Annotated in this window: 91 protein-coding genes and 1 tRNA gene (1 of these 92 running past the window's edge); 30 read left to right on the top strand and 62 right to left on the bottom strand. The window is 42.2% G+C overall.

Going from position 1 to position 88,600, the window contains the following annotated elements; translation table 11 throughout:
* From BN1765_RS06770 to BN1765_RS06760, 3 genes are all read left to right on the top strand, one after another.
* Positions 1-1,570: SulP family inorganic anion transporter (locus BN1765_RS06770; RefSeq protein WP_050614398.1), on the top strand; the 1,570-nt coding region annotated here is incomplete at its 5' end.
* Positions 1,545-1,868, top strand: a complete 324-nt coding sequence (locus BN1765_RS06765) for an ArsR/SmtB family transcription factor (protein ID WP_050614397.1) — start codon at positions 1,545-1,547, stop codon at positions 1,866-1,868. The genes BN1765_RS06770 and BN1765_RS06765, both read left to right, overlap by 26 nt.
* A gap of 191 nt (positions 1,869-2,059) precedes the next feature.
* On the top strand, positions 2,060-2,524 hold the full coding sequence (locus BN1765_RS06760; RefSeq protein ID WP_050614396.1) for a DinB family protein: 465 nt from the start codon (positions 2,060-2,062) through the stop codon (positions 2,522-2,524).
* A 71-nt stretch (positions 2,525-2,595) separates the two neighbouring features.
* On the opposite strand, the gene BN1765_RS06755 is transcribed toward BN1765_RS06760, so the two are convergent.
* Positions 2,596-3,066, bottom strand: a complete 471-nt coding sequence (locus tag BN1765_RS06755; protein ID WP_230199504.1) for a spore coat protein — start codon at positions 3,064-3,066, stop codon at positions 2,596-2,598.
* A 162-nt stretch (positions 3,067-3,228) separates the two neighbouring features.
* The gene (locus tag BN1765_RS06750) at positions 3,229-4,635 is read right to left on the bottom strand and encodes a polysaccharide deacetylase family protein (protein WP_050614394.1); all 1,407 of its coding nucleotides are present in this window, start codon (positions 4,633-4,635) and stop codon (positions 3,229-3,231) included.
* A gap of 320 nt (positions 4,636-4,955) precedes the next feature.
* Here BN1765_RS06750 and BN1765_RS06745 point away from each other — a divergent pair, with 320 nt between their 5' ends.
* Positions 4,956-5,738, top strand: coding sequence for an acetoin reductase (locus BN1765_RS06745; protein WP_050614393.1), 783 nt, complete (start codon positions 4,956-4,958; stop codon positions 5,736-5,738).
* 78 nt (positions 5,739-5,816) lie between these two features.
* Here BN1765_RS06745 and BN1765_RS06740 read toward each other — a convergent pair whose 3' ends face one another.
* The 4 genes from BN1765_RS06740 to BN1765_RS06725 all read right to left on the bottom strand — a co-directional run bounded on the left by BN1765_RS06740 (position 5,817) and on the right by BN1765_RS06725 (position 9,057).
* Complete coding sequence (locus BN1765_RS06740; protein ID WP_187119428.1) at positions 5,817-7,382, bottom strand: ABC transporter permease/substrate-binding protein; 1,566 nt, start codon at positions 7,380-7,382, stop codon at positions 5,817-5,819.
* A complete protein-coding gene (locus BN1765_RS06735) occupies positions 7,327-8,292 on the bottom strand; it encodes an ABC transporter ATP-binding protein (protein WP_050614391.1) in 966 nt (321 codons plus the stop codon). The genes BN1765_RS06740 and BN1765_RS06735 overlap by 56 nt, the downstream gene beginning before the upstream one ends.
* Positions 8,293-8,522: 230 nt before the next feature.
* The gene (locus BN1765_RS06730; RefSeq protein ID WP_050614390.1) at positions 8,523-8,711 is read right to left on the bottom strand and encodes a hypothetical protein; all 189 of its coding nucleotides are present in this window, start codon (positions 8,709-8,711) and stop codon (positions 8,523-8,525) included.
* A 28-nt stretch (positions 8,712-8,739) separates the two neighbouring features.
* Complete coding sequence (locus BN1765_RS06725; protein ID WP_050614389.1) at positions 8,740-9,057, bottom strand: hypothetical protein; 318 nt, start codon at positions 9,055-9,057, stop codon at positions 8,740-8,742.
* Between the two features lie 386 nt (positions 9,058-9,443).
* Between BN1765_RS06725 and BN1765_RS06720 the strand changes: the two genes are divergently transcribed.
* Positions 9,444-11,180 carry a methyl-accepting chemotaxis protein gene (locus BN1765_RS06720; protein ID WP_050614388.1) on the top strand — a complete coding sequence of 579 codons (1,737 nt, stop codon included), beginning with the start codon at positions 9,444-9,446 and terminating at the stop codon, positions 11,178-11,180.
* A 423-nt stretch (positions 11,181-11,603) separates the two neighbouring features.
* On the opposite strand, the gene BN1765_RS06715 is transcribed toward BN1765_RS06720, so the two are convergent.
* From BN1765_RS06715 to arcA, 6 genes are all read right to left on the bottom strand, one after another.
* The gene (locus tag BN1765_RS06715; RefSeq protein ID WP_050614387.1) at positions 11,604-11,951 is read right to left on the bottom strand and encodes a nitrous oxide-stimulated promoter family protein; all 348 of its coding nucleotides are present in this window, start codon (positions 11,949-11,951) and stop codon (positions 11,604-11,606) included.
* 235 nt (positions 11,952-12,186) lie between these two features.
* Positions 12,187-12,894 carry a Crp/Fnr family transcriptional regulator gene (locus BN1765_RS06710; RefSeq protein ID WP_050614386.1) on the bottom strand — a complete coding sequence of 236 codons (708 nt, stop codon included), beginning with the start codon at positions 12,892-12,894 and terminating at the stop codon, positions 12,187-12,189.
* Positions 12,895-13,236: 342 nt separating this feature from the next.
* The gene (gene arcC / locus BN1765_RS06705) at positions 13,237-14,178 is read right to left on the bottom strand and encodes a carbamate kinase (RefSeq protein WP_050614385.1); all 942 of its coding nucleotides are present in this window, start codon (positions 14,176-14,178) and stop codon (positions 13,237-13,239) included.
* A gap of 22 nt (positions 14,179-14,200) precedes the next feature.
* Positions 14,201-15,622: an arginine-ornithine antiporter gene (arcD, locus tag BN1765_RS06700; RefSeq protein ID WP_050614384.1), complete on the bottom strand. Its 1,422-nt coding sequence runs from the start codon at positions 15,620-15,622 to the stop codon at positions 14,201-14,203.
* Positions 15,623-15,765: 143 nt separating this feature from the next.
* Positions 15,766-16,785: an ornithine carbamoyltransferase gene (gene argF, locus BN1765_RS06695; RefSeq protein ID WP_390621191.1), complete on the bottom strand. Its 1,020-nt coding sequence runs from the start codon at positions 16,783-16,785 to the stop codon at positions 15,766-15,768.
* Positions 16,786-16,987: 202 nt separating this feature from the next.
* On the bottom strand, positions 16,988-18,223 hold the full coding sequence (gene arcA, locus BN1765_RS06690) for an arginine deiminase (protein ID WP_050614383.1): 1,236 nt from the start codon (positions 18,221-18,223) through the stop codon (positions 16,988-16,990).
* A 743-nt stretch (positions 18,224-18,966) separates the two neighbouring features.
* Here arcA and BN1765_RS06680 point away from each other — a divergent pair.
* Positions 18,967-19,176, top strand: a complete 210-nt coding sequence (locus BN1765_RS06680) for a hypothetical protein (protein WP_050614381.1) — start codon at positions 18,967-18,969, stop codon at positions 19,174-19,176.
* Between the two features lie 172 nt (positions 19,177-19,348).
* Here BN1765_RS06680 and BN1765_RS06675 read toward each other — a convergent pair whose 3' ends face one another.
* On the bottom strand, positions 19,349-20,041 hold the full coding sequence (locus tag BN1765_RS06675) for a glycosyltransferase family 2 protein (RefSeq protein ID WP_050614380.1): 693 nt from the start codon (positions 20,039-20,041) through the stop codon (positions 19,349-19,351).
* Positions 20,042-20,196: 155 nt separating this feature from the next.
* On the opposite strand from BN1765_RS06675, the gene BN1765_RS06670 reads away from it, so the two are divergent.
* The gene (locus BN1765_RS06670; RefSeq protein ID WP_050616694.1) at positions 20,197-20,814 is read left to right on the top strand and encodes a polysaccharide deacetylase family protein; all 618 of its coding nucleotides are present in this window, start codon (positions 20,197-20,199) and stop codon (positions 20,812-20,814) included.
* Between the two features lie 84 nt (positions 20,815-20,898).
* Here BN1765_RS06670 and BN1765_RS06665 read toward each other — a convergent pair whose 3' ends face one another.
* Complete coding sequence (locus BN1765_RS06665; protein ID WP_050614379.1) at positions 20,899-21,705, bottom strand: HipA family kinase; 807 nt, start codon at positions 21,703-21,705, stop codon at positions 20,899-20,901.
* 447 nt (positions 21,706-22,152) lie between these two features.
* Positions 22,153-24,492, bottom strand: a complete 2,340-nt coding sequence (gene helD / locus BN1765_RS06660) for an RNA polymerase recycling motor HelD (protein WP_050614378.1) — start codon at positions 24,490-24,492, stop codon at positions 22,153-22,155.
* A gap of 283 nt (positions 24,493-24,775) precedes the next feature.
* Between helD and BN1765_RS06655 the strand changes: the two genes are divergently transcribed.
* Positions 24,776-24,970: a YwbE family protein gene (locus BN1765_RS06655; protein WP_050614377.1), complete on the top strand. Its 195-nt coding sequence runs from the start codon at positions 24,776-24,778 to the stop codon at positions 24,968-24,970.
* 44 nt (positions 24,971-25,014) lie between these two features.
* Here the strand turns inward: BN1765_RS06655 and BN1765_RS06650 are convergent, their stop codons facing one another.
* Entirely contained in the window at positions 25,015-25,629 is a 615-nt protein-coding gene (locus tag BN1765_RS06650) for an AmiS/UreI family transporter (protein WP_050614376.1), read from the bottom strand.
* Between the two features lie 244 nt (positions 25,630-25,873).
* Positions 25,874-26,353 carry a methylated-DNA--[protein]-cysteine S-methyltransferase gene (locus BN1765_RS06645; protein ID WP_050614375.1) on the bottom strand — a complete coding sequence of 160 codons (480 nt, stop codon included), beginning with the start codon at positions 26,351-26,353 and terminating at the stop codon, positions 25,874-25,876.
* Between the two features lie 300 nt (positions 26,354-26,653).
* Here BN1765_RS06645 and BN1765_RS06640 point away from each other — a divergent pair, with 300 nt between their 5' ends.
* Both BN1765_RS06640 and cysK read left to right on the top strand, forming a co-directional pair.
* Positions 26,654-27,424 carry an SDR family NAD(P)-dependent oxidoreductase gene (locus BN1765_RS06640; RefSeq protein ID WP_050614374.1) on the top strand — a complete coding sequence of 257 codons (771 nt, stop codon included), beginning with the start codon at positions 26,654-26,656 and terminating at the stop codon, positions 27,422-27,424.
* A gap of 181 nt (positions 27,425-27,605) precedes the next feature.
* A complete protein-coding gene (cysK, locus tag BN1765_RS06635) occupies positions 27,606-28,520 on the top strand; it encodes a cysteine synthase A (protein ID WP_050614373.1) in 915 nt (304 codons plus the stop codon).
* Between the two features lie 95 nt (positions 28,521-28,615).
* Here the strand turns inward: cysK and BN1765_RS06630 are convergent, their stop codons facing one another.
* The 5 genes from BN1765_RS06630 to BN1765_RS06610 form a co-directional block, all read right to left on the bottom strand.
* Positions 28,616-29,071 carry an SRPBCC family protein gene (locus BN1765_RS06630; protein ID WP_050614372.1) on the bottom strand — a complete coding sequence of 152 codons (456 nt, stop codon included), beginning with the start codon at positions 29,069-29,071 and terminating at the stop codon, positions 28,616-28,618.
* Between the two features lie 178 nt (positions 29,072-29,249).
* Complete coding sequence (locus BN1765_RS06625; protein ID WP_050614371.1) at positions 29,250-30,899, bottom strand: FAD-binding protein; 1,650 nt, start codon at positions 30,897-30,899, stop codon at positions 29,250-29,252.
* Positions 30,900-31,403: 504 nt separating this feature from the next.
* Positions 31,404-31,886, bottom strand: a complete 483-nt coding sequence (locus BN1765_RS06620) for an NUDIX hydrolase (RefSeq protein WP_050614370.1) — start codon at positions 31,884-31,886, stop codon at positions 31,404-31,406.
* Between the two features lie 295 nt (positions 31,887-32,181).
* Entirely contained in the window at positions 32,182-33,351 is a 1,170-nt protein-coding gene (locus tag BN1765_RS06615; RefSeq protein ID WP_050614369.1) for an MFS transporter, read from the bottom strand.
* A 319-nt stretch (positions 33,352-33,670) separates the two neighbouring features.
* Positions 33,671-34,264 (bottom strand): TetR/AcrR family transcriptional regulator, encoded by a 594-nt coding sequence (locus tag BN1765_RS06610; RefSeq protein WP_050616693.1) that lies wholly within the window; start codon positions 34,262-34,264, stop codon positions 33,671-33,673.
* A 290-nt stretch (positions 34,265-34,554) separates the two neighbouring features.
* Between BN1765_RS06610 and BN1765_RS06605 the strand changes: the two genes are divergently transcribed.
* Positions 34,555-35,316: an SDR family oxidoreductase gene (locus BN1765_RS06605; protein WP_050614368.1), complete on the top strand. Its 762-nt coding sequence runs from the start codon at positions 34,555-34,557 to the stop codon at positions 35,314-35,316.
* Positions 35,317-35,425: 109 nt separating this feature from the next.
* Here BN1765_RS06605 and sspO read toward each other — a convergent pair whose 3' ends face one another.
* The 3 genes from sspO to BN1765_RS06590 all read right to left on the bottom strand — a co-directional run bounded on the left by sspO (position 35,426) and on the right by BN1765_RS06590 (position 38,388).
* Positions 35,426-35,575, bottom strand: a complete 150-nt coding sequence (gene sspO / locus BN1765_RS06600) for a small acid-soluble spore protein O (RefSeq protein WP_050614367.1) — start codon at positions 35,573-35,575, stop codon at positions 35,426-35,428.
* 381 nt (positions 35,576-35,956) lie between these two features.
* Entirely contained in the window at positions 35,957-37,588 is a 1,632-nt protein-coding gene (locus tag BN1765_RS06595) for a catalase (RefSeq protein ID WP_222705402.1), read from the bottom strand.
* 344 nt (positions 37,589-37,932) lie between these two features.
* Positions 37,933-38,388 (bottom strand): MarR family winged helix-turn-helix transcriptional regulator, encoded by a 456-nt coding sequence (locus BN1765_RS06590; protein ID WP_452082111.1) that lies wholly within the window; start codon positions 38,386-38,388, stop codon positions 37,933-37,935.
* Positions 38,389-38,729: 341 nt separating this feature from the next.
* On the opposite strand from BN1765_RS06590, the gene BN1765_RS06585 reads away from it, so the two are divergent.
* Complete coding sequence (locus BN1765_RS06585) at positions 38,730-39,950, top strand: ISL3 family transposase (protein WP_082195396.1); 1,221 nt, start codon at positions 38,730-38,732, stop codon at positions 39,948-39,950.
* A 141-nt stretch (positions 39,951-40,091) separates the two neighbouring features.
* Here the strand turns inward: BN1765_RS06585 and BN1765_RS06580 are convergent.
* The 4 genes from BN1765_RS06580 to BN1765_RS06565 all read right to left on the bottom strand — a co-directional run bounded on the left by BN1765_RS06580 (position 40,092) and on the right by BN1765_RS06565 (position 42,415).
* Positions 40,092-40,163: transfer RNA gene (locus BN1765_RS06580), tRNA-Val, on the bottom strand.
* Positions 40,164-40,206: 43 nt separating this feature from the next.
* A complete protein-coding gene (locus BN1765_RS06575; protein WP_050614364.1) occupies positions 40,207-40,917 on the bottom strand; it encodes a hypothetical protein in 711 nt (236 codons plus the stop codon).
* Positions 40,914-41,744 (bottom strand): ATP-binding cassette domain-containing protein, encoded by an 831-nt coding sequence (locus tag BN1765_RS06570; protein ID WP_050614363.1) that lies wholly within the window; start codon positions 41,742-41,744, stop codon positions 40,914-40,916. The genes BN1765_RS06575 and BN1765_RS06570 overlap by 4 nt, the downstream gene beginning before the upstream one ends.
* A 113-nt stretch (positions 41,745-41,857) precedes the next feature.
* Complete coding sequence (locus BN1765_RS06565) at positions 41,858-42,415, bottom strand: phosphatidylglycerophosphatase A family protein (RefSeq protein ID WP_050614362.1); 558 nt, start codon at positions 42,413-42,415, stop codon at positions 41,858-41,860.
* Between the two features lie 321 nt (positions 42,416-42,736).
* Here BN1765_RS06565 and BN1765_RS06560 point away from each other — a divergent pair, with 321 nt between their 5' ends.
* The 3 genes from BN1765_RS06560 to BN1765_RS06550 all read left to right on the top strand — a co-directional run bounded on the left by BN1765_RS06560 (position 42,737) and on the right by BN1765_RS06550 (position 44,644).
* A complete protein-coding gene (locus BN1765_RS06560) occupies positions 42,737-43,471 on the top strand; it encodes an alpha/beta hydrolase (RefSeq protein WP_230199503.1) in 735 nt (244 codons plus the stop codon).
* A 225-nt stretch (positions 43,472-43,696) separates the two neighbouring features.
* Positions 43,697-44,209, top strand: coding sequence for a YjcG family protein (locus BN1765_RS06555; protein WP_050614361.1), 513 nt, complete (start codon positions 43,697-43,699; stop codon positions 44,207-44,209).
* A 3-nt stretch (positions 44,210-44,212) separates the two neighbouring features.
* Entirely contained in the window at positions 44,213-44,644 is a 432-nt protein-coding gene (locus BN1765_RS06550; RefSeq protein WP_050614360.1) for a GNAT family N-acetyltransferase, read from the top strand.
* 48 nt (positions 44,645-44,692) lie between these two features.
* Here BN1765_RS06550 and BN1765_RS06545 read toward each other — a convergent pair whose 3' ends face one another.
* The 4 genes from BN1765_RS06545 to BN1765_RS06530 all read right to left on the bottom strand — a co-directional run bounded on the left by BN1765_RS06545 (position 44,693) and on the right by BN1765_RS06530 (position 47,172).
* Positions 44,693-45,319, bottom strand: coding sequence for a DedA family protein (locus tag BN1765_RS06545; RefSeq protein WP_050614359.1), 627 nt, complete (start codon positions 45,317-45,319; stop codon positions 44,693-44,695).
* Positions 45,320-45,516: 197 nt separating this feature from the next.
* A complete protein-coding gene (locus BN1765_RS06540) occupies positions 45,517-45,885 on the bottom strand; it encodes a hypothetical protein (protein ID WP_050614358.1) in 369 nt (122 codons plus the stop codon).
* A gap of 213 nt (positions 45,886-46,098) precedes the next feature.
* Positions 46,099-46,686: a YdcF family protein gene (locus BN1765_RS06535; protein ID WP_050614357.1), complete on the bottom strand. Its 588-nt coding sequence runs from the start codon at positions 46,684-46,686 to the stop codon at positions 46,099-46,101.
* A 198-nt stretch (positions 46,687-46,884) separates the two neighbouring features.
* Complete coding sequence (locus BN1765_RS06530) at positions 46,885-47,172, bottom strand: hypothetical protein (RefSeq protein WP_147554160.1); 288 nt, start codon at positions 47,170-47,172, stop codon at positions 46,885-46,887.
* A gap of 238 nt (positions 47,173-47,410) precedes the next feature.
* On the opposite strand from BN1765_RS06530, the gene BN1765_RS06525 reads away from it, so the two are divergent.
* The gene (locus tag BN1765_RS06525) at positions 47,411-49,684 is read left to right on the top strand and encodes a UvrD-helicase domain-containing protein (RefSeq protein ID WP_050614355.1); all 2,274 of its coding nucleotides are present in this window, start codon (positions 47,411-47,413) and stop codon (positions 49,682-49,684) included.
* A gap of 62 nt (positions 49,685-49,746) precedes the next feature.
* On the opposite strand, the gene BN1765_RS06520 is transcribed toward BN1765_RS06525, so the two are convergent.
* Positions 49,747-50,001 carry a sporulation-specific transcription regulator SpoVIF gene (locus BN1765_RS06520; RefSeq protein WP_050614354.1) on the bottom strand — a complete coding sequence of 85 codons (255 nt, stop codon included), beginning with the start codon at positions 49,999-50,001 and terminating at the stop codon, positions 49,747-49,749.
* 128 nt (positions 50,002-50,129) lie between these two features.
* Here BN1765_RS06520 and BN1765_RS06515 point away from each other — a divergent pair, with 128 nt between their 5' ends.
* Positions 50,130-50,450 carry a hypothetical protein gene (locus tag BN1765_RS06515; RefSeq protein WP_222705395.1) on the top strand — a complete coding sequence of 107 codons (321 nt, stop codon included), beginning with the start codon at positions 50,130-50,132 and terminating at the stop codon, positions 50,448-50,450.
* Positions 50,451-50,507: 57 nt separating this feature from the next.
* Here the strand turns inward: BN1765_RS06515 and BN1765_RS19475 are convergent, their stop codons facing one another.
* From BN1765_RS19475 to BN1765_RS06495, 5 genes are all read right to left on the bottom strand, one after another.
* Complete coding sequence (locus BN1765_RS19475) at positions 50,508-50,651, bottom strand: YjcZ family sporulation protein (RefSeq protein WP_075050785.1); 144 nt, start codon at positions 50,649-50,651, stop codon at positions 50,508-50,510.
* Between the two features lie 138 nt (positions 50,652-50,789).
* Complete coding sequence (gene spoVAE, locus BN1765_RS06510; protein WP_050614352.1) at positions 50,790-51,146, bottom strand: stage V sporulation protein AE; 357 nt, start codon at positions 51,144-51,146, stop codon at positions 50,790-50,792.
* Between the two features lie 138 nt (positions 51,147-51,284).
* Positions 51,285-52,298 carry a stage V sporulation protein AD gene (gene spoVAD / locus BN1765_RS06505; RefSeq protein WP_050614351.1) on the bottom strand — a complete coding sequence of 338 codons (1,014 nt, stop codon included), beginning with the start codon at positions 52,296-52,298 and terminating at the stop codon, positions 51,285-51,287.
* A gap of 22 nt (positions 52,299-52,320) precedes the next feature.
* Positions 52,321-52,800 (bottom strand): sporulation protein, encoded by a 480-nt coding sequence (locus BN1765_RS06500; protein ID WP_050614350.1) that lies wholly within the window; start codon positions 52,798-52,800, stop codon positions 52,321-52,323.
* A gap of 332 nt (positions 52,801-53,132) precedes the next feature.
* A complete protein-coding gene (locus tag BN1765_RS06495; RefSeq protein ID WP_050614349.1) occupies positions 53,133-53,486 on the bottom strand; it encodes a DUF1360 domain-containing protein in 354 nt (117 codons plus the stop codon).
* 131 nt (positions 53,487-53,617) lie between these two features.
* Here BN1765_RS06495 and BN1765_RS06490 point away from each other — a divergent pair, with 131 nt between their 5' ends.
* The gene (locus tag BN1765_RS06490) at positions 53,618-54,139 is read left to right on the top strand and encodes a CotY/CotZ family spore coat protein (protein WP_050614348.1); all 522 of its coding nucleotides are present in this window, start codon (positions 53,618-53,620) and stop codon (positions 54,137-54,139) included.
* Positions 54,140-54,184: 45 nt separating this feature from the next.
* Here BN1765_RS06490 and BN1765_RS06485 read toward each other — a convergent pair whose 3' ends face one another.
* Both BN1765_RS06485 and fabI read right to left on the bottom strand, forming a co-directional pair.
* On the bottom strand, positions 54,185-54,763 hold the full coding sequence (locus BN1765_RS06485; RefSeq protein WP_050614347.1) for a CotO family spore coat protein: 579 nt from the start codon (positions 54,761-54,763) through the stop codon (positions 54,185-54,187).
* 161 nt (positions 54,764-54,924) lie between these two features.
* Entirely contained in the window at positions 54,925-55,698 is a 774-nt protein-coding gene (gene fabI / locus BN1765_RS06480; RefSeq protein WP_050614346.1) for an enoyl-ACP reductase FabI, read from the bottom strand.
* A gap of 187 nt (positions 55,699-55,885) precedes the next feature.
* Here fabI and BN1765_RS06475 point away from each other — a divergent pair, with 187 nt between their 5' ends.
* Positions 55,886-56,098, top strand: a complete 213-nt coding sequence (locus BN1765_RS06475; RefSeq protein WP_050614345.1) for a helix-turn-helix transcriptional regulator — start codon at positions 55,886-55,888, stop codon at positions 56,096-56,098.
* Complete coding sequence (locus BN1765_RS06470) at positions 56,095-56,553, top strand: hypothetical protein (RefSeq protein ID WP_050614344.1); 459 nt, start codon at positions 56,095-56,097, stop codon at positions 56,551-56,553. Before BN1765_RS06475 ends, BN1765_RS06470 begins: the two co-directional genes overlap by 4 nt.
* Before the next feature lie 698 nt (positions 56,554-57,251).
* On the opposite strand, the gene mgtE is transcribed toward BN1765_RS06470, so the two are convergent.
* Entirely contained in the window at positions 57,252-58,625 is a 1,374-nt protein-coding gene (mgtE, locus tag BN1765_RS06465) for a magnesium transporter (RefSeq protein WP_050614343.1), read from the bottom strand.
* Between the two features lie 225 nt (positions 58,626-58,850).
* Here mgtE and prpE point away from each other — a divergent pair, with 225 nt between their 5' ends.
* Positions 58,851-59,591 carry a bis(5'-nucleosyl)-tetraphosphatase PrpE gene (gene prpE / locus BN1765_RS06460; protein ID WP_050614342.1) on the top strand — a complete coding sequence of 247 codons (741 nt, stop codon included), beginning with the start codon at positions 58,851-58,853 and terminating at the stop codon, positions 59,589-59,591.
* A 53-nt stretch (positions 59,592-59,644) separates the two neighbouring features.
* On the opposite strand, the gene BN1765_RS06455 is transcribed toward prpE, so the two are convergent.
* From BN1765_RS06455 to BN1765_RS06435, 5 genes are all read right to left on the bottom strand, one after another.
* Complete coding sequence (locus tag BN1765_RS06455) at positions 59,645-60,130, bottom strand: GNAT family N-acetyltransferase (protein ID WP_050614341.1); 486 nt, start codon at positions 60,128-60,130, stop codon at positions 59,645-59,647.
* Positions 60,131-60,330: 200 nt separating this feature from the next.
* Entirely contained in the window at positions 60,331-61,224 is an 894-nt protein-coding gene (locus tag BN1765_RS06450) for an RluA family pseudouridine synthase (RefSeq protein ID WP_050614340.1), read from the bottom strand.
* Between the two features lie 42 nt (positions 61,225-61,266).
* Positions 61,267-62,061, bottom strand: coding sequence for an NAD kinase (locus tag BN1765_RS06445; RefSeq protein ID WP_050614339.1), 795 nt, complete (start codon positions 62,059-62,061; stop codon positions 61,267-61,269).
* A 90-nt stretch (positions 62,062-62,151) separates the two neighbouring features.
* The gene (locus BN1765_RS06440) at positions 62,152-62,793 is read right to left on the bottom strand and encodes a GTP diphosphokinase (protein ID WP_050614338.1); all 642 of its coding nucleotides are present in this window, start codon (positions 62,791-62,793) and stop codon (positions 62,152-62,154) included.
* A gap of 15 nt (positions 62,794-62,808) precedes the next feature.
* A complete protein-coding gene (locus BN1765_RS06435; protein ID WP_050614337.1) occupies positions 62,809-63,183 on the bottom strand; it encodes a UPF0738 family protein in 375 nt (124 codons plus the stop codon).
* 179 nt (positions 63,184-63,362) lie between these two features.
* On the opposite strand from BN1765_RS06435, the gene BN1765_RS06430 reads away from it, so the two are divergent.
* From BN1765_RS06430 to BN1765_RS06415, 4 genes are all read left to right on the top strand, one after another.
* On the top strand, positions 63,363-63,947 hold the full coding sequence (locus tag BN1765_RS06430) for a CYTH domain-containing protein (protein ID WP_050614336.1): 585 nt from the start codon (positions 63,363-63,365) through the stop codon (positions 63,945-63,947).
* 17 nt (positions 63,948-63,964) lie between these two features.
* A complete protein-coding gene (locus tag BN1765_RS06425; protein ID WP_050614335.1) occupies positions 63,965-64,654 on the top strand; it encodes a lytic transglycosylase domain-containing protein in 690 nt (229 codons plus the stop codon).
* A gap of 133 nt (positions 64,655-64,787) precedes the next feature.
* Positions 64,788-65,171, top strand: a complete 384-nt coding sequence (locus BN1765_RS06420) for a globin domain-containing protein (protein ID WP_050614334.1) — start codon at positions 64,788-64,790, stop codon at positions 65,169-65,171.
* A gap of 102 nt (positions 65,172-65,273) precedes the next feature.
* On the top strand, positions 65,274-66,173 hold the full coding sequence (locus BN1765_RS06415; RefSeq protein WP_230199502.1) for a ClpXP adapter SpxH family protein: 900 nt from the start codon (positions 65,274-65,276) through the stop codon (positions 66,171-66,173).
* Between the two features lie 663 nt (positions 66,174-66,836).
* Here BN1765_RS06415 and pepF read toward each other — a convergent pair.
* Together pepF and BN1765_RS06405 are read right to left on the bottom strand one after the other, a co-directional pair.
* Positions 66,837-68,657, bottom strand: coding sequence for an oligoendopeptidase F (gene pepF, locus BN1765_RS06410; RefSeq protein ID WP_082195423.1), 1,821 nt, complete (start codon positions 68,655-68,657; stop codon positions 66,837-66,839).
* Between the two features lie 95 nt (positions 68,658-68,752).
* Entirely contained in the window at positions 68,753-69,967 is a 1,215-nt protein-coding gene (locus BN1765_RS06405) for a competence protein CoiA (protein ID WP_050614332.1), read from the bottom strand.
* Between the two features lie 137 nt (positions 69,968-70,104).
* Here BN1765_RS06405 and BN1765_RS06400 point away from each other — a divergent pair, with 137 nt between their 5' ends.
* A complete protein-coding gene (locus BN1765_RS06400) occupies positions 70,105-70,602 on the top strand; it encodes a GNAT family N-acetyltransferase (protein WP_050614331.1) in 498 nt (165 codons plus the stop codon).
* Between the two features lie 78 nt (positions 70,603-70,680).
* Here BN1765_RS06400 and cls read toward each other — a convergent pair whose 3' ends face one another.
* Positions 70,681-72,192, bottom strand: coding sequence for a cardiolipin synthase (gene cls / locus BN1765_RS06395; protein WP_050614330.1), 1,512 nt, complete (start codon positions 72,190-72,192; stop codon positions 70,681-70,683).
* A 129-nt stretch (positions 72,193-72,321) separates the two neighbouring features.
* Positions 72,322-72,999 carry an adaptor protein MecA gene (gene mecA, locus BN1765_RS06390; RefSeq protein ID WP_050614329.1) on the bottom strand — a complete coding sequence of 226 codons (678 nt, stop codon included), beginning with the start codon at positions 72,997-72,999 and terminating at the stop codon, positions 72,322-72,324.
* 411 nt (positions 73,000-73,410) lie between these two features.
* Here mecA and BN1765_RS06380 point away from each other — a divergent pair, with 411 nt between their 5' ends.
* Positions 73,411-73,941: a GNAT family N-acetyltransferase gene (locus BN1765_RS06380; RefSeq protein ID WP_050614327.1), complete on the top strand. Its 531-nt coding sequence runs from the start codon at positions 73,411-73,413 to the stop codon at positions 73,939-73,941.
* Between the two features lie 43 nt (positions 73,942-73,984).
* Here the strand turns inward: BN1765_RS06380 and spxA are convergent, their stop codons facing one another.
* Positions 73,985-74,380 carry a transcriptional regulator SpxA gene (gene spxA, locus BN1765_RS06375; RefSeq protein ID WP_050614326.1) on the bottom strand — a complete coding sequence of 132 codons (396 nt, stop codon included), beginning with the start codon at positions 74,378-74,380 and terminating at the stop codon, positions 73,985-73,987.
* 658 nt (positions 74,381-75,038) lie between these two features.
* Here spxA and BN1765_RS06370 point away from each other — a divergent pair.
* Entirely contained in the window at positions 75,039-75,230 is a 192-nt protein-coding gene (locus tag BN1765_RS06370; RefSeq protein WP_050614325.1) for a hypothetical protein, read from the top strand.
* A 112-nt stretch (positions 75,231-75,342) separates the two neighbouring features.
* Here BN1765_RS06370 and BN1765_RS06365 read toward each other — a convergent pair whose 3' ends face one another.
* The 10 genes from BN1765_RS06365 to BN1765_RS06320 all read right to left on the bottom strand — a co-directional run bounded on the left by BN1765_RS06365 (position 75,343) and on the right by BN1765_RS06320 (position 87,255).
* On the bottom strand, positions 75,343-76,305 hold the full coding sequence (locus BN1765_RS06365; protein ID WP_050614324.1) for an ABC transporter ATP-binding protein: 963 nt from the start codon (positions 76,303-76,305) through the stop codon (positions 75,343-75,345).
* 7 nt (positions 76,306-76,312) lie between these two features.
* On the bottom strand, positions 76,313-77,335 hold the full coding sequence (locus tag BN1765_RS06360) for an ABC transporter ATP-binding protein (RefSeq protein WP_050614323.1): 1,023 nt from the start codon (positions 77,333-77,335) through the stop codon (positions 76,313-76,315).
* A 15-nt stretch (positions 77,336-77,350) separates the two neighbouring features.
* A complete protein-coding gene (gene opp3C / locus BN1765_RS06355) occupies positions 77,351-78,385 on the bottom strand; it encodes an oligopeptide ABC transporter permease (RefSeq protein ID WP_050614322.1) in 1,035 nt (344 codons plus the stop codon).
* On the bottom strand, positions 78,385-79,314 hold the full coding sequence (gene opp3b, locus BN1765_RS06350; RefSeq protein WP_050614321.1) for an oligopeptide ABC transporter permease: 930 nt from the start codon (positions 79,312-79,314) through the stop codon (positions 78,385-78,387). Before opp3b (BN1765_RS06350) ends, opp3C (BN1765_RS06355) begins: the two co-directional genes overlap by 1 nt.
* Positions 79,315-79,424: 110 nt before the next feature.
* Positions 79,425-81,134, bottom strand: coding sequence for a peptide ABC transporter substrate-binding protein (locus BN1765_RS06345; RefSeq protein WP_050614320.1), 1,710 nt, complete (start codon positions 81,132-81,134; stop codon positions 79,425-79,427).
* Positions 81,135-81,467: 333 nt separating this feature from the next.
* The gene (locus tag BN1765_RS06340; protein ID WP_050614319.1) at positions 81,468-82,412 is read right to left on the bottom strand and encodes an ABC transporter ATP-binding protein; all 945 of its coding nucleotides are present in this window, start codon (positions 82,410-82,412) and stop codon (positions 81,468-81,470) included.
* 1 nt (position 82,413) lies between these two features.
* Positions 82,414-83,457, bottom strand: coding sequence for an ABC transporter ATP-binding protein (locus tag BN1765_RS06335; protein ID WP_050614318.1), 1,044 nt, complete (start codon positions 83,455-83,457; stop codon positions 82,414-82,416).
* 15 nt (positions 83,458-83,472) lie between these two features.
* The gene (gene opp3C / locus BN1765_RS06330) at positions 83,473-84,507 is read right to left on the bottom strand and encodes an oligopeptide ABC transporter permease (RefSeq protein ID WP_050614317.1); all 1,035 of its coding nucleotides are present in this window, start codon (positions 84,505-84,507) and stop codon (positions 83,473-83,475) included.
* Positions 84,507-85,436: an oligopeptide ABC transporter permease gene (opp3b, locus tag BN1765_RS06325; RefSeq protein WP_050614316.1), complete on the bottom strand. Its 930-nt coding sequence runs from the start codon at positions 85,434-85,436 to the stop codon at positions 84,507-84,509. The genes opp3C (BN1765_RS06330) and opp3b (BN1765_RS06325) overlap by 1 nt, the downstream gene beginning before the upstream one ends.
* A gap of 130 nt (positions 85,437-85,566) precedes the next feature.
* Positions 85,567-87,255 carry a peptide ABC transporter substrate-binding protein gene (locus tag BN1765_RS06320; protein ID WP_050614315.1) on the bottom strand — a complete coding sequence of 563 codons (1,689 nt, stop codon included), beginning with the start codon at positions 87,253-87,255 and terminating at the stop codon, positions 85,567-85,569.
* Positions 87,256-87,753: 498 nt separating this feature from the next.
* Here BN1765_RS06320 and BN1765_RS06315 point away from each other — a divergent pair, with 498 nt between their 5' ends.
* Positions 87,754-88,125, top strand: a complete 372-nt coding sequence (locus BN1765_RS06315; RefSeq protein WP_050614314.1) for a DUF3899 domain-containing protein — start codon at positions 87,754-87,756, stop codon at positions 88,123-88,125.
* Positions 88,126-88,179: 54 nt separating this feature from the next.
* Positions 88,180-88,600: the beginning of a tryptophan--tRNA ligase gene (trpS, locus tag BN1765_RS06310; protein ID WP_050614313.1), read on the top strand. The gene runs 575 nt beyond the window's last position; only the first 421 of its 996 coding nucleotides appear in the window; it begins with the start codon at positions 88,180-88,182; its stop codon lies beyond the right edge, outside the window.

The raw sequence follows: 88,600 nt of genomic DNA, 5'->3' as shown, positions 1-88,600 counted from the left end.
TTTCCAAATTGCCGGCCCAACAGGCGCCTTTATTCCGTTGCTTTTTGCCATAACCGCCTCTTATGGCTACAAAGGGCTTTTAGTAGCGGGCTTTATGGCGGGCCTCATGCTTGTTTTAATGGGAATATGCAAGCTTGGCGTTCTTATTAAGTATATCCCCCGCCCGGTCATCATCGGTTTTACTGCCGGTATTGCGGTCACTATATTCACCGGGCAGATCTCCAAGTTTTTAGGCTTGGAAGGCGTTGTCAACAAGGAATTATTCCACGAGAATATTGAGCAAATTATAGCCCACCTGCCGACATTCAATGTATACAGTATAGTCACCGCTTTGATCTGTCTGGCGACGATTATCGTGACGCCTAAGATTTTTCCAAAGGTGCCGGGCGCTATAATAGGCATCCTTGTTTCAACGGCTGTGGCTACCCTGTTTTTCGGAGGGCAGGCAGCAACCATCGGCTCATCATACGGCGAAATCCCTAATCATTTACCGCAGGTCTCCTTCTTTTCTGTTTCATTTTCCGAAGTAGTCGAATTGATTCGCCCCGCATTCACCATTGCTATGCTTTGCGCTATCGAATCATTATTGTCGGCAGTTGTAGCCGATGGCATGACCGATACGCGGCATAACAGCAATAAAGAACTGATCGGACAGGGAATTGCGAATATGGTTGTTCCTTTATTCGGAGGCATTCCAGCGACCGGAGCAATCGCCCGGACGGCGACGAACGTAAAGAGTGGCGCCCAAACTAGAGTCGCCGGGGTTATCCATGGGATTGTTGTATTGATCACACTCTTGGTTCTTGCCCCATATGCCTCACTGATTCCACTTGCTTCGATGGCGCCTGTTCTGATGGTAGTGGCTTGGAATATGAGCGAACGAAAAGAATTCATTGCAATTTTAAAAACAAAAACTGGCGATTCAATCGTTCTCATGCTCACCTTCCTATTAACCGTGTTCGTTAATTTGACCGTGGCTGTGGAAGTCGGATTATTGCTGGCAGCCATCCTATTCGTCAAACGGATGAGCGAATTATTCAGAGTGAACCATGTGCTCCCTGACCACACAAAGGACGGAGGCAAATTGACGGCCGCCGCTGTGTCTGATTCCCATTATTGTCCGCAGATATCCGTTTTTGAAATAGAAGGCTCTCTCTTTTTCGGTGCGGCCGAAACATTCGTCTACCGTGTGTTTGACACCATTCACTTGGCTCCCAAAGTCGTTCTTTTGAAAATGAACAAAGTTATCTATCTTGATACGACGGGTGCAAATAATTTAAAGAATATATGGAAACAATTGAAGAAAAAACAGTGCCAAGTCATCGTTTCCGGACTAAGCGACCAACCTCTTGAAATAGTGAAACGGACAGGCCTTTATGAAGAAATCGGACCCGAGCATATCTTTCCAGATACACAAAGCGCCATTTCGCATGGAATGCAAGTAGTGAACAGTGACATGTGCAGGCACTGTAAGCACTTTGCATTTACAGAATGCTGCGAGAGATCGACTGCAAGAGTGCCGCAAGCAAAGGTGGAGGTAGAACATGAACTTAGAGATGCAACAGTTTAAAGCAGATTTTTTCAAAGCTTTAGCCCATCCGCTCCGGATCCGTATCCTTGAGCTGCTTTCCAGCGGCGAAAAAAATGTAAATGAGCTTCAAACCTTGATTGGCAGTGAAGGTTCGGCTGTTTCCCAGCAGTTGATGGTCTTACGCAGCAAAAACATAGTCATCAGCCGAAAAGAAGGCAATAAGGTTGTCTATTCACTACGCGATCCCATGATTGTTGAATTATTGGATGTGGCCAAGAAAATATTCAGCAATCATTTAATCGATGCCATTCAGATGCTTGATTCCGTCAGCAAATAAACAATGTTATACAATGGATAATAACAAAAAACATAGCCAGCGGGGCTATGTTTTTTGTGTGCAAGCAAATTAATGCCCACCACTCCTATGTTTTGTTATAATTCTCAAGTTGGCTTAAATGGTCGCTCTTATCTATTTTATTCATTTATCTAAGCTGACAGAAGTTTTACTTTTTCACAGGAGGTTTTGCAATGGACAAACTCACAATCATAAAAGAAAAACAGCACTTCATCCAATGGGTAAGTTCATTAAAAAACGTCTCAAAGCAGATTTGGCCCAAACGAATCCAAGAGGAGGACAACCGTGTGGCCCACTTGGTTGCCAGACTGAACTCATTGGATCATTTTCTCGTCACCTACCGCTTGCCTTATTTAGTGAAGAATCAGCCTCTCCCTCAAGTAGAAATTGATTCAAGCACCCTAACACGTAAAGCGAAAGAAACGCTTTACGGATTAAGCAAATCTGAACTGATTGATCGTTTTATTATCGTCCGCCAGCGCTTCTTGGCCTTACTTGTCATGTTGCCGGAACACCGTTTCACTGAACCGTTCCCGATGGATCCTTCCAAAACTCTTTCCGACTATTTTGCCGAACTTATACAGCATGATTATAATCATAAGAAGGAAATAGAACAGATTATCAATAAAACGGCCTAAAGCAGACAAACCAGTTCTTTGGACCGTTGCAAAAAGCATGTTTCCCGATTGGGAAGGATGCTTTTTTACAATTACATATTCAATGCTTTGCCCGCATTATCGACATCATTTTTCAATAGAGCATCCAATTGGTATGCAGGATAATATCCTTTTTCATACATGAACTGGAAAACATCCCAATGAAGATCGATGGCATTATTCAAATGATTTTTCATCACCATCCTTAATTGAGGGGTGGCTGTTTCCATTATGGCGCCGGCATAGGATCTGATCAATCCCTTGGACATGCCCAAGAGACTTCCGGCCTGGAATCCGGTTTGACTGTCCCTGTCGTCGTCTTCTCTCGGCTGAGGCGCCAAAGGAATGAAAGATAGCAATTCACGCAAGTTTTTTTCCATTTGATTAATCGCTTTTTCATATAACTTCTTGAGTTTCGGATCGGTGATGGCGCCCAGATTTTTCTTAAGTGCCATCAGCTGATTTGCTTGTGAAGCAATCAGTTCATGAAGCTCTAACGTTTCGTGCCAAGCAAGCTGCTTCAAAAATATCCCTCCCTGAGATTACATATTCACTATATTCCTGGCCCTTTCCTTTCGCAATTTGTCCCGGCGGAAGCCTAAAATTTTAGATGATTATTTTTAGTCAGTATTTAATGGGATCAAAAATCCCGCTGCTTATTCGCTGCGGGATTGGAAAGTTTCACTTTATTCTTTTTCATAGAATACCTGGCCTACGAAGTCTTCTTGACGGTCCTGGATACCCAGCAATTCACTCACCGTCACACATTGATAATCTTGGCTTTGTAAATAAAGCAAGATTTCTTCCAGTGCCTCCACCGTTGCTTGCTGGATATCATGCATAAGGATGATGCTTCCAGGGCGGGCGTCCCTTTTTACAATCCGAAGGACACTTTGGCTATTGCTGTGCTTCCAATCAAGTGTATCGACAGACCAATTGACAATCGGCACATCTAACAGGCTTTCTAATTGGTCATTAAAAGCGCCATAAGGCGGCCTAAGCACAGTCGGCTTTTTGCCGGCTGTTTTAGCGATCACTTCTGAGGTCTTATAGATTTGCCTCATCATTTCTACTGGTCCCAGCTTTGGAAGGAAGCTATGGTCCCACGTATGGCTTCCGATTTCATGGCCTTCCGCCGAGATTCGCTGCAAAATTCCCGGATATTGTTGAACTTGCTCGCCCAATACAAAAAAAGTAGCTTTCGCATTGTACTTCTTCAATACATCCAATACGCGGGGCGTCCGGGTTATGTGAGGGCCATCATCAAATGTCAAGGCAATCAGTTTCCCGGCAGATGGCAGATTTTGCGGAGTCGGCTGTACAGTACCCGACAATACTTCTGGGGAATCAACAGCTGTCTGATAAACAGGAGGAATATCGTTTTCTTCCATAATTCCTTTTAAATTTTCGGAGGCAAGAAAGCATATGTATTCAGTTTCCTTTTTTCCATTATCAAGGTATATATTCATCCCTTTTGGAGTAAATGAGAATTTCTTCAAGTCTCGCTCCGGATGTTGGAATGCTTGTGAAATTTGCTCGTAAGTTGATGTTTTTAATGCCTCTTCATCCTTCAAAATACTTAGCTTTGTTTGTTCGGCAAGCTTTTCCCAACCGTTAGGTCTATAAAACAAGTCCTCCATTTGTATCTGTTTGTTTTTAGTTAAATCATATGTGATCGTATCCATTCTAGAGATAGGTTCCTTTTGGGGCAACTTCTCTTTCCGGGTATATTCGATGCTGATATACCGATCGGAAACATGCATTAGTTTAGCTTCAAGGCTGAACGATGATTTCTCTTTTTTTTCATCTTTTAAACCTTTTTGCGCCACTTCATCCAAAAAAAACTGCTTATGTTTCCCGACATATGACGAGATGAGATCATTCAGTGTTTCATTCCCTGTGTGGACCATCTGTACTTTATATGTTGCATCAGCTGAATGGCCCTCTTCGGTCATAATATCAATGCCCTTAAAATCAGAAGTCTCTATGGATTCCTTGACTTCAAATGTTTGGTGCCCTTTCGCTAAGCTGCACCCGATCAAAATTATTGCGACCATAATGGTCATGATGCTAATTAATCCATTGCGCCACATCGTTGTTGCTTTCCCCCATTGCATTTTATGTTAGTGAAAAAATCCACCCTTACTATAATTATATTCATATATTTATTATAGAAAAATACCATTGGTTTCTAATTATAAGAGATTGTAAGGATGGATGCATCAAGTTCTTATTTGGAAGTTTTTTGAACTAGCATGCTAGACATATTTTTTAGTTACCACTTATTTAAACGGTTAAGTCAGTTAAATAGTTTTCTTTTCCTATTTGGTATAAGGTGCAATATTGTATTTAACCAAATATTTTGATAATATTTTAATATAATATATTTTCAGAATAAAGGAGTAGGTTCTGTATGAATGCGACCAAACAGGTGGCGGTTGTGACCGGAGCTGGGTCCGGCATCGGCAGAGGTATTGCCCATCGTCTTTCTAAGGATGGATTTACCGTCGTACTCAATGATGTGGACATCGATAAGGCTAAACACGTCGAAAAGGAAATCATAGAATCAAGCGGAACTCATATGGCAAAAGCCATTCAGGGGGACGTTAGCAAAAGAGAGGATGTCTTTTCTCTTGTTGAGCAGACGGTTCAACTCTTCGGACGCATAGATGTTTATGTATCCAATGCAGGGATCGCCCAAGTCGGTTCCATTCTGGAAATCACCCCTGATGATTTAGAGAAGATTTTTCACGTAAATGTTTTCGGCACAGTTTACGGTATGCAAGCAGCCGCAGAACAAATGAAGAAACAAGGCAGCGGAAAAATCATCAATGCGGCAAGCATCGCTGCACATAAAGGATTCAGTCTACTCGGCGCTTATTCAGCAACTAAATTCGCCATACGGGGGTTGACGCAAACAGCAGCCCAGGAATTTGCGCCCTACGGAATCACGGTCAATGCCTATTGTCCAGGGATTGTCGGTACCGATATGTGGGCCTATCTTGACGAATGCCTATGCCCGTACATGGACGTTGAAAAAGGAGGGGCCTTCAAAGCATACTCAGAAGGAATTGCCTTAGGACGGACGCAAACGCCTGAGGATGTCGCTCATTTTGTATCGCACTTGGCTTCTTCCGATTCCAATTATATGACAGGCCAATCAGTCATCATCGATGGTGGCATGCTTTTTAATTAGATAGATACATAGCAAAAGCCATGGAATGGATCCATGGCTTTTGTACATGAAAACAATCGCTATTCATTTATGAATCAACTACTTAATTAATTTTTCCTTTTGCAGATAGGCCTTGGCCACCTCTGCTGGGCTCTTTCCATTCACATTCACTTCATAATTCATTTGCCGCATTTCATCATCCGTGATTTTACCTGACAATTTATTCAATGCTTTCTTTAAGTCTGGGTATTTTTCCAACGTCTCTTCCTTCAGCAGGGGAGCTCCCTGATATGGAGGGAAAAGATGGAGATCATCCTTAAGCACCTTCAATTTATACTGGCGCAATTCGCTGTCAGTTGAATAGGCATCGACTATATCGATGTCCCCTATTTTCACGGCACGGTACCGAAGCTTAGGTTCCATGGTTTTCAAATGGGCAAATTCAATGCCATACTTTTTCTTGATGCCTTTATAACCGTCTTCACGGTCTGAGAATTCGAGGGTGAATCCTGCCTTTAATTGATTTTCATATGCTTTCAAGTCTGATAGCTTCTCTAAACCATACTGCTCCGCAACCGTTTTGCTTACACCAATTGCATACGTGTTATTGTATTCCATCGGTTTAAGCAGCTCCATATTGAATGTTTTCTTAAGGCCCGCACGTGCTTGGTTATACACGTCTTTAGCGTCTGTGCTTGTTGCGTTTTCTTTCAAGAATTCAGTAATGGCTGTACCGGTGAATTCCGGGTAGATATCTATGCTGCCTGATTTCAAGGCATTGAACACAAACGACGTCTTTCCTAAACCCGGCTTTAGTTCAACTGAATAATCTGTATCTGCCTCGATTAACTCTTTATATAGATTAATAAGGATTTCAGGCTCTGAACCCAGTTTCCCAGCAATGACAATTTTATCATCCGTTCCTTTAGACAAATAAGGAATGCCAATCGCCAATGCCACCACGACTACTAATGCGGCGATCGATGCCAATGCCGTTTTAAAAGACAGCTTCTCAAAACGGCGAAGAATAAAATCAATCAAAATGGCAAGCAGCGCAGTCGGGATCGCACCTAAAATAATCAATGCCGTGTCGTTGCGGTCGATGCCAAGGAGGATGATTTCTCCAAGCCCGCCAGCACCAATCAATGCAGCGAGTGTGGCTGTGCCGACAATCAGAACCATACCAGTTCGTATCCCGGCCATAATGACCGGCATAGCCAATGGCAATTCAACTTTCATCATTCTTTTCGTGTTGTTCATGCCCATGGCACGGGCTGCTTCAATAAGTGAAGGATCGACTTCCTTGATGCCCGTATATGTATTCCTTAATATCGGCAGAAGCGCATAGACAACGAGCGCGATAATGGCGGGAACCTTCCCGATTCCGAACAGAGGAATAAGCAATCCGAGCAGTGCCAAGGAAGGTATTGTCTGCAGTACAGCCGTTATGCCAATAATGCCTTCCGCTATCCTTGGCTTCTTGGTTAAATAGATCCCCAGCGGAATGGCTATTATGACCGCGATGAGCAGTGAGATAAAAGATAGTTGGATATGCTGGAGCAGGGCGCTTCCTAATTGCCCCTGTCTTTCAGCAAAGACATCCAAAAATTCATCCACGGACGGCACCTCCCCCACTCTGCTGATTGGCCAGAAGCCGAATGACATCCTTACGCGATAAAGTACCGATGATCGCACCAGCATCGACAATGGCGATCGATTCATGATTGAGCAACAAGTTCAATGCTTCCGAAAAATCGGCATCGACAGGAATCTTGTTTAATGAAGCCGCCTCCTCAGCAAGAATCGGGCCTCTCTCCATATACTCTGCAATCGCCGGTTCTTTTGGCAAACCGCGATGGACTCCGATAAATCCTGAAACAAATGAATTCACAGGAGCGTGAAGAATGTCGTGCGGCGTTCCAATTTGTTCGATTGCCCCTTCTTTCATGACACAGATACGATCCCCTAATTTTAAGGCTTCTTGTATATCATGTGTAACAAAGATGATCGTTTTATGTATGGCGCGCTTCAGGTGGAGCATATCTTCCTGGAGTTTTTCCCTGCTAATGGGATCAAGTGCACTGAATGGTTCATCCATCAGAATCAGCGCCGGATCAGCTGCCAGTGCTCTGGCTACTCCGATTCTTTGCTGTTCTCCTCCTGATAGCTCGCTCGGTTTTTTGTGGCGGTAGCGGTCGGGGTCTAGCCCTACCATAACCAACAATTCCTCCACCCGCTTATTCACTTTATTTTTATCCCATTTCTTCAGTTCGGGTACGACGGCGATATTTTCGCCGATTGTCATATGAGGAAACAATGAAATCTGCTGAAGTACATATCCGATATCCCAGCGCAGTTCATGTATGTCATAATCCTGTATGTCTTTCCCGTTAAGGGTGATTTCCCCGCTTGTCCGCTCAATCAGCCGGTTCACCATCTTAAGCGTTGTCGTTTTGCCGCAACCACTGGGGCCAATCAGCACAAAAAATTCGCCTTTTTCAATCGTAAAATTGAGGCTATCCACTGCTTTGGTGCCATCTTCATAACTCTTCGTGACATGTTTAAAAGTAATCATAAGTGTCTCCCTTATCCACTATTTCTTTTTATTCCCCATAACTCTTCATATGTACCCATTATGTCTGTAACACAATCATGTTTAGTGCCTGTTTTACAAACTTTATTGCCCGCATAATACCTAAAAGCCACATGATGATTGCTTTAGGATCCCTTTTTCAGCACGAATCCGTCTCTCGCTTCATCAAATGGCAAAAAAGGCACCTTCACTAGGTGCCTTCTTAAAAGATTCTATATGATTTCCACATACTCCTGTATAATTCTCATCGCTTCATCATTGCTTTGTGTGAAACGGAGACGCTTTCTCATTTTTTCCGCGTGCTCCTTCTTATTTTCTTTTTTTAAAGCTAGGCTTGCAGCTGCCATCACAAGAAAAATAGGATCATTGTCCGAAATGGCATCTACCTTCGGCTTCTTCATTTATTGACACCTCTCAAAATACCAATCCTTATACATGCGGTGAATTTTCGACTAATTTCAGGTAGCGGACCAAGACAAGTTCTAGCTGGCGACGATGAATACTTATCACTTCTTTATCATGGATTATTTGTTCACTTTTCTCTCTACTCAATTCTTTTGTCTGGAAGCTGACCTTTCCAGTGCGTTTGGAGAATCGCAAACTCCATTTCTCATTATCAATGATGGTTACTTCCTCAATAGAGGGATCGATTAATTGTTCGTGTACCACACGTGAATGGCACACCCCGTCAATCGCTTCAACCAGAGACAGATCGATCATTATGTCGTGAAATTGCCTGAAAGTCATAGTCCACCTCCACCTCTTTATTATTCTAAAAACACTTGGAAATAGATAAAACTTTTATTGAACACATTATGACTTTTACCCCTTTATCATGAATTTAAAATGTCAAACATGCATCGTTTTCTATTTTTTCGATAAATAGACACACCTTCTTTGGATATCTGTTCACATTTAGCCAACGTGGACGATAACTATATTGAGATAAAGTAAAACGTTTGGCCATTTGGGGTTTTCATTCATCCCCGTCGATTAGTAGTTGAACCAATCGAATTCTTAATGGCTCTTACATCTCCTATCCTTATCCGCCTATATACTCTACGCGCTAAACAGGACGTTTGCGCCAGTTAGGGTGGCATAAACAGACAAAAACTAATAAAGGAGTTACTAAAATGAAAAAACAATATTCATTACGAGGAAAACTGATCCTATTGTGCTTGCTCATCTTGTTGATCCCAACGCTTGCCATAAGCATAAGTGCATACAATATCAGCAAGAATGAGCTGAACGAATCAGGAGCACAGCAATTAAAGGATAATACACAAAAAATAATTGATATGATAGCGTTGCTTGATAAACAGGTCGACAGCGGCTATCTTTCTCAAGAAGATGCGGAGGAGCAATTGCGCGAACAGGTTACGAGCAAGATGGACAGCAAGGGGATCCGCCAACAGAACCCTGTCTACACCGTCGGCAAATCCGGCTATACCTTTGCAATCGATGAAGAAGGTACCATTGTCCTCAGTCCCCAAGGCGAGGGATCGAGCATGGTAGGCTCCAAAACAGAAGAGGGAATGGATATGGGCAAAACCTTTCTTGATAAAGGCAAAAAAGGCGGATTCATTACGTATACATTCACGGACCCACGGACCCATATGCCAGAGAAAATGATCGCATATGTAGAGAAAGATCCAAATTGGGGCTGGACTGTCGGGTCGGATGCGACGGCAAATGAGTTTCACCACGGAGCAAAATTAGTATCCAAGTGGATAATCATCATTACAGCGATTGCCCTTGTCCTCGGCGGCATGGCTACATATTTGTTCGCCGTCCGCTTCACCAATCCACTTCGGGTCATCAGTAAGGAATTGAAGAAAGCGGCAAAAGGGGACTTCTCCGGAGAAAATATAACTGTTAAAACAAACGATGAGACAGGCGAATTGGCGAAGGATTTCAGTACGATGAAAACGAATATGCAATCCCTTATTTCGATGGTGAAACACTTGACCGTCCAAGTGGCCTCCTCTTCCGAACAACTAACTGCTTCAGCAGAAGAATCGAACCAAACGACAAAGGAAATCGCAGAAGCGACCCAGCTAGTTGCAGCAGGGGCCCAAAGCAACAGCCAGAGCATAGAAGAAAGTGCTTATTCTCTTGAAGAGGTCACGATCGGTATCCAAAACCTTGCAGAAAATGCCATGTTAATCTCAACATCAAGCAAACATGTCATCGAACAGGCAGATGAAGGAAAGAACTTCGTTATGCAGACCGGTAATCAGATTCGCTTGATCCACCAGCAAGTGAAAGAAAGCAACAACGTATTGAAATTACTGGAAACAAGTTCTAAGGAAATAGGGGAAATCTCCAATAGCATCATTGCCATTGCTGATCAAACCAATCTGTTATCGTTGAATGCAGCCATCGAAGCAGCCAGGGCTGGTGAGCACGGCAGAGGCTTCGCTGTAGTAGCGGACGAGGTCAGAAAACTTGCGGAGCAATCCCAAAATTCATCGCAGCAGATTTCTGAGATTGTAAAAGAAATTAACGGACACATGGCAAACTCGACTGCTTCCATGAACCACGTGAGCAGTGAAGTGGATACGGGCATATCAATCATTGAAAAAACCGAAATGAAATTTAGCGATATTGTCCAATCGATGACAGCGATGGCAAACAAAGTGAGCGATATGGCGGCAACCGTCGAAGAGATGTCTGCCGGCACAGAAGAAGTATCGGCTACATTCACCCATATGGCATCTCTTACAAAAGATGCCTCGAATAGATTACAATATGTGGCAGCTTCGACCTCTGAGCAACAGACGGCCATTGAGGAAATCACCCACTCTTCCACCGAGCTATCCAAGCTTGCCAGTGAATTACAGCAACATGTGCACATATTAAAGGTATAAAGAAACAGTCTATTAACAGTATTTTTTTAATAGCTGGAAAAATTAATATCTTTGTTACCTTTTTTTAATAGAATATTCATATTCTTTATGTATAGTAAGAAGTATCAAAGTTACCCCCTTCTATATAGATGTATTTTTTGAATCCGCTTCATGTGAGCGGGTTCCTTTTTTTATGGGCAGTTGTTTTATAGTGGTTAAACACAAATCGAAGCGGCTGGTCGTTCACGTCTTTCCGATCGCGCTTTCTATTATTGGCTCTCCCTTTCCTCTAATTAGCAAAATTAATGCCGAATGCAAGAAAAAACAGCAAAGCAGATGCTGCTGTACTGTTTAGTTTCACGTTATAGGTGGGGATCAAAGCCATATTTTTTAACCTATTGGTTCAACCATTGATCGGTGGGTATTTCCCTACCAATCAATGATTCACTTTATCCCAGACTTTTCCCTTCTCTTGCCGGGCCATTCAGGGGGCTTCTTGAATGTATCTATTATATGCATAATCGCATAGTAGGGATTATGCACAATCATTTTAGGGCCACTTGACTTCATCACTGCTTTCACTTGTTCTTTCATATCAGGCTTGTAGCAATGAATGGAGCAATTTTGACAGGCCGGCTTCTTTTCTTGAAAAGGGCATTTTTCCAATCGAAAATAGGCGTATTCCTCAAGCTTGCGGCATTCTTCACATAGGTTTTCACTACCGTGCTGGGAACGGCAATACAGGGAGATCATCTTGGAAATCGTTTTTCTTTCTCTTTCCATACGGTCCATTTGCATTCCCTCCTTTTATCCCATTGTAACTGGCGCTGTGACTCCCCCGCCCATACGGAATTGAGGGAAAAGAAGTGTAAGCGGGAAATCAAGCGCCGTAAAAATCCCATTGGTTCAACTATAAATCGGCAGGAGATGGATGAAACCTCCCCACCGGTTAAAGGTTCACTTTATGTAATCGCTCTCCTTTTCATTGTTCACTATGTAACAATCATAACCTTGTCGGAGGAATGGCTCACAGCACAATTTCTTCCATCTTTGATAATGGATGAAAATAATCCGGCCTTAACACATGTATTTTCCTGTCGGAAGATATAGCGACAATCTTTTGATTGCGAAGCCGTTTCATGACACTGCTGGCCGTTTCCCTCGATGTTCCGGAAATTTTGGCGATGTCCGTAATGGTAATTGGACAATCAATGACTATATGTCCTTGTTGCTTTTCCCCAAGTTGCATCGTTAAGTAACCGATTGTGCTTACCACACGCATTTGGGCATTCTGCTGCAGAATGTATTGCAGCCTTTTCTCTCTTATATCGATCATATCTTCCATATGTTCGATAATTTTGATCAGCATATTATTGTTTTTTTTCAACAAATTCATGAATTGATTTACAGATATATATAAAATCGTCACATCTGTGACAGCCACTGCCGTATGCTGGTATGCACCTTTGCGGAATAAATTAACATATGGAAAAAAAGTTTTTTTCTTTATATAGCAATAGAAACTGTTCATTTCGCATACATCTTCGCGCTGCAGCCTTACATAGCCATCCAACACATAATAGAAGCGTTCACAAGGATCTCCCTCCATGAATAAAATCTGGCCCTTCTTATATGTCCGTTCATAGCAATAAGAAGACAGCGTCTCTAATTGGTCATAGGCAATATCGCTAAAATATTCATCATCTTTAATTCGATCCACTATCCGAGAATTCAAAGTACCACTTCCTTTTGTAAATCTCTTATGTGAAACCTTTTGGGGATGTACAGCCCCTTATATTCACTATAAAACATATTTTTCATTGTGTTCATTGCAATGTATACCTGTAAAAGCATTTTTTTACTATTTTTAAATAATAGGGATTCAGACTGGATGCATGCATTTGACAGCCCTGTGGAGAGATTGTGAAGGAATCGCGAAGGCAATGTGAGAAGCCGGGCGGAGACCGCCCGGCTTCTCATTTTTTATTCCAACTGGCGCTAAAACTATCACTTCAATACGAGATTAAATGGGGAATCAAGCGCCAGTAAAAATCCATTTGGTTCAACTACTAATAGTTTATAATTGGATGACAGTGCCAGTCTTGCCTTCCACCGCTTCATCCGCATGTTCAAGAGACGTTATGATGGTTTTGCGCCCTTTTCCGGATTTAGCAAAGGCAATGCCTGCTTCGACTTTCGGCAGCATGCTTCCAGGCGCAAATTGATTTTCGGAAATGTATTGTTCCATTTGTTCAACCGTCACCTGTTCCAGTTTTTTCTGGTCTGGCTTGCCGAAATTGACATATACGTTCTCAACAGCTGTCAGAATAACAAGGATATCGGCATCGACTAACTCTGCCAATTTTTCAGCAGCATAGTCTTTATCGATTACCGCCTCGGTCCCATGGAGCTGTGTGCCATTAGCTATAACAGGAATGCCGCCGCCTCCTGCAGCAATGACTAGATGACCGTTATTTAGGATATCGGCAATGACTGGATACTCATAAATAGAAATCGGTTTTGGCGAAGGAACCACTCGGCGATAGCCCCGATTGGCATCTTCTTTGAAAACATACTCATTTTCCTTTGCAATTTCATCCGCTTCTTCCTTCGTATAGAAAGGCCCGATTGGCTTCGTAGGATTCTCGAAGGAAGGATCGTTCTTATCCACTACCACCTGCGTAATGACACTTGCCACGCTCTTATTGATTTTCTTTTCAGCAAAAGCCGTTTCAAATGCATTCTGCATCCAATAGCCAATCATCCCTTGGCTCATCGCTCCGCATGTGTCAAGCGGCATAGCCGGCGTCTTCTCGGAATCAGCCGCTTTTTGCTGAAGCAGGATATTCCCTACTTGCGGGCCATTGCCATGAGTAATCAGGACATTCAAGCCATTCTCAATCAAGGGCACTAACTTGTTGGCTGTATCGGCAAGAGCCGCTTGCTGCGCTTCCGCAGTTGCCTCCCCTGATTGAATTGCATTTCCCCCAAGTGCGATGACTACTTTTCTCTGTTCCATTCCTCTCTCACTCCATGTCTATTTAGATAGTAATGTGACCTGTAGCTAATTGATAGACTGCAAAGATAGCAAGCAATACGAATGCAATGGCAATGACCAATTCGACAGTCGTGAAAACTTTCTTCGCGTTGTTTTCACGTCGGGCCATATAGAAGACAATGATCCCTAGGGCATAAATGATGGTTGTCAGCAGCAAGTAGTCCATACCAGCGGCAATAACGAGCCAGATGCCGTAGATGCTGGCAACGAAACCAATGATTATATTGCGCATCCGATCATTATCTTTGGATTGTAGGCTGTACTTCGTTTGATAAAAAGCAGAGAACACATATGGCACCAAAATGGCTGAGGAAGCCAACGAAAAAGCGAACTCATATGCTTCTTCTGTGACAAGCAATGTCAACAGGAACACTTGAATAAGACCGTTAGTAAGCCACATGGAATTCGAAGCAGCATCGTTCTTATTCAACTTGCCGAACCATTTAGGGAATACATTGTCCTTAGCGGCAAGCATCGGAATTTCAGCTGCAAGCATTGTCCAGCCAAGCCATGCACCAAGAACGGCGATGATGATACCCGCATTGATGACAACAGCTCCCCATTTGCCGACAACATGTTCAAGAATGTAACCCATTGATGGATTGTCGAGGGCTGCGATCTCTTCTTGGCTCATAACTCCCAATGATAGCAATGTAACCAATACGTAAATTAAGATTGTCCCTAAAAGCCCCATAACAGTGGCCTTACCAATATCAGAACGGTTTTGGGCACGAGAAGAGAAAACGACAGCTCCCTCAATTCCAATGAATACCCACAGTGTTACAAGCATTGTGCTCTTAACCTGTGAACCGACTCCGCTCCAAGAGAATGAATCCATATTACCTAGGAATCCTGCTGAGAAATCTTTAATATGGAATGCAAAAATCATTACTACGATAAATAATAACAGCGGAACCATTTTGGCAATTGTCACGACTGCATTGATCATTGTCGCTGAATGGACGCCTTGAAGGACCAACCAGTGAACAAACCATAACAGCACACTCGCACCGATGATCGAAGCGACGTTCTGTCCGCCTTCAAACACCGGGAAGAAATAGCCGATGGACGAGAATAGCAATGTACCATAGGCAACGTTCCCCAAGAATGCGGATACCCAGTATCCCCATGCGGAGTTGAAGCCCATGAATTCCCCGAAACCTGCCTTAGCATAACTGTATACGCCGCCTTCTAGATCAGGGCGTTTCATGGTTAAGTTTTGGAAACAAAGTCCCAAAGTAACCATACCGATTGCTGTAATGACCCATCCAATGATGATGGCAAGACCGCCGGCTCCTGAAGCCATGTCTTTCGGAAGGTTGAATACTCCCCCACCGATCATTGAGCCGATTACAAGCGCTGTAAGTGAAAACAGACCAACTTTCTTATGTTCTGTACCTTCCATGTTGTAAAACACCTCTTTATTGTTTTTGGATAAATAGCTGGTAAGCCATTGAAAATAGATGATTCTATAAATAGACAGGAACAATCAGCAATAGATAACGTTATCCATTGCCGATTGTTGATTCATTTCATTATAAAAGCAAATTATGCTTCTTCTTTTTCGCCCATTGTAGCTGCGATGACTGCTTTAATGGTGTGCATACGGTTTTCCGCTTGGTCAAATACATGGGAATATTTGCTGCGGAACACTTCATCTGTCACTTCCATTTCTTTCAGACCCCATTTTTCATAGACGCTCTTGCCATATGTTGTATTGGTGTCGTGGAAAGCAGGCAGACAGTGCAGGAACATGACATCTTCCTTGCCTGTTTTCTTGATCATTTCCATATTGACTTGATATGGAGTTAATGTTTTAACACGCTCTTCGAACTTATCCTCTTCACCCATAGAAACCCATACATCTGTATATAGTACGTCTGCACCTTCTACAGCTTGGTTGATGTCGGCTGTCACCATAACAGACCCCATTCCGTTTTCTTTGATAATGCTTTCAGCCAAGTCAACCACTTCTTTTTCCGGGAACAGTGTCGCTGGAGAACAAATGCGGATGTTCATGCCCGCTTTGGCTCCGGATACCAATAAAGAGTTCGCCATATTGTTGCGGCCATCGCCAACATAAACGAATGTGATGCCTTCTAGGCGGTTAAAATGTTCTTTCACAGTCAAGAAGTCGGCAAGCATTTGTGTAGGATGCCATTTGTCAGTCAAGCCGTTCCAGACAGGTACTCCTGAATGCTTCGCAAGTTCCTCAACAACTTCTTGGGAGAATCCACGGAATTCGATTCCATCGAACATACGGCCAAGTACTTTCGCAGTATCTTCAACCGACTCTTTCTTTCCAAGTTGAATATCGTCTTTGCCCAGGAACTCAGGTGCCGCTCCAAGGTCATTGGCTGCTACGGTGAACGCACAGCGAGTGCGGGTAGATGATTTTTCGAATAACAACGCAATATTTTTGCCTTCGCAGTAACGGTGTTTTTCTCCCCGTTTCTTCATAGCTTTCAATTCAGCGGCAAGATCGATCAGATATAAGAATTCTTCTTTAGTAAAGTCTTTGATTGCTAGAAAGCTGCGGCCTTTAAATTCTTTTCTCAATTCCATGATTCATTTCCCTCCAAATTGTATATAAGGCAAGCTAAAAGCACACGCCCTGTTGGTCCCCGCTCGGCCGAAGCCAATGCTTGCTTCGTGCGCGAGCCGGGCGTTTTAGACGGATCCCATGTCCGTCCCTCACTTTTTTGCAGGCTGTTTGCCAAAAGATTCATCTTCCTGCAAGCAGTATGCTTTTTGAAAAAAGTATATTTACTTAAACATCTTTACGCACAAGAGGCATGCTCATGCAACGTGGGCCCCCACGGCCTCGGGACAATTCCGAAGAAATGACCTCGATTACTTTCAATCCGTGAGAACGAAGCAAGTCATTCGAAACGTTATTGCGATCGTATGTAACAACTGTTCCCGGAGCGATGGCCAGTGTGTTGGAACCATCATTCCATTGTTCGCGTGCAGCAATGATTTCATCTCCGCCGCCACAAGGAATCAAGTCAAGTTCGGATACATTCAATGTCTCTTTCAACACGTTCTTAAGATCGCGTCTGTGGGTGAATGTCAATTCTCCCTCTTCTTTGCCTTTTTCAATGATATAAACATTCAATTCTCCATCTGAGTTTTGGATACCAGGATGGATGGTGAACTGGTCATAGTTAACCATTGTGAATACTGTATCCAAGTGCATGAATGCGCGGGATTCAGGGATTTCAATGGCAAGGACGCGTTTGATTTTATGTTGGCGCGCAAACAAGTTTCGAGCCAATTTCTCGATTGAACGGGAATCTGTACGTTGTGATACACCGACAGCGATGGCAGATTCACTCAGGATCAATTCATCTCCGCCTTCGATTGAGAAGGAGTTGCTTCGATCCAGCCAAACCGGAATATCGTGCCCGGCAAAGCGCGGATGGTGTTTAATGATGTATTGCATGAACAAAGACTCTCTTCTTCGTGCAGGCTGCATCATCTTATTGATTGTCAAACCGTTGCCGATTGTCGCTGCAGGGTCACGTGTGAAATACAAGTTCGGCATTGGATCCAAATAGAATGGATATTGGTGCTCCATCATTTCATACAAATGATGTGTACGCTTTGATGAAGGCAATTCAATTTTGCGGACACCGGCCATGACTTTATCAACCAATTCCTGGTTTCCGAAAGATAATAGATACTCGCGAAGAGCATCCGCAGATCCATTTGTTGTCTGCTTGGATTCTGCAAGAATATCATCTATAAATGATTCTCGAAGACCTTCCTTCTCCAATGTTTCTGCCATTAGTTTTTCAAGGTAGAGCACTTCGATATTTTGATCGCGAAGAACTTGCGCAAAATAATCATGTTCTTTTTGAACAATCGGTAAGTAAGGAATGTCATCGAATAATAGACGTGAAAGATATTCTGGCGTTAAATTTTCCAGTTCTTTACCCGGTCTTTTCAGCAGGACCGTTTGTAGCTCCCCAATTTCTGATGTTACATGAAGGGGTGTTGTCATTTCAAAAACCTCCTCTAGTGTCTTTGCTAAACTGTAACGTTTACATATTTATCTTAATATTTATAAAAAATTGCGTTGTCAGACATTTGTTGGCCGACATGTGGAATATTTCACACTGCTTGACAATTTTATTCTTTCATACGCATAAATATTAATGAATATACAGAATCCTTAGCCTATTTCTTAATCCCTCCAATGTATAATAGTGTATATTATGAACGATAAAAATATTAGCATTTTTATAAAAAACTTGAGATCGCTTTCTTTCATCGTTTTACATTGTTTCATTTTCTGAATATTCATGCACAAACCCATACATTTCACCTGATTATTAGTGGTTTTTGACCCTCCACTTCCACGATACATTTTTTGAAGCGGAAGTTTTAGCGCCAATTTAAACTCAAATAAACAGGCATCCACCATATTGTTGGATGCCTGTTTATTTTTATATGATTTTAACAATCATTAAACGAAAAGCTAATTGAATAAGAGAAACCAAGAATTTTTAAGAGTAGCCTCACATATATCCATCACGGCTGGTATAAGAGCCAAGCTATGATTGGCTCATCATTTTTCATGTGTTTTTCATGAAATAGGTGTACTATGAAATTGTTGCCAATCAGCTTCTTACCGGCTCTTGATCCCCACTTACCCTTCTTTGTCTTCACTCCCGTATTAAAGTGAAAGTTTGAGCGCCGGTTAGAATGGGATAAAAATAAAGAATACATGCGAGGTGTTAGAGGATGATTCCATGTGGAGAATGCATTGATGGAAAATTAATGGACGAGCGGCACGAAGATTACGACAAGCTTGACAAGGAGCTGACCCGGTTAGTGGACAGCGGGCAATTCTCTTATGCAGCCGCCTTCCGGAGAGCTATCCGATTGTATCCGGCTGTAATGGAGTGTCCTGATTGCCAAGGGACCGGGAAACATCCATCCACAAGAGAGTGACTCGACTTCTAAAAAAACTCCCCCTTAAGTTGGATTTTCGATCAAATGAAGGGGGAGTTTCATTCATCCTCCACCGATTAAACTTTCACTTTATTTACAGTTGAAACGATCCAATAGAGCTTGTCCAGGCTGCTGGGATCTAACAACTTCTTCATGCCTATTTTTCGTTTATTTAATCTTCCATGTATTTCTTAAAGTCGTTTGTTGACTTCACCACTGTGCAGTATCTTAATAGATTATCAAATGACTGTTTCCACGTATGGTGGTTCGGATTATCTCTTCGTATATAGACAAAGTTTTGTTTATCAGTTACATAGATCTTAAATTTATGTTTACGGCAATCCATAGTGAAAATATCATCTTCATCACAGTTTCTATCCGAGAATTGCACTTTGTCATAGACTTTCTTTTTAAAAACAAGTGTCGCCCCTTTTAAGTTAAAATTCTCTGGTAGATACATATCTTCATAATTAGGCATATGAATGGCAAGCAATTCATGGTCTTCAAAATATAAATACGCCGTGATTTTTCCTACAACAGAAGCATTCTTTTCCTTTAAAGCAGTCATGGCCTGTGTCAGGTATTTAGATGAATAGTAATCGTCATCATCAAATTTAGCTATGTGATCATATTTTGCTTTTTCAATTGCGAAGTTTAGGCAAGAGCCTAACGAAATAGATTCTGCCAATTGATATACCGAAACATTTTTAAACGATTTCGCTTTTTCTTTCCATTTCTTCATATTCATAGAGTCATTATTAAGGATGACGATTAATTCCTTTTCCTCCCAATCTTGCCTTTGGTAATTATCTAACACGTTATCGATAAATGTTTCTCTTTTTGTACACGTAATGATAGATACCATTGATCCCTTCCCTTTCTGCACGGTTCATTTTAAAAAAAGGCATAAAAATTATATGAGTGGAGGTACGATTAAAATATTTTATTAATATAGTATATGAAGTGGGGGAAAAGGAGTGAACACATTTGTCCCTTTTTATAGAAAGAGGTGTATTGCCATTGGCGAATATTCAACAAAAACTGATTGCACTTACGTTTGATGATGGTCCTTCTCTATATACAAACCAAATTCTTGATATTTTAGATGGGTATACGATTAAAGCAACCTTTTTTGTCGTAGGCGAAGCTGTAAAGAAGTATCCTGAAATAATTAGACGCATAAAAAAAGAAAACCATGTAATCGGAAATCATACATGGAATCATCCCTCAATCTTAGAAATCTCTTCAGTAGAATTATCTGATCAAATAGTGAAAACAAATGAAGCAATAAAAGAAGTTCTTAATGAGGAACCAATATTATTTCGGGCACCCTATGGAAGCATTGATAATGAGTCTTTTCAGCTTATACGAAGTTTAGGGCTTACATCTGTACTATGGAATGTCGACAGTCTAGACTGGTCTATTAATGAAAGCTCTGCGCTTGAAAAACGAATCAAAAAAGATACAGTATCCGATAGCATCATTCTTTTACATGATGGAAATCAATATGGAAGTGGCCCTAGGGATGTGACGGTAAAATCCTTACCGCAAATAATTGATTATTTAATAAAAGAAGGTTACACATTTGTCACTATTCCTGAATTTCATCAACATTGTTTTAAGATAGAGAAGTGGTAAAAATGATGTTGGTAATAAATTCATACCACTTCTTTAGAATTTGTTGCTTGGTTGATCAGGAAACTGCAAATGATTAGGTCGCCTTCAACTGGGGTTATTAGTGGAAGGGTTGATATAACTACTCAACATTTTTACAACATCGGCCAATACCTCTTTAGATTCTAAAATATCCGTGTAAAATTCCTTTTTGACCTCATTAGATATTAACCAGTCTGCGGGAGTTGAATCAATTAAGTCTGAAATATAGCTATCCTGTATTTCCAGTACTTTTTGGAGAAAAAAGGTAAGTTCTTTTTCATCATTCAACATGGACAAACACCACTTATGCACATTGGATAGTTCAAGTGTTTCGGGTTCATCCATTATTTTCTCTAGTTCCATTTTATTTAGGTAACAATTTCCATGGTCGATTATATTTATAAAAAATGTAGACTCTTCCATTGGACTTAGCAATATATTACTTTCATCACGGTCAATATTTCTTAAACAAAAATCAAATACCAAAATACCTGCTAATATGCTTCGGTTAACGATCTGCTCCTTTTCTATCTTAAACCATAATCCCATGGAGTTATCTAAATATAAACTTGCAAATTGATTCCCAGGTGTAAAGTTATATTTTTTCAGATCATTCTTCAAAAGGAATTTTTTCGGAATATTGACAATCTCAAAAGGAACGGTCGGAAGGCCAATATGTGCAGCGAGCGAAGTGCAAACGAATTCTCTCATTAACATCTTGTTCCCTTGCGGATTGTTTTTGAACTTCACTAAAAATTTTTTGTTATTGTTGAACAGCAAAACTTGAGGGTCGGATTGAGCGATTTTTGGCCAATCATCCCTATTAATTGAACCCATAAGTTTTATGGGACGAAGCTTGGATTTCCTGATCATTAAACTTTACCCCCTTCTATATTCAGTTATATTCAATATAATTTGAATTGGTTTACAATTTACGCATTTCATCTAAATAGCAGAAATCAATTACCCCTTAAGCTTGAAAACACGGCTTAGGGGTTTTTCAATTAAATCTAGAAAACAAGCTGTTTAGAGAATGTGAAAAGAGGGAGAAAACCCCTTAAAGCGGCAATCCTATAAATTGTCGGAGGTTTTTCAGCATGATTGTTCTTCCTGAGTATGTCTATTTTTATGATCAACAAATCTTAGATTCATCCTGCCCTTTTCTCTGAAGAAATCTTGGCATTTACTATTAAAATACAAAAAACTCGGCGGCATAAATCCCCTATCTCTGCAGAGTTTACCCCCACCGAGCAAACAGCATCATAATAACTCAGTCCATGAAGCTGATTATGCAACATTCCTTTTTACTTGAAAGAAGTCTTATCCAAGCTTTTGCAACTCGTAAACTTCTTCTGGGACATCTAAAAGGAACGTACTCGGCGCTCCGGGCACCATAAGGATTAATTCATGCATAGCTCTAGTACAGGCTGTATAGAATAAATTTCTTTCCCATTCATCTGCATAGGCCGCTTCTGATGCATCATGGATGATTACTGCGTCGAACTCAATTCCTTTCGCTAAATAAGCAGGCATGATCAGCACTCCTTTTTGAAAGGAATAAGTAGATGCCTCCAGCAATTGAACGTTCATTTGTGTGCTTAATACAGCATATGCCCGCTGGCTTTCTTCTGCCGTCTTGCAAATAACAGCTACAGTCTGATAGCCTTTTTTAATCCATTCTTCGATGATTGATTGGATTTTACCGTACAGCGGTCCACTAGGAGACAAAGCAACTACAACTGGTTTGTGGCCATCTCGATTGAAAGGCTGTATGTTCTCTCCACCAGACATTAACTGTTTCGTAAATTCAATGATTTGCCTTGTCGAGCGATAGCTTTTCGTCATGACGATTTTTTCTGTCTTCCCCTCATCGTACAGGTCTTCTGACATGAGCGTTGTGCCATTGATGGAATGCGCATAAATAGCCTGATTGTAGTCTCCTAAAATCGTCATTGAGCTATTTGGGAAAAAACGCTTGAACATCTCCAATTGAAAAGGTGTATAGTCTTGGGCTTCATCGATGAATACATATTTGATCGCTGTATTGATTTTCTTCCCTTCCAGCAAATCTTTCAGATATAAGAACGCTGTTACATCTTCATACGGCAAGAGATTTCTTTTTAGGTTTCCCTCTGTTCTTTGGACAGATTCTTTCCACTCCTCATCGTTCATGCCGGGATGTTTACTAGAAGACAGCATACCGATATAAAGTGCCTTCAAATGAATAAACTTCAACAGCTTCACTGCCTTCTTCAACTTCCTGAAATGCTTGCCGACAATTCGCGCCGCCAATTTAGCCTGTTCACGGTCAAACTCATCGAAGTATTCTTCCGTTTCCCGATCTTTTTCTTTCTGTATTTCTTGATAGGCTTCCACATAATCGTCATTATCGAGCAATTCAACTTCTTCAAGCACCCACTCTTTCTCTCTCTCATCCCGTTCCCTTGCCTCTAGCTTTTTAAGAAGCCACTCTTTTACAAGCTGTATTCTGTTCGGCATATGGATGGCCGGGTCCACTGAATAGAAAAAACCGTTCATTTCCTCTGCTGTCACGATCGTTTCACCCCGAAACGAGAGCGATCTAAACATCATCCCCTGCACTAACAAGCCGGAGAGAAATGCTTTAATCTCTTGTTTAAAAACCAATGAGCCCTTAAAGGAGATCGCCTTCATACGGCTTTTATAATCAGGTGCAGCATGTTGCGTCAATGCATATTCCATCCCAGCAAATGCGCTTTCCACCGTTACATTCTTGCCGATCACTTTTTCCGCATATTCCTGATAAGTCGTTTGCTGCATATTCTCTTCCCCGAGATCCGGCAATACATTTGCTACATAGCTATTGAATAATGGATTCGGCGAGAAAAGAAGAATGTTTTCTGCACGCAATTCATTCAGATGCCGATACAACAGGTAGGCTACACGCTGCAAGGCTACAGATGTCTTGCCACTGCCTGCCACTCCTTGGACAATCAGATATCGGGCCTGGTGGTTCCGGATAATGCCATTCTGTTCTTTCTGAATGGTTGCGACAATGCTTTTCATCGCTTGGTCCGCCCTGTTGCCCAATACCTCCTTGAGCAATTCATCGCCGATCGTCACTCCGGTATCGAACATTCCTTTCATCTCTCCGCGGCGGATGATGAACTGCCTTTTCAGTTCCATCTTCCCCTCCACTCTTCCATCCATCGTTCCATATGACGCAGGACCGGGAGAATAATCGTAATACATGCTCGATATAGGCGCACGCCAATCATAAACCAAGAAATGTTCAGACGTATCATCCATCAATGACGCCGTGCCCAAATAGATGGCCTCAGCTTCTTTTTCTCCTTTTTCAAGAAAATCGATACGGCCGAAATAAGGAGAGTCTTTTAATCGTTCAAGTACTTTTGCCTGTTTATAAAGCAGTCCATGCGTTCGTTCACGTTCAGATAGCATTTCTGATTGTTGTTTAATGCTTGCCAAAGTGTCGTTTATTTCTTCGCTGCTATCCACATTGACCGTTACGTCATCCCAGAAAGTCTTCCGGATGGAAAACACATCTTCTTTCAGGTTGCCACTCTTTACTTTGATTCCTTCCAATCGCCGACTAATGGTATCGAGGATTTCGCTTAACCGTTCTTCCTCCTCCAACCGCTCTCTTTGTTCATTTGCCATCAAAGCCACACTCCCGAAAAAAGATTTGACAACCAATCGTTATTTGCTATATAATTAAAATAGGATAATTATATATACAAACTATCGTGTAGTCCTATCCTTTATCTTATCAAATTGATTAGCCTTTTTCAATACATATTCAAACTGAACGGTTTTCTGTTCAGTTTTTTAATTTCGTGTTCTAACTGGCGCTGCGACTCCCGCTACGGCGAGTCATCTGGAGAAATACAAGCCCCCCTAAGAAACCAATTAGTTCAATATAACACGCGAGGAGGTAAGATGTATGGAACATACAAAAAGAAGCAATCTGGCTCCTGGAATGGAAGTGGATATTGTTTTAAAAAAAGACCAGCGGACTGGTACATTAACGCGCGGTACCATCAAAAGACTGCTGACCAACTCAGCCGTTCACCCTCGTGGAATTAAGGTTGAATTAACTGATGGACAAGTAGGAAGAGTTCAACATATCGTCAAATAACAACGAAAAAGCTGCTCCGCATGCGGGGCAGCTTTTTCTGCACTTTAGGACGGCAGCACCGACCGGTGTCTGGCGCCTTTTAATTTAACTGCTTCAACTGCATAATAAACAAACGAAAGAAGAAGAACGATCAACCAGATACGCTGCAGGACTTTATCATCCCACACACCGATGAAATAAAACATCGCAGGAAGCGTTAATGTAATCCAAGACTGGATAAACGCAACCTTGCTGACAAATTTCTCGATCGGTTTATCCATGCTGTTCAATAAATAGAACAAGAACCATAACACAACCCAGGAGGCCCATGTTAAAGCGTCAACGTAATTATGGAAATGAACGGCCGCTATAACGGTATACATAACAGCGACTACCGATACCCACAAAGAAAACCAGCCAAGCCCGCTCCCATGCATCCCTTTCAAAAAGGTACACCCGACAAATAAATACGTTAAGCCGAATAAGAATGTCGCTGCAAATCCGTAAACTGTCCAATTCGCCTGATCGGAAACAATGATCGAGTAAAATGGAAAGACAATTTGCAACACACCGATAAATAAATTAAAAACCGCTACACTTTTTGCTTCCGCTTTTCCAGAAAGCATCATGCTATTTAAAAACAATGCAGCACCGGACAAAAATAAACCTACTTGTCCCATCCCTTCTCCCCCCTACTCAACTTGCTCTGCGATGTCTATCCTTCAACAAGAAGAACAATGGCATACCCGCGATCTCTATCCTGTTTGATAGGGAACGACACGAATAAAAACTACTATAACATATTTTTGAACATATGTTAAAATAATTTTGAACATATGTAAAAACCCTCGAGAGTAAATCCTAAGGGTTGTTGGTAATAATTGTAATTACAGAGCAGGAGGCTGTGCCACTAATGGCGGACATTCATTGGACTTGTCCGCTTTTTTGCCTTTCCAATTGCAGCAGATGCTCCTTAATTGCTAATCCTCCACCATATCCCGTCAAAGTTCCGTTTGCTCCAATCACCCGGTGGCACGGGATGAAAATCGGGATTGGGTTGCGGTTATTCGCCATTCCGACAGCACGGCAAGCTTTTGGGTTTCCAATAGCTTCGGCGATATCACGGTAGCTCCTCGTTTCACCGTAGGGAATGGTGCACAAGCCTTCCCAAACACGTTCCATAAAGGCAGTCCCTCGAGCAGACAAAGGCAAGCTGAATTCTGTCCGTTCTCCCGCCAAATATTCCTGCAGCTGTTTTCCCGCTTCCTTCAATAATTCAGTCTCTTCCTGTAAAACATCAGCAGGCGGGTTTTCCCCGTCAAAATAGATGTGTGTGATCATGCTGCCTTCTTCCTGGATACCCACTCTGCCTAGTTCTGTTTGATAAAAATAACAATATTTCAAATCTTATTCTCCTTCCAACTGCCAGTTCGATACAAAATAAAACACAACTCTTCCTGCATACTTATTTTCCGGGCGTTCACCAGTCCAGGCTGCCCCCTCCCTTGCACTCCTAATCAATGGTCCCTCTATTGCTTTGACGCCTACTATACAATTTCCTGCCATCTATGTCCATTTTATAAAATATCCAAAACAGTCGCGGATATCATTAATAAAAAGAAAGTTTGTACATATTCTTCAAATATATAAAGGCGGGAATCTTTCATTTCCATCTCGCTGAAATCCATATGAAGGAGGAAAAAAATGCATCGTTTAGAAGGAAAAGTGGCAATCGTAACCGGTTCAGCATCAGGCATAGGGGCAGAAACCATTCAATTGATGGCTCGTGAGGGTGCAAAAGTGGTCGTGGCCGATTTCAATTTGCCTGGAGCCCAAGATATAGCCGAGCGGATTATTGCAGCCGGCGGAGAAGCAACCAGTGTTTTTGTCGATTCAACCCAGGAAGAGAGCGTAAAAGAAATGATCGGCCACGCAGTATCCACTTACGGCAAACTTGATATCCTCCATAATAACGCCGGTGGATCGAAACCAATCGATGTGGATGTCTCCAATATGACGAAAGAAGCCTGGGACTTTGCAATGAATCTTAATCTAACAAGTGTGATGTGGGGCTGTAAACACGGCGTGCTTGCCATGCGGGAAAATGGCGGCGGAAGTATTATTAATACAGCTTCCGTTTCCGGATTGCTCGGCGACCATTCCTATACCGCATACGGGGTGGCAAAAGCAGGCGTAGTTAATTTAACCCGCTATGTAGCCACACAAGAAGGCAAACGCAATATCCGCTGTAACGCAATTGCGCCGGGCCTGATTATAACCCCGGCCTCCGAAGCAGTCTACACAGAAGAAATCAAGGCCCAATTTGAAAAAAACAATGCCCTCTCCCGCCTGGGAAGCCCGAAGGATATAGCACAAGCCGCTGTGTTCTTAGGCAGCGATGAATCACTTTACATGACAGGCCATATTTTACAATTGGATGGTGGGAGCACTGTGCATCAACCTAATTTATCTTAACAGTACCACCTACCCGCATAGTGCTTTACCAGCTGCCGAACCGATCGGCAGTTTTTTTGTACCCTTTTCTAAAACAAAATGGTCTCCTCCCCAAAATATCCTGAGCAAAATATCGGCTTTTAACCTAGTTTCCCGATAGAATTAACAATAAGAGAGAAGGATTAAAGGAGGAAGTCATCATATGAACGTAGTAAATAATATCGCCGATTTAATAGGAGAAACTCCGGTGTTGAAACTAAATAAAGTAGTGCCGGAAGATGCAGCCGATGTTTTTGTGAAGCTTGAAATGTTCAACCCTTCAGGCAGCGTCAAAGACCGGGCAGCTTACAATATGCTAGTCACGGCCGAAAAGGAAGGGCTCATCCAACCGGGAGCCACGATCATTGAACCGACAAGCGGGAATACAGGAATCGGTTTAGCCATGAATGCAGCAGCCCGCGGCTACCGCTCCATTTTTGTTATGCCAGACAATATGACCAAAGAACGGATTAACCTTTTGAAGGCCTACGGTGCTGAAGTGGTATTGACGCCGTTTTCCAAAAGAATGCCGGGCGCAATCGCCAAAGCGCAAGAATTGCATGACCAGATCCCGGGCAGCTTTATACCGCAGCAATTTGTAAACAATGCAAACCCGGATATCCACCGCCAGACAACAGCTCCTGAAATTTACCGGCAAATGGACGGCAAGCTGGATGCCTTTGTCTCAACAGCAGGCACTGGCGGAACGATAACAGGCACTGGCGAAAAATTGAAGGAGCTGATACCCAATCTATATATAGGCGTAGTCGAACCGGCAGGATCGCCCGTTTTATCCGGCGGGCAGCCAGGTCCGCATAAATTGGTCGGCACCAGCCCCGGCTTCATACCTGATATCCTGAACACTGATATCTTTGATGAAATCATTCAAGTAAAGGATGAAGAAGCAGTCGACTTATTCAGAAGACTACCTCGCCAAGAAGGGATATTTGTCGGGCCTTCCTCAGCTGCAGCCGTATACGGAGCCATACAAATTGCCAAAAAGCTCGGTAAAGGAAAACGGGTGCTGTGTATCGCGCCTGATTCAGGTGAACGCTATTTAAGCATGAATCTTATTTAACCGTTATTAATGAAGAAGGAGGAAGCCGTTTTGGCTCCCTCCTTCTTCATGCTTCTATATTGGCACCTTGGATAAGCAACACGATGTTTTTCAGCTTATTGTGTAACTCCTGCAACTTCTTTAATCTTCTCTGCTACAGCATCAGTAAGCTCTTCTGCTGTTTTCGGCACAAAACTCTTCATAATCTGATTGACCATAGGCCCCATGGCTCCGCCTGCCGTAATATCAAGGTTTCCCGACATTGTTGTATGGGTTTCATCAATCGCGTCAGCTTGGAAGAAACCGCCGCCTTTAAAATTATCGGATAAGCCCGTCAGATTGAATGTCACTGTTGTTGGTTCTTTCCATTCAGTAATATCGATTTTAAGTTTCACTGTTTTTTTCATGAATCCCAAATCACCCTTAAATGACCATGTTGATTCACGGTCATTGATGATTTCATGGTCGATATAACCAGGTACAAGCGGCGCCCACTTGTCCATGTCGCTTACGAATGTCCAAATTTCTTCTATTCCCACCGGTAGTTGCACTGTATGAGTTCCTGCTGGCATATTAACAAACCTCCTTCATTTTTATCTCATTCTAACTGGCACTAAAACTCCCACTTCAATACGAAAGGTAAGACGACGAAGTGTAAGCGCCAGAAAAATACGATTGGTTCAACTAATGATCGGTGAGGATGATTGAACCCTCACCATCAAAGCTTCTCTATATTCTTCCATCCTGGCATCACTCGGCTCCAATTAAATGGTTTTTTACTTGTCCAACAGCCTTTCCTGCTAAATAACCGAATGTGATTGCTGGCCCAATCGTTCCGCCCGCGCTTAGATAAGCTGGTCCGAAAATACCCATTGCAGCATTTCCTGCAGCATACAACCCTTTTATTTTGTTTCCACGAAGGTTGAGCACCTGTCCATTTTCGTCAATGCGTGGTCCGCCATTTGTCCCAAGTGCGCCGAAGTACACAGGAACTGCATAGTATGGACCTTTTTCAATTTTACCGAGATTTAATTCGACATTCCCTCCACCAAATTGAAGTCCTTCAAAGAAAGTTGTACCTCGGTGGAAATCTGTATCTTCACCCGCTTCAACTTGTGCATTCCATCGTTCAACAGTGGCTTCCAATGCCTCAGGATCCAATCCGATTTGTTCGGCAAGCCCTTTGATAGTGTCTGATTGATTCACCCATTCAGGAGCATCTTCACCTGGCATCATTGTAATGATCATTGTATAATCTTTCATTTGTTGGTCAAAGATCATCCAATTGTTCTTTTCATTCGGCCATTCAACATTCACGGGGTCGAACTCATAAAATGCTTTAGGCATATCATTATAAGCAGTACCTTCATGTACGAAACGTTTTGCCTTTCCGTTAACAATAATGCTGTGTGGACCCATACGCCCACCATTGCCCAATTGGTTCAAGACACGGTCTTCGTATTCAAAAGTCGGATCCTGCATTGCCGGGTACCACCACGCTTCACTCATATTGCCGAGTGCCGCTCCGGCTTCCATGGCCATGATTAAACCATCGCCTTCATTTCCCCCTGGAGAAAGTGGATGGGTAATCTCCCCTTTCAGGAATGTTTTCACAAGCTCTTTATTCCATTCAAAGCCTCCGGATGCGAGGACTACGCCATTTGAGACGCCAATATAGACCTTTTCTCCTTTTTGTTCAGCAACAAGTCCAATGACATCGCCTTCATCGTTCAGGACCAGTTCTTTTCCGGGAGTTTCAAGAAGTATGTTAATTTCACGGTCCAAGCAAGCTTTCACTAGAGCGGCCGTTAAGGAGCGCCCCATTGTGACAATATTGTTCTCCATGCGCTCAGCAATTTTCATAAAATCGACACTTCCGTTTGCGCCACCTTCTTCAAGTGTTAGCGGCGGGAAAGCCGGGTTATTACGGATCAATGCTCCATACTCACCGATTTGATTCAGGTCAAATGGCAGCGGATCCAGAGAACGTCCTGCTTTTGCCCCATCAAAAAAGGAATAATACTCTGGATAACTTTTTGGGATCATAAAACGCACCGGTGTATTTTCATACAAATAATCAATCACTTTGTAAGCGTTATCAACATAAACCTCAATTAATTCAGGATTTGGCTCTTTGCCTCCTGTGATACGTCTAATATACTTTAATGCATCTTCACGTGTATCTTCTATTCCCTCTTCCTTCATATAACGGTTCATCGGAATCCAGGGAACCCCTCCAGAAAAGGCAGTAGTACCTCCGATTTGATGTGTTTTCTCGATGATTAACACTTTTGCTCCTTGATCATGTGCTGTTATGGCCGCAACCAATGCTGCTCCTCCAGTACCCATAACAACTACATCCACTTCCTGATCCCATTGAGTTGGTTTTTTTGCTGGCATATTATTCCCCCTATAATCGAAATAAAGATATACCGCTCACCCTCATAATTCTAAATTACTTTTTTATCTGTATATGTGAAGAAGAGCTCATAGAAATGATCACCTAGTATCGAATTCATGATAACATAAATTTCAAAATATTTGTAAAAATTTAAAAATTTTTACATTTATCTAAATAGCTATTTTATAGATTCTATACTAGATATCCTGAATATTGGCTTCTATGATTAAAATCTTCAAGTAAATGATTAAGAAACAGCCAGCTTATTCAGGAGACTTCCTCGCCACCAGGAAAGGAGCTTTTATCAGTCCTTTCTCAGCCGTATAGGGAGCCATCCAGATTGCCCAAAAGCTCAGTAAAGAAAAACGGGGGCTGTGTCTCGTTCCTGATTCAGGTGAACACTATATAAGCTCGGATTCGATTTAAAGAGGAAGCTAAAATAGCTTCCTCTTTGTGATCATCATCCTGCAAAGGTTGACTTGCTTAAAAAAAGCCATGGCCATCTATTGATATTCGACAAGGTGTTCAATGGTTGCAGGCAAATCCGTAATTCTTTCTTTCAAAAACGTTGGATATAGGCATACATCTTTTATTTCTTCAAGCTGTTTCCAACTGAAGGACAAACGATGCTTTCCTTGTTCAGTCATCACAAATTCATCCCCTCGTTCCAATAAACTGTCATCCTGCAACTCCAATAGATAATACAACCCAATTTCATGATATGGTTCCTGATTGACCTCTTCTGTAAAAAAATTCTCGACCACCCATAACAGGCGTTTAATTCCTACTTCCGCTTCAATTTCTTCTTTGATTTCCCTTTTAATGGCTTCTTCGCTGCCTTCGTGGAGCCGCACTTTCCCTCCCGGCAAATAATAATAGGGGACCTTCTCATCCCGCATAATTAATAGGCGCCCGTCATGGATTAGCACACCTGCCACTCTATATAAAAACCGCCCTGTTTCCGTCCTGAACATAAGATCATCCATCTAAACTCCCCCTATCACCCAACCAATATACCACAACAGGTAAAATATACCAATATTCAGTTATCTTTTTGAATGCACGAAAAAAAAGAAGCTGCGGACAGCCACTTTAATGCCAACTTACCATTTACTTTTTTCAAAATGAAGAACAAAATAGCCTTCTTCTATTTCCAACTTTGCATTTATCACTTCTTTAATCAATATATAGAAATAATAGTATATCTTATCAAAGAAATACCGGCATCCCTAACAAAAAGGGAGACTAACAGTCAATCGAATGCCAGTCCTCCCTTTTTCCTTAAGCCGCTTGTTTATGGTTTCGTGTTTTGGAATCATATACTTGGAAGAGCACCAATGCGACCACGGATAGGACAGCGCCCGCAATGTAAGGCAAGCCGATGGATAAGGAGAATAACCATCCGCCAAGCGGAGGGCCGATGATTCTGCCGAAAGAATCAAAAGATGATAATAACCCTGTGACCTTACCATGAGCATGCGTCGAACTCTTCGTCAACAGCGAAGACAAAGCTGGCCGGATTACCCCATTACCAAGCGCGAAAATGGTCAAAAATATGGCAGCTGTCCAAAAATCAGAAGATAAAAGGATTAACAGAAAGCCGACCGCCGAAACGATGATCCCGATACGGATGACCTTCCCTTCCCCGAATTTCTTAGACATGATGCCCACCAATCCACCTTGGACAAGGGCACTGCCGAAGCCCATGATCATGAAAATGTACCCTAAATGGACCGTATTAATCCCTGCCTTCTCAGCGGCAAAATAGGCAAACGTCGCTTCCAAGCCGGACATCGAAAGCGTCACGAACAACTGTAGCAGATACATGACAATCAAAGGTCCCTGGAAGGATTTCCACATAGACTCTTTCTGCCCGGTATGCTGGTCTCTCTTTTCCTTAGGCAGTGATTCCTTCAAAATCAGCATAACCAAAATCAACGTAATAATAGATGAAATACCGGCAATATAAAACGGTATATTCAGGCTGGATTTCGAAAAGATCCCGCCGATAGCCGGCCCAAAAATAAAACCTAACCCAGTCGCAGCGCCGATGATCCCCATACCTTTACTGCGCTCTTCTTCCGTTGTAATATCAGCGACATATGCCATAGCAGTCGGCATATTGGCTGAAGATAAGATGCCGCCAATGATTCGGGCAGCAAACAACACCCATAAAGAATCAGCCATTGCCATCATAAAGAAAGAGATCGCCAATCCGGCAATGCCGATCACCATAACAGGCTTACGTCCGATCCGATCGGATACACGGCCCCATACCGGCGCAAAAAACAGCTGCATCAATGAATACACAGCCATCAAAAGTCCAAGTTCGGTAGGGCTGCCACCGACTTTTTCAGCCAGGAAAGGCATAACAGGAATGATGATTCCAAAACCGACCATCACCAAAAACATGACTATGAACAGAACCGGCAATACTTTTTTTGTACTCATGCCATTAACTCTCCTTTTAAACCGTTTGCTGTATGATTAATACAATTAGTTATCTTTATAATAGTCAAACTTGACTATATTAGTAGTATAAATCACAGGCAGCTATTTGGAAATTATTTGCTATTGCCTTTTCTCCTATCTTTATACAAACATACAACACACTCTTACAGGGCTGCCTTCCCCATTTTTTTGCTTATAGCAACTAGCTAACAAAGTATAAAATGAGTTTGGCAAACCCCATTTCAAGGCGTTTTTTCATTGTTGAATTCTTCAGTCCAGCAAATCCTTCTTTGGTAAAGTATTTTTAACACCACTAAGTTTATAGCCTTTTGACAGACTGATTATCCATGCCTTGGCTATGCTTAACAATGGCCAACAATTGTTCAGCCATATAATCGGCACTATATTTAAACTGGTGATTAATCCATTCTTTTATCATCCCAAAAATAGCAAATGCATGGTAACTCGCTAATAGCTCCCTATTAATCACAGCATCCGGCAGCATATCGAACAAATCCTGCAAAGCTATTTCTTTCAAAACAAGGCATATTTTATCCTGGAAACCAGACAGCGTACTTGATTGCAAAAGCGTATAAAACTCTTTATAGTGATCGACATGCTCAAAAATTTTAATGGCCGAAGAGGTTAGATTTTTTACATCAAAATTCTCGTTGCCTTTGTATGGTTCGCGATAAGATTCAATCAAATCTGCTATAACATCGTCCATGATTTCCTCCAACAAATCATCTTTATATTGGTAATGTTTATAAAAAGTCCCCCTATTTAAATTAGCCACTTGCACGATGTCTGTAATGGCAATGGCTTTAAAATCTTTTTCTTTCATTAGAGAAAGAAGCGCCCCCTTCAAAGCTTGTTTAGATTTCGTTATTCTTCTATCAATATGATTATTCATATACATATAGCCCCCCCATTGTTCATCAATCTTATTTTCCTAAACAAATATGCATGCCATTGTTGGATAACAACCAAACCTGGCCTCACTTGATTATTGAAAATTAAATATATTAATTATATTATAAAATTAAGTGAGATAATGAACAAATGTTCAATAAAATGAATCTTTGATTGGCCGGGATTTTATTTTCCCTCACAGATCATTAGTTAAACAAATCAAATCCTAACTGGCGCTTGGTACCTTTTGAAGCGGGAGTCATAGCGCCAGTTGAAATGGAGGAATAGTAGATGAAACTTCAAAACAAAGTAGCAGTCGTGACAGGAGCAGCATCCGGCATGGGAAAAGCGATTGCCGAATTATACGCTAAAGAAGGCGCCAAAGTAATTGTTGCCGACCTTAATATTGAGGGTGCAAAAGCAGTTGCGGAAGGAATCGCAGCAAATGGCGGAGAAGCGAAAGCCGTCCAAGTAAATGTGGCGAAATTAGAAGACATCGAAAAGATGATTGATACAGCAGTTAAAGAGTACGGCACTTTGGACATCTTGGTGAACAATGCTGGCATCATGGATGGGTTCGAACCTGTTGGAGACATAAAGGAAGATAGATGGGATCTAATTTTTGACATCAATACGAAAAGCGTCATGCGAGCGATGCGCAAAGCCATCCCTATCTTTTTGGAAAAAGGAAAAGGAGTTATCGTCAACACAGCTTCAACCGGCGGATTGAATGGCGCCCATGCAGGCGCTGCTTACGGAGCTTCCAAACATGCAGTCGTGGGGCTTACCAAAAACACCGGCTATATGTACGCAAAAGAAGGCATCCGCTGTAATGCGATCGCACCAGGCGGAGTGGCAACAAATATCGCTTCCTCTATGAAAAGTGTGAACGAATTCGGCGCAAGCCGCTTAAAAGTCGCACAGGACGTAATGCCGAGAATGGGCCAGCCAGAAGAAATTGCGCAAGTCGCTCTATTCCTAGCATCTGATGATTCCAGCTTTGTTAACGGAACAGTCATTGTAGCTGATAGCGGCTGGACTGCTGCCTTTTAATGATTGGCTGGGCTTTGTATCGAAGACAGCGGAAGTTTTAAGCTGCCCGCTCGCCCATTTATTGTATAAGGAAAGCCCACAATCTTTTCATGTGGGCTTTCCTTTTGTCTTATTGGTTTTTCTTCCGTTTTTTATTGTTCAGTTTCTCGATTGTAGTCATCTGCTCATTAGCAAGTTCTTCATTATACCCTGCGCCATTCCCCTGTTTTTTTGCAGCATTCATGCCCGGAATCACGTGATTCGCTTTATTTTTGCTCATTTATCTCACCTCGCTTTATTCCTATTTTTGACTGAAAGGGACTAAATTATTTTATTAGCGTTTTTCATTCTGAAGAGAAATTTTAAGTGGTGGTATTCATTCACTTCCGTTGATTGCTAGTTAAACTACCTTGGCTTGATCGCACGTTTACACTTCTCCATCTCACTCTCATGTTGAAGAAAGAGTCTTAGCATTTGTTAGAACAGGATAAAAAAAGCCTGACTTTACCAAGTAAACTCCCCTTTAGGGATCAAAAGCCTAAAGGGGGGTCTGCACCTTTCCCAACGGTTTCTCCTTTGGGATCGGCCATATTAAAAAGACTGCCCAGCAAGTCAGCTCTAAACTCACTTGCTGGACAGCCCATATATTCTTACTTTCTAATTAATAAGGGTCAGATTCATGACTTTTCTTTACAGCCTCTTTTGTTGCTTCATTGGCTGCCTGAGAACCTTGGCCATATTTTGATTTTCCTGCTTCACGGCCCGGAACTTTGGTTTCTGCCTTCATTTCTTGAATTTCTTTCATTTTCGCTTGAATGCCTTCCCTTACACGGCGGCCATAGTCTTCATCTGCTTGTGTGAAATGGTCAACCATGGCATCTTGAATCCGTTTATCACAAATCGCAAGTGCTGCAGAAAGGTTTTTGATTAATTCATCGCGTTCCCAATCTTCAAAGTTACGGTATGTTTCGCCCGCTTGCCCATAATTGTTTGGGCGGTCAATCGGCGCACTCATTGCGGCCGCATTATAAGTAGGACGGTGTTGTGGACGGCCTTCCTTGCTTGCCTCCTGATAACCGCCGACCATTGATGGTTCATAGTTGATATGCGGATTATCCCCGGACTCTTTTGGATCACGGATATCCATTTGGCCGCGATGCTGATTCGTGCGGACGGGCACTTTAGGGGCATTCACCGGCAATTTCAAATAATTGGCACCTACACGATAACGTTGTGTATCCGAGTATGAGAACGTACGCCCTTGCAACATCTTATCGTCTGAGAAGTCCATACCGTCAACAAGCACCCCTGTACCGAAAGCCGCTTGTTCAATTTCGGCATGATAATCCACAGGATTGCGGTCAAGAACCATTCGGCCCACCGGCAACCATGGGAATTGATCCTCCGGCCAGAGTTTCGTATCATCCAACGGATCGAAATCTAGTTCCGGATGATCATCATCCGTCATAATCTGGACGTAAAGTTCCCATTCTGGATACTCTCCACGCTCAATTGCTTCGTATAAGTCTTGTGTCGCATGGGCAACATTCTTCGCTTGAATCTCGTCTGCCTCTTCTTGCGTCAAGTTTCGGATTCCCTGTTTAGGCTCCCAGTGATATTTCACCAGCACAGCCTCTCCCTTGTCGTTTACCCATTTATAAGTATTTACACCTGATCCTTGCATATGGCGATATGTAGCTGGAATACCATATGGAGAGAACAGGAATGTAATCATATGTGTTGCCTCAGGCGTACGGGACACGAAGTCAAACATCCGCTCAGGATTGGCAACGTTTGAAGCTGGATCCACTTTAAATGCGTGGATCATATCAGGAAACTTCATCGCATCACGAATGAAGAAAATTTTCAGGTTGTTGCCTACAAGATCCCAGTTGCCGTCTTCCGTGTACATTTTTACTGCGAAGCCGCGTGGGTCCCGCGCTGTTTCCGGTGAATCCTTCGATCCTGCAACAGTAGAGAAACGAACCAGCAGCGGCGTTCTCTTTCCGGCACCAGAGAAAACCTTAGCACGCGTATACTTCTCTACAGGTTCATCTCCGACTTTTCCGTATGTTTCAAAATATCCAAATGCCCCGGCGCCGCGTGCATGTACCACACGTTCGGGAACTTCTTCCCGATCAAAATGTGAAATTTTTTCGATAAAATGATAATTCTCAAGTGTAGCCGGACCGCGGTTTCCAATTGTACGGATATTTTGGTTATCCGTCACAGGATGGCCCTGACGAGTCGTCAATGACTCGCGTTTCATATCTTGTCCTTGTGAAGCATTCATATCTTTCTTCTCTGCCAAAGTGATAACCTCCTCAAAATAATTGATTCTTATCTTACCTCTTAGCAAAAAGCTCATCATGCATGTTCACAGTTTAGATTCCTAAACTAGAATTACTATAATCTATACATTATTATGAATTGAGTGCAAACAGAATGCAAACAATATGATAAAGCAATATTTTACTTATCAAGTATGTAAAAGAATTCTCAATTAGAAGTATTTCTGTGAAAAAATTTCCACAAAAAAAGAGTCCACATAGACAGCGCATAACCAAGAGGGACTCTCCCATTGGCTATTTTATTCCGATCTAACTTACCCTAAGACTCCCAACTTCAACTTGATCGTCAAACACAAAGAAGGGTTAAGGGGGAGATCAAGCACCAATAAGAATCCGATCGTTCAACTAATGAGTGGGGGTATAAAAATCNTAAATAAATCATTTGTGCTTCTTCTTCTTTAGTTAAACTCTGTTTGATGGTTTCGTCCCAAGCATGAACTTTATTAAATACTTCTTCTTTAATGTCCAATGCTTTTTCTGTAATAAAAACTTTATAATAGCGATTATCTTTTTGATCACGAACCCGATAAACTAAGTTCTCCTCTTCTAATTTTTTCATTGCTCTGGCGACGGTCGCTTTGTCCACTAAAAGCAGCTTCGATAGCTCCTCTTGACTGATGCCGTCCTGGCGGTAAAGCTGCAAAAGAAACCTGTATTGTCCGGAGCCAATTCCGAATTCCTGAAGCTCTTTAGAAATAATCGCTGAACCTTTGCAATAAATTTGTGCAATATAACGTCCCATCTTCTCATCGTGGTTGTTATTCATATTGTCTGGTTACCTTTCATGGAAAAATTTGATTAAAAACAGTTGTTAGCGCAACTATTTAGGCGGTTTTTATGGATTTAATATCGTATGTCGGTTCCTCAAACACTATATTAATATAATTATAAATAGTTGATAACGCAACTATTAATTAGTACTATGGATAAAACTACCCGCTTTTCCACTTCATTCAGATACGAAAAACTTTGGTTCTATACTAAATGTTGGGGTGTCCACTTAAAAATGGGCAAAAAAAGAGCACACAAGCTCCTAATTTCTTATACTTGAATTGACGAGAAACAAGATAGAAAAGGAGATGTGTGCTCTTGCATTTTAACATGATTCTGCCCGGACTTGAAGGGGCAACCATCATCAAAACCGACATCAATGAAGGAATCTACCAAATATATATTGAAATGCCGATTAAGGACCATGCCTGCCCTTCCTGTTCGAAGGAGACCAAGCGTGTCCATGACTACCGTATCCAAAAGATTAAGCATCTGAAAATGGCGGAACGCCCCACCGTGATTATCTATCGGAAAAGGAGATATGCCTGCTTGTGCGGGAAACGTTTCTATGAGGAAAATCCTTTTGTGGAGAGGTATCAACACCATTCGAAGGAATGGAATCAACAGGTCCAGATCCGTACCGTCAAAGCCAAGACATTCACCGAAATTGCGGCCCAATACCATACATCCGTCAGTACGATCATACGGCGTTTTGACCGGATTATCCCCCAATCAATCAAGGGAGAGAAGGCCTTGCCCAAAGCGATTGCCATCGACGAATTCAAAGGGGATTCCGGAAAGGAAAAATATCAATTGATCATTGCCAATGCCGTGACCCGCGAACCGATCGACATCCTGCCAAACAGACGGAAAGACACAATTAAAGAGTACTTGCGGAAACATGGGGCCAAGGTGGAAGTGGTTGTCATGGATATGAGCCACGCCTTCAAGGCAGCTGTCAAACAGGCCTTGGACGGTCCTGTGATCGTGGCGGATGGGTTTCATTTCGTCCGGTATATGAATTGGGCGCTCGACAAGATCCGTGTGAGGGAACAAAACGAGTGGCATGCATACGACCGTAAAAAGTGTAAGAAGGTCCGTTACGTCTTTCATAAAGCTTCCCACAAGCTTACAAAAACAGATAAATGGTATCTGGAAAGATACTTTGCGCTGTCCCCTGAATTAAAAATAGCGTATGGGTTGAAAGAGGCCTTTTATGAGTGGTTTAACGAAGCCAAACGGCGGGGGCCAGGCCATATCGAGAAGACAAAAGAAGCGCTGCATGCGTTTTATGAAAAGGTGGAAGAAAGCAGGATTCCTGAGTTCGTGAAAACCGTCCAGACCTATCGAAATTGGGAAACGGAAATCCTTAACCGTTTTGAATTTGGGTACTCCAATGGGTTTGTGGAAGGGTTGAACAACTTGACAAAGGTCATGAAACGGAATGCCTTTGGGTTTAGGAACTTCGCTCGTTTTAGGGCACGAATCCTCCTGCATCACCACTATAAATCAATAGGCAATTCATTAGGATAAAGGGGCAGAGAAATGTTCTCTACCCCAACACTTGAAAAAGAACCTAAAAATCCCGCCAACCAAAGCTTCACTTCATCTTTACCACAACAAAAAAAGCCAGAAACCTTTTCTGTACAAAGGTTTCTGGCTTCAATAAAAGGATGACCCAAGAGGGATTCGAACCCCCGACCCCTTCCCTGTCAAGGAAGTATTCTCCCGCTGAACTATTGGATCGTTATCTATAGTCCACTATAATATGAGACACCCCTATTGTCAACTACACTTTTTCTTTTTTCAGGAACATATGTTGTACGATGAGAGCCGCTATCACAATATAAAAGATACCGATGCAGAAGGAAGAGAATAAACCGCTCGCCGTCCCTGTGCTTTCATACGCATTCAGCGGCTCGTAGAACAGCCGCAAGGGAGGCAAAACCCACAAAATCCAGCCTATCCATTTTGGGAGCATATCCGCTAACTGTGAATAAGCCAGTGAGGCTGTGACAGTTAAAGCGCATAACAGCCATACGGAACGCGATTGCGCATACCGTGTGCCAGCAAAGAAACTTCCGGTCAGGATGCCGAGAATGCCAAGGCCAATATGGCTGTACAGCGACAGAGAATGTTCCATCAAGCCAACAGCGCTTGCAAACCGATTAGCCAGGATGGGATATAGTTCAGCGATGAACAGCAATAACAGCAAAATCAAAAAGCAGTTGATCCATTTGCCATGGAGGAAATGTTCCTTTTGTTTAAGATGGACTAGTAGAATATGCTTCTCCGCTTCTTCTTCAATCCCAAAAAAATTCATCGTAATCCAAGTTAAAATGAGATAAAGGGCAACTGCCGAATTGGCATAGCTTGAGACCACAGGCAAGGAATTATACGAATACAGCACACAAATCCATGCGATATAGATGGCTACCGGCGGGATGAACATAAAAGAACGGATATAATTTTGAAATTGATAGGTTATTAATGACATCATGATTCTTTCTTCTCTTTCACTTCTAGAATAGATGCCTGCTGGCCTAATAGATAAGCAAGGCACTCATCGCTTTCGCTTGAGCGGACAGTTATCTCAACGATATGTCCCTGGTCGGCGCTTATGCAGCCGAACACTTTCAAGTCTTCCCTATTCAGCCTGGCGGGGATTTTGGCGATAATGCTTCTAAATGCCGTTTGGGCAGTCAGTGATTCATGTTTGATCATTTTGCCATTTTTCAGAACCAGCTGTTCGTTTGCCCATAGGTCGACTGTCTCCTGCTCATGGGCGGTGAATGCCAGTGTAAAATCCCGGTCCCTTTTCTGCATCATCTGCAAAAAGTTTGTTTTCGACTCATCATCCAGCCCTGTTAAAGGTTCATCGAGCAAGAGAAGATCGCTTTCGGTCATCAAAGCCTGGGTCAAACCGGCTTTTTGTTTAACCCCTTTTGAGCAATGCTTCAGCAAGGACTTCAAATGGGGGCCCAGCTGGAACACATCGCTATAGTAAGCTATTTTCTTCTTGATGGCACCCAATTCTTCTCCGCCGATTTTCCCGATCAGCACTAAATACTCTTCTAGAGTAAAGCGGATGTTCTCCGGAAAGTGCTCCGGTACATAGGCCATTTTTTGGTGGAAAGTCTGTATGCTTCCGCTTGTTGGCATATATAGGCCTGCGATTAATTTGAGCAAGGAACTCTTGCCGGACCCATTATGCCCAATGATCGCTAATTTAGAGTTCTTCTGGATCTTGAACGATAGATCATCTAAAATAACAGTCCTATCAAATTTTTTGCTGACAGAGTCCGCTTGGATTGCGTATTCATTCATTAACTGACCTCTTTCATTCTATATTGGGTTATGCATGGTCTTTTAGAATGCCTACAGAGAAGAGGGAGTGTTAGTTATGTGAGCGGCCATGTTTTTTGGCCGCCCACTTATGCTTACCCGATTAATTCTTCATTTTCCCGTTCCTGCAACTCTTCATCCGATAAAGCTTCCTCTTCATCGCGGAGGCGATGCGCCAGGCGTGAGGCGGCGCTTGAGGCGATGCTTGCCACCATATCATCGAGGAATGTGTGGACCTTATCATCTTTTTTGTTGTCGAGGTCCCTGATGATGCCGATTTTATTTTTATCCAAATGGCCGAAAGTGGTCACAGCTATACTGCCATAGGCAAGAACCGCCCCGAAGGCAATCGTTTCATCGACGCCGAATAGGCCTTCATCACTTTCAATGATGGATTGCAGTGGTTCGGATAATTTGTGCTCCTCCGCCAAACGGTCCAACTCCACACCTACTAACAAGGCATGCTGGATTTCCCGCTTTACTAATACTTTTTCGACACTTTCTATACAAACAGAAAGCGTCAGGTTCGGATTATAAGGAAGCTGCATTTCATAAACGATTTCTGCAATTGATTCTATCGATACACCGCGGTCCTCCAACGCTTTAAGCGCTGCTGCGGTCACATCTTTGCTATGTACTCGTGTAACAGTCATGCTGATATCTCCTCTCTTACATCTCTCTATTCTTCTATTATATAATATTACTAATTAAAATTATCAGAATATATTTGGAAATTAACAGGGGAAAATTGTATCATCTCTTTAAAAATGCATAATAACGGAAAATCAGGTAAGGTTATGCTACAATTTTGATATCTTTAGTGCGTGCCAGGCCAAACGATTCTGTCACTCCCAATCGAGAGCAACGATAATCCTGCTGGCCGCCAAAATAAGCATGAAAATCACCCGATCAACCATCCGTACAAAGAAAAGGAATATCCTATCAGACCAAAGTTTTTATCAGGAGGTACACAAGTGACGATTCCCATGGGCAAGATTCAAGAAATCGCTTTTTACAGCGATTCTCTGCAAGAAGAGTTCAACCTGCTGGCGTACTTGCCGGCTTCGTATTCCCCCCTCTATAAATATACGATTTGCATCGTTAATGATGGCAAAGATTATTTTCAAATGGGACGCTTAGGCCGGGTTGCCGATTCATTATTGCATGAAGAAACGATCGAAAATACGATTTTTGTAGGAGTGCCGTACAAAGACCGCTTTGATCGCCGGCGTAAATATCATCCCGAAGGGGAACAGCAGCAAGCTTATATTCGTTTCCTGGCACATGAATTAGCCCCTTACTTGGACCATACTTTTCCTGGCTATGGAGTTGGCCATGGCAGGGCATTGATGGGCGATTCGCTTGGAGCCACTGTTTCTCTCATGGCTGCGTTACAGTATCCCCATACATTTGGAAGGGTAATCATGCATTCTCCCTACGTAAATGAGACAGTCCTTGGCGCAGTGAAAGCGTTTAAAGAACCACATCTTTTAAATCTTTATCACGTGATTGGCACCAATGAAACCCATGTACCGGAAACAAACGGCCAGTACAGCAACTTCATCCATCCAAACAGGGAATTGCATAGTATCCTTCAAGAGAAAGGTTTTCCGATGTTTTATGATGAATTTGAGGGGGAACATACATGGAAGTATTGGCAAAAGGATATGGCCCGTGCGATCCAAATGATGTTTTCTCTACACGGATAGTGAGTGTAAGGAGACAATTGGGGAGCAAGGGGTCATTCCCCTTCTTTCCTGCACATATCTTTATTTGAAATACAAGCTTTCAAAAAGGCACAATAATTTTCCGAATTTTGTTATAATAAAAGGAAATACCCCTTAGACATCCCTTCTATCAAGGGCACGCTTTAGGCCATACAAATCGGCCAAGGCACTGAACAGTCAATTATTCTACATTTAGGAGGTACCACAATGAAATACGGCATCGCTATTTTCCCATCAAAAAAACTGCAAGATTTAGCTAATTCCTATCGTAAGCGCTATGATCCCCATTACTCTCTCATCCCGCCACACTTAACTTTAAAAGAGCCGGCAGAGGCAAAGGAAGAGGAAATGGATGAGATTGTGCGGACGCTAAGCAAAACAGCCGCAAAATGTAAGCCTTTTAATTTAAATATTTTAAAGGTGAGTACCTTCCAACCTGTCAATAATGTGATCTACCTGAAAGCCGAGCATAATTCTGAGCTTGACCGCTTGCACAATCAACTGTATCAAGACTTGAAGGCCGAAGCTTCCTATGCGTTTGTTCCCCATATAACGGTTGCGCAAAATCTCTCTGATGATGAACACAGCGATGTATATGGACAAATGAGCATGCTGGATTTGCGCCATGAGGAAGTCATCGACCGTTTCCACCTTCTTTATCAATTAGAAAACGGGTCATGGACGGTCTATGAAACATTCAAACTGGAAAAGGGGCAATAACGGATGGAAGTCATGATCGCCAGAGCACCGGAAGAAATGGATGCCGTCTTTAGCCTGCGCCATACCGTATTCATGGAAGAACAGCAAGTGGACACAGAGAATGAGAAGGATTCCCATGAAGAGGAGTCTATGCATTTCCTTCTCCGGGTTGGAGGAAAGCCAGCAGGAGCCGGCCGCCTTCGTATCGTGGATGGAAACGGAAAAGCAGAGCGAGTCTGCGTATTGAAAGACAATCGTAATTCCGGATCCGGACGGCTTTTGATGGCTGCAATGGAATCATTCGCTGCAAAAAAGGGCCTCCCTGCCATCATCTTGAACGCCCAATCCCATGCAATTGGCTTCTATGAAAAACTAGGTTATTCTATTATTTCTGAGGAATTTATTGAAGCTGGCATTCCACACCAGACAATGAAGAAAGATTTGGCGTCTAACTAATAGACAAAAAGACAACCATCCAGCCAGATGGTTGTCTTTTTATTCCAATCAATCAGCTTGCCGTTTTCGATCCCTGAGAATTTTTACAACCAGGTAAATGACAAAAACAACAACAATAACTGCAATAATATAAGTGATCGGCTTCATATAGTGCTCAGCCAGCATCCAGTTTTGCCCCAGTTTATATCCGATATAGGTTAAAAGGATATTCCAGGGGATGCAGCCAAGAACCGTATAAACCGTAAATTTTCGAAAACTCATATTTGCTATGCCGGCCGGCAAAGAAATAAACGTACGGATAACTGGGAGAACACGCCCAAAAAAGACCGTAGCTGAACCGTATTTTGAAAAGAAATGTTCAGACTTTTCAAGATGGTTCACATTCAGGAAAATATACTTCCCATACTTTAAGATCAAAGGGCGCCCTCCCTTTTTGCCAACATAGAAAGCGAGCCATGAACCGACCAAATTTCCTGCTACGCCTGCTGTAACCACCAACCAAAAATTCAATTTTCCTAGTTCAGCCATAAAACCGCCGAAAAGCATAATGACTTCACTCGGAAGTGGAATACAGGCACTTTCAATAAGCATTCCTAAGAATATTCCCATATGTCCAAAAGTATCAATAAGCCAGAAAGCGGCATCCTTAAATACATCCAATAATGTATGCAACATTTGTAAGCTCCCTTTATCCCTATCTGTTCTTTTCACTTGATGCTTGTAGTGCCTCCGCCTGCCCTATGAATGAAAAAAGGCCTTTTACCTTAAGACAGGCATCTATCTTTAAAGTATAGCAAATGTAAGAAAACTTGGACAGTATGAGAGAGGAAAATACAGCCTAGTCTGAATTCCAAACAAAAACGGCTTCCTCATTATTCAGTTAATAGGGAAGTTGGTTTCGTTAGCATTCGGCTTATGTTTCCTAATATATGGAGTCTGCCAGCCAATATAAATAAATCATCATAATTCCTGGCCACATATTCATCAATCACAACCATTCCCTTTCTGAAATCTTCTACCAAAAGGCAGGTATACTTTTCATTCCAGCAAAATTGATTGATCCTCTGAAGCTCGTCCGCTAGCACTTGAAACTTCCATTCTTCTATAAAAAGCTTGACTTGATAAACCTTATCCTTATTTACAATCAAATGATTGTCATCTTTTTGGTGTTTATCAACCAAATCAATAAACTCTTTTATATTTTTAGCCAATAAATTTGCCATTTCCATCTTAAACTCCATTTCTGCATCTCCCAACTTAATACACACTTTACTAGATTGTATGAACTGGACGGCTTTTTTAATACTTAATGGGTAAACAAGATGTGGTTGCTTTTGTATCATATCAAGAGACCGTTCTTGATTACCCGGGCATTATAATGGAACCAGAAAAAGCCTCAAACAAAAGCGACGATATTTTCGCTGCTTTTGTTTGAGGCTCCCACTGTATCATCTTCATCGAAATGGAGTTGTCACAATATACCCGGTATAGTACATCCATTCTTTAAAGAAGAAAGGTAACTTCGCTTCGAATGATTTATACGCTGACGTTGGCGTTGGCGATGAATAGACTTTCATGTCCAATTGTTTCGCCAATAAAACAGACCGTTTCATATGCAATGGATCGCTTACAAGCGTATAGGAATCAAATGCAAGATGCTTCTTACGCACTTCTTCTAAGGCATATTTCAGATTTTCTTCCGTTACTGCCGATTTTTCTTCAATAATGATTTTGTCTGGATCGACCCCTTGGCCAATCGCATACTCTTTGGAAGTCCTTGCTTCGGATTTGATTTCTCCGGGAGCTGTCCCTCCTGTGAAGATCAGATAATCCACTTTTTCTTTCTTATACAAATCGATTGCATGATTAAGCCTTTCTTTCAAAACCGGTGAAGGTTTACCGTTCCAGGCAGCCGCCCCCAGCACAATGGCTGCATCGGCCTTTCCGTCATTGTCCTGCAAACCGAAAGAATAGACGCTTAAGCCTGTATACAGCAAGAAACACACAACTATAATCATAATCCCTTTGACGTACTTAACCATAGCTACCATTCACCTTTAATAATTACTTATATACTACTCTGACATAGTCATCATACATTGTTTTCTTTCTAAAAATCTAGCATTTTTGATTAAATTTCAATTACATTTTTACGTTTGTTCATAGAGGCTTAAAAAACCCCTGAAGCAAGAAAAAACCGCCCCTATTTAAATTTCGGATAGGGACGGTTTTTTCTTGCTTCAGATCATTTCATCCAACAACATGCCTTTACCGGTTATGAGGGGCGCCCGAATTGGTTTGGGGCTCACAAATGGTTGATTATTGCTGAATAAAGAAGGATTTCTTTTAGAAGAAGGCTCCCGTTGCACATTTCCATCCTCTTCTCTTGATGCATGTCGCAGAACAATCGAAAAAATCGGATGAATGCTTTTTACATGCTGCATCTGTTGTTTCCTTTTCTCGCTGTAGACGGTGCGGTTTCCGTATTGCACATATTCATACTGAGTGACAGGGGCTACAAATGCCATGTGGATCCCTCCCTTTCCTTTTTGACCCATATATTGAATATTCTTCATCCGTTAAATTACCCCTCTATTTTGGAAAGTAAACACTATTAATATATTCTTTTTGTTTCAGGTTTCTTTTGATAAGATGGAAAATGACGATGATCACTCTGCCTATATGAAATAAAGCTGGTTTTGCAAACTTACTGCCTAATTAAAAGCAGTAAAGTTGCCCAAGTGTACATGATTTGAGGGAAAAGATATGAAACGAGCACTATTCAATCAAGAAATTGTCGATCTGGCGTGTATATCCCCTGATCTTCTTCAAGTAACATTCGAACGAGGGAAAAAAGGGAAGCTGACTTGCCCTGCATGCGGTAATCCAGTGCGCTTATATTTAGGAATCAGCAAAGAACCGCACTTTTACCACACGGGCAAGGAAATACCGGATTGCCATATACCGGATAAACCGCTTAACCAAACACCAAAACAGGAAAGTCCGATAGAGCGGAATGGGTTTATTATGCCGAAATCCCGATCCATCACGAAACCGGCTGAATTGCCCTCGTTTAAACAAGCCAAAAAAATAACAGGCAATCCAGCCTACTCACCGCGCAAAATAGGCACCAAAAGCCAAATTCACCCATATGTCGCCAAGTTGGCTGAACATGGTATCACCTTAGACGATGACCAGCTTTCGGCAGTAACGTCCACCGAAGGGCCATTGCTGGTTCTATCTGGTGCCGGCAGCGGCAAAACAAGGGTACTGACGGCAAGAACAGCATTTTTGCTGCAGGCGAAAGAAGTCGATCCAGGAAAAATCCTCTTGGTTACATTCACCGCAAAAGCAGCTAAAGAAATGAAAGAAAGAATGCTTACGTATCCGGATCTTACCCCCGCCTCCGTCCAAAGGCTGGTTTCAGGCACCTTTCACAGTATCTTCTATAAGATTCTGCTATTCCATGAGAGAGAGAAATGGCAAAATACCGCTTTGATCAAATTCGATTGGGAAAAGGAGCATATATTAAAATCAGCAGGACGGGAACGCGGCTTGGATGACAAAGAGTTCGCCTACGATGCCGCTCTGCAGCAAATCGGCCTCTGGAAAAACTCGCTCCTTTATCCTTCTGATATCCGGCCGACTGACCAATGGGAAGAAGACTGTCTGTATCTGTACCGCAAATATGAAGAAGCGAAGAACCGCAATGGCAGATTTGATTTCGATGATATGCTGATCGGATGCTATACAATGTTTACAGAGAATCCCGATGTGCTAGAGAAATACCAGAATCGCTTCCAGTATATCCTGATTGACGAATTTCAGGATATCAACAAAGTTCAATATAAATTAATGAAAATGCTATGTAAAAACTGCCAAAATATATGCGTAGTCGGTGATGATGACCAAAGCATATATGCCTTCAGGGGAAGCGACCCTTCCTTTATCCTGAACTTCGGCAGTGACTTTCCGAATACAAAGGTGGTTAAGCTCTCGCAAAATTACCGTTCATCGCATGAAATAGTCGCCACTGCCAACCGCATCATCGCCAAGAATGAAAAAAGAAAAGAAAAAACAATGATTGCACAGCATGATAAAGGCGGTGCTCCCACCCTCTTTTATCCTTTGGACGAAGAGCAGGAAGCAACGATGATTGTAACGGACATCGGCGAAAAAATCGAACAGGGGGCAGCCCCTTCTGATTTTGCAATCCTCTACCGGACACATTCGATGTCACGAGCGATATTCGAACGTCTTGCTGAATCGAATCTTCCGTTTGCCATCGATCAGGATGCAGAAGCGTTTTATCAACGGCGGGTCGTAAAAAGTATGCTTGCCTATTTGCGGCTGAGCATTGACGAAGACGATATCCGCGCATGTGCAGATCTGCTGCCTGCCTTATTCCTGAAAAGCTCCCTTCTACAGGAAATCAAGGCGCAAATGATTTTAAATGACTGCAATGCCTTAACAGCCTTGTCAAATGTGAAAACAGGGCATGCTTTTCAGGAAAGAAAGCTCGCCAAGCTTCCCGGACAGATCCGCAATCTGCAAAATCTTCCCCCCCTTGCGGCATTGGAGCGCATAGAAAAGGATTTCGGTTTCAATGACTATATTAAAAAGCGCGGGAATGAAGGCTCTAAGATGGAAAAAGGCTCGGATGATGTCCGGAATCTAAAAGTCGCAGCGAAACGATTTAACGATTGCCGCTCTTTCATCCTTCACGCAGACCATATGAGCGCCATGAATAAAGAAGTGAAAAAGCTTTCCAAACATTTCCCGCAAGCGGTCACACTTACGACCATTCATCGCGCCAAAGGCCTGGAGTACAAAAACGTCTATATCCTCGGGGCGGTGGATGGAGGCCTTCCTCATGACTATGCAATGGACGATTACCGCAAAGGGATCAAACATGCCCTTGAGGAAGAACGCCGTTTGATGTATGTAGCCGCTACACGAGCCAAGGATGAACTGTATTTTTCCGTTCTGCAGAGCAGAGGGGGAAAAACAGCCTATCCGTCCCGTTTTCTTTATATATAGAGAAAAGCAATCAGCCGTATGCTGATTGCTTTTTTGAATATTCAAACCTTCATAAGTATCATTTATTTCTTATTGATCATATTGGCAAGTGTGCCAAAATCCAATTGCTTGCCGTCATTTACGATTGAATGGACGAGTTTATCTTCCAATTCACTGTTGACCGGCTTTCCAGCCAGTTGCGATACCCTCTTAATAATCGACCGGACAGTTGTTTCATCTTGAAAATTGGCTCCTTGAAGAGAGCCTGCAAGCTCCATGACATCTTTCATATTAACGCCCGTTTTCTTTTCCATATTCTTAAAGAATTGAGAATCCATCTTTCATTCCCCCTTTTCCTGTAAGGCCATTATATGCGCCTTTGGGCAAATGCGTTACTTCCTCTTCAGAAAGGATGAAAAGAGCGTAAGAAACCAATCAGCCGAAACTCTCATATAATAGGCAGCAAATGCAGAAAGGAGGATTCTTATGTCTGGACACAATGAAAACCGGCCGCACCGCCGCCATCCTACAATGGTTGAGTGCTGGAGAGCATCATTTCAACTTGGCCATCGCCAACCGCACCAATGCCAAAAACAGGAAGAAGAGTCCACTTCATCTTATATCCCATCAAGAAACGCGGAGCAGCCAACAAATAACAGCCAACCAGTATCTTCGCCTTCCGTCCAGCCACAATTGGAAAATACAGTCCCTTCCCGCTCCTGGAAACCAAGTAATCAGCAGTACGGTTGCTGCTGGAAACGGCGCTAAGCAAAACACGCTTATGTAGATCACAAATCCATTCCTATAAAGAAAACGGGACAAAGAAGTCCCGTTTTTCTCTCTATTAGCAGCAGAAAGATGCTCCAACGATAATTAACAATATGAATAGAACAACAATCAATACAAATGTCGAACCGTAACCGCCGCCATAACCGCCGCCGCAGCAGCCATATCCATAACCGCCGCCGTATCCGCAGCCACCATACATACCTATCACCTCGCTTCCGCTTAGTTCTTATCAACATATGACATGCCGCCGTTATTTGTTTGGGCTCTTCCCTAATAACTAGGCCTATTTTGTCAGAATGCCGATGATATATGGTTCGAGGGTTTTCATACTTTGTTTTTATCCTTTCGGTTTGAAAAGCAGCGCTCCTAAAAAACCGAAAATGATGGCGGATGAAATACCTGAAGAAGCGATTTCAAACATGCCCGTCACTACGCCGACCACCCCGTGTTGTTTCGCTTCCTGCATTGCTCCGCTCACTAATGAATTTCCAAAACTCATGATAGGCACAGTCGCCCCCGCACCTGCAAAATCCACAAACGGTTCATATAAATTAAAACCCGCCAATACAGCACCAACGACAACCAACGTACTCAGCGTATGCGCTGGCGTCAGCTTGGCCACGTCAAACAGAAGCTGGCCAACCACACAAATAAGTCCGCCCACTACAAAAGACCAAAAAAACATGGCTAACATGATATAACCTCCCTTGCTTAGTTCAAGTGTTATTGCTTATACGCCAGCAATCGGCAACAATTAGTTCTGCTTTGCCGTCTCTATCGCCGTTATGGCGGCGAAAAATGCTAGATGGTACTCCTTCCAATCAATGGCCCTTTAATAATGAATAGCCACCGCATGCGCGATACACGGTATGGTTTCTTTCTGCTGAAAAGTTAGTGGGGACAACAATGCCCCCGTACTGACAAGCAAAATGCGGCTATAGATGCCCTTCTTCATTTCATTAAGAAGATGGCCGTACAGCACTGCGGCCGAGCAGCCGGCTCCGCTTGCACCGGCAAATACTTGTTGTTCCTTTCCAAATATCATGGTCCCGCAATCCATTAAACGAGCTTGGTCCATCTTGAAACCTTTTTCCTGCATCAGCCCATAAGCGATGGTCAATCCATTCTTCCCTAGATCGCCGGTAATAATGGCGTCATAATAATTCGGCCCTAGGCCCAAGTCCCGATGATGGGCCATAATCGTATCGACGGCTGCGGGTGCCATAGCGCCTCCCATATCGTAAGGATCAGACAGCCCCATATCGATGACTTTACCGATCGTGGCACTAAACAGTTCGGGTTGCTTTTGAGAGCCGCCCGCCTTTTTGCCGATCAGGGCTACACCTGCACCCGTAACCGTTCGCTGGGAAGTTGGAGGCTTCTGTCCTCCATATTCATTCGGATAGCGGAATTGTTTTTCCACTGCCCCCTTGTGGCTGGAGGCACCGGTTAAGATGAAATGCGCCCCCTCATAATTAACGAGGAAAGCCGCCATTGCCAGACCTTCCATGGACGTGGCGCAGGCTCCATACAATCCGAGCGTAGGGATACCTGCTTGCCTTGCCGCAAAGTTGGTCGGTGTCATTTGGTTGATTAAATCTCCCGCAAGCAAGAACTGCACATCCTTGCTGAGCGCGCCTCCCTTCTTGAGAGCGATAGCCATCGCCTCTTCAAGAAATTTGCGGTGCGCTTTTTCATGGGTTTCTTCATTGGCATAATCATCTTCATACAGAAGATCAAACGATTTCGCCAAAGGTCCTTTTGATTCAAAAGAGCCTCCTGTTACACCTGTAGAAACGATCACAGGCGTATTATTGAATTGCCAGGACTGTTTTCCGGTCAGCATTTACACCACCACCCATTTTCACTTACGTTCTTTCTTTTTCCAGCTTGATAATATCCTTGAATTCTTTTTTGGCTTTTTTCCGGGAATACGTTGGATCCTTCAAATGTTCATTCAATTTGACGGCTTCCAAAAAAATCTTATAGTCACTGGAAACGGTGAATGAATGATTGCTATACTTCTTCTCCAGCTTCTTCTTAAGGTCTTTTTCGATCTTTTTCATGCCAAAACGCTTCATATGCTTTACTTTATAAGCAACCAGCACTTTCTTTTTACCTGTTATAATAGCCGCGTCATAAATTTCCGGAAAGGATAGCACATACTTATGTAAATCTTCGGCAAATGCAAACTCTTTTTCCGTTTCGTACAGCACGGCCGGATGCGGATTAGTAGTCTTGAACAGAGCCCAAGTGGCATCGCCTGTATTCTTATCGCTGCATCCGGAAACGATGAACACGGCAATAAACAAGAGAATGGCAGCAGTTGCTCTTTTTTTCTTCTTCATTGTTTCCCTCCTAACGAATCGTACTTCTTTTATTCTCTGCAAAGAGCGTAGAATTATAAGAAGAACATAAAAAAAGAAATGCAAGATGCATTTCTCCATTAATGGGGCTTATTCAATATGTTTTTTTCTTTTTTCCGCATCCACAATTCCCTTTTTTCTTTTTAGTTTCTTGCTGCTTCTTCCCGTAATTCGTGCTTTGCGGAATAGTGAATTTTTTTTCATTCATGTAGCATGCCTCCTTCAATCGGCAACAGTAGCCAAGCTTTATGCTTCACTTTAAGATATGTTATTTCCGGAAGCTTGTTCCATATAACCGCCTAATTTTAAAAAACTTATTCTACTAAGCGCTGCACCACGCTTTCCAGTAATGCTGCCAAGCCGGCGACCGCCAGCACCGCCACGAGAGGCCCCGACCAATAGGGAATGAGATAATAGACAGCAACAATAAAAAAGGCAATCCACATACCGGTGCACCAATAACAGTCCAGCAACTGGCCAATCCATCCCCGTAGGCCTGATTGGCGGGGAACTATATAGGTTTCCATTTCACCCTGTTCATTTTTTTCCTCGACCTCTTCAAAGAAAGGTTTACGAATAAAAGCAGTAATTTTATCATATACAATCAACCTTGTCAGCCTGAAACTGGCAAGAGATAATAAAATGAAATCCAACGCATTTTCAATCATTTATATACACCGCTCCCCTTTTGACCTGAAGTGGCATTTACACCAAAATGGGCATGTAGCTCATTCCTTTTAACCTCTCCCTTCATACTCTGTAAGTGACAGATGTTAAATAACTATTAGGAGGAATATGAATGAGTTGTGGACATGACAAGTTTACAAATGACTGCGTTTGTTCAACATTGCTATCAGTGGCTGAAGCCCAGGAAAAAGTAGAAGACGAATGCAGAACTGGTTGCCAACAAGCAATTGATGAATTAAATGGCCGTGTAAAAATTAGAGGTTTCGATACAATTCCCGTCTTAATCACATGCAACTGCCAGCCGTTCTCCGGAGTAGGTGCGTTGCGAAGCGGCTATGGGGAAAAAATGTTCAATGTGATCCGGAGCTTTTTGTTCCGTGTCAATGAAGTGGATGAAAATACGTGCTGCGCTACTCTTGAGCTTTTAAAGCCTGTCGTAGGCTATCATGACGACTACGAAAGGGAAGATAGCGCCGATCACGAATACGAAGACCAATACTACCCTACCGCCTTCGATGAATTCTTGGCTGCTCTGAATGATTCCAAGAAGATTGTCCGTACGGGTATTTGTATTACATTGGATTTGAAAGCAGCAACGTCTGTCACTTGCTTGCCTCCAATTCATACAGTATAGGCGAAAATCAAGGCTACTGATCCAGTAGCCTCTTTTTCTGTACGTTTAAAGATTGCCTACCTCGATTTCATCAATGTCCTCAAGCCGCGCCGCTATTGTCTTTTCCCGATCCCCGATCAATAGCTTGATCATATATAATTGGTCCCGTTTACGCAGGACCTGCCCGACTAAATGTTCCCTGTCAATCGTAATATGACAAACCGGCCTTGGCACGGCACTAGGCATTTTGGCCAGATAATCAAGCAGATCTTCCTTGGACATTTGAGAAAAACGCTGTTTCTTTTTCTTTTTGGCAATCCGGGCGTTTTTAGATAGTTTTCTTTGTTGGCTATGATCGTCTGCTAATTCCGAATCAACGCCTGTTGACATTTCAACCATCTGGTCTTCTTCAGACTGCTCTTCTTGTTCTTTTGCAGAAATCACTCTTACTACCCGGACTTCTTCCTCTGCCGCTGGCTTTTCGTCTTCCGCCGAAGCGTCATCTATCGCAACCACCTCTCCTTCCTCAGAAGAAGATACTTTAGATTTATAATGGGACTGCATATTCGCATCTGGAGCCTCTATCTCGGGTTGCACAATGTACATATAAGGATGTTGATGCTGTTGGTCTTCCTTCTTGCCCATCGCCACTCCTCCTGACATGACATATTTCTATAGAAATCTTCACTTATAACGAATGTATTTCGGATTACCCCTTTTTATGCCTGTCCCGGAAGAAAGGGATCGGATTCTAGGCACAAAAAAAGCTCCTGCCTACATCGACAGAAGCTTTTTCATGGGAAATCTTAGCGGGCCATAATGTGGAAGCCGGAATCAACGTGGATGTTTTCACCTGTTATCCCGCGCGACATGTCACTGAATAGGAAAACAGCTGTATCGCCTACTTCTTCAGGAGTGGTTGTACGGCGCAATGGTGAACTTTCCTCGATTTCTTTCAGGATACTGTTGAAATCACTGATTCCTTTTGCAGAAAGTGTACGGATCGGCCCTGCAGAAATGGAGTTGACACGGATATTGTGTTTGCCAAGATTGCTAGCCAGGTATCTGACACTTGCGTCCAGCGAAGCTTTAGCGACACCCATCACATTATAGTTCGTCACAACACGCTCTCCTCCAAGGTAGGTAAGCGTTACAATGCTGCCGCCTTCTGTCATCAAATGCTGGGCTTCCTTAGCAATCGCAGTCAATGAATACGAACTGATATTATGTGCCAGCATGAAACCGTCCCTCGTTGTATTCAGATAGTCGCCGTCCAGTTCTTCTTTGTTGGCAAAAGCAATACAATGCGCAATCCCATGGATTACTCCAGCCTCTTCTTTGATTGCCGCAAAGCATGTCTTAATGTCTTCATCACTCGTTACATCGCATGGCAGAACAGGATAAGCATCATTCAAAGAGCCAGCAAGGTCTCTAACGCTCTTTTCCAATCGTTCTCCAGCGTATGTAAAAATCAAATTGGCGCCTGATTCATGCAAAGCACGGGCTATTCCCCAAGCGATACTGCGCTTATTCGCTACCCCCATCACAACAAACGTTTTGCCTTTTAAAGAAAGAGTCATTATATTCGTACCTCCAAATTACAACAAGTTATTAATACCTAGTACTAATAACTATTATAACGAATCCAACATCTGATGGAAAGAGTAATATGGTTAAGTCACTCTTTCTTTCAAATTAATGTAAACTTCAGTTGACAAAAAGTAGAGTTAACTTTACAATTTCTGTAAAAAGGAAAGGCGAAAACAAATGTCAATCATGAACCATATAAAAGAAATTCGGGCAAAGCATCAATGGACACAATCCGATCTAGCCAATGCCGTCAACGTTTCCAGGCAGACCATAGTCGCCCTCGAAAAAGGCAGCTATATTCCATCCCTGCTTCTGGCCATGAAAATAAGCGACGCCTTTTCCCTGCCGATTGAGGAGATATTCAAACTACAAAAGGAGGAATTAGAATGAAACTGATAAGTAACGCTTTTATTTCAATTGTCATGCTAACCTTGTTAGGCTGGGTACTGATTTCTTTGTATGGCCCGTTCACTAGTTTAGCCAAGAGCCTATCCCAAGAAGCTCCCTCTTTCTCAATCAATATCCCACTACAGCCATTTCTTGTGTTTATCCTTGCCGGAGCAATATCAGCATGGCATTTCACCCGACAGGCAGGCAAAGGAAAAAAAGCAGCCATACTCCCACACAGCCTAAACGAAAGCGATGAGCGAAACCAGCAAATCACAGCCAAAGCGTGCAGAAACGCCTACATCGCCATGTGGTATGCCTGCCCAATCGCAGCCATACTCATGCTGCTTTATCCATTCATAGACAAAACAATCCCGTACTACCCGATTATCATCATCCTGCTCATCCCACTCACACTAACAATCATCTACCTAAAAACCATAAAAAAAGAATATTAACAGAAAAGCGGAGAACACCCGTTTAGCGGTGTAGGGACTGGAGGAATTTCTCTTTGAGATAAAGGAAACACAGTGAGGCACGAACCGATGTTGACTTATCGTAGAAGAAAAGGCTGAAGTCCCCTAACCGCTGGGTGTTCGGAGCTAGACATCAAGAAAAGCGGAGAACACCCGTTTAGAGGCGTATGGACTGGAGCATTTTTTCTTGAGATATAGGAATCACAGAGAACGTAGTGATCTGATGATGACTTATCGTAGAGAAAAATGTGAAGTCCACTAGCCTCTGGGTGTTCGGAGCTAGACAACACAGAAAAGCGGAAGTGACCGTTTAGGGACGTACAAACTGGAGTGTTTCTCTTCGAAATAAAGGAAACACGGTGAGGCACGAGCCGATGTTGACTTATTGAAGAGAGAAACGCGAAGTTTGCTAGTCCCTGGTCACTGCAGCTGGACACCGAAAAGCGGAGAACACCCGTTTAGAGGTGTAGGGACTGGAGGAATTTCTCTTTGAGATAAAGGAAACACGGCGAGCATACGAGCCGATATGTCTAGCCTCACCGATCATGAGTCGTACCAATCAGATTCTTACTGGCGCTTAAACTCAAACTCCTATTTTCACTTCTTCACGTATCAATTAAAAGGGGAATCTAGCACCCGTTAAAATGGCATCAAAAAAAGAACCGGCACACCGCCGATTCTTAAATCAGATAGCTCATAAAGATAGTCGCCATGCCGAAATAGATCAAAACAGAAATAATATCGGAAATAGTAGTGATGAATGGGCCCGAGGCAACAGCCGGGTCTATTTTCATTTTATGCATCAATAAAGGCACAAGGCTTCCTGCCATAGTAGCAACGATGATGGTTGCAAAAATGGAAGCCCCGACCAGCAGTCCAAGAAAGAAATCGCCGTGCCATAAGAAGACAACGCCTGTTACCAAAAGCCCACTTGTTGCTCCGGTAATGATTCCCGTACCTGCTTCCCGCAGAACAAGCTTCCATTTGCTCTCCTGCTCCAGGTCGCCCGTTGCAATTCCCCTAACTGCTACTGCCAATGCTTGCGTGCCCGAGTTCCCAGCCATTCCCCCAATCAATGGAATGAATACAGCTAAAATGGCCTTTTGGCTTAAAGCATTTTCAAAGCGGCCGATTAAACTGGCAGTCATCATTCCGAGGAATAATAAGATTATCAGCCAAGGAAGCCGTTTTTTTGCGGCAGAAAAAGGATGGCGGTCCACGCTGTCAACGTCCGACAAACCAGCTAATTTGGAATAGTCATCGGATGCTTCTTCATCCATTACGTCGATAATATCGTCGACAGTGATAATACCCAATAAATGGTTTTGAAAATCAACGACAGGCACGGCCAGGAAGTTATAATCCTTCATTGTACGGGCTACATCTTCCTGATCATCACTGACAGAGACATGGACCACACGGTCGCTCATGATTTCCGCAATCATCATATCGTCATCTGAAATAATCAAATCCCTAAGGGAAATAACACCTGCCAACTTTTTTTCCTCATCCACCACATACACATAGTAAATGGTTTCTGCTTGCGGTGCCTCTTTCTTCAAAATATACATCGCCGAACGTACCGTTTGGTTGGCCGACAATGAAATAAATTCCGTTGTCATGATACTGCCGGCCGTATATTCTTCGTAATGGAGCAATTCTTTAATTTCTTTCGCGGCATCGGACTCCATGATCGTCAAATAACTGGCGACCTGTTCTTTATCCAGCTCATTCAAGACATCAACGGCATCATCCGCATACATCTGGGAAAGCATATCGGCAACATATGAAGGAGCCATTTTCGCAAGGATATCCTGATATTCGTCATCTTCCACTTCCAGATTTTCGAATAGTTCCGCCATCTCTTCCGGAGACAAGTAACGATATATGACCGATCGGTATTCTTCATCCAGTTTTTCAAAGAATGTAGCTTGGTCATATGGATGAAGCTCCATGAATTCTTTTCGGAATTCATCCAATTGTTCATTCTTCAAGGCATTCATCAATAATTCTTCATCCATTTTTGGTGCTTCTTTTTCGTATTGTTCAGTCATATAAGCGTTACCTCCTCCCAAAATCCGCTTTAACCCGGAACGCATCAGACCTTCTTATACTAGCAAATATTTTATGTGTTTGTCTCCAAAAACATGTATGCCATTTCTTTTTCAAGCCAGATGGCTTTCTTCTTGCACTCAGTCCTTTTACAATGGAGATATAGTATGTTTTCTCAAAATGGCCATACTACTTTATATTCACTAAAACAGAAGGAGACAAACATGATGAACATTGATGTAATTGGCGATATTCACGGCTGTTTTGACGAATTCAAGGGTTTGACCGAAGAATTGGGCTATTGCTGGGATAGCGGCATCCCCCTTCACCCAGACGGACGATTGCTTGCTTTTGTAGGCGATTTAACAGACCGCGGTCCCCAATCTCTCAAGGTCATTGAAGTTGTCTCAAAGCTTGTGAAAAGAAAAAAAGCCTTCTATTCACCAGGCAATCATTGCAATAAACTTTACCGCTATTTTTTGGGCCGGGACGTCAGTATTACCCACGGCTTGGAAACGACCGTTGCAGAATATAAAGCGCTAAACCAGCGTGAACAGGAACACATTTCTTCCACCTTCATACAATTGTACGAACATGCGCCACTTTATCAGGTGCTGGATAAGGGGAAACTGGTGGTCGCCCACGCCGGCATCCGCGAAGAATATATTGGCCGCAACGATAAGCGCGTTAAATCGTTTGTGCTGTATGGGGATATAACTGGAAAATTCCATAGCGACGGATATCCGGTCAGAAGAAACTGGGCGAAAGATTACCATGGAAAAGCGATTATTGTGTATGGACATACACCCGTCAAGGATGTGGTGATCCAGAACCACACATACAATATTGATACCGGCTGTGTCTTCGGGGGAAAATTGACAGCCCTTCGCTATCCGGAGATGGAGATTGTAGACGTTCCCTCCAGTATGGAACCCGTACCGGAAAAATTCCGGGAGCTGGATAAGTAATGTAGATAAAGGCAACGGAATGACCTCGAGACTCGTTGCCTTTTGCCTTTTTCTTACAAATCAACACTGAAAATGAATATTTCGCCATTTCTGCCCATCTTCCTCCGGCCGGTATCATGGAAACCTGCTTTCCTGTATACATGTTGTGCAGCCATATTCTTATGGTTCACTCCTAGGACGATTTCATTCTTCCCCGGAAAGGCCTGGCCAACAAATGATTGAACTTCTTCCATTGCTTTGGTTGCAATTCCTTTCCCTTGTTCCTTCTCGTTAATAGAAAAAGCCATTAATAGGAGGGCTCGATCATTGTCACTGTGCTCCTCTAATAGCACGTCATCATGCAGGACAAAAAAGCCAACCGGAGACCCTTCGGCCAGGATAACGATTGGATACTGGCTGCTAGTTGCTTGCGCTTCCTCCAAGATTTCAATCGGCAATGCTGTAAACTTTGCCTGCTCTTCAGGCAATTGAAATGCTTTCAAGGGGTCTAGATGGAACTCATTGCAATGTTCTATTATTACTTCCAGTCTTCGTTTCATTAGATTTCTTCTGCTCCTGTCCATAAACTTTAATCGGTGGAAGTTTTTATTCATCTCGCTCCGATCATAAGTTAAACCCAAATATATACTTTCAATTAATGGCCTTTCCTGTTGACGTATGAAGATATTCTGTCCATTCGACAAAAACCCTGTTTTTCCCTTCCATATAAAATAAAAAATCGCCCCCTACGGAGCGATTTCTAACGTATGTCAGCCAGAACATTTTTCATATCTTGATCCATCTCGGCTTCAAATATCATAATCCGATCAAGGAACGGATGATAAAAGGAGATTTGTTTGCAATGCAGGGCTTGTCTGTTGATGAGTTCATCCGATCCGCCATAGAGCGTGTCCCCAAGCAAAGGATGACCGATATGCGCCATATGGACACGAATTTGATGCGTTCTTCCTGTCAGCAACTTTAAATGGACATGTGAAAAACCAGCATGCTTCTCGATACATTGATACAATGTGCACGCATATTGGCCATCTTCACACACTTCCCGTTCGATAATGCTGGTTGATTTACGGGCGATTGGCTGCTCAATTCTTCCTGAATCGTCAATCTGTCCATGGATCAGGGCTTCATACAAACGGCTAACATGCCCTTTTTTCTGTTCTTGGCTCATCAAGTGATGGACATGGCGATTTTTGGCCACCAGCATTAGTCCGGAGGTGTCTCTGTCCAGCCTGGTTACAATATGGACGGTTGCAGAAAAGCCCTTTTCCTCATAATAGCCGGCAATCGCATTTGCCATGGATGAACGAGGATGTTCTCTCGAAGGGATCGTATTCATGAAAGGGGGTTTATTCAAAATGAGGAAATAGTCATCTTCATAAATGATTGATAACGGTATTTTCTCGGGAATAAGCCCTTCGCTTGTCTGTTCCCTGGGAAAAGACACCACAACCCGATCTCCTTCCTTTAAGGAATATCGGACGTTCTCTTCTTTTCCGTTCACTTCTATCCTGCCGCCATTATATTTTATATCCACCAAGGCAGCCTTGCTGATATGCTTTTGTTGCAGGAACGTGCGCAGCAGCACTCCGTCCCATTCTTCACTGACTGCCCAATGTAATTGAAAAACACTCATAAAATTAATCCTTCTTCTACTGAATTTGATGTTTCCTCCCCTTTACTCGCCAATAAAGGAATCACGCACCCTTTTCCAAAATGGGAAAGGGCGGAAACGGGCAAAACGGATCTGCTCATCCGCCACGCGGTACTGAATGGATTTAACATCCTTCTGCAGCAGTTGGAGATGGTCAACTGTTATGATGAAGTCATCTTGATTCAAGGGCTTGAGCATGCATGTATGATGGTCGGGCAATATAAGCGGCGAACCGACTGTCCGAAAAACCCGATTGTTGATGGATGCCATTTCCGTCAATTGGATCGCACGGATGGACGGGTGGATTATTGCGCCGTCCAATGCTTTATTATAAGCAGTGCTTCCCGAAGGCGTCGATAGACAAAGGCCATCTCCACGGAATGTCTCAAAAGTCTGCCCTTTAATATCCACATCCATAACAAGCGTCCCTTCCACACCTTTGACGGTCGACTCATTGAGCGCTAAATACTTGGATTCTTTACCATTGTGTTTATAGCGGACAATTATTTCGAGCAAGGGGTATTCAACTACTTGATAAGGCGTTTTGGCAATTGCTATCACAAGCTTCTCTATTTCATCGGGCGTCCAATCGGCATAGAAACCAAGATGCCCAGTATGCACACCAACAAAAGCAGTTTTGTCCAATCGATGTTTAAAGCGATGGAATGCATACAATAATGTACCGTCTCCCCCAACAGAAATGACAATATCCGGTTTTTCCTCATCCAGAGTCAACCCGAAATCGATCAGGTACGACTTCATCCTCTGCATGAGCATATTTGACTTATTATCTCCCTTTGACGATATAGCGAATTTCATAATACCCTCCTCTGCGTAATCCCTTTACCCTAACCGATACAGCACAGCATCCAAGCCTTCGAGGACCGATTCTCCGACCAAATATTTACATTATGGACGTACTTTGCCGCTTCCGCCCTCGTCTGTCTTGCGCGAAAACACGCGCTGGGCTTCCTGGATTTCCAAAGCGATTTCCGACATTTCTTTATCAAGCAGATAAGCCGCTTCGGCAGCTCGTTGCAATCGGAGTTTTATATCTTCCGGGAATTGGCCCCGATATTTATAATTGAGCGAATGTTCGATAGTCGCCCAAAAGTTCATAGCGAGCGTCCGGATTTGGATTTCTGCCAGTATTTTTTTCTCTCCGTAGATTGTCTGTACGGGATACTTGATTACCACATGATAGGACCGGTATCCGCTGCTTTTCTCATGCGAAATATAATCTCTCTCTTCAATGATTTCGAAGTCGTTGCGCATCCGAAGCAACTCTACAACCGTTTTGATATCATCTACGAACTGGCACATCATTCTTAGGCCGGCAATGTCTTGGACTTCTTCCCCTAATTGGTCAATTGCAATCCCTTTTTTCTCCGCCTTATCAAGGATACTCGGCACGGGTTTGACACGGCCGGTCACAAATTCAATAGGTGAATGGATATTTTCCCTTTCGAATTGCGTCCGCATTCCTTTTAACTTCACCTTTAGCTCCTCAACTGCCTGTTTATACGGAGCTAAGAAATCATCCCAAATCATGAATCAGCACCTGCCTCAAGCTTCTGATAAAAAGACTTTTTCAATTTTTTGGCCCATATCGTCCCCATAATTAGCATTACCTTTTATATTATCTACCAAATATGCTAATTCCTCCATGAAGTCGACAAGCTCCGTTTCTTTTTCTTCGTGGTTCACGTATACAGGAAACTGGTTTTTAAGCCCCTCATGAAGCACTGGCCATGTTTCTTCCGGAAAAGATAGGTAGGCGTATTCACCTTGGTATTCAATTATGTAAACAAGCGCAAACTGATCAGAGTCTACCAGCATTTGCCCTCGGGCTGAGATTTCAAATCCTTTGTCCAAGCGGATCTGCGCCGACAACTTATTCTGTTCTATATGTATTTCGTTCATCTCGATAATTTTTCTCATATGACCTTCCTTCCCTAAACTAACCGTGTTGCCCGAAAAACGGCCAACCATTTACTGCTTTCAAGAGATTCTTTTTCCTTTTAAAAAGTTCCACTTTATTTTACCATATCCCTTAACGTATGCCTAAGCTTGAAGTAAGATTCATAGTAGAAACTACTCACCGAAAGGATGCTGCCGTTTTGAAACAGGAAATGGAAATTGAATTCAAGAATATGCTGACCAAAGAGGAGTTCGGGCATTTATGCTCACACGCAGAAATCAATGAGGCCCACTTCTTCAGCCAAGAAAACCATTACTTCGATACCGAATCCTTCAGTCTTAAAGAACATGGCTGTGCCTTGCGAATCAGGGAAAAGAACGGTCAATATGAAATGACGCTTAAACAGCCCGCCAAGGAAGGCCTGCTAGAATCCAATTTAACGATAGACGGCAAGGAAGCGCGCCAAATAATTGAATCTGGCAATCTTACCGATAATTCGATAACCGCGCTGATTGAAGAGGCTTACCACATCCCGAAAGATGCTATCACCTATTTTGGCTCGCTCAAAACAACAAGGGCGGAGACTGAATTTGAAGGTGGCTTGCTTGTTTTAGACCACAGCGAATATCTCGGCAAGGAAGATTATGAACTGGAATATGAGGCAACGGATTACCGCAAAGGAAAGATTACTTTCGAAAACCTGCTGCATACACTGAACATTCCATTACGCCATACCGATAATAAAATTAAACGCTTCTATCTCGCCAAATACCAGCAAGATTAACAAGTGAGGTGATATATATGAATATCCAAGATCTTAAAACGATGATCGAATTGCAGGCAATGAAAGGCTTGGGCATTGGTTCATCCAATCAGAGCGAATCAACAGGAGAATCATCGGGACTTTTCAAAGAAATGCTTACAAGCATTCTTTCTGATGAAGCAGACGATCGTTCCATTTCCAATACACTAGGCATAGTAGGCAGCCTGGCTGACTCTGCAATCGATGCTGCCGGTGAAGGGCTTGGGGCTATTGCCTCTAAACTGCCTTCTTCCGTCCCTGGTTTGCTGGCCCCTCTTTTGCAACAGGGCACAAACAGCTTGGAAAACACAGGTTCTAAGTTTGCCGATCATATCAAACAAGCAGCCGAGAAGTTCAATGTACCAGCCAAGCTGATTGCTGCGATCATCAAACAAGAATCTAATTTCAACCAGAACGCCCAGAGCGCGGTAGGAGCATCAGGCTTAATGCAGCTAATGCCAACTACAGCCCGCTTCCTTGGCGTACAGAATGTCTTTGACCCGAAAGACAATATTATGGGAGGCACCAAATATATCTCCCAGATGCTTGAAAAATACGACGGCAATACAGAATTAGCCCTGGCGGCTTACAATGCCGGCCCTGGCAATGTCGATCGCTACAATGGGGTTCCGCCATTCAAGGAGACCCAAAACTATGTAAAAAAAGTGATGAGTACCTTCAACGCCTGACACATATTTCAAACCCTTGCCCATTGAGGAAGCAAGGGTTTTTTGTACTATTTACCAGTTAAATAAGCTATTTATTTGAGATAAACACCACCTCTTTGCTACAATGACTTTACATAAGTTGCTAGAGGAGAAAATGATGAAGAATTCGAATGTTCCATACGATGCGATTGGAGAACAAGGCCTTAGCGATTTAGTCGATGCCTTCTATGCCAGAGTTTCAAAGCATCCGCTGCTGATTCCCCTTTTCCCTGAGGATTTGACGGAAACAGCCCGTAAACAAAAACAATTTTTAACCCAATTTCTTGGCGGTCCGCCTTTATATGCAGAGGAGCATGGCCACCCTATGCTTCGCGCTCGACATCTACCCTTTGAAATTACTCCCGAAAGAGCACAAGCTTGGCTCCAATGTATGAGTGGAGCGATGGATGAAGTCCATCTGCAAAGCGAGTTGCGTGAATTTATTTTCCAACGCCTCACTTTAACAGCCCAGCATATGGTCAATACTCCTTCCCATTAATAAAATACTTGACTGAATCGATCATCGAACAGGTATAAAGTTCCATTTTACTTCTAATAAAATGGCCTCTATACTACAAACAGTCAAGAAAGGAGAAAGCAGTTGAGTTCTCAAAAAACAGTATTTAATTTTATGGATTGGCTACATGCCCATCATTGTTCTCAAGTCGGAAAGAAACCAATTGAAATATATGTTTTTATAGATCCATTATGTCCTGAATGCTGGGCATTGGAACCGGTATTGAAGAAATTACAGATGGAATACGGAAAGATTATAAATATCAAACATGTCTTGAGCGGCAAACTCGCTTCCCTGAACTTCCACGGCAGTACACGGAAAACAAAAAAAATTAAAGCTCTTTGTGAAAAAGGAGTAAATAGGCACGATGTAACTTGTGCAAAATGCATACCCCTCTCTGCACCCGACATTATTATGCCCTATAATGCTTCACTCGCCATTAAAGCTGCAGAACTTCAGGGCAAACGCAACGGCATCCGTTTCCTGCGCACCCTTCAAGAATTTCTTTTCTTAAAGAGGAAAAATATCTCTGATCTATCTGTGCTCATTGAATGTGCACAGGCAGCTAAAATAGATATAGAAGAATTCAAGGTTGATTTTCGCTCAAACGCTGCTATCAAAGCCTTTCAGTGCGATTTAAAGATCACTGCAGAAATGGATGTTCAAGAGATTCCTACAATGGTCATTTTTAATGAGAATATTGAAGACGAGGGGATCAAGGTATCGGGGCTTTATCCATATGACGTATATTTGTCCATCCTTGCTGAAATGTTCCCTTCCCTGCCGGAACCGTCTCCACTGCCGGACATCGAATCCTTTGTAAGATTCTATAATGTGGTAGCGACCAGGGAAGTGGCTGTAGCCTATAATCTCGATGATCAAACGGCTGAGAAAGAGCTGAAAAAACTTCTATTGCAACAAATCGTTCTGCACTTGCCGACAAAGAAATACGGCACCTTCTGGAAATATAATAAAGCAGAATAAAAAGCAGGGATTCTCGCGATCTCTGCTTTTTTATTTGCTCTGAAACAGTCTCCCACCATTGTTTCCCGCCTGTGCCAAACCAAATCCTTATAACACTCAACCGGGAAAAAGCGTTTTTAAGACACGAAAAAGCCCCGCCGGGATAAGCAGGGCTTTTTCTATTCATACGAACAAAGGGGATGGGAGAAATTTTTCACGGTCAAACAAAGGGGTATATGTTTGCTTGTGATCAACTTCACACTCATTATATTACACGTTATTATTCTAAAATACAAGTGTTTGCTCTCTAATTCACAATTTCGTCAAATTTTTAGTATGATTTGATGGTGGTTTCATATACTGTAGAAACAAGTGTGTAATAAGGAGGCGCCGATGAAAAAGAGAATGTCTCTTCTTTTATTGTTTTGTATTATTGGGGCTTTTTTTCTACATATACTAGCTTTCCTTCATATTTTCCCGCTTCTATTTTCTGTTCCCATCCTTTACTTCACCCTGCTCCTATTCCTGCTGTCATTCAAAAATAGGAATCGTTTCAAAGGTTTTTAATTCCGGTAATAAGGTATTCTAAAATAATATTTATGTACCTAATATGCAAAACTGAGGCAAGTTATAACGTTTATCAAAGTGAGGGGGCATTCCAAAGAAATGCCCCCTCTTCATCTTTTATTTGTTTTCTAACAAATGTTCCAGTTCATCCAATCTTTCTTCAAATACTTTGAAGGCTTCCTTGATTGGTTCTGCAGTAGTCATATCGACTCCGGCTTTCTTCAAGACTTCGATTGGGTAATCAGAGCTTCCTGCTTTCAGGAAGTTATTGATATATCGGTCAACAGCCGGTTTTCCCTCTTCCAATATCTGTTTACTTAAAGCTGTCGCTGCGGAGAAGCCGGTCGCATATTGGTATACATAGAAATTATAATAGAAGTGAGGGATTCTAGCCCACTCTCTGCCTATTTCTTGATCGATGACAATATTATCGCCGAAATACTTCTTGTTCAGATTATAATATTCTTCCGTCAATGATTCTGCTGTCAATGTCTCTCCATTTTGCGCCTTTTTATGGATCAGCTGTTCGAATTCAGCAAACATGGTTTGACGGAAAACAGTCCCTCTGAATCCTTCTAAATAATGGTTCAATACATACATCCGCTTCTTATCGTCCTCAATCGTATTCAACAGATAATCAGTCAATAGATTTTCGTTGCATGTGGAAGCCACTTCAGCTACGAAAATGCTGTAATCGCCGTATATGAAAGGCTGGTTATTTGTCGTGTAATAGCTGTGGACGGAATGGCCGAATTCATGAACAAGCGTATACAGGTTATTCACATCATCCTGCCAATTCATTAAGATATATGGATTTGTTCCGTAAGAACCGGAAGAATAAGCTCCGCTTCGCTTACCTTTATTCTCATGGACATCGACCCAACGGTTTTCAAATCCTTCTTTCAATATCCGGCCATAATCTTCACCGAGTGGTGCCAAGCCCTTCATCACATATTCCTTCGCTTCATCATAGGTAACTTTAAATTTCACATCTTTTACCAACGGTGTATAAAGGTCGTACATATGCAATTCATCAACGCCCAGCACCTTTTTGCGGAGATCCACATATCGATGCAACAGGTTTAGATTCTCGTTAACCGTATTGACCAGATTATCATACACGCTTTCCGGAATATTGTTCGCACTTAAAGCAGCTTGGCGTGCAGAATCAAAATGTCTGATCCGGCTATTGAAGTTTTGTTTCTTTACGGTTCCGCCCAGTGTGGTGGAGAAAGTGTTCAAATATCGGCCGTATGTTTCATAGGTTGCTTCAAAAGCGTCTTTTCGCACCCTGCGGTCTTCGCTTTCAAGCAAAGTGCTGTACCGGCCGTGCGTCACTTGGATGTCTTCGCCGTTTTCATCCTTGATCGTCGGAAATTCCAAGTCGGCATTGTTCAGCATACTGAAGGTATTACTAGATGCATCCAATACTTCTGATGCTTGGGCAAGCAAAGCTTCCTCATTAGCTGATAATACATGAGGGCGCTGAAGGTTGATTTCTTCCAGGCTGTGCTCATACAGCTTAAGCTCAGGCAATTCCTGCATAAAAGCGGCAATCTTAGATTCATCTATGCTTAGGATTTCCGGTACAATGAATGAGAATGAGCTTGCTACTTCTGCATATAAAGATTTGGCGCGGCCATCCATGGCTTGGTAGACGGAATTAGCTGTATCTTGGTCATGTCTCATATGTGAATATGCATAAAGTCTGTCAAGTCTTTCGAAAATGCTGTCTTGAAATTGAAGGGCGCGGTATAAATGCTCTGCACTTTCACCAAGTGTTCCCTTTAAATCTGAAGCCTTTGATAATTCCTCTTTCAGGCTTTTATACTCCTCATCCCATAATGTATCTGTCGCAAATATATCTTCCAATCTCCATGTATCTTCCTCTTTAAGATCGCTGCGGTTAGGCAAAGCAGCTGTTTTTGTTTCTGACATATTATTCGTCCTCCACATCTAAGATTTCATTAGTACTTCTATAGCCCTAATTATACTATTAATTCTGTACTTTTCGCTCTTTTCCTGCATTTACTTCACTTTGCTCCCTTAGTGTATGAATCCATGCTATTTTTCATGAGTTTACTATAGATGCTCCATAACTTTTCATGCTTATTTTGTTCTATTTGCGAGGCTTTAGGATGAAAGGGAGTAAGCGGTTTAACGAAAACATAAAAACCTTCCGATTTTTCCTGAAGAATCCCTAAAATGACAAGCGCCTCCAAATACATATCTGCTGGCCAAAAAGCGTCTAAATATGAAAGTCCTGGCAGTAGGCGAAGTGAAATTTTTTGCTGCTTTATTAACGAAACGACGGTCCCTCTCCAATCAAAACGATGAAACCCTTCATTTATAGACAATTTAGACATACATTCACGATAGAGCCAGAATTGCCATTCCACACAATGTGTTTCATACATAAAGCCGCCCGGCACAGGGATTCCGATTTCTAAGGGCAATGTAGCGGGTGCTATATTGGTTTCGTATAGCGCTGTAAAAAAGGGGCTTGAATAATCGGCATAACGGCAGGCATTTATCCTCCATGCCAATTTTTTATGATGCCAACGCTGCAATGGATTTTTATGGTCGGGAGCCATATTTAAAAGATCATACAAAGTGATGGCAGACATCCGTTTGATCCACCGATTACAAAAACATTGCCTAGAAGAAAAAGGGATTATATGTTGGAGAATAGTGAATTGTTCGTTATGGGGGGAATAGAAGAACAGACGAGGGGCATGCATAGTTCCGAAAGCGGCACTCCATTGAAATGAAGACAACGTGCATTCCGTGCCTCGTCCATTTTTTAAGAGGTCGGCATTTAATATCCAAATAACGCGTATGCCAAGCTTTTTATAGCCCAAAGTTCTCTTTCGAACCTCTTCAGATGTGATAAGCGAACATTGGAACTCGAATGCAAATCGCCATTTCGCTTTTTCTATATATAAATCAGCACGCTGTTTAATGGCAGGAAAGTACATTTCAAGCTGAACATTGTACCCCTGCTTGCTTAGCCACCTGAACAGATGCTTTTTTCCCTGCAGATGGACAACCGACTCAGGTTCGGAAGCAGCACATTCCTCTTTTGAAAGATGGGCGAAATGCGGAACCATAACCCTGCCGGCCTTCATCATGACTTTTCCTTTGCAGCAAGGGCAGCGAAAAGATTCCTTGCGCATTTTCGCCAGCGTTTTTTCACTGCATCCAATCAATGTAATCCTTTCATTCTTTTGATTCATAGCAACCAGCAACAATCTCCCTCCTAAAATCAATTTATCGATGTATTCGCCGAAAAACCGTCTATTTCCTGCCTGCAACAAATAAGAAAAGGCTCTCTCACTTTTATGTATAATAGAAATAAATTCCACAAAGTGAAAGGCAGGTTTTTATGATTATTCGATTGCTTCATCCCCAGGATGCCAAAGAATACTTTACCCTTCGCCTGAAGGCTTTAAAAGATCATCCGGAAGCTTTTGCTTCTTCTTATGAAGAAGAAGCAAAACAGACGCATAAGAAATACAAAGAAAGATTCCAAACGGCCGCCACACAAACCTTTGGAGTTTATGAAAAACAACTTCTGCGGGGCGTGCTCACGATTGTCCCCCACTCACACAAGAAACTCAGCCATAAAGCCACACTGACAGCCATGTATGTCAGCCCGGAAGAACGCGGCAAAGGGTTTGGCAAATCTTTGATTCTCCACGCAATCGAGCATGCAAAACAATCAGGCTTCGAGCAACTTCAATTATCCGTCACTTGCACCAATACTCCAGCTGTCGACCTATATAAAAAAGCCGGCTTCGAGATATTCAGTACGGAAAAAAAGGCCTTAAAACATAACGGCTTTTACTATGATGAATTTCATATGGCCCTATTTTTGAAGTAAGAACATTTTGCTATTTCCCTCTCCTGAAGATGCAGTCGATAAAAAAAGGCTCCCTTAAAAGGAAGCCTTTCCAATCCATCACAGCAGCGGCGATAACAGTCGGCATGTGGATTCAAGGATTCTGGTCCCCAAATGCCTTGTATTAAACGATTCGCATGTCAGCTGCTGAGATTGGGTAATATCCATCTCAAAATCTTCTACCAGTTTTTGCGTCGACCGCGTACGGTATAAGAAGGCGTTTACCTCAAAATTGAGATGAAAGCTGCGCATATCCATATTGGCGGTTCCAATGGAAGCCAATTCACGGTCCACAATCACAATCTTACTGTGCATGAATCCATTTTTATATTGGAAGATCTTAACCCCTGCTTCCAACAAATCCGGAAAATAGGACCGGGAAGCATGCCAGACAATCTTTTTGTCCGGATTCATCGGTACCAGCAAGCGGACATCCAAACCGCTTAATGCCGCAATTTTTAACGCCGAAAAAATATCTTCATCGGGAATAAAATAAGGGGAAGCGATCCAGACCGATTCCTTAGCAGATGTGATCATACTGAAAAAGATATTCTTGATGACGCTCCATTCGTTGTCCGGCCCGCCTGCAATCATCTGCACACCGCCGTGGCGATGCTTTAAGGGAACACTCGGAGGCAGGTATAGATCGGTCAGGAAGCTATGGTTCGTACTGTAATACCAATCCTGCAAAAAAATCAATTGCAGCGACCTGACCGCCTCTCCTTTTGCCATAAGATGCGTGTCCCTCCAGAAACCATACGTTTCATCTCTGCCTAAATATTCATCCCCTATATTTAACCCTCCTACAAAACCGACTTTTCCATCAATCACAACAATCTTTCGGTGGTTGCGAAAATTAGCTTTATTGTTTAAGAAAGGCAAATGGACCGGACCGAACCTAGCCACTTCAACTCCGCCATTCCGTAAATCATCCAAGTATTCACGCGATAAGGTCCAGGCTCCGACCGCATCATACATAAAACGGACTTTCACTCCCTGGCCCGCCCGCTCCAATAGAACGGATTTAATATCTTTGCCGATTTTGTCATCCCGCACAATGTAATATTCCATGTGGATATGGTGCTGCGCTTTCTTCAGCTCGTCTATAATGGCAGTAAATGTCTCATTTCCATTTGTAAGAATCTGAGTTTCGGTTGCAAACGAAATCGGACTGTTGCCAATATTTTGCGCCAACTCAATCAAGTTTCTCTGGTGTTCCCCCATCATTTCCATTCTTTCCTCGCTGACAACCCGCTCCCCTTCATTCTTAAGGAAAGTCTGCTTGTCCAGGAAATATTTCTTCCTATACATTCTTTCTTTCCGGTAATTGCGCCCGAACAATAAATAAAAAATAAAGCCAAGCAAGGGAAAAGCGCCGAAAACAACCAACCACGCTAATGTTTGGGTCGGATGCCTGTTTTCAAGAAAAACCACGATCCCCACTATAATAGCCGCAAGTGAAATCAAAATACTGAATACACTAAAAATGCTGGTATGTATATAATCTCTCAATAAGTACCATACGGTGCCTAGCAAAACAAGAAAGATCAGAACCCGAACTGTATTTTTCATGCATCCACCCCCGCTATCCTATTTATCTGTATGTATACCCTATCCTATATACCCATTTTTTCTCATTATTCGGCATTAGGCAAGAGAAATAAAAAAAAACCAACTTCTGACTAGAAGCTGGCTCTTAACTTATGAAAAATAATGTTGGATGGTGGTAAATACATCCGCGGCAATAATTTCTTTGCCGTATTCCTGCACTCTGTGAATGGTCACAGGAGATTCAGCACCGTATTCCAACAAGATACTTAGTGTATTATCAACTGCTTCTTCGTCTTCTACATCCTCGTCAAATTCAACGTATAAGTAATATTTACCTTCAAACGTATACAAGGATGATTTAAACCCTTCCAAACCATTGCATTTACTTAGAGAAATCAAATCTTCAAAATCCTGGAACACAATCATACATTCCAGCACATCCAACTCATATTCTACTGGTTCTTCACCATCTACTTCCGCCTTCAACTGAAAATGTTGATCAAGAAGAGATTCAATTCGTTCATCTACGGGTAAATCCCGAATTTTGTCATCAGCAATAGGCAATTCAATTTTCTGTCCATCTTTGGTAAACTGCGCCTTTGTCACCATAATTTCTAAGCCTTTATCCATCGCTTGCACTTGAATCCAAAGTGGGCCTTCTATAGAAAATTCTTCTTCATGATGAATTTCGTCCATCATCTCCCAGAATAGTTCTTCACTCCGGTCGCGATTATACCAAATTTCATCACGGTCAAAGCCTCTTTCTTCAATATCCATATAAGAAATGTAAAATTTTACGGTATTTTCGTTAATGCGTTCTATTTCCATAAATCCCCTCTCCCTTCTGCTTGAGTATTGTTTGAAGGGAATTACCCCCAGTAAAAGTGAGTCAATTGTCCTTATTATTCTACCCTCTATATAAAGGGCATAACCATCTATTGTTCTATCTTTATTTTATGATAAAAATAAAGATAAGGAAAACAAAATGCAGAAATTCAGCAAAAACAAACATATGCCTAAAGATTCCTCTTATTTTACATAAAAAGAAAGCAGATATCAAGAAGCGTAATCAAGATAAAGGGAAACTTATTTTTGAAACGGGAGTCTTAGCCCTATTGGAAATGGAATAAAAAACAAAGCTTTATTATTACAATTTTCTAATTATTATGTTATTATATGTTAACTAACCTAAAAATAACATGATAGAGCTTGCACATTTTTTTTAAAAGGAGGTTGCCTATGCATCGGCCTGTACGTCTCATTAAACCTGACCCGCTCTTGGAGAATGAATATTTGGCTTACTATAATGAATGGAAAGCAGCGAAAGAAACGATCATCCCACAGGCCAGCGCAACAGATCCGTCTAATTTCTTCGCCTATATCGAAAAAGTTCGCAATGCAGAAAAAGGGATCGGCATTCCGGCCTCTTGGATTTCCAACTCCATGTTCTGGCTGGTGGATCATAACGAGACAATCATAGGTGCGGCAAGTATCCGCCACCGCCTTACTCCTCCTTTATTACAAACAGGAGGGCATATCGGTTACGGCATACGTCCAAGCCAACGCCAAAAAGGATATGCAACTGAACTTCTCCGGCTTGCTCTTATACAAACAAAAGTGCTTGGCATACCAAAAGTTTTGGTTACTTGCGATTCAACCAATATAGCTTCAGAAAAAGTGATCAGAAAAAATGGCGGCAAGGAAGACGAGGATTTCATTGAAGAAAATGGGAATGTGGTCAAACGATTTTGGATCTTCCAAAATGAATAAACAAAAAAAACCCTTGACCAACTTGTCAAGGGAACCATTTATATTAATTAACCATTTTTTGCGCTTCACGCAATTGATACGTACGCACTTTTCTTGGCAAGAAACGACGAATTTCATCTTCGTTGTATCCAACCTGAAGTCTTTTCTCATCAAGGATAATCGGTCTTCTTAAAAGGCCTGGATTTTCTTTAATAAGTTTATATAGTCTTTGTAGAGGCAAAGACTCTAAATTAACATTCAACTTTTGGAACGTTTTAGAACGAGTTGAAATAATCTCGTCTGTTCCATCTTCCGTCATACGTAAGATTTCTTTAATTTCTTCTATAGATAGAGATTCAGAAAAAATATTTCTTTCCGTATAAGGTATGTTATGTTCTTCAAGCCAAGCTTTTGCTTTCCGACATGACGTACAGCTTGGTGATGTATATAGTGTTACCATAGCTATCCACTCCCCTTGTTATAGAATCCTAGATCTATGATTGGGAAAACTTTTCCATTCATGACTCAAACAGACTAAATTGAAATGACTTTAAATAAGTAATTTCTACAGTTTATTATACATGAATTATTCACAAAATAAACACTTTTTTTGAAAAATATTAACAATATCCTTAAACCCTTGAAAGATGTATATCCACAGCTTCAAAACTCCTGAAAATCCCTTTACTTTCTAAGTATTTTTACCCAAAAACAACTAAAAACAAAGCAAAGTTATTCTAACATTATTCTCATTTATCATATTCCATTCATATATTAAAATAACTTTTTTCACATTTTTGCATTTCATCTTCATCTCGCTATATTGTATCTATACCCTTTCTGTACATTTGTAAACATTTTTGCTCATCTATAAATAAAATTTTAATTGGCCGGGATTATATTCTTCTCCACCAATCATTAATTGAGCCACAGGGATTCTAACGGGCTCTTGACATCCTCGTCTTTGCCATCTTTCGAAGTGGATTCTTATCCCCAATTAAAACAGGGTACAACAAATTTATTTATGGCTTGATTTCTTCATGGACAACGAAAGACTTTCGCTTCTTTTTTCTTATTTCCGCCAATAAGATATACAGAGGGATAGGAGGTTTTCGCAAATGTCCGATTATATATTCGATCTAGTGTTAACCGCCCTGCTGATCATAGGACTAACTGCTTTCAATGGGGTAATAGCAAACAGCATCGGAGAAAAAATATTTGGAGGCAAAAAACAGGGTATCTATCGAAACGCAAGCCTGCATACACAGAACGGATGGACGAATGCAGGAGGAAAACATGCTGAGGATTAATCGAAACCACCCATCACGGGTGGTTTCGATTATACGGCAAAATGAAACTTTGACTGGGTTCTTAGCGGCGTTTAAACGCCCTTTTGTTTTCTGTACCGGGCAGAAAAAACCTTTATTTCACAACCAATCGTTCTTTTTGATACTGATTGTATTCTTTTTCAGAGCACATCACGAAATGGCCTGGGCTTATCTCCCTCATTTTCACTTCTTCATCAGGCGTATACCCATGGACAGCTGGATTATATTCCGTTCTTTTCCGTAACCGTTCGCTGATTGGATCCGGCTGCGGAATGGCTGAAAGCAAAGATTTAGTATATGGATGCAAAGGATGGTCATATAAATCTTCGCTGGTCGCCAGTTCAACAAGTTTGCCGAAATACATAACCCCTATCCGGTCGCTGATGTATTTCACCATCGACAGGTCATGGGCAATAAATAAATAAGTCAATCCTTTCTCTTTCTGCAAATCTTTCAAAAGATTGACTACCTGCGCCTGGATTGATACATCAAGGGCAGATATCGGCTCATCTGCAATAATAAAATCAGGCTGGACCGCCAGCGCCCTCGCAATGCCAATCCGCTGCCGCTGGCCTCCTGAAAACTCATGTGGATACCGGTTGGCATGCTCCCGGCTTAACCCCACGGTTTCAAGCAATTCATATACCTTCTCCATCCGCTCTTCCTTCGTTTTGGCCAATCCGTGTATATCAATGCCTTCTGCGATTATATCGCTGACTTTCATGCGCGGATTAAGCGAGGCATAAGGATCCTGAAAAATCATCTGCATCTTATGGTTAAACTCTTTCAGTTCTTTTTTTGACTTTTTTCCATGAACATCCTTGCCGCGGAATAGCACTTTCCCGCCTGTTGCTTCATACAAACGGATAATGGTCCGGCCTGTCGTCGATTTCCCGCAACCTGATTCCCCGACTAGCCCTAGTGTTTCCCCTTCATAAATCTGAAAAGAAACATCATCCACCGCTTTCACCATGTTCGGCTTGCCTTGATTGAAATATTGCTTAAGATGCTTTACTTCCAATAATACCTTTCGTCCTTCCACTTCATTTCCCCCCATTCATCGCCTAGAATTGTTCATACCTTTTAATCACAGCAGCAGGCGGTTCAACTTTAGGCGCGTCAGGATGCAAAAGCCAGGTGGCTGCATAATGGGTATTCGAAACCTTAAACATAGGCGGCTGCTCTTCCAGATCAATAGCCATGGCATAGGCATTGCGCGGAGCAAAGGCATCACCTTTGGGAGGGTTCAGCAGATCAGGCGGGGTTCCAGGGATGACATAAAGCTCCTTGCCGCGAGAATCCAAATCAGGCATGGAACTGATTAATCCCCAAGTATATGGGTGTTGAGGATTATAGAAAATTTCATCTACTGTCCCTATCTCTACAATTTTCCCACCATACATGACCGCCACCCGATCAGCGACATTGGCCACCACACCAAGGTCGTGGGTAATGAAGATAATGCTCGTATCGACTTTCTTCTGCAGTCTTTTCATCAATTCTAAAATCTGTGCCTGGATGGTTACATCGAGTGCGGTTGTCGGCTCATCAGCAATCAGGATTTGCGGATTGCAGGCAAGGGCGATTGCGATCACAACACGCTGTCTCATCCCTCCTGAAAATTGATGGGGATATTGTTCAAACCGTGTTTCAGCCATGGGAATGCCGACCAATTTGAGAATATCTAGGGCCCGTTCCTTCGCTTCACCTTTGCTGACTTTCTGGTGCTTCAAAATCGGCTCCATGATTTGCTTGCCAATCTTCATGGTCGGATTTAATGAAGTCATCGGATCTTGGAATATCATTGAAATATCCTTCCCGCGAATCTTTTGCATTTGGCGTTCCGGCAATTTGGCCAAGTCTTTTCCATTAAACAGGATTTCACCGCTCTTGATTTCAGAATTTCCTGGCGGCAATAATCGCATAATGCTTTTAGTTGTAACTGATTTGCCCGATCCTGATTCTCCTACAATTGCAAGGGTTTCCCCTTTATACAAATCGAAACTTACGCCGCGAATTGCCTGGACCTCTCCGGCAAAGGTATGGAATGAAATATGCAAGTCATTCACTTCCAATAATTTTTTCATCTTTCTGCACCTCCCTTAATCTCGCATTTTAGGATCTAACGCATCCCTGATTCCGTCGGCAACCAAGTTAAAGCACACCATAATAAGACTGATAGCAATTGCAGGGAAAATAAGCATATGTGGATACATCATCAATGATTTGAAACCTTCATCTATCAGTGTCCCTAATGATGCAAGTGGTGCCTGCAGCCCTAGCCCAATGAAGCTGAGGAATGCTTCAAAGAAAATAGCACTAGGGATTGTAAACATTGTATTAATGAGAATGATCCCTGTTAAATTCGGCAAAAGATGTTTAAAGATAATTTTGGCATTAGAGCTCCCCAAAGTCCGGGCTGCCAGCACATATTCCTGCTCCTTGAATTTAAGGACCTGCGCCCTTACTACCCTAGCCATGCTGACCCAACCTGTAATGGACATTGCAAGCGTAATCGAAATGATTCCCGGTTCAAAAACAAGGATCATCAATATAACGACGACCAAATTCGGGATGCCCATCAACACTTCTGTGATTCTCTGCATAATGGTATCGAGCCTTCCGCCGAAATATCCAGAGATAGCCCCATAGCTAACGCCGACTACCATATCAATAGCAGCCGCCAAAAAAGCGATATAAAGGGATACTTGCGAGCCTTTCCACAATCGGGTAAACAAATCTCTTCCTAACGCATCTGTACCGAACCAGAAATATGTATCCTTTGGTACCTTTTTCATTTCGTACATATCGATTTCCTGGCCGGCTCTAGTGACCATCGTTCCATCAAAAGGAAGCCAATGGATGTTTTCCAAGGCAGGAATTTTTGCCGGCAAATTGGCAAACTTAACATTTTGGGTATCGTATTCCTTACCGGATATGAATGGTCCAATTACAGCCATGACTAAGAATAGGGCCAAAATAACCATGCAGAACACTGCGCCTTTATTTTTTCGGACACGTAGCCAAGAGTCTTTCCAAAAGCTCAAACTAGGTTTATGGATCTCTTCACTTTTAGACCGGTCAATGTCAGCCGGAATGAATTTCTCAGCCGAAATCTTGTATTCTATATTTGCCATTATTTCGTACCTCCAGCTAAACGGATGCGCGGGTCAATCAATCCATAGAGAACATCTACTATGAAAACAACGAATATAAATAATGCAGCAAATAATAAAGTCGTACCCATAATGACTGGATAATCATTTACTTGAATGGATTTAACAAATTGCTCCCCGATCCCAGGAACGGAAAAAATCCGTTCGACGACCAAAGTGCCAGTCATTAAAGAAACAGTCAAAGGCCCAAGTACAGTGACAACAGGAATCATCGCATTCCGCATCGCATGCTTGACGGAGACTTCAAACGTGCTGGCCCCTTTCGCTTTTGCCAAGACAATATATTCAGATCCAAGCACTTCGATCATCTCTGTCCTCATAAAACGTGCGGCAATCGATATAGGAAATAAAGCAATTGCGATTGTCGGCAAAATCGTGTATTCAAATCCCCGCCAAAACATGACAGGCAGCCATCCCAGCTTAACAGCAACAAAATATTGCAAAAGACCAGCAAATACAAAACTAGGAATGGACTTTCCTAATACGGCAATCAGTGTACTTGTGTAATCTACCCACGTATTCTGATAAAGGGCGGCCAATAACCCTAGCGTAATGCCGATCACCGTCCCTAAAACCATTCCTTGAAAGCCTAATTGCGCAGATGGTCCAAGCAATCGGCCTAAAATATCGGTGACGCTGATATTATCGAATTGAAAGGAAACGCCTAGGTCACCTTTTACAGTATTCAGCATATACCTTGCATATTGCACAGGCACAGGGTCGTTAAGATTGTATTTGTCTTTCATGATTTCCAATTGCTGAGGAGTCAGTTTATCTGCTTTAGAAAAAGGAGTTCCGGGTATTATTTTCATGAGGAAAAAAGTGATGGATGCAATGACAAACAGGGTAATGACCATATACACTACACGCTGTAAAATAAATTTAATCAACCTGTGTACCTCCTAATATTGAACTATCCTTCATTTTTCGACATTTTTTCTACAGGTAAAAAGAGAGTATACAGTATACTCTCTCTTTACCTGAATGAACCATTTTGCAATTACTTTAAGACTTTCATATATTGATAGCTGTATTCCGGTCCTACAAGATGATATGCAAAACCTTTTACTTTCGGCTGAATCAATAAATTTGATGCCCGTTGATACATTGGTGCGATTGCAGCATCATCCATGACGATTTTTTCTGCTTTTTGAAGCATTTCCCAGCGTGCATCTGCATCGGAAGTATTTTGTGCATCTTGGATCAATTTGTCGTACTCAGGATTTGAATAGCTCATTTTGTTGTTACCGCCGTCAGTCACCCATAGATCTGAAAAGGAGATCGGATCGAGGTAGTCAGGGCCCCATCCAGCTGCTTGCAGATCATAATCTTGTTTGACATCGCGATCCAAACGGATTTTGAATGGTACACTTTCAAGTTTTATTTTCAAACCAGGCAAGTTCTTTTCCAGCTGGTTTTTCATATATTGGTCGGTTTTCTTGGATGTTTCAGTATCCCCGCCCAAATATCTAATAGTTACTTCTTTTTTGCCGATTTCTTTCAAGCCCTGTTCCCATGCTTTTTTAGCTTCTTCAGGGTTATAAGTCAGCATATCGCCATTGCCCTTCCGGAAGTCCTCGCCTTTTGAATCTTTTACAAAATCAGCAGGCACTGCAAAGTTCGCAGGTTTAGAACCGTTGTTTAATACAGCTGAAGCCAGATCCTCTTTATTGAACGCTTGAGCAATCGCTTTTCTAATATTCACATTTTTCAGAGCATCATTGCCTTTTTGGTTCATTTTCAACCAGAATATTGTTGGTTCCAACCAACGAAGCATACGCGGATCCTTCTCATATTGCGGCACTACGTCTGAACCCAATTTCGGCGTGATATCTACTTCGCCTGCTTCCAAAGCATTCACAGACGCCTGTGGTTCTTTTGAAACATTGAATGTCAGCTTCGTAATGTTGACATTAGCAGCATCGCGATAAGATTCATTTTTTTCCATTACCCATTCTGAAGATGTTGGGCCTTCCCATTTTGTCATCTTGAATGGACCATTTGATAATAGATTCTCTGCTTTAGCAGCATATTTGCCGTTTTGCGCTGTTACAAATTTCTCGTTTTGCGGCATGTAAGTCCCAAATGCCATCAAACCTTTGAAGAATTCAACAGTCATCGGTTTTTCTGTTTGAACCTTCAGCGTATAGTCATCCTCCGCTTTAACGCCAAGCGTATTCAAATCGTATTGTTTGTTGTCGGCGCCAGCTTGAGTGATTTCGGCAGCTCCGAGGATTTTATGGTCCATCATATAATAGCCATAATCAGACTTCGTTTTAGGATCGATGGCGCGTTGCCATCCGTACACAAAATCATGCGCTGTAACAGGATCGCCATTATCCCATTTAATATCTTGCTTTAGCTTTATTGTATATTCCTTGCCGTCCGAGCTCATTTCTGGATCGCCTTCTGCGATAGCAGGTTCAAATTCATTCTTTTGGTTTTGACGGTACAAACCTTCTTGAGTGGCATTGATCATTGTGAATGAAACTGTATCGCTCACCTTTGCACTGTCCATACCAGGAATTTCAGCTGATTCCAAAATACGCACTTCCTGGGTATCCGCCAGCTGTTCTTCTTTTTCCTTATCATTGTCTTTCCCATCAGCTGGCTTTGTTCCTGCTTTATCGTCTTTACCAGAACAAGCAGCGAGGAATAAGCTAAGCACCAACAAAAGGCTTAAAATCAACGAAAATTTTGACTTTTTCAAATATTTACACCCCTTTTATGTATTTAGTATTACAAATTCATTATACAAGCTTTTACCTGTTTGTAAATTACGTTTTTGCCAGAATTTTTAAAAATATAAATAAATTAGCTGTTTTATTTTAAAATATAGTTCTAATTACCTATAACTTTTACTTTATTTTGATATTATGCAGTGTGAACGATCTAAGACAATAAAGTGACTGCTATTTCTGCTCTTATTCGATCCTGAATATATATGTATACATATGCAATTATGTTATATTTAGACGCTGCTACAAGAATTCGAAAATACCCATGAGATATAAAAAAAACATGCGGGGATTTACCCGCATGTTTACTTAATGCCTAATTGAGTTTGATATTGCTTAAATTCTTTTTCCGAGCAGAGCACAAAATGCCCCGGCTTCACTTCTCTCATTTTGAGTTCTTCGCTACCATCATAGCGATGGACTGCCGGATCATACGGCACCCGTTTGCGTGTTCTCTCGCTGATTGGGTCAGGCTGAGGAATTGCCGATAAAAGGGATTTTGTATATGGATGTAGAGGATTATTATACAATTCTTCACTCGTCGTCAATTCTACTAATTTCCCGAAATACATGACACCGATCCGGTCGCTAATGTATTTAACCATCGATAAATCATGGGCGATGAACAAGTAGGTCAAGCCTTTTTCCTTTTGCAGCTCTTTTAGAAGATTAACCACCTGCGCCTGAATGGAAACATCCAGTGCAGAGATCGGTTCATCAGCAATGATGAAATCCGGCTGTACCGCCAAGGCACGGGCAATCCCGATACGCTGGCGCTGTCCGCCTGAGAATTCATGCGGATAACGGTTGGCATGCTCTCGGTTAAGGCCGACTGTTTCGAGCAGGTGGTATACCTGGTTCATGCGGTCTTCTTTTGTTTTCGCCAATCCGTGGATATCAATTCCCTCGGCAATAATGTCGGCGACCTTCATTCTTGGGTTGAGTGACGCATATGGATCTTGGAAGATCATTTGCATCTTTCTGTTCAATTCTTTCATTTCCGCTTTCGTTTTCTTGCCGTGCACGTTTTTGCCCCGGAACAGGACCTCTCCGTCAGTAGCTTCATATAGCCGGATAATCGTGCGTCCAGTCGTTGATTTACCGCAGCCTGATTCTCCAACCAAACCTAGTGTTTCTCCCTCATAAATAAAGAAATTCACATCGTCGACTGCTTTGACCATATTGGGCTTGCCGACATTAAAATACTGTTTTAAATGTTTAACTTCCAATAACTTTTTTGGTTCAGCCATCTTATCGTCCTCCATTCATTGAGAGGAATTGTTCTCTTCTTTTGACAACAGCTTGCGGAGGCTCCACTTTTGGTGCATCCGGATGCAGCAGCCATGTTGCTGCATAATGAGTATCTGAAATTTTGAACATTGGCGGTTCTTCCTCTAAATCGATCTGCATCGCGTATTGGTTACGCGCAGCAAACGCATCGCCCTTTGGCGGATTCAATAGATTCGGAGGCGTTCCCGGAATGACATACAGCTCCTTGCCGCGTGAATCCAAGTCCGGCATCGAACTGATCAATCCCCATGTATAAGGATGCTGCGGATTATAAAAAATCTCATCCACCGTTCCGATTTCTACAATCTTGCCTCCGTACATAACAGCTACACGGTCCGCTACATTGGCTACAACACCAAGGTCGTGGGTGATGAAAATAATGCTTGTATCGATTTTCTTCTGCAGATCCTTCATCAATTCAAGAATCTGAGCCTGAATCGTAACATCCAGAGCAGTTGTCGGTTCATCGGCAATGAGCACTTTCGGGTTGCAGGCAAGCGCAATCGCTATTACAACCCGCTGTCTCATTCCTCCAGAAAATTGATGAGGATATTGCTCGAATCTTTCTTCCGGCTTGGGGATCCCCACAAGATTCAGTAGGTTGATGGCTCGCTTTTTCGCTTCTGCCTTGCTTAACTTCTGATGCTTTCTCAATGGTTCCATAATCTGTTTTCCGATTTTCATTGTAGGATTCAAAGAGGTCATTGGATCCTGGAAAATCATCGAAATATCTTTTCCACGGATTTTTTCCATTTGGCGATCAGGCAATGCAGCGATATCCTTCCCGTCGAATAAAATCTCACCCTGTTTGATTTCTGAGTTGCTAGGCGGCAGAAGTCTCATAATGGACTTTGTTGTTACGGATTTTCCCGAACCCGATTCTCCGACAATCGCCAGTGTTTCACCCTTGAATAGGTCAAAATTGACTCCGCGGATCGCCTGTACTTCCCCGGCGAACGTATGGAATGAGATATGCAAATCTTTTACTTCTAATATTTTTTCCATTAAACTTCACCTACCTTAATCACGCATTTTTGGATCCAGCGCATCACGCAATCCGTCAGCTACCATGTTGAAGCAAATCATGATCAAACTGATTGCGATTGCCGGATAGATTAATTGATGTGGATATGTTAAAAGCGATTTGAACCCATCGTCGATCAGTGTTCCGAGTGAAGCATGAGGTGCTTGAAGCCCAAGCCCGATAAAACTCAAGAATGCTTCGAAGAAAATGGCGCTCGGAATCGTAAACATTGTATTGATGATAATAACCCCAGCTAAGTTAGGGACTAAATGCTTAAAGATGATTTTTGAGTGCGATCCACCCAACGTCCGGGAAGCGAGTACGTATTCCTGTTCTTTCAGCTTCATTACCTGAGCCCGGACTACCCTGGCCATGGAAACCCAGCCGGTGATTGAAAGAGCAATTGTAATGGATAAAATCCCTGGTTTAAATACGAGAATCATCAGAATGACAACAACCAAGTTCGGAATTCCCATCAATATTTCGGTAATCCGCTGCATCACATTATCGAGCTTGCCTCCGAAATAACCAGAGATGGCTCCATACGCTACACCTATAACCATATCAATTACTGCTGCCAGGAAGGCGATGTACAGGGAAATTTGTGTTCCTTTCCATAACCGCGTAAACAAATCGCGTCCCAAAGAATCGGTACCGAACCAATAATATGTATCTTCAGGTACGTTCTTCATTTCATACATATCGATTTCATTACCTGCTCGGTTGACCATCGTACCGTCAAATGGAAGCCAATGGATGTTTTCCAGAACCGGTATTTTTGCCGGCAAATTTGCATATTTAACATTCTGGGTATCGTATTCCCGACCGCTGATCATGGGGCCAACAAAAGCCATAATAAGCATGATAACCAAAATAACGAGAGAGACGATTGCCCCTTTGTTTTTCTTGACGCGAAGCCAGGCATCCTGCCAAAAATTCAGGCTTGGCTTTGAGATTTCTTCTCCTTTGGCTGAATCAATAACGGCAGGCTGGAACTTGTTTTTTTCTATTTTCATCTCTACATTTGCCATTATTTATTACCTCCAGCCAATCTTATTCTCGGATCGATCAGTCCATACAGAATATCGACCACTAACGTAACAACAACGAACAACGCCGCGAACAGTAGTGTAGTGCCCATGATGACCGGATAGTCATTCACTTGGATCGATTTTACGAATTGTTCACCAATCCCAGGAACAGAGAATATTTTTTCAATGACAAGTGAACCTGTCATCAATGAAACAACTAATGGACCCATAACAGTGACAACTGGAATCAAAGCATTTCTCATCGCATGCTTAAAGGCAATTTCGAAAGAGCTTGCCCCTTTCGCTTTTGCTAGAGTGATATAATCCGATCCTAGCACTTCTACTAATTCTGTCCGCATGAAACGGGCGGCGATTGAAATAGGGAAAATGGATAATGCGATGGTCGGCATGATTGTATATTCAAAGCCGCGCCAGAACATAGTCGGGAACCAGCCAAGCTTAACCCCTACATAATATTGAAGTAAACCAGCAAATACGAAACTCGGTATCGATTTCCCGAGCACAGCCAGGAAGGTGGCTCCATAATCGATCCAGGTGTTCTGGTAAAGGGCACCTACCAAGCCCAGCAAGACTCCGATGATCACACCCACCACAGTCGCCTGGAAACCTAGCTGCGTAGACGGGCCAATCAAATTTTTAAGAATATCGGTAACAGGCGTATTATCAAATTGGAATGAAACGCCCAGATCTCCTTTGACAAGATTGCCCATATACTTCGCATATTGGACCGGTACAGGTTCATTCAACCCGTATTTGTCTTTCATAATTTCTAATTGTTGCGGCGACAACTTATCAGCTTTGGAAAACGGAGTCCCAGGAATTATTTTCATGAGGAAAAAAGTAAGAGAAGCGATTATAAATAACGTTAACAGCATATAAAAAACACGTTGAGCAATATATTTAACCATGTTCCGCACCTCCTAAGTATTTAGAATTTTCATTAAATACCGACAACTCTATTGACAGTAAAAAGAGAGTATATCAAAGAAATATACTCTCTTTTTAAGTACGACACTTAACGCATTGTTCTAAAAAAGATTATTCTGTAATCTTGATATCATAGTAGCTATATTCTGCACCTACTGTGTGGTATGTGAAGCCTTTTACCTTATCGCTAACCAAGACATTGGATGCACGTTGGTATAGAGGAGCGATTGCTGCATCTTCTTCAACGACAATTTTTTCAGCTTCTTGCAGTGCTTTCCAGCGTTTAGCTTGGTCGGCAGTTTCTTGAGACTCTTTGATTAGAGCATCGTATTTAGGATTTGAGTAGCTCATATTGTTGTTGCCGCCACCAGTCACCCATAGGTCAGAGAATGATACAGGGTCCATATAGTCAGGGCTCCAACCGGAAGCAAGCAAATCATAATCTTGTTTATTTTCACGGTCAAGGCGGACAGCGAATGGTACTGAAGTGATATTAATAGTTAGACCAGGAAGATTTTTCTCCAATTGGTCTTTGATGTATTGGTCTTGTTTTTTGGCTGAGTCAGTATCTTGGCCGATATAAGTCAATTCTACTTTTTCAAGGCCAAGCTCTTTCAAGCCTTTTTTCCAGCTCGCTTTAGCATCTTCTTTGTTGAATTTCAACATTTTTTTGTTGGCATCGTTGAAATCTTTGCCGTCTTCATCTTTAACAAATTCTTTCGGCACCGCGTAATAAGCGGCAACTGATCCATTGTTAAGGACACTTGAAGCCAAGTCTTCTTTATTGATTGCTTGAGCAATTGCTTTACGGATGTTCACGTTAGCAAGCACTTTATTCTTTTCGTTCATTTTCAACCAGAAAATAGAAGGTTCCAACCAACGAACTAAGCGATCATCATTTTCATATTGAGGTACGATATCAGAAGCCAATTTAGGTGTGATATCCACTTCACCGGATTCAAATGCGTTCACAGATGCTTGTGGATCTTTTGAAACGTTGAACGTTACTTTTGTTAAATGTACATCTTTTGCATTGTGGTATTTATCGTTTTTCACGTAAACCCATTCAGTTGAAGTTGGTCCGTTCCATTTTTCAAGTTTGAATGGTCCGTTTGAAAGCAATGTTTGAGCATTTGTAGCATATTTGCCATTTTGCGCAGTAACGAATTTTTCGTTTTGCGGCAAGAATGTACCGAAAGCCATCAATCCTTTGAAGAATTCAACTGTCATAGGCTGTTCAGTTTGGATCACTAATGTGTAGTCGTCAGTAGCTTTAACGCCAAGTGTATCAAGGTTCACTGCTTTTTTATTTGCAGCTGCGTCAGTGATTGCTTGAGCGCCTTTGATTTTGCCGTTCATCATGTATGGGCCGTATGGAGATGCAGTCTTAGGATCGATTGCACGTTTCCAAGCAAATACGAAATCATGTGCTGTTACAGGATCACCATTGGACCATACAGCATCTTTTTTTAATTTTACAGTAAATTCTGTACTTTCTTTATTTGTTTCTGGATCGCCTTCAGCAATCGCAGCGACTGCTTCGTTTTTATCATTCTGGCGGTACAGGCCTTCCTGTGTATTATCAAGTGTTGTGAATGATACTGTATCTTGAGCCATAACACTATCCATTGTTGGGATCTCTGCCGATTCCAGGACACGAAGCTCTTGTTTAGAAGCTAACTTGTTACTGTCTTTGTTAGATGATGAGTCTCCATCTGATTTCTTATCTCCACATGCTGCCAAGAATAAGCTAAGCATAAGAGTAAGAACCAAAAGCAGAGAAAATTTAGACTTTTTCAAATTCTGCCACTCCTTCTATATCTTTTTAAAATTCTATAGAATTCATTATACAATTTTTCGACAATTTGTAAATCAGCTTTCTGAAAAAAGTTTTTGGAAATAATTTAATATAGACAAAAAAGAGTTTATTTAATAGGCATTTTTACTTATAAAATTATTCTATTTTAATGTTTTAAAGTATTACTTTAGTGAATTATTGGTGTTTCGACTGGAATAATTTCAAATATATGTAAAATGAGCATAATATTATTTTCTTTCTATTCTGACAAATGGTATATTCAAGAATAATTTATTTAATTATTCAGAATTATTTTAATGTATGTAAAGATAATATTTATACATACATATTTCTTTCAATACTAGTGAAACTTTCTACTTTAAAAGCTTCTTTATTTGTTATACTGTAAACTATAAATAATGATGATGGTCACTCTATGTCACTTCTTCTCCATCCACCGAAGAAGAATTAAATATTACAGTAAATGAGGAATCGTTCATATGTCTTTAAAAAAGAAAAGTACCCGCGTCACAGCTATTGTTGCTGCCACTTTGCTGATTAGTGCCCTGTTGTCCGTTATCCTCTATAACCAGCTTGCGCTATTACACTTCATTAATATAAGCTTTTATTTTTCAAGCGGATATTTGTTAATAGGTTTACTGATATTAGTTGTAGAGAAAGGATTCTTTGATGGGATGTCCTATAGCTTCAGAAGGCTATTCAAACGGAACAGTGTGACAGAAGCAGGTGAAGATACAACTGATATAACGCCCTTATCAGAATTGGTCAGCGTCCCTTACTCATCCTTACTATACTCAGGATGCATCGTTCTGGCCGTCATGTTAATCAGCTTGGCCTTCTTCTATATGTAGACAACTTTCTTTTCCGCCATTTAATCAATTAATAACAAGGAGTGTTCTTATAAAATGAAAACGATTTTTTCTGGCATTCAGCCTTCTGGTTCCGTCACTCTCGGAAACTATATTGGCGCCATTAAACAATTTGTGGAGCTGCAGGACGATTATAACTGCTATTTTTGCATTGTCGACCAGCATGCCATTACAGTTCCCCAGGATCGGCTCCAATTAAGGCAAAATATCAGAAACCTGGCCGCCCTTTATATAGCAGCAGGCATTGACCCGGAGAAGTCAACGATTTTTATCCAATCTGAAGTGCCTGCCCACTCGCAGGCAGCTTGGATGATGCAATGCATTTCCTATATTGGCGAATTGGAACGGATGACACAATTTAAGGATAAAGCTGCCGGCAGAGAAGCTGTCTCCGCCTCCCTTCTTACCTATCCGCCGTTGATGGCTGCAGATATTCTTCTATACGGGACAGATATCG

Origin of the sequence: Bacillus testis, from assembly GCF_001243895.1 — a bacterium.
GTDB classification, from domain to species: domain Bacteria; phylum Bacillota; class Bacilli; order Bacillales; family DSM-1321; genus Bacillus_AD; species Bacillus_AD testis.
The sequence above is the reverse complement of the archived record's forward strand: the minus strand, read 5'-3'. Positions and strand labels throughout refer to the sequence as shown.

What these genes read in the sequence shown, in the direction of transcription:
- BN1765_RS06765 (WP_050614397.1), top strand. Translation starts at nt 1,545, where the DNA reads ATGAACTTAGAGATGCAACAGTTTAAAGCAGATTTTTTCAAAGCTTTA.
- BN1765_RS06760 (WP_050614396.1), top strand. Translation starts at nt 2,060, where the DNA reads ATGGACAAACTCACAATCATAAAAGAAAAACAGCACTTCATCCAATGG.
- BN1765_RS06750 (WP_050614394.1), bottom strand. Translation starts at nt 4,635, where the DNA reads ATGTGGCGCAATGGATTAATTAGCATCATGACCATTATGGTCGCAATA.
- BN1765_RS06745 (WP_050614393.1), top strand. Translation starts at nt 4,956, where the DNA reads ATGAATGCGACCAAACAGGTGGCGGTTGTGACCGGAGCTGGGTCCGGC.
- BN1765_RS06740 (WP_187119428.1), bottom strand. Translation starts at nt 7,382, where the DNA reads ATGTCATTCGGCTTCTGGCCAATCAGCAGAGTGGGGGAGGTGCCGTCC.
- BN1765_RS06735 (WP_050614391.1), bottom strand. Translation starts at nt 8,292, where the DNA reads ATGATTACTTTTAAACATGTCACGAAGAGTTATGAAGATGGCACCAAA.
- BN1765_RS06730 (WP_050614390.1), bottom strand. Translation starts at nt 8,711, where the DNA reads ATGAAGAAGCCGAAGGTAGATGCCATTTCGGACAATGATCCTATTTTT.
- BN1765_RS06725 (WP_050614389.1), bottom strand. Translation starts at nt 9,057, where the DNA reads ATGACTTTCAGGCAATTTCACGACATAATGATCGATCTGTCTCTGGTT.
- BN1765_RS06720 (WP_050614388.1), top strand. Translation starts at nt 9,444, where the DNA reads ATGAAAAAACAATATTCATTACGAGGAAAACTGATCCTATTGTGCTTG.
- BN1765_RS06715 (WP_050614387.1), bottom strand. Translation starts at nt 11,951, where the DNA reads ATGGACCGTATGGAAAGAGAAAGAAAAACGATTTCCAAGATGATCTCC.
- arcC (WP_050614385.1), bottom strand. Translation starts at nt 14,178, where the DNA reads ATGGAACAGAGAAAAGTAGTCATCGCACTTGGGGGAAATGCAATTCAA.
- arcD (WP_050614384.1), bottom strand. Translation starts at nt 15,622, where the DNA reads ATGGAAGGTACAGAACATAAGAAAGTTGGTCTGTTTTCACTTACAGCG.
- arcA (WP_050614383.1), bottom strand. Translation starts at nt 18,223, where the DNA reads ATGACAACACCCCTTCATGTAACATCAGAAATTGGGGAGCTACAAACG.
- BN1765_RS06680 (WP_050614381.1), top strand. Translation starts at nt 18,967, where the DNA reads ATGATTCCATGTGGAGAATGCATTGATGGAAAATTAATGGACGAGCGG.
- BN1765_RS06675 (WP_050614380.1), bottom strand. Translation starts at nt 20,041, where the DNA reads ATGGTATCTATCATTACGTGTACAAAAAGAGAAACATTTATCGATAAC.
- BN1765_RS06665 (WP_050614379.1), bottom strand. Translation starts at nt 21,705, where the DNA reads ATGATCAGGAAATCCAAGCTTCGTCCCATAAAACTTATGGGTTCAATT.
- helD (WP_050614378.1), bottom strand. Translation starts at nt 24,492, where the DNA reads ATGGCAAATGAACAAAGAGAGCGGTTGGAGGAGGAAGAACGGTTAAGC.
- BN1765_RS06655 (WP_050614377.1), top strand. Translation starts at nt 24,776, where the DNA reads ATGGAACATACAAAAAGAAGCAATCTGGCTCCTGGAATGGAAGTGGAT.
- BN1765_RS06650 (WP_050614376.1), bottom strand. Translation starts at nt 25,629, where the DNA reads ATGGGACAAGTAGGTTTATTTTTGTCCGGTGCTGCATTGTTTTTAAAT.
- BN1765_RS06640 (WP_050614374.1), top strand. Translation starts at nt 26,654, where the DNA reads ATGCATCGTTTAGAAGGAAAAGTGGCAATCGTAACCGGTTCAGCATCA.
- cysK (WP_050614373.1), top strand. Translation starts at nt 27,606, where the DNA reads ATGAACGTAGTAAATAATATCGCCGATTTAATAGGAGAAACTCCGGTG.
- BN1765_RS06630 (WP_050614372.1), bottom strand. Translation starts at nt 29,071, where the DNA reads ATGCCAGCAGGAACTCATACAGTGCAACTACCGGTGGGAATAGAAGAA.
- BN1765_RS06625 (WP_050614371.1), bottom strand. Translation starts at nt 30,899, where the DNA reads ATGCCAGCAAAAAAACCAACTCAATGGGATCAGGAAGTGGATGTAGTT.
- BN1765_RS06620 (WP_050614370.1), bottom strand. Translation starts at nt 31,886, where the DNA reads ATGGATGATCTTATGTTCAGGACGGAAACAGGGCGGTTTTTATATAGA.
- BN1765_RS06615 (WP_050614369.1), bottom strand. Translation starts at nt 33,351, where the DNA reads ATGAGTACAAAAAAAGTATTGCCGGTTCTGTTCATAGTCATGTTTTTG.
- BN1765_RS06610 (WP_050616693.1), bottom strand. Translation starts at nt 34,264, where the DNA reads ATGAATAATCATATTGATAGAAGAATAACGAAATCTAAACAAGCTTTG.
- BN1765_RS06605 (WP_050614368.1), top strand. Translation starts at nt 34,555, where the DNA reads ATGAAACTTCAAAACAAAGTAGCAGTCGTGACAGGAGCAGCATCCGGC.
- sspO (WP_050614367.1), bottom strand. Translation starts at nt 35,575, where the DNA reads ATGAGCAAAAATAAAGCGAATCACGTGATTCCGGGCATGAATGCTGCA.
- BN1765_RS06595 (WP_222705402.1), bottom strand. Translation starts at nt 37,588, where the DNA reads ATGAATGCTTCACAAGGACAAGATATGAAACGCGAGTCATTGACGACT.
- BN1765_RS06575 (WP_050614364.1), bottom strand. Translation starts at nt 40,917, where the DNA reads ATGATGTCATTAATAACCTATCAATTTCAAAATTATATCCGTTCTTTT.
- BN1765_RS06570 (WP_050614363.1), bottom strand. Translation starts at nt 41,744, where the DNA reads ATGAATGAATACGCAATCCAAGCGGACTCTGTCAGCAAAAAATTTGAT.
- BN1765_RS06565 (WP_050614362.1), bottom strand. Translation starts at nt 42,415, where the DNA reads ATGACTGTTACACGAGTACATAGCAAAGATGTGACCGCAGCAGCGCTT.
- BN1765_RS06555 (WP_050614361.1), top strand. Translation starts at nt 43,697, where the DNA reads ATGAAATACGGCATCGCTATTTTCCCATCAAAAAAACTGCAAGATTTA.
- BN1765_RS06550 (WP_050614360.1), top strand. Translation starts at nt 44,213, where the DNA reads ATGGAAGTCATGATCGCCAGAGCACCGGAAGAAATGGATGCCGTCTTT.
- BN1765_RS06545 (WP_050614359.1), bottom strand. Translation starts at nt 45,319, where the DNA reads ATGTTGCATACATTATTGGATGTATTTAAGGATGCCGCTTTCTGGCTT.
- BN1765_RS06540 (WP_050614358.1), bottom strand. Translation starts at nt 45,885, where the DNA reads ATGGAGTTTAAGATGGAAATGGCAAATTTATTGGCTAAAAATATAAAA.
- BN1765_RS06535 (WP_050614357.1), bottom strand. Translation starts at nt 46,686, where the DNA reads ATGGTTAAGTACGTCAAAGGGATTATGATTATAGTTGTGTGTTTCTTG.
- BN1765_RS06530 (WP_147554160.1), bottom strand. Translation starts at nt 47,172, where the DNA reads ATGGCATTTGTAGCCCCTGTCACTCAGTATGAATATGTGCAATACGGA.
- BN1765_RS06525 (WP_050614355.1), top strand. Translation starts at nt 47,411, where the DNA reads ATGAAACGAGCACTATTCAATCAAGAAATTGTCGATCTGGCGTGTATA.
- BN1765_RS06520 (WP_050614354.1), bottom strand. Translation starts at nt 50,001, where the DNA reads ATGGATTCTCAATTCTTTAAGAATATGGAAAAGAAAACGGGCGTTAAT.
- BN1765_RS06515 (WP_222705395.1), top strand. Translation starts at nt 50,130, where the DNA reads ATGCAGAAAGGAGGATTCTTATGTCTGGACACAATGAAAACCGGCCGC.
- BN1765_RS19475 (WP_075050785.1), bottom strand. Translation starts at nt 50,651, where the DNA reads ATGTATGGTGGCTGCGGATACGGCGGCGGTTATGGATATGGCTGCTGC.
- spoVAE (WP_050614352.1), bottom strand. Translation starts at nt 51,146, where the DNA reads ATGTTAGCCATGTTTTTTTGGTCTTTTGTAGTGGGCGGACTTATTTGT.
- spoVAD (WP_050614351.1), bottom strand. Translation starts at nt 52,298, where the DNA reads ATGCTGACCGGAAAACAGTCCTGGCAATTCAATAATACGCCTGTGATC.
- BN1765_RS06500 (WP_050614350.1), bottom strand. Translation starts at nt 52,800, where the DNA reads ATGAAGAAGAAAAAAAGAGCAACTGCTGCCATTCTCTTGTTTATTGCC.
- BN1765_RS06495 (WP_050614349.1), bottom strand. Translation starts at nt 53,486, where the DNA reads ATGATTGAAAATGCGTTGGATTTCATTTTATTATCTCTTGCCAGTTTC.
- BN1765_RS06490 (WP_050614348.1), top strand. Translation starts at nt 53,618, where the DNA reads ATGAGTTGTGGACATGACAAGTTTACAAATGACTGCGTTTGTTCAACA.
- BN1765_RS06485 (WP_050614347.1), bottom strand. Translation starts at nt 54,763, where the DNA reads ATGGGCAAGAAGGAAGACCAACAGCATCAACATCCTTATATGTACATT.
- fabI (WP_050614346.1), bottom strand. Translation starts at nt 55,698, where the DNA reads ATGACTCTTTCTTTAAAAGGCAAAACGTTTGTTGTGATGGGGGTAGCG.
- BN1765_RS06475 (WP_050614345.1), top strand. Translation starts at nt 55,886, where the DNA reads ATGTCAATCATGAACCATATAAAAGAAATTCGGGCAAAGCATCAATGG.
- BN1765_RS06470 (WP_050614344.1), top strand. Translation starts at nt 56,095, where the DNA reads ATGAAACTGATAAGTAACGCTTTTATTTCAATTGTCATGCTAACCTTG.
- mgtE (WP_050614343.1), bottom strand. Translation starts at nt 58,625, where the DNA reads ATGACTGAACAATACGAAAAAGAAGCACCAAAAATGGATGAAGAATTA.
- prpE (WP_050614342.1), top strand. Translation starts at nt 58,851, where the DNA reads ATGAACATTGATGTAATTGGCGATATTCACGGCTGTTTTGACGAATTC.
- BN1765_RS06455 (WP_050614341.1), bottom strand. Translation starts at nt 60,130, where the DNA reads ATGAAACGAAGACTGGAAGTAATAATAGAACATTGCAATGAGTTCCAT.
- BN1765_RS06450 (WP_050614340.1), bottom strand. Translation starts at nt 61,224, where the DNA reads ATGAGTGTTTTTCAATTACATTGGGCAGTCAGTGAAGAATGGGACGGA.
- BN1765_RS06445 (WP_050614339.1), bottom strand. Translation starts at nt 62,061, where the DNA reads ATGAAATTCGCTATATCGTCAAAGGGAGATAATAAGTCAAATATGCTC.
- BN1765_RS06440 (WP_050614338.1), bottom strand. Translation starts at nt 62,793, where the DNA reads ATGATTTGGGATGATTTCTTAGCTCCGTATAAACAGGCAGTTGAGGAG.
- BN1765_RS06435 (WP_050614337.1), bottom strand. Translation starts at nt 63,183, where the DNA reads ATGAGAAAAATTATCGAGATGAACGAAATACATATAGAACAGAATAAG.
- BN1765_RS06425 (WP_050614335.1), top strand. Translation starts at nt 63,965, where the DNA reads ATGAATATCCAAGATCTTAAAACGATGATCGAATTGCAGGCAATGAAA.
- BN1765_RS06420 (WP_050614334.1), top strand. Translation starts at nt 64,788, where the DNA reads ATGATGAAGAATTCGAATGTTCCATACGATGCGATTGGAGAACAAGGC.
- pepF (WP_082195423.1), bottom strand. Translation starts at nt 68,657, where the DNA reads ATGTCAGAAACAAAAACAGCTGCTTTGCCTAACCGCAGCGATCTTAAA.
- BN1765_RS06400 (WP_050614331.1), top strand. Translation starts at nt 70,105, where the DNA reads ATGATTATTCGATTGCTTCATCCCCAGGATGCCAAAGAATACTTTACC.
- cls (WP_050614330.1), bottom strand. Translation starts at nt 72,192, where the DNA reads ATGAAAAATACAGTTCGGGTTCTGATCTTTCTTGTTTTGCTAGGCACC.
- mecA (WP_050614329.1), bottom strand. Translation starts at nt 72,999, where the DNA reads ATGGAAATAGAACGCATTAACGAAAATACCGTAAAATTTTACATTTCT.
- BN1765_RS06380 (WP_050614327.1), top strand. Translation starts at nt 73,411, where the DNA reads ATGCATCGGCCTGTACGTCTCATTAAACCTGACCCGCTCTTGGAGAAT.
- spxA (WP_050614326.1), bottom strand. Translation starts at nt 74,380, where the DNA reads ATGGTAACACTATATACATCACCAAGCTGTACGTCATGTCGGAAAGCA.
- BN1765_RS06370 (WP_050614325.1), top strand. Translation starts at nt 75,039, where the DNA reads ATGTCCGATTATATATTCGATCTAGTGTTAACCGCCCTGCTGATCATA.
- BN1765_RS06365 (WP_050614324.1), bottom strand. Translation starts at nt 76,305, where the DNA reads ATGGGGGGAAATGAAGTGGAAGGACGAAAGGTATTATTGGAAGTAAAG.
- BN1765_RS06360 (WP_050614323.1), bottom strand. Translation starts at nt 77,335, where the DNA reads ATGAAAAAATTATTGGAAGTGAATGACTTGCATATTTCATTCCATACC.
- opp3C (WP_050614322.1), bottom strand. Translation starts at nt 78,385, where the DNA reads ATGGCAAATATAGAATACAAGATTTCGGCTGAGAAATTCATTCCGGCT.
- BN1765_RS06340 (WP_050614319.1), bottom strand. Translation starts at nt 82,412, where the DNA reads ATGGCTGAACCAAAAAAGTTATTGGAAGTTAAACATTTAAAACAGTAT.
- BN1765_RS06335 (WP_050614318.1), bottom strand. Translation starts at nt 83,457, where the DNA reads ATGGAAAAAATATTAGAAGTAAAAGATTTGCATATCTCATTCCATACG.
- opp3C (WP_050614317.1), bottom strand. Translation starts at nt 84,507, where the DNA reads ATGGCAAATGTAGAGATGAAAATAGAAAAAAACAAGTTCCAGCCTGCC.
- opp3b (WP_050614316.1), bottom strand. Translation starts at nt 85,436, where the DNA reads ATGGTTAAATATATTGCTCAACGTGTTTTTTATATGCTGTTAACGTTA.
- BN1765_RS06315 (WP_050614314.1), top strand. Translation starts at nt 87,754, where the DNA reads ATGTCTTTAAAAAAGAAAAGTACCCGCGTCACAGCTATTGTTGCTGCC.